Raw genomic sequence first — 112401 nt, 5'->3', positions numbered from 1 at the left:
CGGCGTGGCCCGCAAGCCGTAAGCCGCCGCCCACGGGGCCAGGCTTCAGCCGGGCCAGGGTTCCCGCAGGGCCGGGGCTTGCGCAGAGCCGGGGCTTGCGCAGGGCCGGAGCTTGCGCAGGGCCGGGGCTTGCGCAGGGCCGGGGGTTCCGCAGAGCCGGGGCTTGCGCAGGGCCGGGGGGGGGGAGCGGTTTAGGCGGGGGCCAGAGGCGAGCGGGCCCCTGGCCCCCGGTTATCGGGGGGCAAAGTCTCGTCGGTAAGGCTTGGGGACCGGTCGAGCGGCCCGGCACGGGGGAACCGGACCGCCCGACCGGCCGTCGGGCGGCGCCCCTTCGCCGGGGCGCCCTGCGGGTGTGGCGACGTCACACCCGCAGTCGTGGTCGCTTTCGAGCCAGTGGGGCCGGCAGTCGCTCCGCACGGATCAGGACTTGCCGGCGACCGGCCGCGTGGCCTGCCGAATCGATCTCCTCGGCCTCGGCTTCCAGCCAGACCGCGCCGTCACGCACGACCGAGCTTGCCCACTCGACGTGCACGATGCGTAACCGGAGGCTGCCGGAGCCGTCGCGATAGTCCGACTCGGCGAATTCCTGGGTGGCCCATCGGGGCTGCCGGGCCAGGAGCCGGCCACCGCGGAAGATCAGCGCGGTCGGCACCGGAACGGGTGGACCCGGCAGCCGCCCGGCACGTCGGCTCCGTCCGCAGCGGACATAGTCAAGCGCGCGCGTCGGAATCACCGTCCTCAGCCGACGGACCGGACTCGATCACCCTGGCGTTGGGGCGGGTCAAGGCATACCTGACCCCGCCGAATCGGTGGGTGACGGTGCTCGCACGCGCGGTGGCGGCGCTCACCTCGTCAGTCGGTGACTCGTCCCGGTAGACAAGCGCCGGGTTGCCCCGCCGGTGTGACTCCACACCGTCGGGATCGCCCTGGTCAGCGTGCTCCGGTCCGATATTGGGAATCGACATGCTCGTTACCTCTCGCTCAAGACGCCCCCGCCAAGGAGCCCCGCTTGAGGCCGCGAACGTCGTTTCCGCGACCGACCCGTCACTTAAAGATGTCACCCTAAGTGACACCCGAACCTATCGTACGTGCGTTATCATGCTCACAATCCCGTGAGTACGCAAGGCCAAATGCACGTGCATTTGCACAACGTGTGATCTGGCCGTCGCCACGAGAGACCGCCGTCTCCGGGCGATCCCCGACCGGAGCAAACCAAGGGAGTTTCGAATGAACGCGGTTAACGGCATCCCGGCCGGCCAGTTGGACGGTGTCACCTGGCAGAAGAGCCGGCGGAGCAACCCCAGCGGCAACTGCGTCGAGTGCGCGGTGCTGCCGGGCGGCGATGTCGCAGTTCGCAACTCGCGGGACCCCGAAGGCCCGGCCCTGATCTATACGCCGGCCGAGATCGAGGCTTTCCTCGGCGGAGTTCGCGACGGCGACTTCGACAACCTGCTCGCCTGATTCGGCTCGATAGAAAGAACTCAGGCCCGCCGTGGACGGCGGGCCTGAGTGTTGTTCGGCGGGCTCTAGGCCGGGCGGCCGACCTCGTTCAGGAGCTTGCCGAGGATTTCCGGCGTGTGGTTGGGCGGCTCGGCGTCGATGCAGACCCGTTCCATGGCCATCGCGTACTGGTCGACGTCCTCGCGCTTGTCGAGGTAGATCGCGCTGGTCAGCTGCTCGACGTAGACCACGTCGGGCAACTCGGGCTCGGGGAAGCGCAGGATGGCGAACGGGCCACCCGCCGCGGCGTGACCACCGGCGTGGAACGGGATGATCTGCAGGCGGACGTTCGGCTTCTTGGCGGCGTCGATCAGGAACTCGATCTGCGCCCTCATCACGTCGATGCCGCCGATCGGGCGGCGCAGCACGGCCTCGTCGATGACGGCCCACAGCTGCGGCGCGTCGGGCCGGTCGAGAACCTGCTGGCGCTGGCGGCGGAGCTCGACCCGGCGGTCCATCTCCTCCGGCGTGACGCCGGCGTGGCCGAGCATGATGACGGCCCGCGCGTAGTCCGGCGTCTGCAGCAGACCCGGGACGAACTGGATCTCATAGGTGCGGATCAGCGAGGCCGCGGCCTCCAGGCCGAGGTAGGACTGGAACCAGCCGGGGAGGATGTCGCTGAACTGCTGCCACCAGCCCGGGTTGTTGGCCTGCCGGGCCAGGGTGAGCAGCGCCTCGCGCTCCTCGGAGTCGTTGACACCGTAGAGGGTCAACAGATCGGCGACGTCGCGCTCCTTGAAGCTGACCCGACCGAGCTCCATGCGGCTGATCTTCGAGCCCGACGCCCGGATCTCCCAGCCCGCATCTTCCCTGCTGATGGCCTTGGCCTCACGCAAGCGACGGAGTTGGGCGCCGAGCAGGATGCGCAGCACGGTCGGGCCACTGCCCGGTGCCTCCTCCTGCGAACCCGCGCTCACCTGACTCCTCGCATCACTGTTTCGGGCTGCCGGTCGCAGTCCCTAAGCATCCTAAAGGGGAGATCGTCCACAACGAAACAGCACCAGCTTATCTCCGGAGGGTGACGCTCGAGGCGTCCGCGAGAGGCAAATGCACGTGCATCCGGCCTTGCGAACGCCTCTGTCGGCGAGGATGATAGCGGACACACAAGCACCACCTGCTGACACACATGCGTACTAACTGCTGACACAGCGTGCTGTTCTCGGCCTACACGTGCGGCTGGGTGGCGATCATCGCCGACCTGACTACCGAGTCTCCGAGACCTGGGAGGGCCATCTCGATGTCCACGGCACCGACGTCCCCACCTCCGCCCACCACGCCGACAGTCGCCCCGCCGCAGCGGGATCCGGCCGATGTAGCGCCCGCCGACAGCTACCATCCGGCCGACCGGGTCTGGGTCTATCGAGACGGATGGCGGGCCGGTGTCATCGAGGCCGCTTCGCCCCGGGCCGTGACCGTGACCTATCGCCCCGGCGCCCATCGCGGCACCGGAGTCGACACGTTCACCGCCCCCTACGTGAGCGTGCGCTCCTCGGACGACCCGCTCGATCGGCGCGGCGACCGCAACCTCGTCGGCCGGCGCATGACCCCCGCGGGCCTCCCCGTGCGAGGTTCGGCGGCATGACCGATGCGGTGACCGTGGCGGCCATCGTCGGCCTGCTCAGTCTCCTCAGCGGCGTAGCCCTGGGATGGTATTTGCGGCGAACCAACGACTGGTGCCCGGCCTGTGGCGACCAGCTTGCGTGTGAGGGGTGCGGTGCGGGTGCGGCCTGGCCCAAGCACCCGGTGACCTCCACCAGCCCGCACTGAACCATCCAACCCTTCGAGCCGGCGCATGAGCGCCGGCTCTTTTTGTCGTTCGGGTCCCCGATCGGGTGAATCTCAATAGCCGCAACAACCGCATTGGTCACTCAGCGTGACCTTTTCGCGGTTCGCAGGGCCGCACGGCGGAGGCTATTCCCCCAAAGGGTCGATATTGAAGTTGTCACGGAACACGTTCGCCGGGTCGTACTGCCTCTTCAGAGCCCGCAGCCTGCCCAAAATCGCCGGTGGCCACGCCTCCGCGAGGCGTTCCGGGCTCTGGTCGGTTTCGAACGAGAGATACAGACCGCGGATGTACGGGGTCATTTCCGCCCACGCGGCGTCCAATCTCGACTTCGATGCCCCGAATGCGACCACTGAGAAGTTCGCCGCTCGGTGCGAATACGCCGTGGCATCCGCCGGCACGTCGGCCACCGCACCGCCCACCGACCTGATCTGGAAGAAATAGGCAGTGCCCGAGTTGACCAGGGCCGCGGCCGCCCGGCAGAACTCCGGGGTGAGGTGGTCGACCAGACCGGAACGAGCCACCGGGTCACCCTGGCCGTCGTGCTGGGCATCCGGCACATTCATCACGCCGGCGTAGGGCAGCACCTGAACCTGCTGGTCCAGCAGCGGCGCGAGCTGCGCGATCGGGGTGAGCCGGTCGATGATCGTGTCCGGAGTGGACGAGTCGACCACCCCGTACACCTGGGCGAGAGACTGCCCGCGCCGCGGCGCACCGACGATGATGTTGGTCGTCAGGTCCCGCGGGGCCGCCTCCATCGCCGCACCCCACCGCTCCAGCAGGCCCGCGGTGTCCGAGGCATCGAAGACGAACTGCCCGAAACCGACCTCTCCCACCTCGTCGACCTGGAACTCGAATGACGTGACGATGCCGAAGTTCGCACCCGCTCCACGTATCGCCCAGAACAGCTCCGGATGCTCGGTCTCGCTGACCCGCACCCGCGTGCCGTCGGCCAGCACCAGGTCGGCGGCGCGCAAGTGATCGATGGTGAGGCCGTGCTCGCGGGCCAGCCAGCCGATGCCGCCCGCCGTCGCCAGCCCGCCGACGCCGACGCCGCCGTAATCGCCGCTCGACAACGCCCACCCGTGCGGGGCGAGCGCGGTCGCCACGTCTTTCCAGCGCGCGCCGGCCTCGACCCGGACGAGTCGCTGTTCCTCGGAGAGAACCGAGATGTCGCGCATCTCGGACAGGTCGATCACGATGCCACCGTCGTTCGTGGAGCGTCCGCTGATGCCGTGGCCGGCGCTGCGTACGGCCAGTGGCACCTTCTGCTCCCGGGCAAAGGCGAGCGCCGTCACCACCTGGTCGACGTCACGCGCCTTGATCACCAGGCCGGGCGAACCGCCGCGCATGTAGGTGGACCGGACTTTCGCGTACCCGAAATCGCCCGGCTCGACAGCCGTCAGCGAATCGGGAAGAGCCTCGTAATCGATGCCCTCGCGGCGTGCCGCAAGCGCGGCAGCGCTGCGCACCGGCCCGGCCGGCACACCGGCCGCCGACCGGGCCCGGGCCACCCCCGCGCGCACCGCCGGGATCACCTCGGTGGCGAACTGTTCCAGCTCATAAGGGTCGTCCGTGCCGAGGATCAGGGTGCCGACGCCGTCCTCGAGGATCAGCGACAGCAGCTCGTCCACCGTCTTGCCGGTAGGGATGTTCAGCAGCCGGCGGATCTCCCGCGGGTCGCGCCCGGCCGCCGCGGCCGCCGCGTCGATGATCTCGTTACCGCGCGCCAGGTCCCCAGGCTTGAGGTAGCTGAGGGAGGGCAGCCACCCGTCCGCCTTCGCCCCGACGAGCCGCAGCATCCGCGGCTTGTAGGCGCCCAGCCAGATCGGCACCTCATGGGCCGGGGCCGGGCCGCGTTTGGCGCCCTGGAGCTGGAAATACTTACCGTCGACCCGCAGCTGGGAGCGCTTGTCGACCCGCCAGATCTCGCGGATCACGTCGATCGCCTCGGCGAGTTGCTCGACCGACTCGGCGGGCGTACGCCGCGGGAAGCCCATCGCCACCATCGCGTCCCAGAACGCGCCGGCGCCCAGGCCCAGCGCCAGCCGCCCGTCCGACAGCAGGTCGAGCGAGGCCGCCGCCCGGGCCAGCACCGGCGCCGGCCGCATCGGCACGTTCAAGACGTTGCCGGCGATCGTGATCGTCGACGTCTGCGCGGCGACCCAGGTCAGAAGGGTCCAGGTGTCCAGAAAACCGGCCTGGTACGGGTGATCCTGGAAGGTGACCAGGTCGAAGCCGAGCTGCTCGCTGAGCTGGGCACGGGTGACCGCGGCCGCCGGCGGGTCGTTGACCGGCGTGATGAATGTTCCGAACTCGATGGCGTGCCCATAATCCACAAGGTCGAGCCTAGGTGCGCGTCGTGGCCGATTTCCTGCGTCCCGCACCACATGACGATCGCTCAGTGGTCCGCGTCACGCTGGGTCTCCTTGAGGGCCTCGACCTCGGCTCGCAACTTACGGATCTCGTGCAACAGCAGGACCATGTCGGCCCGGGTCGCAGCGCCGGTCGGGCGGTCGGCATCCGACAGCCGGTCGACGATCCAGCTGGCGAGCGATCCGGTGGTGAAGCCGATCAGACCGAGACCACCGATCATGAGCGCCACCGCCACCAGCCGGCCCTCCACCGTCTCCGGATAGAGATCGCCGTACCCGACCGTGGTGATCGTGCAGATCGCCCACCACAGCGCCTGCGGGTAGGAGGTGATCGTGCTGTCCGGATGCCCCCGCTCGGCGTCCAGCACGGCCAACGCCGCGATCAGCACGATCAGCACGGTCGCCGAGATCACGTAGACCGCCAGCCGCCCCCGCGTCCAGGCAACCGCATGCCGATTGAGCACGCGCAACGCATTGAGCAGACGTAACGCACGCAACGGACGTAACACCGGAAGGATCAGAACAGCCAGGTCGAACCAATGCGTACGGATAAATCGGGTTTTGTGCTTGGCCAGCCGCAAGCGGATCAGATATTCGACGAGGAAGATCGACCAGATCACCACATCGGCCAGCTCGCAGGCCCGCCGCCAGGCCGGATCCAGGCCCGGGTCAAGAACCGGCAGGGCATAGACGCCGATGAAAAGCAGGGAAAGACCGGTCAAGGGGTACGCCGTCGCGTGCTCCCAGCCCCGGAGGCGTTCCTCTTCCACGATCGCAGCTTGCCTTGTGAATGTGTTCCCTGTTGGGCAGATGGCGAACGTGGGCGTTTCGCGGGTTAGGCGAGGGGCACCTTCTGCCCGTCGGGAAGTCACAGGAGGTGGTCCCCCGTGCTCGAACCGAACGAAAAGGCCATGTTCGACAGCCTGGTCAACGGCCTGCGGACGAACGACCCCGGGTTCACGCGCCGCATCGACAGGCTGGCGCGGCCCAAGCGCAACCTCTACCTGGTGCTCGCCATTCTGCTCTGGACAGCCGCCCCGATATGCATTGTCTTCGGCGGATGGACCGGCCTGTTTCTGGCCCTGGTGGGCGTGGCCTACGGCCTGCACCTCATGTCGAAGCGGGGCGGCATCACCGGCGCAGCCGTCTGGCCCGCCCCACGGCGCCGCCCCGGAGTCTCGAACTAGCCGTCAACGCCAGGTGTCGCCGGTCAGCCGCTCGTACACCTCGATGTAGCGGTTGCGGGTGGCCTCGACGACCTCTTCGGGAACCTCCGGCCCCGGCGCGGTGCGATCCCAGTCGAGCTTGCTCGACCAGTCCCGCAGGAACTGCTTGTCGAGGTACCGCTGGGTGCTGCCCGGCTTCCACTCGTCCGCCGACCAGAACCGCGACGAGTCCGGCGTGAGCAGCTCATCCCCGAGCTTCAGGGTGCCGTCCTTCGCGTACCCAAGCTCGATCTTGGTATCCGCGATGATGATCCCCTTCCCGGCCGCGATCTCCTGGCCCTTCCGGTAGATCTCGAGCGTGACGCTCCGCAGCTCCTCCGCCGCCTCCGCACCGACCTTGGCCTGCACCTCGGCAAAGGTGATGAACTCGTCGTGCCCCTCACCGACAGCCGCCTTGGTGGTCGGCGTGTAGATCGGCTCCGGAAGCTGCGAACCCTCGATCAGCCCGTCCGGCAGCGGGATGCCGGTGATCGCCTTCTCCCGCTCGTACTCCTTGAGGCCCGACCCGGCCAGATAACCCCGAGCGATGCACTCCACCATCACCATGTCGAGGCGCTCACACCGAATCGCCCGGCCGGCCCACTCGACGGGGACGTCGGTGCTGGAGATGACGTGGTTCGGGATGACGTCGCTGAGCTGCTCGAACCACCAGAGCGAGAGCTGGGTGAGGATCTTCCCCTTGTCCGGGATCGGGGTGGGCAGGATGACGTCGTAGATCGAGATCCGATCCGAGGTGACCAGAAGCAGGTCCTCCCCGTCGGCGTAGACGTCCCGAACCTTCCCCGAGTGCAACAGCTCCACGTGATCCCCTTCGCGGTACTTCGTCGGAATGTGCAGCTTTTACGCTAGCCGACTGCCTGATTCGCTCCGCTAAGTGATAGCTCAGAGAGATCCGCGGACTGCGTCCCGCGCAGCTGGAGGTAGGCGCCGATACGCGCTCCACACCCGTTCTAGAGGCGTAGAGCCCCTACGATCGGCCTCGGTCCATCGACGGAAGCGCTGGCGATCGCGATCATCGAGCGCTTCATAGCTAGCGAGAACTTCATCTGCCCTGGCCGGTTCGCCGCCGGAGCCCGAGTGGCAACGCTTGCACTCGGTGACCAGGCTATTCGTCGTCTGACCGTCAGGAAGGACAGTTGACCTTTGAACCACCGAAAGTAAGGCCGTCTGATTGGGATCGTCAAGGTAGGAGTCACCTGCGGCCACACCGCATTGGGTGCACATGTGTGAGTCTCGAGCAAGAACGCTCGTCTTTTCCTTAGCCGAAAACCGCCTCTCCGGTGCGGCCGCCCGGCGCGCCGACTGCTCCCAGACGGGCACGCCCGCGCCAACGAAGCGCTGATCTTCCCGTAAGAGAGTGGCGTCATCGGCGCTAGTCCTGATTACCCAGCCAAACTTCCGTAGATCACGCATACGACGATCGGCCTGCGCGACCCCGGGAAAGGACTGGCGGAGATGCTCCTTGGTGAAGGTGTTGCCTACGCCAACTTCCTGCATCAGCCAGAGGGCACATCGTTGCATCGTTCCGCCCTTAAACGCTTGGTCATCCCACCTTGGTAGATCCACAACCACACATCCCGTACTAAAATCGGACGACACACCTCGACGAACCACTGCCATCAACGCCAACAGTGCTGACATCATGCATCAGTCAATCCGGCAGGTAAGCGCGGGAGGCTTCAGTAATGTCGAACTTCGGAACCCCACCCGAAGGCGAGAAAATTCGGACGCTTGTCGAGGAGCGTGTGCGCCAGGCAACCCTGGAGAACGGGGCGAAGGTTACGATCGACTGGCGTGACGAACAGAGACACCTCCCGGTCATCTCTATGCCGACCGACATGGTCTACTTCAATCCCGACACTCACCGTATCCGTGCCCAGCGCAGCCTTGACCGGGAACGGACTTTTGAGCTAGAGAAGGCACCCTGGAGCGAGGTATCTCAGCAGTACCTCCACCATCTTCTAACACGCAAGCCGTCCAATCCGGACCAGGTTGACCCAGACTACACCGCACTCTGCGAAGAGCTTGACGAATTTGGGCAAAAGGAACCCGGCATCATTAGTCCGGACGGAATTCTGGTGGATGGAAATACTCGGTGCGCCGCCTTAAGGGAACTCGGCGTCAAAAACATTCGAGTTGCTGTGCTGCCGATGGATACGTCCCGCCGAGACATCAACTCAGTCGAACTGTCACTCCAGCTTCGTCGAGACAAACGGCGTGATTACTCTTATATAAACCGGCTGATCGCAGTCGAGGAGGAGCTCGCAAGCGGTCTGCGTGAGGAGGACGTCGCACGGGCATTCAACATCAAGCCTCAGACCCTCCGGCAAGACCGATGGGTTTATCAGCTCATCAAAGAGGCGATCGACCGCAGCAGAACCGCAAAAGGAACTGCCCTGCGCGAAATCGACTTCGAAGATCACCAAGAAAAGCTCCGCGAGCTCCAGCGCGATTATTCGAAGCTCGTAAGGACTAATCCCGATGCTGCCGAACAGCTCAAAGAGACGCGCCTCTCGATGGTAGTACTGAACTATCCGAAGACCTCGGTGCGACTCGCAGAATCTGACTTTTACGGTAAATATCTCGATTCCCGGCTTCCGGACGGACTGCGTCCCTCAAAGCAGGAAGCCGCAAGCATAGCGATCCCTGGCCTCGCCGGTGTCGTCGTGCCCGGAGCCTCGGTTGCTGCCACCACCACACGCGCATTGACCGATTCGCTGCTACGTGCGAGTGCCGCAGCGAAGGCTGGCGGTAAACTCAAGCCTGCTGAAGTGGCCGAAACAGATAGTCTAATCAAGACGGCCCGTAGTACTTTCGACATTGCCGTCAAGATGGCCGGCCAGAACGCTCAACTTCAGAAGCGCCAGGTCGCGGTGACTGAGCGAGTCACCGACGCTGCCGACTACCTCAACCAATGTGGCGCTGAGTTCGCCGAGGCCCGCGCAAAGCATGCCCTCGACGAAGAGGCATTTGACGACGCCCTGATCACACTACGTGACAGCCTGGCCCGGCTGGCTAGACAGGCTGGACGTGCTTTTGATACGCCTGGTGACGGCGTGAAGTGGCTTCTCGACTCGACTCGGAACCCGTTGAGCCGATGACCGTGCTTGAACCAAGCCTCCATGTCGAGTTCGGAGATTCTGCTGGCAAGGCGCGTCTACGTGCCCGCCCGGGATGTGAGGATGATCTGCGGCGGCTCGCACTTCGTTTCCAAAGCAGCACTCAGCGATTGCCCGGCACGATTGACCTTGAGCTCGATGAATTGCTGACGAATCTTGCTTGCCTAGGAACATGGCCGGAACCTGGCACAGTCGTGTGGGAACCAAAACTTGCCCAGCTGGCGACGGATTCCGCAAGAGACGCGCATTCCGTTGCCGAACGACTTGACCACCAGTCTGTGCAACCAGCGGAGGTCTCCCCTGGCCAGATCGACGAACTGCTTGGCCCCAACTGGGTCGGCGACCTCACGGACTTCCAGCGGCGGGACATCGCCCACCTGCTTTCGCTTCGCCACGGTGCGAACTTCTCGGTGCCGGGGGCAGGCAAGACCAGGGTCAGCCTGGCTGTTTTCGAGGCCCTTCGGCGTTCGGGCCACATCGAGCGGCTTCTCATAGTAGGCCCGAAATCCTGCTACGACGCGTGGATGTACGAAAACGTGGTATGCCTCAAGGCACCGCTGCGTATGGCGGTCTACGACCGTAGCCCGGATCCCGCCGCCGAGGCGTTCATCATCAACTACGAACGCCTCACTAGCTCTGTCAACGAGCTCGGCACCTGGCTCGGTTCTCGCAAGTCGGTTCTGATCCTCGACGAGGCTCACCGTATGAAGCTCGGAGCAGACGGCATCTATGGATCTGCCTGCTTAGCACTCGGCCCGATCGCCGATCATCGACTAATTCTCACCGGCACGCCGGCGCCAAACGGCGCGAGGGACCTTGAGAATCTCTTTAGCTTTGTCTGGCCTGGGCATGGACGGGCGAAGGTCATTCAAACAGTTGGCGGTGGTGACCTTGTCAAAGCCAGCCAGGTACTCCGACCGCTCTTTGCTAGGACCACAAAGACTGAACTTGGCTTGCCGCCAGTGACGGTGCGACTGCGTGTTGTTCAGATGCCCCCTCTTCATCGGGAGATCTACGACGCCCTCTTAGGGCGGTTTTCGGCTCGGGTGGCCAACGCGGAGGCAGACTTCCAGACCCTCGGCAAGATCGTCGTATACATGTTGATGGCAGCTACAAGTCCGGCCTTGTTAGCGGTGGGAACTACCCGGCATGACCCACTCGCCTATCAAGTTCCGCCCCTCGCGGTTCCTGAAGATGCGCCACTCTTCCAAATCATGCGGGATCTCCCCGCCTACGAGACGTCCCCGAAGTATCAGGAAGTCCTAGCAATCGTCGCCGAGAATGCTGCCGCTGGACGCAAGACACTTGTGTGGTCAACGTTCATCCGAAGCCTTAATACGCTGATGCAAATGCTGCAGGAGTTCCAGCCTGCACTGGTCCACGGTGGAACGCTTGACCGTGAGGGGGAGATCGAGCGCTTCCGGAGCGACCCGACATGCATGGTTTTGCTTTCCAACCCGGCAACGCTGGGCGAAGGAATCAGCCTGCACAAGGAGTGCCACGATGCGATCTACGTCGATCGAAGCTTCGCCGCCGGACAGTTCCTCCAGAGTATCGACCGCATTCACCGTCTCGGCCTCGCACCTGGCGTTGAGACACGAGTGACCATCTTGGCCGCCGAAGAAACCATTGACGATGTGGTCGAACATCGCCTTGGCGAGAAGCTGCGCTTCATGGGAATCATCTTGGACGATCCCGCAGTTCGGGTGCTTGCAGATCTCGCTGGAGAGCCCACGGTGGGTAGTGAAATTGAGGCCAGCGACCTGCGGGCAATTATGGGCCATCTCCATGCCAATCCCTCCTGAGCCGACGCTGCGAGCAGCGGTTCGCTGGCTGGAACGGCTGCCCCAGTCTGGCGTCGCACGTTGCCGCGCTCTCTTCACCAACCATCGCGACTTCAGCGACCTGACACCGACCCAGTACGAGGTCGCTTATGCTTGGTTAGCGACGACCGGACTACTCGATAGCCTAGTTGGCCCGGACGCGCCTGCGCAGCGTGTCTTCACCTCGGCGATCAGCACAGGCGGAACGACGTGGCTACAAGATTTCGATGTACTGGTCCGCACTGTTGACGAGCTTCCCGAAGATGCTCTGCTCGCGGCCGAAGCATTGGGTATCAGCCGACCTAAGGCGTTCGAACATGTCTCGGCGCTGTGGGGGAAGGTTGACACTGAGGAGCGCGCCCGGATCGGGTTGGCCGGCGAGCTTGCCTTGTTCCGGCTGATCAAAGCGAACGTTCCCGGCGACGTAACACACGTCGCTGCAAACTGCGATGGACTCGGCTACGATATTGCCGTTTCTTCTCCTACCGCAAACGCCCTAATTGAAGTCAAATCGACGCGGCGACAATCACGCGCCACGATTTACCTGTCTCGCAACGAGTTCGAAACCATGCGTCGGGAGCCGACGTGGACATTAGTCCTCTTACGACTTGACATAGACATGGAAATAGTAGCTATTAACACTGTCACCAGGACGTGGATTGAGAAGGTGGCACCGATAGATAGTTCTATTTACGCTCGTTGGGAGACAGCGCGAATCGAAGTTTCACCTGACCAAATTCGACGCGGCATAATTGCCTTGCCAGACAATATTAGCCTACTCTGATTAGCCCCTGAACCACGCAGCAACGCTGTATCAGCGCAACCGCACTACGAGAGCGGCAGGCACGAATGCGAAAAGAACGTGACGACCTTAGTCGCATCCCCAACAATAAGCGCAGAAGAGAACACGGAGCAAGAATCTTGCTCGGTCCAGGACAAATTTGCCTGAACGACCGGGACGAGGCCCATGTCATAGAGACAGGCCAGGATGACGTTGACCTGAAGACGGTTCACTCCTGGATAGAAAATCGACAAGATTTCGCGTCAACCATTGGAGATGCTCTCGAAGATACCGTCTACTATGTTCTTGATTGTGCGCGCACCGGCCGATACGACCTGGGTGATCCTGACGTCGACAGCGACGAGAAGCGCGTGATCGGAACCAAGCTTCAGTACCACGTTCTTCAATACCTTGGCCTGCCAAAGAAGAAGCACCCTGACACCGAAATTGCGAGTGTTGATGTTGAGCTAAAAGGGACAATAGGTTCGAATTGGACTATCCCTCGCGAGGGTCAGTGCGGAATTACTCTCGCCATCCGGCTTGATATTGAAAAAAACACGCACGAGTCTTGGCTCATTCGCACTCATCGGGCTTGGCTCAACGACGGGATTAACAATGACGGCAAACGCACAATTAGCGCAGCTGCTCGCATTCGCTTTGGAATCAAACTCTATCCAGAAAAAAAGATGCGCGAAAACCCACTCAAGAGGCTGACTCCAGGCCAAGCCGCTAAGGTATTTGACAGCCGGGGCCAGGAGCCGAGACTAATAGACTTGTTCACATCACTTCCGGAGACGGTGATACCTCGACCGACAATACTTACCGTCTGCGCGGGCCGCAACGACCCGATCAACCGCGTTCGGAAGATCCGCAATACCATGCGAAACAACGGCTACGAGCTCTTATGCGGGACATGGATCGAGCACCGCAGAGTCGCCGAAGAGTTGGACCTGGACCTAAGCTCAGCCGCGTGGGCAGCTGTTCCTCTCGATAAACTAGATGAGAGCAGCAAGGCCACGATCCGCCGCGCTTATTCAGCGCGAAATTTCTCCTTTGAAGGAGGATCCGACGGCCTTCACTCTGAGCTCTCCGATCAAACAGCTCGCGAGAACTGAAACTAGTTCAGCGGTTCGCGCCCAAATTCTCATTGCCTAGCTAATATGGGACCGGTGCTTCTCGAACTGATCGTGTCGGCTGTGGTCGGCCTGCCCGATGAAGGCTTTGAAACCGCCCAGCTTGTAGGCAACGCCGGTCGCACGCTCTTGGATGTCGATGTCGAAATCCCGACTCAATAGGCTGATCCGTCGTTCGAGCTCTGGTGTATCCAGCACCCCACTCGCTCGGCTGAGCTGGTCGGCACTGACGAAATCAGTGGCTGCTCGCAAGGCTTTATAGATGGGATCCTGCTCAGATGGCTGGGGCGCAGTACGCGGGGCCTCACCCTTGAAGGCACGCATGATTGCTTCGCCCACGGCAGCCGCCACGGGCGGCGGAAACGCATTGCCGATCTGCCGGTACCGGGTGGTCTTGCGTCCCTGGAACTCCCACGGGAAGTCGTCAGACCAGCCCTGGATGCGGGCAACCATCTCGGTCGTCAGTTTCGGGCCCACCTCGAACTTGGCACCCGGGCCAGGAGGCGCATCAGCTACGCCCAAAGCGTCAACGCCCAGCTCTTTCCACGCACGTTTGGCGCGGGTTGGGCCGAGATCGGCGCCTCCATGCTTTTTGGAGCCGCCCACGATCGTTGGTGCGATCCGGTTGGCGCCCGCAGCCCATTTTTTGGCGTCCTCCCAGCCGCCTGCAGCCATCATCTCGCCGAGCGCCTCACCGACAGTGGGCGTCTTTTCGACTGGCTCCGGCCATTGGAAGTACGCGGCGTCGGCAGAGCGCATGGCAACCAGAACAAACCGAGGCCGCAGCTGGGGAACGCCGAAATCGGAAGCTTGGAGGAGTCTCCACGAAGCCACGTAACCCATGGATGCGAGGCGATCGAGCACATGCTGCCGATAGCCGGAGAAGCGCGGCATGCTCAACCCACGGACGTTCTCCAGGAGCAGAGCTCGTGGCTGCATAACATTGGCAAGTTCGACAGCCCAGGCAAAGAGATCGCGTTCGTCGGTCGCTCCGAGCTGCTTACCCGCAATGGTGAAGGGAGGGCAGGGGACACCTCCCGCCAGCAGAGCGACCTTCTGGTACTTCTTTGGATCCCAAACGTCACGACTGGCCACGTCGCCGTGTGCGACTTTCCAGGAAGGCCTGTTGTGCTCAAGGGTGCTCACGGCATGGGCATCGAGCTCAACGGCAAGTGTGTGCTCAAAACCTGCCTTCTCTAGCCCAAGAGCCTGGCCGCCGGCTCCGGCGCAGATCTCAACTACATCGTGACTGGCCACAAGGCATCCTTCCTGGGTGAGGCACGCGCGAACTGTTGCGGAGTATCTTGCCTCAAGCACTGAGGCAGCTGCGCGTCCGAGGTAGTGAGGGGATGGTCGTGTCGTCAGGTGACCCTGAAGAGCGACGACGGCAAGCTCATACGAAGGCTCTATATCCGGCCCCGCTGAACCCGGGCCGGTCTCGCAACATGCAAGCCAACCGTCGGAGCAACACCAAGCCCGAACTGGCGCTTCGCACGGCGCTTCACCGTCTTGGCTATCGCTATCGCAAGGATCTGCTCCTCAAGTTACCCGATGCACGAGTACGCCCGGACATCGTCTTCACGAGGCGAAAGGTCGCCGTGTTTGTCGATGGATGCTTTTGGCACGTCTGCCCAGAACATGGTCGGCAGCCAACCACGAACGAGTGGTACTGGGCGCCTAAACTCCGGCGGAACATGGAACGTGACGGCCTAGCTAATAAGGCCCTAGGCGAGGCGGGTTGGAAGGTTATTCGCATCTGGGAACATGAGCCGCTTGACGGAGCTCTCGCGGCCGTGCGCTCAGCATTGGACTGATCGAACATACGTACGATACTACCTTGCAGTGGTCGCTTGTCTAGCCCAAAACGGACAGGTGTTCGCCCTTGGACCTTGGTCGATACCGGCCTTGCCGTCTAGGGTCATCGCTCATGTCCAATGATGCCGCCCTCGACCAGGTGGTCGCGATCTTGCGTGAGCTAGATCCCACCGGTGGTCAGACAGCGCAGGTTCTCCGGGAAACGCTCGATCAGATTTATGACGGGCAGCGTACCGGCCGCTACAGCATCGACAGGCTAGCGAAGACAGAGCGTACGCACATCGGCTCACTTGTCGAGATCAATCTTCAGCGCCGCTTCAAGTTCGCGGATGGCATCGATCTGGACTTCTCCATCGCGGGTCACGATGTAGACGCGAAGTACTCGATGCGCTTCGGTGGCTGGATGATCCCGGTGGAGGCTCAAAGCAAGCTTTGCCTGCTACTCCACGCCGATGATCTGGCAACCGTGTGGTCACTAGGCGTGATCCGTGCAGACATTTCAATCCTAAATGCTCCAAACAGGGACCTGAAGCGCACCATCAACGTCGCAGGGCTTGCCAGAGCCTCTTGGCTCTTCCGCGAAGCTCGACTGCCGGAGAACACGCTGCTCCGACTCTCGCTCACCGATCAGGCAGCCATCATGTCTAAGCCGCCTGGGCGGCATCGAGTGGCGGAGCTGATGCGCCGCGCTGAAGGCCGCGTGGTCAACCGAGCGTCGGTTGAAGCCACAGCTCAGCAAAAGGACAGCATGAAGCGGGCTCGAGCTAATGGTGGCGCGGCCGACATCCTCGCACCCGAGGGGTTCCTTCTGCTCAGTGGTATACGTGTGGCCGCCCAGGCGGCCGCCATCGACCTGGGCTTGCCGGTGCCGAAGTCAGGCAATTTTGTGCCGATCAGGGTCCATCCAGCAGAGCGTGATTATGAGGGAGCAACTGCCCGAATCGACGGCATGGTCATTCGGCTGTGGCAGCCTGGCGACCGTAGCTTTAACACGCAATCACTGTCAGTGTGGCTTAATAGGCGTTTGCCAAGAATCCAGGGCAATCTTGAGGACGATTAGTCTCGGCGGCGTCAGAGGTTAGGGCGCGAAGCTCGACAACTCGCCGTCGTTGAGGATGTAGAGGCGGCCGCCGGTGGGGATCTGCCGTCCCGCCAAGGGTGTCGCCTGGGTCAGGATGGCGCCGGTGGTCGGGGACAAGACTGGGCCGCCCGTGTAGAGCAGCCCGCCCGCGCGCACCGGCTGACCGGCGGGGGTCGGCAGGCGGCGCGACCATAGGGGGCGGCCGGTTGAGGCGGTCAAGGCATCGACGGTCTGGTCTTCGGTTCGGTAGACGCGGCGACCGTCGGTGGCGACCGACTCGGAAGCTTTGCCCTTGGCGGTCCACATGACGGCGCCGGAAGTGGCGTTCACGGCGGACATCGCGGTGCCGTTGGTGACCAGGAAGCGGGCGGCGTCGGGGGTGGCGGCCTGAGCCTGCCAAACGCCGGGTTTCGTCCACAAGAGAGCGCCGGTGGTCACCGACAGGGCGGAGGTGGTGTTTCCGTTGGTGGCCAGGGTTCGGCCATCGGCGGAGACGGCGGAACCGATGAAATCGACGCGCTTCCAGACCTGTTTGCCGTCGGACACCCGGTAGCCGGTGGTGGCCGTCTCGTCCGAGGGGGATTCGCCGGAGATCACGACCATGCCCTTGTCGACGACCACCGAATGGATCGGCATGTCGGACTCCAGTTGCCAGCGAACCTTTCCGGTGGACAGGTCCAGGGCCAGCAGGCGGCCGTCGGGATCGCTGTTGGAATTGCAGTCGCCGTCGGCCGCGACAAGCGTGTTGCCCGAGACGGCCATGACGGCGGCGTCGGAGTCCATCGGGTCGTCCCAATTGAAGCGCCACGCGGGGGTGCCGGTGAACGCCTGGTAAGCGGAAATGCCGAGTTCGTCGGTGGCGATTACCCGGCCGCCGGCGACTATCGGGGGCATGAAGCCGCCGCAGGAGGCGTCGCTGTCCCGCAATTTCACCGACCAGCGCTGGGTGAGTCCGTCGATGGTGGCGGCGTTGACGGCCGATTCCGCGGGATTGTAGTAGCTGTCTTCGGCGTCGAAGCCCGGGTGCTCCCAGCCGACGGAGCCGGCCGCGTCAGCCGAGGTCACCGGGGCGACGGCCAAGGCGAAGGACAGGACCACTGCTTGGGTACGGCGTAAAGCAGTCAAGATGCGTGCCCCCACGACGATCGTTTTGTCCGTTAAGCACCACAAAACTTATGCCTGTCGGACCGAAACCGTGGGAGGAAACGCGGAGGAGTTGGGTCTGGGTCAGCCGTTCATCAGTTTCAACATCTGCCGCACCTCACCCTGGCGTGACTCGCGCACCCGATTCGCGAACGCCTTCGCCTCCTTGTTCGAGCCGTTGGTCGTCTCCAGGTGGGCCATTTCGATGGCGTTGTGCTGATGCGCCAGGAACAGGTTCAGGAACGCGGTGTCGAAAGACGAGGGCGAGACCGTGGTCAGCGCCTTGATCTCCGCGGGTCCCGTTGCCGGCAGACCGCCGTGGTCGGCGTGCAAGCCGGCGGCCGGGTCGGCCGTGGTCGGCTTGCCCCACTGGGTCAGCCAGCCCTGGATCATCGTGAGCTCGTCCGCCTCGGTCGCCCGGACCGCTTCCGCAAGTGTCTTGAGCTGCGGGGAGGTGGCGCGGGTGGCGGCCGTCGAGGTCATCTCCAGCCCCTGCTTCTGGTGGTAGGACAACATCTGCAGGAACATCACGTCGGTCTCGTTGAACGAGGAGCCGGCCTGGATCTCGGCGACCGCCTGGGTGCCGGTGGGCGCGGGGGTCGCGGCCGTTCCGCAGGCACCTAGCGCCAGCGGCACGAGCAGGGAGAGTACGACCCGGCGCGTCACAGCGGCAGCCACAGCGCGAGCGTGTAGATCGACGGCTCCCAGCTGTTGATCGAGGTGTGCGACTGCCGGCATTGGTAGCGCTTGCCGCGATAAGTCACGACATCGCCGATCCGGTAGGACGCGTTCGCCGCCCACGCTTTCCCGGGAGCGCCCGCCCCAGGAACGGAAGCAGGAGGAACGGAAGCAGAGGTAGCGGGAGTGGAAGGAGCCGAGGTGGAAGAAGCAGAAGCAGAAGGCGCGGAGGTAGCAGGCGCAGAAGTAGCAGGAGCGGGCGTCGACGAAGATCCGCCGCCGATGTTCAGGTCGACGCAGCTGTAGAAGGCGTTGACCGTGTCCCCGATGTTCCAGACGGCCAGCACGGTGTGCTTGCCGGGAAACTTGCGCAGATCGATCGTGTGCGACACGACGGCGTCGGGCTGGGCGTTGCCGCCGGACACCGAGGCCACCTTGGCGCCGCCGAGGTAATAGGTCCAGTCCGCGGTCCGGTGCCGGGCCGTCATCACCCAGGTGAAGGTGACCGACGTGCCGACCGACTTGGCCGGCCAGTTCCGGGCCTCGTCGGCGAGCACCGACCAGGTCGAGACGCCACCGTCGCAGGACTGCCGGCCTTTCGGAGCCTCGACGCTCTGTGGCTCGTACTGGATCTGCCCACAGCCGGCGACGGCGCCGGACGCGCACAGCGCCTGCCGGGAGGGCGGGGTCGAGACGTAGCCGTGCGCGAACGCCGGCGAGACGACGGCCAGGCTCGAGCCGACTGTCACGCCGAGGGCGACCAGGGGGTAGGCGATTTTCCTGCGCATGCGGAGCACGGTAGGCAGTGGAGCCATAACGGCTCCTTAAAGAACCCGGAACGAATCATGAAGGCGCGAACAGGATGCCGACCCGGGCTCCGCCGAGCGGTGAGCGGGCGACCACGAGTTGACCGCCGGATTCGTCGGCGGCTCGGCGCACGATGTCCAGGCCGAGGCCGGTCGAGCCGGCGCCGCTGACTCCGCGTTGCACGGATCGTGCCGGGTCGGGGATGCCCGGTCCGGCGTCGTCGACGAGCAGGCCCTCGGGCGAGATGTGCACGCGGAACGCGGTGCGTTCCGGGGTGTGCGAGAAGACGTTTCCCAGCATCGCGTCGACGACGAGGATCAGGTCGCTGTGCGACATCGGCAGCATGACCGGCACGTCGCCGCCGAGCACTTCCCACGGGCGTTCCTGGTCCTCGGCCAGCACCGACCAGAAGGCGAGCCGGTCGGCGAGCACCTCCACCAGGTCGGCCTGTTGCGGGCCACGGGCCTGGGAGCCGCGCCTTGTGCCGGTGATGATCGCGTCGAGCTCCGAGTCGAGCAGATCACAGGCTTGTCGCATCCGTTCGGCGACCTGGCCCGGCGGCAGCGCTTCGGCGTCGAGGCGGAGCGCCGTCAACGGCGTACGCAAGCGGTGCGAGAGGTCGGCAGCGAGCTCGCGCTCTCGTTCCAGCAGCCCGTGCAGGTCGTCGGCCATGGTGTTGAAAGCGTTCGCCGCGTCGCGCAGTTCGCGCGGTCCGATCGGCTCGACCCGGGTCGCGAGATCGCCGCCGCCGAGGCGGCGGGTCGAGCCGGCCAATTGGCGGGTCGCCTTGACCATCTTGCTGCCGAGCCGGTCGGCCAGCACCACCGAGCCCGCCACCAGCAGAATCGCCAGACCGCCGAGGATCAACCAGGCGGTCCACACCCCGCGTTGCATCTCGGAGTCGGGCACGTAGACCTCGACGACCACGGTGCGGCCGTCGGTGAGCACGGTCGGCTGGAGATAGGCGACGCCGTCCGGCGCGGGTGCCAGCACGGACCTTCGGTCCTGTGCGGCGAGGGAGATCTGGCCGGCATCGGTGTGCGCGACGCCGATCGGGGCGACATCAGGCAGGTGTACGGCCAACCGACCCGCGCTGCCGGCGGTGGTGCTCGCGACCGCGTTGGTGAGCAGCGTCGGATCGGCGTCCACGCCCAGCACGGTGACCAGAGAGGTGGCCTGCTGGCGGGCGTCGCTGACGGCCCGGTCGTGGGCGATCTGCCGGGTGGCGACCGCGAGCGGCACCAGGAAGGCCAGCGCGACCATCGAGGTGATCGCGAGGGCCAACCGGTTGAGCGCCCACCTCACCGCGGATCGACCATCATCACGCCGACTCCGCGCACCGTGTGCAGGAAGCGTGGCTGGGCCGCCGTCTCGCCGAGCTTGCGGCGCAGCCAGGAGATGTGCACGTCGATCGTCTGTTCCTCGCCGATGCGGGCCTGGTTCCAGACCTCGTTCATCAGCTCCCGCCGGCTGATCACCTGGCCGACCCGCTCGGCGAGGTAGGCGAGCACGTCGAACTCGCGGCGGGTGAGTTGCAAGGGCTGGCCGCCTAGTTCGGCGCGGCGCTGGCGCGGGTTGATCACGAGCTCACCGACAGTGATCTCGTGGGTGGCCTGTTCGGGCGTCGTACGGGCGCGGCGGAGGACGGCGTTGATGCGGGCGAGGATGTGGCCGCCGGAGAACGGTTTGGTCACGTAATCGTCGGCACCGGCACTGAGCAGGCTGATGATGTCGGCCTCGGAGCGGCGGGCGGTGGCCACGATGACCGGCACGTCGGACACCGAGCGCATCATCCGCAGCGCGTCGGTGCCGTCGATGTCGGGCAGCCCGAGGTCGAGAATGACCAGGTCGGGCCGCTCCTCGGTGACGATCTTGAGCGCATCGGCGGCCCGCCCGACCGGCCGCACCACGTGCCCGGCCTCGGAGAGCGCCCGGGACAGTGCGGCCGTGATGTTGCGGTCGTCCTCGACCAGCAGGATCAGCGCCATGCGGTGCAGCATAGGTGCAGGTGAGATTATTGCCGCGTGCGATCTTCCGGGTGGGCTCCGTTCGCGGGCTGGGCTGCGGCGACAGCGACGAGCATCGTGCTGGCCAGCGTGGCCATCCTGCCGGTGCTGCGCACCACCGAGCCCAAGGACCGCGCCCTGGCTCAGCTTCCGGCGGCCAAGTCCGGCTCGTTCCCGGCACCGTTGCCCTCGGTGACGTCCGCGGTTGCCCCGGAGTCCCCTGATCCGGCATCGCCGACGACTTCGCGGCCGCGCACCACGGCTCCGGCGAAAACCGGTAAGCCGACCACCGCGACCACCCCGCCACCGGCGAAGGCGACCACGCTGCCGCCGACCAAGACCGAGGACGGCTGGACGGTCACCACCGGCGACGGCGGTCTGCGCACCTACGTGCGGCCTTTCCAGGTGGCGGGCGGCCAGGCGGTCATCCGGATGACCTCCAACGGCGTGGTCACCCTGGTCACGGCCACCCCGGCCGAGGGTTTCGCGGTGCAGAAGGTCCAGGACTCACCCGGCAACATGGCCGTCTACTTCAACGAGACCAACCACAGTTTCATCATCCACGCGGTCTGGTGGGACGACCGCCCGTTCGCCGAGGTGAGCGAGGTCGGCGGGTAAAGACTCCCCGATCGGGTCGGATTACCTCAGCTGCCTGCGGGTATGTGTTCGCGGCAGAGGAGGGACGTGCACATGACGACGCAAACCGAGCAACAGTCGACCGCTGATCTGGTCCGCCACATGAGCGAGCAGGTCTCCACGCTCGTACGCGAGGAACTCACCCTTGCCAAGATCGAGATGGTGGAGAAAGGCAAGCGCGCCGGCATCGGCGCCGGCCTGTTCGGTGCCGCCGGCAGCCTCGCGCTGTACGGGCTGGGTGCGCTCTTCTTCACGATCGGCGCCGTGCTGGCCCTGTGGATGCCCGCGTGGGTGGCCGCCCTGATCGTGACCGTGGTGCTGTTCGCCGTTGCCGGCGTGCTCGCCCTGATCGGCAAGAAGCAGGTCGGCCAGGCGCTGCCGCCGGAGCCGGAGGCGGCGATGCAGAGCGGCCGGCGTGACATCGAGACGGTCAAGGACGCGATCCGGGAGGGACGAGACTCATGAGCGGCGACAACAGGACCGCCGACGAGGTCCGGGCGTCGATCGAGGAGACTCGGGCCGACCTCGGCGAGACGGCCGCCGCACTGGCCGCGAAGGCCGACGTCAAGGCGCGGGTGAAGCAGGCCGCGACGGACAAGAAGCAGGCGGTCGTCGAGCGGACGCAGGAACTGACCGCCGCGGCGGCTGAGAAGGCCACCGAGATCAAGGCCGCAGCCGCGGGCAAGGCCGCCGAGGTCAAGGAAGCTGCCGCGGACAAGACCGCCCAGGTCAAGGAAGCCGCCGCGGACAAGACCGCCCAGGTGAAGGAGGCGGCCGCGGTGAAGGCCGCACACCTGCGGGCGGCCACCGACGAGAAGAGCGCGCAAGCCGGTGTCGCCGGTGATCGGGTGGTGCACCAGTTCACCGAGGGAAGCCCGGCCGAGGTGGCGCGGCGGCCGGTGCCGCTCGCCCTGGTGGCGGCGATAGTGCTCGGTGGTGCGGCGGTCATCGCGACCGTGCTGCGCCGCCGTCGGTAAGAGATCCAGAGGATAGCGGCGGCACGTCGTTCACGGCGTGCCGCCGTCTCGGCTCGAGGACAGCGCTGTCGATGAGGTGTTCGTCCGCCACTGGACCACCGCGACCGGGACGGCGACGAGCAGTAGAGCCACGACCGCCGTGCGCAGAGGTGACCGGGCCAGGGCGGGGCTGTGCCGGATCGGGTTCTCGACGAAGACGTGCGTGACGATCGCCAGCGCGACGCTGAGCAGCACCAACCCCAGTCTTGCCCGAGGCGGCAGGGGGCCGTGGGCCTGCTCCGCGATGATCAGCATCGGCCAGTGCCACAGGTAGAGCGGGTAGGAGATCTGCCCGAGCCAGCGCAGCGGGGCGACCCCGAGAACCGCGTCCCCGCGCCCGGCAAGCACCAGCATGGTGGCGACGACCGGTAGCGCCGCGGCGTAACCGGGGACCGGGGTGCTGTCGTCGAAGCTCAGCGCGGCGACCACGATGCCACCGAGGCCGAACCCGGCAAGCGCGGTCGCGACCGCCGGTGGGATGCGGTCGAAGCGGTCGGCGACCAGCGCGAGCAGACAGCCGGCCCCGAGTTCCCAGGCGCGGGTGGCCGGCGAGAAATACGACCAGGCGGTGCCGGTCTGCACGATCGAACAGGCCAGCGAGCCCGCTACGGCGAGAGCCAGCACCAACGGCGCGCTGTGCCGCAGCCCGAGCCAGATGAGCAGCCCGATCAAAGCCGGCCAGACCAGGTAGAACTGCTCCTCGACAGCCAGCGACCAGAAGTGCTGCAGCGGCGACGGGGCGGACTGCGACCGCAGGTAGTCGACACCCTGGGCGGCGAAGTTGAAGTCGGCGGCGAACAGTGCGGCCCATCGACCGTCCGCCGCGATCTCGTCGCCGCGCCCGGACCCGAGCCAGTGGTAGCCCGCCAGCACGACCGTGACCAGCACGAGCGCGGCGGCGGGCAGGAGGCGGCGGGCGCGCCGGCCGTAGAAGCGCAGCAGCGAGATCTCACCGGTCGCGGCCAGCTCCCGCATCATCAACGAGGTGATCAGGAAACCGGAGACGACGAAGAAGACGTCGGCCCCGATGTAGCCGCCGCCGATACCGGGCACGCCGGCGTGGCCGAGCACGACTGCCGCGACCGCGACCGCGCGCAGCCCCTCGATGTCGGGACGGAACCGCAGGGACGGTTCGGCGGATCGACTCGCGGCCGTGGGCATCTCGGTGGTGGTCTGCATCATCGTCGTCGAGATTAGATCTCTAATACGGTCAAAAGCCCCATTCAGGTATGAACGACGCGTCCAGCGGGAGTTCCGCGAAACCGCGACGGATGGCCGACATCTGTGCTAGGACATTGACCCCACCTGCCACCATGGGTTGGTAGCGAAACAGATCAACAGGGGGCTGAGCAGAGACAATGGGCGGATTCGTCGGGGCTGCGCTGAGTTTCCCGACAGTTCTGTTCACCCCCTTATTGATCATCGTGATCGGGTTCTGGGTCGTGGTCGTCGCGGGCGGCGCGGATCCCGACGCCGGCGACAGCGGCGACCTGTTGAGCTTCGCGGGCCTCGGCGGCGTGCCGGTCTCGGTGCCGGTCTCGCTGCTGGTGGCGTTCGCCTGGTTCGGCAGCCTCGCCGGCGCCGAGTTCCTGCCGGGCTGGGTCGCTCTGCTCGGCGCCCTGCTCGTCGGCTGGCTGCTCACCCGCGCGTTGATCATCCTCATCAGACGGTACGGTCCGGTCGGCACCGATCCGTCCCGCACCGATTTCCTCGGCCGCACCTGCGTGATCCGGACCGGCCGGGTGACGCTCACGTTCGGCCAGGCCGAAGTGCGGGCCGACGACGGATCCTCGGCGATCGTCCAGGTTCGCCAGGCGGGCGACGACGACTTGCGCGCGGGCACCGTCGCGGTGCTCTACGACTTCGACTCCGACGGCGAGTTCTTCTGGGTCGTCCCCGCCGACATCGCGGAGCCGAACCGCGGCCACAAACTTCCGGAATGAAAACCAGGAAAAGGACTAATTGATGGACGTAATCTCGACAGGTCTGGGCATTCTCGTCGCCGTCATCGTTCTCATCGTCATCGGTGTGCTGTTCTTCCTCAGCCGGATGTTCCGCAAGGTCGAGCAGGGCAAGGCGCTGATCATCTCGAAGGTGCGCCGGGTCGATGTCACCTTCACCGGTGCCGTCGTGCTGCCGGTGCTGCACAAATCCGAGATCATGGACATCTCGGTGAAGACGATCGAGATCGTCCGGACCGGTCGGGAAGGCCTGATCTGCCGGGACAACATCCGTGCCGACATCCGCATCACGTTCTTCGTGCGGGTCAACAAGACCACCGAGGACGTCATCAAGGTCGCCCAGGCGATCGGCACGGCCCGCGCCAGCAACGAGACCACGCTGCAGGAACTGTTCAGCGCGAAGTTCTCGGAGGCGCTCAAGACGGTCGGCAAGCAACTCGACTTCGTCGACCTCTACACCAAGCGGCACGAATTCCGCGACCAGATCATCGAGGTCATCGGCACCGACCTCAACGGTTACAGCCTCGAGGACGCGGCCATCGACTTCCTCGAGCAGACGCCGCTGATCTCGCTGGACGCCAAGAACATCCTCGACGCCCAGGGCATCCGGAAGATCACCGAGTTGACCGCCATCGAGTCGGTGCGCACCAACGACTTCCGGCGCAACGAGGAGAAGGAGATCACCCGGCAGAACGTGGCGGCCCGCGAGACGATCCTGGAGCTCGAGCGCCGGCAGGCCGACGCGGAGATCAAGCAGCGCCGCGAGATCGAGACGATCCGGGCCCGCGAGGAAGCCGAGATCGCGCTCGCCCAGGCCGAGGAGATGCTGAAGGCCGAGGGCGCGAAGCTGGCGACCCAGCAGCAGCTCGGCGTGCAGGGGGAGAACAAGGCCCGCGAGATCGCGGTGGCCGAGAAGAACCGCGAGCGCGTGATCGCGATCGAGACCGAGCGCATCGAGAAGGACCGGATGCTCGAGGTCATCGGCCGGCAGCGGGAGACCGAACTGTCCACCATCGCCAAGGACAAGGAGGTCGAGGCCGAGCGGCGCTCGATGGCCGAGGTCATCCGGGAACGGATCGCGGTGGAGAAGACGGTCGCCGAGCAGGAGGAGAGCATCAAGCGCCTGCGGGTGGTCGAGGAGGCCGAGCGTACGCGTCAGGCCGTGATCATCGCGGCCGAGGCCGAGGCGCAGGAACACCTGGTCAAGGACATCAAGGCGGCCGAGGCCGCCGAGGCCGCCGCGAAGTTCCGGGCCCGGGAGGAACTGCTGCTGGCCGAGGCCCGGCAGCAGACCGCCGAGCTGGAGGCCCGCGCCAAGATCCGGCTGGCCGAGGGCACCCAGGCCGAGGCGGCCGCGGCCGGCCTCGCCGACGTGCAGGTGCGCGAGCGCAACGCCGAGGTGGTCGAGAAGACCGGCCGGGCGGAGAACGTCGTCGAGCGCGAGAAGGTGCTGATCGCCGCCGAGGCGATCAAGACCAAGCTGCTGGCCGAGGCCGAGGGTCTGCAGGACAAGGCGGGCGCGATGGCGGCGATGGACGACGCCACCCGCGGCCACGAGGAATACCGCCTGCGGCTGGAGATGGAGAAGGAGATCCGGCTCGCCGGCATCAGCGTGCACCAGCAGATCGCCGAGGCGCAGGCCCAGGTGCTCTCGGTCGGTCTCGCCAAGGCCGACATCGACATCGTCGGCGGCGACTCGATCTTCTTCGACAAGCTGCTCGGCTCGATCACGCTCGGCAAGAGCGTGGACGGCTTCGTGGAGAACTCGACGGTGGCGCAGGCACTCGGCTCGCGCTATTTCGACGGCGAGGGCGACTTCATGGGCGACCTGACCCGGGCCCTCGGCAGCGTCTCCACCGGCGATCTCGCGAACGTGAGCATCACCGCGTTCCTCACTCAGCAGATCAAGGCCGGTAACGGCGACACCGGCAAGCTGCGTGAGCTGCTGGCCGCCGCGGAGAAGATGGGCCTCGCCGACGCGAAGGTGCCGGCGGACCGGTGACGCTCGACGCGGGGACGTACGAGGTTCTGCGCGCCCGGCTGGGCGCGCAGGCCAAGGAGTTGGCAAACCGGGCCGAGGCGCTCAACGACAAGCGGGTCGAGACGTTCGGCGGCCGGCAGATGAGCCTGCTCGGCACCGAGCGGGTGCGCACCGAGAACAACTGCGTGCCGCGCGACATCGCGCACGTGGGCGGCTCGATGCTGTTCGGCTACAACGTCTTCATCGGGCTCAAGGCGGAGACGTCGGTGGCCGACGTCCTCGCCGTGCACGACTTCACCGACGGCAAGCTGATCCCGTCGGCTTCGCCGCTGCTCGAGGACCCGGCGTTCCAGAAGGACTTCGCCGAGCTCTACCGCTATTTCCGGGAGACCCGGCTGCTGCAGCTGCGCCGGCTCGAAGGGCAGCTGCTCGCGGTCTTCCAGACCGGGGCCCGGGCCGACGACCTCAAGGTGCTGCGCTGGCGGGTGGCGACCGACGGCACAGTGTCCTATCAGGACAACCGGGGTGAACGAGACCACGTCTTCCCGCCGGCGTGGGACTTCGAGTGGACCCAGACCACCCGGGACGACCACATCCAGGGGCGGCATCCGCACGTCTCGATCGAGGACGCGGTGTTCGTCGAGACGGTCGGCGGCACCCTCACGGTCAAGGTGGAGAACAACACCGAGGACGGCGAGGGGATCTTCTCCGAGCCGGTGGACGAGCCGCTGCAGAGCCTGGCCGACGCGGCTATCGCGTACGCCCGCATCGGACCTTTGATCTTGATCCGGGTCTTGCCCTACAAGGAGACCACTCAGCGTCATCTCGTCTTCAACACGCGGACGAAGGACGTGCGGCGGCTCGACGGGATCGGCCAGGCCTGCCAGCGACTGCCGGAGGACCAGGGGATCATCTTCCCGGGCGGTTATTACCTGGCCACCGGGGCCGCCCGGACGTTCGACGCGGACACTTCCGAGCTCGAGTTCGAGCGGGTGGTGCGGTCGGTGAACGGCGAGGACGTGCTGTACGTCTTCCACGCCCGCGCCACCGGCCGTTACCTTCTGTTGCCCTACAACGTGATCCGCAAGGAGGTGGCCACCCCGATCACGTGCCACGGCTGGTCGCTCTTCGACGACGGCACGCTCATCGCGTTCCGGCACGACTCCGACGAACCCACCCGGGTCCACCCGATGCAGATCTGGGAGACGCCGTTCGTCTCCGACACGTTCGCCGCCGCTCAGCCGATCGGCGCCGGACCGCTCGACCGCATCGGCAACGCCGACCTGGTGCGTGGCATCGCCGACGCGCTCTCCGTGGCCCGCATGGTCGACGAGATGTCGCCGTCGGGGCCGGTCTTCGAGGCGATCATCGCGGCCTGCTCGAGGCTGTTCGACAACTACTTCTGGCTCGGCGAGGCCGACCTGCAGGACCTGGCCACGCCGCTGCGCGAGGTACGGGCCACGGCCGAGCAGGTGCTCGACGAGTTCGAGTCGGTGCAGCAGCTCACCGCGCAGGCCACCGCCGCGGTCGAGGCGGCGCAGGAGGCCGCGACCGCGCTGATCCGCCGGGCCCGCGGCGAGGTGCCGACCGGCACCGACGGCTGGATCGGGCTGCTCGCCGCACTGCGCCGGCAACAGGGACAGGCCGTCACGCTGCGCGAGATGCGCTACGTCGACCTCGCCCGCCTCGACGGGCTGGCGGCCTCGCTCGCCGCCGAGGTGGACGAGACCGCCCGCCGGGCCGTCGAATACCTCCGTCAGCCGGACGCGTTCGCCGGCTACCAGCAGGCGGTCGACTCGCTCGTCGCGTCCGCGTCGGCGATCGCCACCGTGGCCGCCGCGAAACCGGTCACCGACCGGCTCGAGGAACAGGCCGACGGCCTCCAGGTGGTCATCGACGTGGTCGGCGGGCTGGACATCGCCGACGCCACCGTGCGCGTCGCCATCCTGGAACGCATCGGTGCGGTGCTCGGCGGGATCAACCGGGCCCGCGCCACCCTCGACGGGCGCAAGCGCGAACTGGTCGCGGTCGAGGGCCGAGCCGCCTTCGCGGCCGAGTTCGCGCTGCTCGGACAGGCCGTCACGGCCGGGCTCGCGGCCGCCGACACACCCGAGCGTTGCGACGAGCAGTCGGCGAAGCTGATGCTCCAGGTGGAGGCGCTCGAGTCGCGGTTCGGCGAGTTCGACGACTTCCTCGACCAGCTCACGGCCAAACGCACCGAGGTCTACGAGGCGTTCGCCGGGCGCCGCCAGGGACTCGTCGACGACCGGCAGCGGCGCGCCGATCGGCTTGTCGCGTCGGCCCGGCGCACCCTGGTGAGCGTGCAGCGGCGGGTCGCCGGGCTGGCCACGCTCGACGAGGTCAACACCTACTTCGCCACCGATCCGATGGTCGGCAAGCTGCGGTCGGTGGCGGCCGAGCTGCGCGCTCTCGGCGATCGGGTGCGGGCGGAGGAGCTCGACGGACGCGTCAAGGCGGCGCGGCAGGAGGCCGGCCGGGCGCTGCGCGACCGGCTCGATCTCTATGGCTCCGACGGCGCGACGATCCGCCTGGGCCGGCACACGTTCGCGGTGAACACGCAGGCCATCGACCTGACGCTGGTGCCGGACGGCGACGAGCTCGCCTTCACGATCACCGGCACGGACTATCGCGGACCGATCCGCGACGCCTCCTTCATCGCCGACACGCGCCCGTTCTGGCCGCAGTCGCTGCCGTCCGAGAACTCCGCCGTCTACCGCGCCGAACATCTGGCCGCCGCGATCTTCGCGGCCGATCCGGCGGGTGCGGCGACCGCGCTCGCCGACGGTTCATTGCGCGATCGCGTACGGCGTGAAGCCGAGTCCCGCATCGACGAAGGATACGAACGGGGCGTCCACGATGCCGACGCCGCCCTGATCCTGGCCGCCCTGATCCGCCTGCACGCCGGGGCCGGGCTGCTCCGCTTCGAGCCGTCGGTTCGGGTCGCGGCGCAGCTGTTCTGGGCCTTCGACACCACTGCCGAGCAGCGGGCGGCCTGGACCCTGCGGGCGGTCTCGCTGGGCCGCGCCCGCGAGGTCTTCGGCTTCGCCGGCCCGCTGCTCGAGCTCGCGGCCGAGATCTCCGCCGCGGCCGGCTCGCCGGTGGGCGAATACCTGGTCGAGGAGCTGGCCGGCGGGACGGCCGGATTCGTGACCGCCGCCGGGGCGCGCAACTTCCTGGACAAGTTCCACCGGGCCGGGCGGGGCTACCTCGACGATCTTGCCGGGCTCCCGACCGTCGCGGAACGGCGGCAGCTCATCGGTGGGTGGCTGGCCGCGTTCCGGGCCGCCGACCCGGCCGCCGGCAGTGCGGAGGACCTCCTCGAAGCGGTCGCGATCGAGCTCACCGGGACGCAGCTGACCCGCTACGACTCGGCGGCGGCGCTCGAGGCCACGGTCGACGGGCTGCTCGGCGTGCACCCGCGGATCGAGGGCGGGCGGCTGGCCATCCGGCTCGACCGCTTCCTCACCGCCACCAGGTCGTTCCGGGAGAACACCGGGCCGGCCTTCCGGGCGTACCAGAAGCGGCGCAATGCCCTCGCCGACGCCGAGCGCAGTCGGCTGCGCCTGGCCGAATATCAACCGGCGGTCCTGACCGCCTTCGTGCGCAATCGGCTGCTCGACGAGGTCTACCTGCCGCTGATCGGCGACAACCTGGCGCGACAGCTCGGCGCGGCCGGCGACGCCAAGCGCACCGATCAGTCCGGCCTGCTCCTGCTGATCTCGCCGCCCGGCTACGGCAAGACGACCCTCATGGAGTACGTCGCCAACCGCCTCGGCCTGGTCTTCGTCAAGGTCAACGGGCCCGCCCTGGGGCACGACGTGACCTCGATCGACCCGGCCTCGGCACCGAACGCGACCGCGCGGCAGGAGATCGAGAAGATCTCGTTCGCCCTCGAGATGGGCAACAACGTCCTGCTCTACCTCGACGACATCCAGCACACGTCGCCGGAACTGCTGCAGAAGTTCATCTCGCTGTGTGACGCCCAGCGGCAGATGGAGGGCGTCTGGGAAGGCTCGACCAAGCGGTACGACCTGCGCGGGAAGCGGTTCGCGGTGTGCATGGCCGGAAACCCGTACACCGAGAGCGGGCAACGGTTCCGCATCCCCGACATGCTCGCCAACCGGGCCGACGTGTGGAACCTCGGGGACGTGCTCAGCGGCCGCGCCGACGTGTTCGAGATGTCCTATCTGGAGAACGCGCTCACCTCGAACCCGGTGCTGGCGCCACTCGCCAACCGTTCACGCGACGACCTGCCACTGCTGGTGCGTCTCGCCGGCGGGGACGAGACGGTGCGACCCGACCGGCTCTCCTACGCCTACTCGGCCGCCGAGCTGTCGCAGGTGCTGTCGGTGCTGCGAAAGCTGCACCGGGTGCAGCGGGTGGTGTTGCGGAACAACCAGGCCTACATCGCGTCGGCCGCACAGTCCGACGAGTCACGCACCGAGCCGCCGTTCCGTCTGCAGGGCTCCTACCGGAACATGAACAAGCTGGCCGAACGCATCGTCCCGGCGATGAACGACGACGAGGTCGAAGCGGTCCTCGACGACCACTACGCGGGCGAGGCGCAGACCCTGACGACCGGGGCCGAGGCCAACCTGCTGAAGCTGGCCGAGTTGCGGGGCCGGTTGACCCCGGCGCAGACCGTACGGTGGGCCGAGGTCAAGGCGGCTTACCTGCGAGCGAGGGCTCTGGGCGGGGCGGGCGACGATCCGATGACCCGCGCGGTCGGCGCGATCGGCCTGCTCGCCGACCGGGTCGGTGAGGTCTCGGCGGCGATCGCACGCCAGGGTTAGTGGATCGAGCAGCCGCTGTGCTCGGGGCGCTCGGTCAGCTCGATGATCGCGTCGAGGCGGTCGCGGGTCTCGATCAGCTCGGCGATCTGGCCGTCGATGCGGTCACGCTCGGCGGCCAGCCGCGCTCGCGACTCGGGTGTGCTCTCCTTGGCGTCCACGCACGGGAGCAGCTCGGCGATGGTGCGGCTGGCCAGGCCGGCGGCGTAGAGGTTCTGGATCAGCTGCACGCGGTCGACCGCCGCGGCGGCGTAAAGCCGCTGGCCGCTGTTGCTCCGGGTGGCCGCCAGCAGGCCCTGCTCCTCGTAATAGCGCAGCGCCCGCACGCTCACGCCGGCCTCGGTGGCCAGTTCGCCGATCCGCATGGGTGACTCCCGTCGCAATACTTGCCCCTGACGTCAACGTCAGGTTCTAGCGTATCCGGTATGCAGATTTCCGGAGCAATTGCCCTGGTCACCGGCGCCAACCGCGGCATCGGCCGCGAGTTCGCCGCCCAGTTGATCGAGCGCGGCGCCACCAAGGTCTACGCCGCCGCCCGCCGCCCCGAGTCGATCGACGTGCCGGGCGTGGTGCCGCTCCGGCTCGACATCACCGACCCGGACTCGATCGCGGCCGCGGCGTCGACCGCGAACGACGTGACCCTGTTGATCAACAACGCCGGCATCTCCACCGGCGCGAACCTGATCTCCGGCGACCTCGACACGATCCGCCGCGAGATGGACACCAACTTCTGGGGCACGCTCGGCATGATCCGGGCCTTCGCCCCGCAGCTGGCCGGCGGCGCGGTCCTCAACGTCCTCTCGGCGCTCTCCTGGTTCGCCTATGACGGCGCCGGTGCCTACGGCGCGGCGAAGGCCGCGACCTGGAACCTGACAAATGGCGTACGCCTCGAGCTCGCGGCCCAGCAGACCCTGGTCACCGGCCTGCACCTGGGCGCCGCCGACACCGACATGATGGCCGACTACCAGGGCCCGAAGATCGCGCCGGCCGACGTCGTGAAGGCGGCCCTGGACGGCATCGAGGCGGGCAAGCTCGAGGTGGTGGCCGACGAGTGGAGCGCCCACGTGAAGGCGAGCCTCGCCAAGGACCCGAGCGAGTTCTACACCCAGCTGGCCTGACGGCGGCGTCACCGCCCGGATCGATGGCCACGATCCGGGCGGTTCGGCCGCCGACCGAGTTGATCGGGTGCGGTTCGACGGGTCCCGTCACTAAATTCGAAAGTTAGTTTAACTAATACCTTGTGGTCGGAGACATCGATGGCTGAGGATGTCGAGCAGCGGCGCCGCGTCCCCAACCGCTCTCCTCCCCGAGGTTTCCGAGATGACTCGTAAACTGCTCCTGCGCGCCCTCGTGGCGACGATTGTCCTGCTCACAGGCGTTGCAGCGCGACCCACCGAGGCCGCCGCGGCACCTGCCTTCAAGGTGCTCGCGTTCTACAACGGCACCTACGACGCGGCCCACATCGACTTCGACAAAGAGGCGAAGGAGTGGTTCCCGAAGGCCGCGGCGCAGTACGGCTTCAGCTGGGAGGCCACCACCGACTGGAGCCGGCTCAGCGCCGGCGGTCTGGCCGGCGTGCAGGTCGTGATGTTCCTCGACGACGGACCGCCGGCCGAGCGCCGGGCCGCGTTCCAGACCTACATGCAGAACGGCGGCGGCTTCCTCGGCTTCCACGTCAGCGCGTTCACCACCAGCGCGAACGACTGGAGTTGGTACTACAACACGTTCCTCGGCTCGGGCAACTTCGTCTCCAACACCTGGGGTCCGACCGCCGAGACGCTGAAGATCGAAGACCGCGACCACCCGTCGACAGCGGGACTGCCGGCCACGATCCAGTCCTCGGTGAGCGAGTGGTATTCCTGGAGCAACGACCTGCGGCAGAACTCCGACATCGACATCCTGGCCTCGCTCGACCCGTCGACCTTCCCGGTCGGCGACGACCCCAACCAGCAGTGGCGCTCCGGCTTCTATCCGATCATGTGGACGAACAAGAACTACAAGATGTTGTACGCGAACTTCGGCCACAACGGCATGAACTACACGACCAATACGCGTACGTCGTCGACGTTCGCGAGCGCCCAGCAGAACCAGTGGCTGATCAACGGACTGCGGTGGCTGGGCGGCGCCGCCAACCCGCCACCGCCCGCCACGAACTGGCAGACCATCGTGAACAAGTCCAGCGGCAAGTGCGTCGACGCCCGCTCCGCCGGCACCGCCAACGGCACGGTGATCCAGCAGTACGCCTGCAACGGCTCGACCGCCCAGCAGTACCAGCTGGTCCCGACGAGCGGTGACTACGTGCGGATCAACCAGCGGAACAACACCGCGCAGGCCCTCGACGTCACCGATGTCTCCACCGCCGACAACGCGAAGATCCAGACCTGGACCTACAGCGACGGCCTCAACCAGCAGTGGCAGGCCGTCGCCGAGGGCAGCGGTTACTTCCACCTGGTCAACCGCAACAGCGGCAAGTGCCTGGACGTGCCGTCGGCCAGCACCGCCGACAGCGTCCAGCTGGTCCAGCACACCTGTAACGGCACCGGCGCCCAGAGCTTCAAAATTTCCTAGCCGCCCCCGCCGCGGGCCCGCCGGTCATCGCGCCGGCGGGCCCTCGGTGCGGTGGCAAGCCCAGCGCGACCCGCTGCTGGACGAGTTCTCCGCCAGGGGCGGTCACGGGGAGGGCGTGAGGTGGGCGCGTTCTCCTTGCGCGCCGAAGAGGGTGAGTAGTTCCGCGGGCTGGATGTCAGCGCTGCTGATCTGATGCGGTGTGCGGGTGTCGAACTCGGCGGCTTCCCCGGGGCCGAGCCGGTACTCCTGGTCGCCGAGAATGAGCCGGACGTGGCCGTTGAGAACGTAGAACCATTCGTACCCGTCGTGGGTCTGCAACGTCGTGGTGGCCGGGCCCGTGGCTGGTGGGTAGATCACCTTGTAAGCCTGGATGCCACCGGGGCGTCTGGTCAGGGGTACGACGGTGAAGCCGGCTCGCCGCACGGGGCGCAGGTGGATGCGCGGATCTCCGGTGGGCGGTGCGGCGACCAGATCGTCGAGCGGGACGCCGTGGGCGCGGGCGAGCGGAAGCAACTGTTCCAGCGTGGGGCGCAGCTTGCCGTTCTCGAGACGGGACAGGGTGCTCGCGGTCAGGCCGGTCTCGGCGGCCAGGGCGGCCAGGGATTGGCCCCGGGCCCGGCGCAGGGCGTGCAGGCGCGGGCCAACTCCGGCAAGGACGTCCTCCGAGGTTGTCATGGCCTCATGGTGCGGATCCGCAACGTTCTTAGCAACCTGGCAAACCTGCTGCTCATACTGGCGGCGGAGGTAAATCGACGATTACGCCCGCACCTACCGGCGTCCACATCACGCCCTCCAGCCGAGCGGTCGTCTACTGATCGTCGACCACGGCTCGACCACGCCCGGGTCGTGGAACAAAGGCCCGGACACGCATTACCCCACACCCCGTGCGATCGCCGACGAGCTGGCCCTCGACCCGGACCGGTGGATCGTCGCACGCGCCGACATCCCGCGCCGCCGGGCCACCGGACCGGCAGGCCAGACTGCCACCGTCACCGACCACGTTCTGCTCATCCGACGACACGATCGGGAACGCTGATGCCGCCCACCACCCGCCGCAAGCGCAAGGACACCGGTCCCGAATGGACCGCCCCCGGCGAGAAGGCCACTCTGGTCGGCTTCCTCGACTACCTCCGGAATGCCATCATGGGCAAGGTCGCTGATGTGCCGGAACCCCAGGTCCGCACCGCCGGCGTGCCGTCCGGCACCAACCTTCTCGGCCTGATCAAACATGTCACCGCCGTGGAGAGGTTCTACTTCCTCGAAGAACCGATCACCGACATGCGCCGCACCTTCCAGCCCACCCAGGACGAGACCGTCGACAGTCTGCTCGCCGGCTATCGGGCTGCCATCACTCAGGCGAACCAGGTCATCGAAACCTGGACCGACCTCACCCAGCCGGCACCCCGGCCCCCGGGCCGCGGCGCCCTGCCGCCCTCGCAGCGATGGGTCCTGGTCCACATGATCGAAGAAGTCGGACGCCACGCCGGCCACGCCGACATCCTCCGCGAACAGATCGACGGCTCCACCGGCCGGTGAGGCAGGTGGCTTCGCTGTCCACCTCAGTCGTTCCGTCAGCCGGGGTCACCGGCGAGGACTGCTGGGGTCGGGGGTGTTCGCGGCGCCTCATCCGTCTCGGTCCCGCCCGGGAGATTGCGCACCCTCGCTCGACGCACCGCGCCTGGAAGATCCGACGTTGGTCGGCCGACGCAAAAGGGTGGCCCCACCCGGACCTTTCGGACCCGGCAGGACCACCCTCGTACTGCACCTCGTTTCGCATTCTGCCCGGAAGATCGGAATTCGTCGAGATCACCGGAGGGAGAACTTGACGTGCCGGTGGATGGGAGATTTGCTGCGGGCATGAGTGAAGTCAGCGTTGAGCGGCGGATGTGGTCGCTGTTCGAGCCGGTGCACGCGGTCACCTACTTCGCGCCCGAGGGCGGGGCGGTGTTCGAGGCCGCGGGGGTGCGGGGATTCTGGCGGCGCTACTTCGCCGGACGGGCGGCTCCGCTCGGACCGGTCGGGGCGAAACCCGTGATAGCCGCGTTCTTCGGCTTCGCGCCGAGGATGGTGGAGCGCGCGCTGCCGGACATCTGGACGCGGATCACGCCGCAGGGGGCACTCGACGCCCGCCTGGAGGGAGTTCGGGCGGCCCTCGCTCCGCTGCTCACCGGGCTGGCCCTCGACGAGGCCGCCGACCTGCTCGAGGCCGCCGCCCGCGAGGTCGACCTGCCGGGCCGGGTCCTCGGGGCGGCCAACGCCGACCTGCCCTGGCCGGAGCCGGGCGAGCCGATCGACCGGCTCTGGCACGCGGCGACGATCCTGCGCGAGCATCGCGGCGACGGTCACGTGGCGGCGCTGCTCACGGCCGGTGTCGACGGGTGCGAGTCGCTCGTCTGGCGGTGCGGGCGGGACGGTCAGCGGGCGGGCATGCAGCCGGCCCGTGGGTGGACCGACGACGAGTGGGACGGGGCCGCCGAACGCCTCGAGAAGCGCGGCTGGCTCGCCGCCGACGGTTCGATCACGGTGGCCGGCCAGGAGGCGTACGCCGAGGTGGAAGCCCTGACCGACAGCCTGGCCGGCCGACCGTGGCGGAGCGTGGACGCCGCCCGATGCGCGACGCTGCTCGAACCGGTCGCCGAACGGATCTGGCCGCTGCTTCCCGCGAACAATCCGATCCCGCTGGCGAGAAGTCAGGGGCAGACCGCGCGATAGGGGACGCCCGGCACGTACTGCGCCCACTCCGACGCGGTCAGGGCGTCGCCTCCGGACGTACACAAATTGCTTATGACCTGCTTTTCATCGGTCGGCCAGACGGTGACCCGGCCGCGGCTGCCGACCGCCAGCAGGGCGGCCCCGTCGGGCGTGTAGGCGATCGCGTAGGTCTTGCCGTCGGGGTTGGCCGCGTGCAGTGCCGTGCTGGCCTCGGCCGAGCCCCGCCGCCAGGTCCAGACCGAGCCGTCGCCCCCGGACGCCGCGAGCGTCTTGCCGTCCGGGCTGAAGGCCAGGCTGAAGACGTAGTGGGTGGGACCGGTGAGGGGTTCGCCGACGGGGGTCGGCAGGGCCGGGTCGGTGAGGTCCCAGAGGCGGATCATGTCGTCGGCGCCGCCGGCGGCAATGGTGCGTGAGTCCGGCGAGAACGTGACCGAGTAGGCGTAGTTCTCGAATCCGGAAAGTCGCGGCATGGCCTTCGCCTGCGCCGGGTCGGTGACGTCCCACCAGTGCACCTGCCGGTCGACGCTGGCCGCGGCGAGGTAGCGGCCGTCGGGGCTGAACGCGATCGACGACGCCAGGCCGCCGGAATCGAGGGTGGGCAGCGCCTTGGGCGCGCCCGGGTCGGTGATGTCCCAGACGTGCACGAAGCCGTCGTCCGAGCTCGCCGCGACGAGCTTGGCGTTCGGGCTGAACTGCACCGACTCGATGAGCCCGGTGGCACCTTTCAAGACCACGGAGCGGCCGGACGACACCAGCAGGACGTCTCCGGTGCGATTGCCGGTGACGTAGGAGTTGCCGTCGGCGGAGATCGCGACCGAGCCGGCCGAGGCGCCGAACGTGGCCGGGTTCGCCGGGCTCGGCTGACGCTGCGGCGCGGCGCCGGCCAGCGACCAGAGCGAGACCTGGCCGTCGGTGCCGGTGGAGGCGACCGCGAGCCGCTGACCGGCCCGGTCGATCCCGAGCGCGAACAGGGCGCCGTTTCCGGGGTCGGCACTGCGGGGAAGCACCGGGAACGTCCGGACGGTTCCGTCGGCGGCGGCGACGTTCAAGAGCTTTCCATCCGACGCGTACGCGATAGAAGTGACCTGGGCGGCCTGAGCCACCATGGAAAGCCGGGCCCTGGTCCGCACGTCGAAGAGCGCGATCGCGTTGTTGGAGCCACCGACCGCGATCCGGGTGCTGTCCGGCGAGAAGGCGACGGCGTTGACCCAGGACGTGAAGCCGGTGTCGAGCTTCGCCGCCACTTTCCGGCTCGCTACGTCGATGATCGCGGTGGTGCCGTCCTTGGTCCCGGCGGCCACGCTGCGGCCATCCGGTGCCCAGCCGGTCGCGTTGACCGTGGTCCCGCCGATCGCTATCGCGGTCGGTGCGCCGGCGAGGCGGTCGGCGGCCCAGAAGAGGGCCCGGCCGTCCGAGCCGCCGCCGACGAGCGTCGTGCCGTCGGGGCTGAACGTGACGGTCTGCATGACCTCGGCGCCGCCCCGGATCGGCTCGTCCTTCCACTCGCCGCCGGTCCACGACCAGGCGCGCAGCGCGGGCTTGGAACCGGCCGCGACGAGGTGGTTCCCGTCAGGGCTGAAGGCGATCGACTCGACCGCGTCCTGGCTGCCGGGCACCTCGCCGACGGCCTCCGGTTGCGCCGGGTCGTGCACGTCGACCAGGTGCACTCTGCCGTCCTCGCCGCCGATCGCCAGGATGTTGCCGTCCGGACTGAAGGCCAGCGCGAACACCGCCTTGCCGCGGACCGCGGCGGGGATCGTGGCGACCTTGGCCCCGGGCCGACCGGCGGCGTAGCGGCGCAGCTCGACGCTGCCGTCCCGGGCGTTGCTGATCGCGACGAGGTCGGCGGCCGGGTTGATCCGCAGCATGGTCGGGCCGGACGGGCCGGCCACCCGGTGCACCAGGCCGTCGGCGGTCGCGTCGAACAGCGCCGACCGGGCGTCGACGGTCGGCGAGATCCGATAGGCGGCGAGCGCCAGCTGCTCGGCCAGCGCCGGGTCGAACTCGGCGGCCCGGGTCGACTCGATCGCGACCTGGCGCGACAGCGCCTCGTCGCGGGCCTGGTCGGCGGCCTTGCGCTGGGTGGCGGCGACGCTGCTGGCCCGGAACGCATAACCGGCCGAGCCCGCCGAGACCACGACCAGCACCAGCAGCGCCGCGACGAGCCGGCGCAACACCACGATGCGTCGGCGCTCGGCCTGCTGCTCGGCCTCGCGGGCGGCGGTGCTGCGGTCGAGGTAGTCCAGCTCGAGCGTGTTCATCGAGGCCCGGCGGTCCGGATCGCGGGACCACTCGAGCACGTCGCTGAGGATGTTGCCGCGCATCAGCAGCTCGTCGGCGCTCTGCTCCTGCCAGTTCCGGGCGGCGCCGGTGAGCCGCCGGTGCACCCGCAGGCCGGCGTGGTCGGCCGCGATCCACTCGGCGAGGCGGGGCCACGCGGTGAGCAGCGCGTCGTGACTGATCTCCAGGTTGTGCTCGTCGACCGTGACGAGACGCAGGGCCACAAACCGCTCGATGACCGGCTCGATGTCGTCGCCGTCAGGACGGCCCGGCAGTTCGCCGCGGGTGATCCGGCGTTTCGTGGTGACGTGCTCGTCGTCGATCGTGACCAGGCGCAGGAACAGTCGCCGGGCCAGTTCCTGCTGCTCCGGGCTGAGTCCCGCGTACGCCTGCTCGGCGCTCTGCTGGACCGCCCCGCCTAGACCACCGGCCGCCCGGTAGTGGCCGAGAGTGAGCCGCCCCTTCTTGCGCTCCCCCCACGCCGCCCGCAGCGCGTGCGACAGCAGCGGCAACGCGTTCGCCGGGCGCCGCACCGGCAGGATCTCCGCCAGCAACACCTCGACCAGTGCCTCGTCGACACTTGTCTGCCAGGCCGCGGCCGGCCCCTCGATGGCCGAGCGCAACTCGGTCTCGCTGAGCGGCGGCACCACCATCTGCCAGCCCTGCAGAGCCGGCAGCAGACGCGGGTCGGCGGCGGCGCGGGGGAAGAAGTCGGCGCGCATCCCGGCCACGACGAGTGTCCGCGACCCGAGCGCGGTCAGCGCGGCCACGAGATCGTCGTCGGGCCCGGCCTGGGTGTAGAGCTCCTCAAACTGGTCGACGATCAGCACACGCGGCTCGGGTATCCCGTCGAGTGCGTGATCAAGAGCGGTCAACGGGTCCTTGCCCGGGACCATGAACGCCACTGCCAGATCGTCGTCGAGGTCGGCGACCGCCGGTTGCACCCCGGCCCGCAACAGGGAGGACTTGCCCGACCCGGAGGCACCCACCACGAAGAGCAGTTTCGCCGTCAGCTCGGTCTCACGCAGCGCGAGCATGCGGTCGAGCACCTCGCTGAGGAACGCCTCGCGGCCGAAGAACAGCGCGGCGTCCTCGGCCTCGAACGGCCGCAGACCCGGATAGGGCGCGCCGTCCGGTCCGCGCCGACTCTGCCGGCCGTCGGTCGTGGCGCGAACCCGGTTCAGGGCCTCCTGCCAGCGGCTGAGCTCGTCGGGGTCGGAGATCTCACAGGCTTCGAGAAGCTTGCGGAACTGCGCACTCTGCGCCGGTCCGGGCAGATGGCGGCCCTTGACGTAATCACCGACGGTCGCGGTCGGCAGCCCCGCGCGGGACGCCAGCTCACGGATGGTCAGGCCGGCGCGTAGCCGAAGCTCGGTGAGGACGGCGCCGAGCTCGTCGCGGCTTTCGATCCGCTCGGGTGCGGTCTCGATGCTGTCGGTAATGGCCGGCCTCTTTCGGATGTCGCTGCGTCCCTCGGACATCCGAACCTAGAACAGTGACGTGCTGACCACGATCGGTCTATCGGCCTGCTGACCTCGACTAACGGCGAGCGGGCAGCAGGTGGACGGCGCGACCACCTACTGCCCGAACGTGCCGCTACCCCGACCGCCATCGCGGCGAACGGCACGTGCCAGTCGAGCGTATGGCGGCCTGAGTCCCGTCCGGGCATTCCTCGGACAACCTCGGACATGGGTGTCACAAGTTTCGTCCGCCTCGTGTCACCCAGGGGAGTTACCGGCTCGACGACACGCACGGGGGCATTCCCCGACCGGGCGCAGTGCGCCGGAATCGTGTCGGCGCGGGTCCCGAATTCGTTTAAAGATCAGCGCATCGATTAATTGAGCGTCGACCTGCACTTCTGCTTGATCCAGTTATCCACCGGGGGCCGAACGCCTGCCCAGATGGCCCGTTCGTACACATGGTCATCGGCCCTTTGTCCGTTATGTCTTTCACAGGTGAAAACCACAAGTTAGTGCCTCCAAATGCGTCTTTGCCTGCTTATTGTCTGACGCATCGAGAGCGGAATCCCCCTCCGCTCCTCTACGCAGGAGGTCTCCTCATGAAGAGCACGATGGTTCGGACGGTCGCTTCACTGGCCCTCGCCGGCGCCGCGGCGTCCGCGGTCTCGCTCGCCACGGCCGGGTCCGCCCAGGCCACCGGCCGCGGCCCGCAGCCGATCACCAACCGGCTGACCACGGTGACGGCCAACACGCCGAGCTGGGTCAACATCTTCTGGCGGACCGACCGGCCGGTGTGCAACGCGCGCATCTCGGTCGACGGCGGCCGCGAGGTGGCTGTCTCCTACCGCCGCCCGGGCCGGTTCACCGCCTTCACCACCGGGGACACGCTGCGCCCGGGACGCACCGCCATCACCCAGATCCAGGTCACGCCGATGCGCCGGGTCAGTGGCCTCTCGGTCCTGCGCACCACGATGACCTACAACGACTGCGGCCGGCACGCCCGCACCCAGTTCACCCGGGCCAGCCTGGTGCTCCCGGTGATCCGCACCATCCGCCCGGGCCACCCGACTCAGCCGGGTCACCCCGGTCAGCCGGGTCACCCGGTTCGTCACTGATCAGGTTTCCCAGCCTGCCGCCGCTCCGGGCTCTCGGGAGCGGCGGCGGGGCCGTCATCCGGCTCGAGCCGACAAGAGCTGGGGGGCGGCGCACCTCAACTCCATGCCGCCACCGTTGAAGGGCCGGGCTCCCGTCGGAGTCCGGCCCGCGCCCAGGTCAGGTCTAGTAGCCCGTGGAGGCGTCGAAGCCGAGGCCCATGACGATGCCGGCGATCACGATGGCGACGGCCATGGCCACCCCGATGCCCACGGCGGCAAGCCCGACCATCAAGGCCGAGGTGCGGGCGATGCCCCCCATTCCCGTCGCGACCGTCTTGCCGAGGCTGGGGTGCTCCCAGCTGATCGGCGCGTAGGTCTGGCGGCTCAGCGCGATCGGTGGCAGGGGGATGGAGTCACGGTGCTGACCGGGGCCTCCCGAGTCCTGCTCCGTAGCGGTGGGAACTGCTTGGATCGGCCGCTCAGCGGACCGGTTACCTTGCAACAACATGATGTCGCCTCCTTTGGCTCCAACACGCTCTGTCCCTGAATCATGACCGCTACTCAGTGTGAACGAGATGGGCCGTACGGCCTATCCTTTTCGCCGGTATCCGCCGTATATTTGGCGTATGTGCGCGGACACTGAGTTATTCAGTGGTCCCGGTTGCGATAGTGCTGGGCGACCAGGGTGCCGGCACAGATCAGGGCCACCACGCCGAACACGGAGCTGACGATCGGGCTCCCCAGGACCGTGGAGAGAACCGCGTTGGCGGCGCCGGCCACGATCAGCGTGACCCAGAGGACGGGACGCAGGATGTGGCGCGGGGTCTCGGCAGCCACCGTCGGGGTCCGGGAGATGCGGTATTCGTCGTTCATCATTGCCTCCTCGGCTTCGTTTCCGGTGCTCCCCACGCTATTGACGAGGAGCGTGGAAGCCGATCCGGCAGGCACGACACTCCAGGTACAGCCTGCTGTACTTTTTGGCCCGGGAGCTGACGTCCAGGGCGGCGAATGTCCTATCGTCACCGCCGGGAGGTGGCCGATGACCTGGATTCGTAAGCGGTTCCGCGCCTCGGTCGACGCCCTGGAGCGCATCGTCGGCGGGCTCGGCACCTCCGTGCTGGCCCTGGGTGTGTTCTTCTGGATGGTGATCGTCCTGATCCTGTCGCTGGTCGGCATCGGCTTGCCGGCCGCGCACGACTCGTTACGAGCGCTGCGCTCGGTGGCCGAGCGCGAGCGCGCCCGCCTGACCCGATGGGGCCCGCCGGTGTTGAGCGCCGGCCCGGTCCCGGCCGGGCTCAAGGTGGCGCTCCGGGACCCGTTCGTTCATCGCGAGCTCCTCTGGTTACCGCTGCACGGCATCGGCGGCTTCCTCATCAGCCTCTTCGGTCTCTCCGTCCCCATCTACGCGGTGCAGGACATCACTTTTCCGCTCTATTACCGCCTTCTCCAACCCGAGGACAGCGCGCCGAGCATCATCTGGTGGCGCATCGACGGCCTCTTCGACGCGCTGCTGGTGAGCCTGATCGGCGTGGGGTGGCTGGTGCTCGCGATCCTCGGCGGGCCGCTCTTCGCCCGCGTCCAGGCGGCGGCCGGTCGCCGGCTGCTGGCCCCGCCGCCGGGGGTCGACCTGTCCCTGCGCGTCGCCCAGCTCACCGCCACCCGAGCCGCCGCGCTGGACGCCCACGCGGTCGAGCTCCGGCGCATCGAGCGGGCTCTGCACGACGGCACGCAGAATCGGTTGGTCGCGGTGAACGTGCTGCTCGGGGCGGCGCGGCGGGCGCTGCAACGGGATCCGGCGCGGGCCGACGAAATCCTGGACCGGGCGCAGGACGCGGCGGAGCAGGCGCTCAGCGAATTGCGTACGGTGGTGCGCGGGATCTTGCCACCGGTGCTCGACGACCGTGGTCTCTCCGGTGCTCTCGACGGTCTCGCCGCGAACTGCGCGGTTCCGTGCCGGGTCGAGGTCGACGTGCCGGTGCGCTGCGCCGCCTCGGTCGAGGCCACCGCCTACTTCGTGGTGGCCGAGGCCTTGACGAACGTGGTCAAGCACAGCGGCGCGAGCAGCGTCGCGGTCACCGTCCGGCGCGAGCACGACCGGTTGCACGTCGTCATCGAGGACGACGGCCACGGCGGCGCCGACGAGGGTTCGGGTTCGGGGCTGGCCGGCATCCGCCGGCGGGTCGAGGCGTACGACGGTCGGCTCACGCTGACCAGCCCGCCGGGCGGGCCGACAAGAATGCTGGTGGAGCTGCCGTGCGGATCGTGATCGCCGAGGACGACGCCCTGTTGCGCGAAGGGCTCGCACTGCTGTTGCGGGCGGAGGGGCTCGATGTCGTGGCCACCGCGGGCAACCCGGGCGACTTCCTGACCGAGGTCGACGCCCACAAACCTGATGTGGCCATCGTGGACGTCCGGATGCCGCCGACCCACACCGACGAGGGCATCGTCGCCGCGGTGGAGGCCCGGCGGCGCCAGCCCGGCCTGTCCGTGCTGGTCCTCTCGGCCTACGTGGAGCAGGCCTTCGCCACCGATTTGTTCGCGATCGGCGCGGCCGGACTGGGCTACATGCTCAAGGAGCGGGTCGGCCGGGTCGAGGAGTTCCTCGCCGCGTTGCACCGTGTCGCCGACGGCGGCACCGCGATCGACCCCGAGGTGATCGGTCAACTGCTGGCCCGCAGCCGGCCCGACTCCGGCCTCGGCGAGATGTCGCCGCGCGAGATGGAGGTGCTGGCGCTGATGGCCGAGGGCCTGGGCAACACCGCCATCGCCGAGCGGCTCTTCGTCACCGACGGCGCCGTGCACAAGCACATCCGCAGCATCTTCGCCAAGATGCGGCTGTCGCCGGACGAGCAGGTCGACCGTCGCGTGGTGGCGGTGCTGCGCTACCTCGAGAAGAGGTAGAGCCTGCTGTACCCGGGAACCGGCAGCCCACTGGATGGTTCCCGAAGCCCCTGATCAATAGCGTTCTCCGTGCGCGCACCAACACAGACGACACGGAGAGGCAGAGAGATGCTCGTCCATTCAGGACCCATGGTCGGCACGGCGGTTCGCGTCGAAAAACTGACGAAGGTGTACGGCGTTGGCAGCGCCCCGGTCACCGCGCTCGACAGTGTCGACGCCGCGTTCGGGCGGGGCACCTTCACAGCGGTGATGGGCCCGTCGGGCTCCGGCAAGAGCACTCTGCTGCAGACCGCGGCCGGACTCGACCGGCCCAGCTCGGGCCAGGTCTTCATCGGTGACACCGACCTGACGCGGATGTCCGAGACCAAGCTGACCGAGCTGCGGCGCACCCGCGTCGGCTTCGTCTTCCAGGCGTTCAATCTGATCGGCGCGCTGACCGTCGAGGAGAACATCGTCCTGCCGCTGCGGCTCTCCGGCGCCCCGGCCGACCGCGCCTGGCTGGCCCAGGTGGTCGACCGGGTCGGCCTCGGCGATCGGCTGCGGCACCGGCCGGCCGCGCTCTCCGGCGGACAGCAGCAGCGGGTGGCGATCGCCCGGGCGCTGGCCACCCGCCCCGAGGTGATCTTCTGCGACGAGCCGACCGGCGCGCTCGACAGCCGGACCGCGGCTGACGTGCTGACCCTGCTCCGCGCGGTGGTCGACGAGCAGGGGCAGACGGTCGTCATGGTCACCCACGACCCGGTCGCCGCCTCCTATGCGGATCGGGTCATGGTGCTGGCCGACGGCCGCGTCGTCGCCGACATGCCGCAGCCCGGGGCCGCCCGCATCGCCGAGCACCTCGCGTCGCTGGACCGGCGGGCCGCCCGATGATCGTTCTCGCCGCCAAACTGCTGCGCCATCGCGCCGGCCCGGCCGTCGCCACCCTGATCGCCCTGGCCGTCGGCGTGCTGATCCTGGTCGCGATGGGCACGCTCGTCGAGTCCGGCCTGCGTTTCCAGCCCGAGCCCCGGCTCTTCCGATCCGCCGACCTGGTCGTCGCCCACCGCGAGATCAGCCAAACCAGCAAGGACTTCACCGGCGACACCGAGACCACCACGGCCGCGCTCGCCGACGGCACGGTCGACGGCAAGCTCGTCGCCCGGATCCGGCAGGTGCCGGGGGTCGCGACGGTGGCCGGCGACGACCGGGTGATAGTCGATTCGCCGGCCGCGGTCGGGCACGGCTGGGGCGTGTTCGCCTTCACCGGCCGGTCGATCGCCGAGGGCTCCGCCCCACAGACGGCCGACGAGGTCGTGGCCGACGTCCGGCTCCGGGCCGCTCCCGGCGATCAACTCGGGCTGACGATCGGCGGTATCCGTAAGTCGTACCGGGTGAGTGGCACCGCCGACACCGGTGCGGCGCAGGTCTTCTTCACCGACGCCCAGGCAGCGCGGCTCTCGGCGCACCCGGGCCGGTTCGACACGATCGGGCTCAGCACTCGACCGGGAGCGGACGGCGGCGCGGTCACCGAGGCGATCCGGCGGATCGCGTCGGATGCCGGGGTCACCGCCTATTCGGCCGGCCAACGAGGGCACGCCGAGCAGTCCGCCGGCCTGAACGCCCGGAGCCTGCTGATCGAGGCCGGTTCAGCCTTCGGTGGCTACGTGGTTCTGCTCATCGTCTTCGTGGTCGCCGGCACGATCGGCTTGTCCGTCCGGCACCGCCGCCGTGACCTGGCCCTGCTGCGGGCGGTCGCGGCCACTCCGGGTCAGCTGCGGCGGATGTTGATGGCCGAGACCATGCTGTTGAGTCTGGTCGCCGCGATCCTCGGGGTACCTACCGGTCTGCTGGCGGCACGCTGGGTGCACGGCGAGCTGATCGACCGCGGGTTCATCCCGGCCGGCTTCCCGCTTGCCGCCGGTGGCCTCGCCGGCCTCGCCGCGGTCGGCGTCGCGGTGCTCGTGGCGGTGCTCGCCGCGTTGATCGCCGGGCGCCGGGTCACCCGGATCAAGCCGGTCGAAGCGCTCGGTGAGATCGCCGTGGAACCCTCCCGCAGTGGGCCGATCCGGCTGGGGTTCGGCCTGGTCACGCTGATCGGCGCGGGCGCCGCGGGCGGGTTCGCGGCCACCATGAGCGCGGCTACCGCGGCGCTTGCCAGTGCGGTCGGCATGCTCTACCTGTTCGTCCTGGCGGTGTCGCTGCTGGCGCCGTGGATCAACGCGTTCGCCGCCCGGCTGCTCGCTCCTCCGCTGTCGCGGCTGTGGCGGGCCAGCGGATATCTCGCGGCCAAGAACCTGCGGGCCAACGCGCAGGGCATGGCCACCGTGTTGACGGCGCTGGTGCTGTCGGTCGGCTTCGGTGGCTCGGTGTGGTTCCTGCAGGACAATCTGGAGCGACAGACCATGACGCAGAGCCGGGCCGGCACGCTGGCCGACCGGGTCGTCGTGCCGATCGGCGGGGACGCGGCGGCTGAGATCCGCGGGCTCGGCGGGGTACGGGCAGCCACCGGGGTGCGGCACACCTCGGTCGTCGTGACGTCCTTCGAAGGAGTCCAGGCCGTCGGTGCGCAGGCCGTCGATCCGGCCGCGCTGTCCACCACGATGGACCTCGACGTGACCGACGGCAGTCTCGACAAGCTCGGCGACGGCACCGTGGCGGTCTCCGTGATGCAGGCGTCCACGTCCGGGTGGCAGGTCGGTGACCAGGCCGAGCTCTGGCTCAGCGACGGAACGCCGGCCAACCTGACAGTGGTGGCGCTCTACCGGCGCGGGCTGGGCTTCGGCGACGTCACGCTCGCCAAGTCGACGGTGGCGGGCCACCTGGCTCGCGACGCCGACGACGAGGTGCTGGTGCGCACCGGCCCGGGGGCCGATGCCGCGCTGGGCGCCTGGACGACCGCCCACCCCGGTAGCACGGTGATCGACGCCGGCACCCGTGACCAGCAGATCGGCGCCGACCTCGCACTCGGCGCGTGGCTCAACAAGCTGCTGATCGGCGTCATGGTGGGTTACGCCGCACTGGCCGCCGCCACGACCATGGTGATGGCCGCCCTCGCCCGCCGTCGCGAACTGGCCCTGCTCCAACTCGTCGGCGTCACCCGGCGCCAGATCGGCCGGATGGTCAACGCCGAGCAGGCGGGCCTGCTCGGCACGGCCGTCCTGATCGGCGCGGCGATCGCGGCCCTGACGCTCGGCTCGATCGTGCGAGCGCTTACCGGCAGCCCGATTCCCTACGTGCCGCCACTGGGCTGGGTGGCCGTGCTCGGCGGCGTGACGCTGCTGGCCCTCGCAACCACGATCTGGCCGGTCCGGCGTCTGCTCCGCATCCCACCGATCGACAACATCGGCATCAAGGAGTGAGGCCGCGGCCGGGTGGCTGGGGCTGGGTGTCTGGGCTGGGTGGCTGGGGGCCGGGGCGTCCGGTCAGCCGAAGCTTCGTGCGCAAGCGGGGCATCCCGGGCCACCCGGTCGAGGCGATTCACCCCATTGGACCGTTACCGATCAAGCTGAAGTTACCCTGGGCGCCAGCTGGGAATATTCGGTTTCTTGAATTTATGGGAGCGCTCCCGTAACGTCCCTGACACACTCTCGGCGCGCCGCTGCTCCGTAACTCCCCGCGACGTTTCCCCCGGTTGAGGAGCCTCCTTCATGACCAAATTCCCCCACGGTTGGCTGCGCGCCTCAGGGCGGCGCTCCGCGCGAATGATCATCGGAACCGCCATCGCCGCTCTCACCCTCGGGGCGATGGCCGCCCCGGCCTCAGCCGCCGGGCCGACGATCTCCACCGTCGCCGCCGGCTACGCCCACACCTGCGTGATCCGCACCGACGGCGCACTGTTGTGCTCGGGCAGCAACGACAGCGGCCAGCTGGGCGACGGTACCAACGGCGCGAGCGCGGGCAAGACCAGCCCCGTACGCGTCGGCACCGCCACCACCTGGGCCGGCATCGACGCCGGCACCAACTACAACTGCGCCATCCGCACCGACGCCACCCTGTGGTGCTGGGGCAAGAACTTCCGCGGTCAGCTCGGCGACGGCACCACCACCAACCGCAACGTCCCGACCCAGGTCGGCACCGCCACCAACTGGGCGAGCGTGAGCGCCGGCGACAGCCACACCTGCGCCACCCGCACCGACGGCACCCTGTGGTGCTGGGGCTTCAACCGACTCGGTCAGCTCGGCACCGACCCCTCCTCGGTGTACTACGCGACCACCCCGCTGCAGGTCGGGACCGCGACCACCTGGGCCGGCGTCACCACCGGTTACGCGCACACCTGCGCCACCCGCACCAACGGCTCGCTGTGGTGCTGGGGGGACAGCTCCGCCGGCCAGCTCGGCACCGGCAGCCTGAGCTACAGCACCACCCCGGCACAGGTCGGCACCGCGACCACCTGGTCGACCGTGGCGGCGGGGTACGCCTTCACCTGCGCCACCCGCACCGACGGCACCCTGTGGTGCTGGGGTGAGAACGGCTACGGGCAGCTCGGCTCCAACACCACCTACCAGACCGCGCCGCTGCAGGTCGGCACCAACACCACCTGGTCGTCGGTGAGCGCCGGATTCAACACCGCCTGCGCGACCCGCACCAACGCCACCCTGTGGTGCTGGGGCAACAACATGGCCGGCCAGATCGGCGACGGCACCACCACCAACCGGAACGCTCCCACCCAGGTCGGCACCGCCACCACGTGGACCAGCAACGTGGCCGTCACCTACCACACGTGCGGGCTCCGCACCGGCGGCAGCCTGTGGTGCTGGGGCAACAACCTCTCCGGCCAGCTCGGCGACGGCACCACCACGAACCGCTCGACCCCCGCTCAGACCACGATCTGAGCCGGGCCGTTCGCGGCCCGCGGTCCTGCCCCGGCTAAGGCTGACGGGGCAGGACCGCGCAATTCGACGCGGCCGGCCACCCGCGGTCCTGGTCCACGACGTGGTGCGCCGGCCCGCACAGCCGAAGATCGCGTCGCTGACGCACATGGTCGACAGCCATTTCGGGGTGGCCGGCCCGTCGGCACTGAGGTACTCGTCGACCAGTGCACCCCGCGCCGGTCGTGACTGGACGAACCCGTTCACCGACCACGCCAGCGCCCCCACCAGCCCGGCCCCGTCGATCGCCGCCGTGACCGCGGCCAGGTCGGCGGGCGGCACTTCGGAACAGGTAGCGGTCAGCCGCACGTCCGGCGCCTACGACGAGCGCAGTTCCGCCGCCGACGCGACCCGCCCCACCACCTGGCTGTAGCCGTAGCGCCCACGCACCGCGAGGGGCCGCGGCCCCTCGCGGCCCGCCCAGGAGGCCGCCGGTTCGATGTAGGCCCCGGTGACCGCAACGGGTTGCCCGGTGAAGTCGGTCGACTTGTACATGATCCGAGTGGCCCGCCCCGGCAGCGGCCCGCTGATGCCCGGCAGCGACAACGCGAGCGGAAGCGGCTCGCTGCGCCCAAGCGCCCCGTCGCCCCGGCTGACGTGCGCAGGTGCCGGACGGTAACCAGTCGAGACGGGTCCACGATCGACTACGGAGGGTAAGACCGAGGAGTCGGGCCACTCGACGTCCACAGGAACTACCGTAAGTAGCCCTTGGCTACCCCTCCGTCGCCCATGCAGGTCCTTGCAATGCGTGCTCCCAACATAACTTTGGGACAGAACAGCAGCTGGACCTATTGATCATTGATCTATCAGAAGAATGTGGACGGTTAGCCATCTACAACCCGGTCCTCCACGGACCGTAATTAGTAGGGAGTTTGGAACGAGGGGGAACGATGGGCGCGCTGACGATGGCATCCGTCTCCAGCTACGGAGCGGTAGTACTGGTCCTTGCCATGGGGTCGCTGATAGGACTGGCGCGAGCCTTCATCGCGCACCGGACGCGATTGCACTCGGAACGGGAGGCCTCGGCGCGCATTGCGGCTCGGGCAAGCGGGCTGATCGGGCTCGCCGAAAGACATCGCGGCGCCGTACGGATCGTGGAACGCGATCGTGACGGGCACCGCGAGGTGGAGTTCGGGCGGCAGGATTCGTTGATCGTCGGCAACGGCGAGGAGGCGGCGTGAGCGTGGTGGACGGGTCGGCCGCTCTGCTGCCGGAGCCGGCCGACGAGGAGGCCGCGCAGCAGGCTGACGACGCGCGTCTCAAAGAGATCTACGACGAGGAATTCGGCACCTTCAGTGTGCAGAGCTACCGCATCGCCGAGGGGATTCTTCGCGCCGGCTGGCGGGATCACGAGGCGGTCAAAGACGCTCTACAGACCGCGTACCTGCATGGTCGAGTTCATTGGCCGAAGATCCGGAGCTACACCAAGCCGATCGCTTGGATCATCACCACGGCCCGGAACCGGCTGCTGAAGGAGCACGACCGCGGTCGGCGTGAGACCGCCACAGCGCCCGAAGATCTGCCCACGGGAGCACAGCCGAGCCTCGCCGACACCTGGGAGGCCCAAGAAACTTATCGTGGCTGGCTGCAACAGCTACCGCCTCGGCACGCTGAGGTTTTCCAGATGTCACGGCACGGCTTCTCCAATGAAGAGATCGCCCGGACGCTCGGGCTGGCCGATACCAGCGTTCGTCACTACAAGGCGGCGGCCAACCGACAACTACGTCAACTCGCCGAACAAGCCGGCTACAAGGACTCGGATAGCCGACGGCGCCCGGGAGGTGCTCATGGATCTCGATGACATCCTGGCCTTGGCCGAGGCGGCCGAACCTGGCCCACTGGAAAACGCCCGCGCCCGACGAGTCGCGCGCACAGTGCAGGCCGAGTACGACCGTTCATTGACGGACCGGTACGAGATTCTCGTCGACACCGATCTCGTGGATCCGCTCACCGCGAACACCGACGAGGCGACTCGAATCGCGCGCGCCGCGCAGTTGGCGAAACGAGGCGCCATCATCTGGCGGGCGACCGGCTCCGGCAAGTCCATGAGCATCCCGGCGTGGTCGGATGAGATGGCGACGATCTTCGGCTACGCGCCGGGAACTCTGCGTCTCACACCGGACCGGCTTCTCGAACTTATTCATCCGGCCGATGCGCGGGCATTCCAGAGTTCGGTGGAGCGGGCGTGGCGACGAAGCCACCCGAACGAGGTCACCTTCCGCGTGATCCAACCAAGCGGCAACGTTCGTTACGTGCACTGCGACATCGAGATACTGACGACGGACGGCGAGCCCTCCGGAATCAGCGCTACCGGAGTGGATGTCACCGCACTCGAGCTCGCTCGGCAGGAGCGACGTCGACTCGCCACCCGGGAAGCGATGCTTTGCGCCGATCTCGCCGCTGCGGATGCCGTTACCGGGCTGCCGACGCGTGGCTTCCTCACCGACGAAGTCGACCGGGCCCGGCGCACCAGCGGGGGCGCCCTCATCGTCGTGGCGACGGAGCCGGCCACCCGCCTCTCGAAGACCACGACCGACGAAGACCGTGACCAGCTGACGTCGGAGGTCGCCGGACTACTGCGCACGATCGCCGACTCCGGCCTGACCTGCGGGCTCGTCGGGCCGGGCCTGTGGGGCGTGCTCGCCTTCCCACCGCAGGACTGCCCCGCGGCGACCGAACTCGCGCAGCTGCTCGTCGACAAACTCCGGAGCAACCTGTTCAGCGTCAATCAGGAGGCGCTGCGCCTGAATGCGTGGGCGGGCGTAGTCAGCTTCGCCAGCGGTACCGCCGCCTCGGGGTTCGATCTGCTCATAGACGGCGAACACGCGGCACGTGACGCGGCCCGGAAAGGCACCCCGGTAAATGTTCTGGACCGGCCCGCCAAGGACGAGGAACGGGCGAGTCGCTGCCGATCCCGGGTTCAGCACGCGGTGACGACCGACCGGTTCGCGCTCTACGCGCAGCCGCTAGTAGACCTCGGTATCAATGAGGTGACGCGCCACGAGATCCTGCTGCGCGTCCGCGGGGACAACGGTGAGCTCGCCGCACCGTGGGCGTTCCTCGACATGGCGGAGCGGGTCGGCGAGATCCTGTCGGTGGACAAGTGGGTCATCGACCATGCCTTGGAGCTGATCGGCCAAGGGGTCCAGACGTCCCACTATCAGGTCAACATCTCCGGGAAGTCGCTCGCGGACCCCGGCCTGCTCACCTTCGTGACCGACGCGATCCGCCGGCATCGGGTGAAGCCGGAGTGTCTGACCTTCGAGATCACCGAAACCGCACTGATCGAGAATCGCAACGAAGCTCTTGCCTTCGCGACGGGTGTGCGGGAGATCGGCTGTCACCTCGCGCTCGATGACTTCGGCACCGGATACGCGGGTCTCGCCTACTTGAAGTACCTGCCGGTGGATCTGGTGAAGATCGACGGCGTGTTCATCGTCGATATCTGCCGGTCCCCGACAGATCAAGCCGTCGTGTCGAAGCTCGTGGAGCTGTGCCACGAGCTCGGCATTCGGGTCGCTGCCGAGTACGTCCAGGACGACGAGACCGTCGAACTGCTGAGGCAGTACGGCGTCGATTTCGCGCAGGGCTACCGGATCGGGCGGCCCGAGCCGATCGCGGCCAGTCTGCAACCGGCGGAGAACACGATCGAGTTCGAGATCCATTTCCCGGAACGGCGTACCGCCATGGGCTGACACCACTCTCGGCAGCGGCGGGCCGGAGGTGGGCGTCATCGGGCTCGGCGGCATGGGCATGACGCACGCCTACGACCTGGCCGCTGAGCGGGACGAGGCCACCTCGATCGGGGGACGCCGAGCGGGAATTCGGCGGGAGCGGCTGAGCTGACCCTCGGTGAGGCGGATCGGGCCGAGTCGGACGCTGTGCCGACGCCGTCGGGGACGCGTTACTGAAGTCCTGGCGGCATGCGCGGCTAGGACTTGATGCAGCAGCCTTGGCAGACCTTCGGCTTGGGGAGCGTGAAGGCCAGGCAGCAGGTTTTGCGCTGGACGTCGAGCTTGCCGGTTTCGTCGGCGACCAGGTCGATGAGGTCTTCGACGCCCAGCGCGCGCTGCAGGGTCGCGATCGTCTCGGCGGAGGAACCGGGGATGGCGTCGGCGGAGCGCAGGACGCCGTAGGCGATGCCGGAGGCGAGGGAGCCGAGCAGGGTGCGCTTGCCCAGCCGGACGCGGTTGTGGATGGCATTGAGCAGCGGCGTCAGGTGGTTGTCGAGCAGCGTCAGGCGCAGCTCGGCGAGCAGGGCCGCCTCGTCGGCGACCACCCGGATGCGCGGATCGCCCAGCAGCGCGAGCGGGTCGTTGGGCAGCACCGCCACCGGGATGTCGGCGCGCAGGCCCAGAGTCAGCAGCGGCCGCGGGTCGTTGAAGTGGATCAGGACGTTGGCGCTGGTCAGCAGGGGCACGCGACGGGCCGAGGCAAAACCGAGAACGGCGGGAAGAGCCGCCCAGTACGTGTACGCCTTCCAGGCGAGCGCGGCGGCGGCGTGCGGCTGGGCTCGCCAGCGGCGACCGGCCGTCTCCAGGAGGAGATCGAGCTTCGTGGTGGCGAGATCGGCCGAGCTAAACCAGTTGGCCGGCTCGTGCACCAGGAGGTCCGGGGCGAGCCCGGCGATCTCGGTGCTGGTGCCGAACATCGCGGTCAGTGTCGTGGTGACCGGGGTCAGCGGCGCGAGCGAACGGCTGGTTGTGGTGGCGGTCACTGACGGCTACCACACCGCGGTGACACAACCGGGCCAGTCACCGCTTTCACCTCGCCTTACCTCGTCACACGAACCAGTGTTCCGGACCCTCAAGACGACTCACCGTACACCTCTAAGGCTAGCCTAACCAACAACGGCGACAGGGATCTTTCGGACGAATACCCTAGGCAAGGGTTGCCTAACAGTGCGTTGAACCGTTCCAGGAACCGTCAAGGTATCTGTCGGCTAAGCGCTACAAGGACCTTGAGGACATCGAGCGCCAGTGACACTGAATGTCCCGTCGCGAAGGGGACATCGATGATGACCACATCGCCCGTCGAACGGGCCGCTGATCAGTTCGTAACAGCTCTGGCGCACTGGCGGGTCGAGCGCGGTATGAGCAAGAAGCAGTTGGCCGCCCGCATGGGCTTCGACCCGTCGTACGTCAGCCATGTCGAGGGGCGGCGACATAAGCCCACCGAGGACTTCGCCCGGCGGGCGGAAGCCGTCCTCGGCGCCGGCGGAGTCATCTGGCAGCGCTTCCAGGAGTACGACGAGCTGCGTCACGCGCGCACCAACACGCTCCAGCACCGGGACCCGCCCGTGCCCGTCCAGTGGATGCCGCCCGGCACCGGCCTGATCGTCGAGCAGGAGGTCGCCGAGCTGACCTACGGCAACGGGTCCTACCGCTGCACGGTTCGCCGCAACCTCTACAACGCCGGCTCCGAGCCGGTCACCCGCTACCTGGTGAAGGTCTCGGTGGACCGCTACCCGCACGACCCGACCGGCTCGAACCGGCACCACCGCACCCACCCGCTCCGCTTCGACGAGATGGACCTCGAGGCGGCCGCCGGCGAGGGCAGCGCCGCCGAGCCGATGCACTGGCGGGTCAAGCTCGACCGGGACGCGGCCAAGGAGGTCTGGCTGCTCTTCGCCAACGACCGCGGTCAGTTCCCGCTCTACCCGGGCGACCGCACGACGATCGAGTACGCATACACGGTCGGGGTCGAGAAGTGGGGTCAGTGGTTCCAGCGGGCGGTGCGGCTGCCCACCCGGCGGATCACGGTGCGGCTCAACTTCCCGGTGACGTTCGACCCGCAGGTGTGGGGGGTGGAGACGTCGCTGGCCGCCGAGGTCCCGGTACGTACACCACTTGAACGCACGCACGACGGGGAGCGGGCCATCTTCGAATGGTCGACCGACGCGCCGCAGTTGAACGCCCGGTACCGGCTGGAGTGGCGGTTCCGGGGCCCGAACGCGCCGTCGTTCGCCGAGTACGCACCGGCCGAGGAGAACGGCAAGCCGCGCGCCTCGTCGGCGATGCGCGGCATCGGGATCGTGCAGCGCGGCTCCGACCTGCTGCGCCAGCGCGCCCGGCACTTCCAGCTGCCCCGGGAGGCGACCGATGCGCGGGAGGCGGTGAGCGCACTGCTCTCGTCGCTGTGCCGGCTCGAGGACCTGCACGACTTCAGCAAGGGCGTGGGGCTGTCCGCACCGCAGATCGGCCGGTCGGTGGCGGCCGCGGTGGTGCAGCCACCCGATCGGGGTGCCGAGCCGGTGGTGCTGCTCAACCCGCGCATCGTCGGCGAGTCCGGCGACCGCGACGAGCAGTACGAGGGGTGCCTGTCCTTCTTCGACTACCGCGGTCAGGTGCGCCGGGCCCTGCGGATCGAGGTCGAGCACGCCCGCTACGACGGCGCCCGGGTGATCACCTCGTTCGACCGGGCGATGGCACGGCTGGTCGCGCACGAGATCGACCATCTGGAGGGCCGCCTCTACGTCGACCGGATGCACGCCGAGTCCAACCTCGTGCCGGTGGCCAACTATCAGCAGGCCGGGAGTCCGTGGACCTATTAGGGCAGGTCGGTGAAGCTGTCGTACTTGATCCGGATGGACGGCACCTGGAGCTCGGCAAGAGTCTTGAGGGTCGACTTCACCATCGCGCCGGAGCCGGAGACGAAGAAGTCGTGGTTGTTCCACGGGCCGTACTTCGCGACCACCTCCGAGATGTTGCCCTGCTCGCCGGGGAACGTCGGGTCCTCGCTGCACGCCTCCACGACTGACAGCCACGGGTAACGCGCCGCCAGCCGGTTGAGGTCGGCCAGGTCGTACAGGTCCTCGCGGTCCCGCGCGCCGATGAAGACGTGCACCCACCGCGTCCGGTTGTAACGGGTCAGCTCCTCCAGCAGGGACTTGATCGGCGCCAGGCCGGTCCCGCCGGCGATGAACACCACGTCCCGGGTCGACCGCCGGTCCAGGTTCATCGTGCCCATCGGGGCGGCCAGCTTGATCATGTCGCCGATCTGGAGACGGCGTACCAGGGCACTCGACACCCAGCCGGCGCCCACCGACCGTACGTGGAATTCCAGGGTGTTGTCCTTGCGCGGAGCGTTGGCGACCGAATAGGTGCGCCAGAGCCGCGGCTGATACTTAGGGCACTCCAGACTCAGGTACTGACCGGCGCGGAACTCGAGCGGCTGCATCGGCTGGACCGTGAAGACCGCGATGTCCTGGGCTCTTCGCTCGTGCGCCACCACCTCGGCGTACCAGTAGGGCGGGTTGTCGTCGGCGTCGGCACCGGCGAGCATGCGGGCGGCGATCACCGCGTACGCGTCCGCCCAGGCCTGGTCGTATTCGACGCCCCACTGCTCGCCGGCGTGCGCCCGCATCGCTTCGATCAATGCGCCCCCGACCACCTCGTAGTGTTCTGGTTCCACGTGAAACTTCTTGTGATCACGACCGAGTGCCTTCAGGTATTCGTCGAACTTCTCCGGATCGTCGAGCGTCTGCACCGCGGTGACGATCGCGTTGAGCAGGCGGGAGCGTTGCACATCCATGTGCACCGGGAACAACTCGCGCAGGTCGGGGTGGGAAAGGAAGATCCGGGCGTAGAAGTAGCCGGCGACCTTTTCCTGATGTTCCTCGACGAGTGTCCAGCTCTCCTTGAGCAAGCGTGCGAGGTCTCCCATGCACTCAGATTGCTCACGTCAGTCGCTTTTCCGACGCACCCGAAGTGCGACTGGTCTCATCGAGGTGACGAATGATCGGCGCGTCGCTTGCCCGGATCGTCCGTTTGTGCTTGGCCTAGAGTGGCCGTCGTGACCTTAGATCGAGTTGCGCCCACCCGGCGCGTGCTCACCGTCGAGATCGTCATCGTGCTGCTGCTGTCCCTCGGCGCGTCGGCCATCTATGCGGTCGTGTCGCTGATCGCCAAACTCACCGCGGGCAAACCCCTGTCCGCACAGTCGGCGGTCCTCAACGCCTCCCGCTCCCCCCGGCCGTACCTCGATCTCACCTACCAACTGCTCGAGATCAGCTTCGCGCTGGTGCCGGTCGCCCTGGTCCTCTACCTGCTCATGCGCGACCAGATCCCGGTCCGGCAGACCCTCGGCCTCACGGCCGATCGGAAGAGCTTCGACGCGGGCTGGGGCACGTTGCTGGCCGCCGGCATCGGGATTCCCGGGCTCCTGCTTGTGTACGTGGCAAAGGTGCTCGGCCTCAACGCGCAGATCGTGCCCGCGGCCCTGCAGGACGTGTGGTGGGCGATCCCGGTCCTCGTCCTGTCCGCGATGCAGAACGCCGTGCTGGAAGAGGTGATCGTCGTCGGCTACCTGATCACCAGGCTGCGCGAGATGTCCCTGCAGCCGGTGTGGATCGTCGCCGCCTCCGCCCTGCTTCGCGGTTCCTACCACCTCTACCAGGGCTTCGGCGCCTTCGTGGGCAACGCCGTGATGGGCGTCGTGTTCGCCCTGTTCTACCTGCGCTTCAAGCGTGTGATGCCGCTGATCGTGGCGCACAGCATCCTCGACATAGCCGCCTTCGTCGGCTACACCCTGCTGCCCGCCTCGTTGCTGGCCTGGCTCAACTAGTCGCGAAAGCCCGCCCTAGCCGCGATAGTCGCGATAGTCGCGATAGTAGGACTCCGCGCGGGCCGCCACGGTCTGCGCCGACGCCGTGCCGGCCAGGATCGCCGCCAGCAGACTGGCACCCGGAAAAACCCGGTTGGCCAGCCGCAACGCTGTCCACCCACCGGTCTGCGACACAAGCATCCGCCCGAACCGCCAAGCCGCGTCGCTGAGCCCACCCTGGTCATAGGTGGGCCGGCGCGCAGCGGCAAGCGCCGCCCGGGCATCCGCCCGGCTCGGGTGCACCCGAGTGATCACCAGCAGATCAACCGCCCGCTCCGGATCGGCCGGATCCAAGCCGTACGCCGCCGCCACATGCAACACAAGCTGAGCGTGCGTGACAGCCGCCGCCCCAAGCAGCGTGACCGGCGTATAAGACCCGGCCACCGCCCCGAACACACTCCCCCAACCGCCCAGCCGCGCGAATTGCCGAGCCGCGAGCCGAGCAACCGCCCGATCTCCCGCCGCCGGATAGGACTCCCGCGTCCGCGCGGCCCAGTCCCGAGCCTTGGGCCCGAACGCCTGCACAGCCGCAAGCGCAAGCAGCTCCGGCGCATGCCCCGGATCCGCCACAAGCTTCGCCCACGCCTCCGTACGCCCATCCCCCCGGACCCCGACCGCAGCCCCCGCTCTTCCCTCCGCCACGCCGCCCTCCGCCGCGCCGCCCTCCGCCGCGCCGCCTTCCGCCGCGCCGCCGTATACCGCGCCGGCCTCTGCCGTGGCGCCCGCTACTGGGCCGGCCTCTACTGGGCTGCCCGCTTGGGTTGGCGCGGCGATGGCGGCCTTCTCGACCACGTCGCCCGCCTCCCCGCCGGAGGGCTGCGCGACTACCGGTTCCGCCGCCACCGCCTCGGTGCCGGCAGGCTTCACCACGACCGCGTCCGCAGCGGGCTCCGCCGAGACCGAACCAGTCGACCTGGCCGGGGCGTCTGCGGCGGGTGTCGTGTCAGCCGCCGGGTTCCGCACAGCCGGAGGTGTTGCCGTCACGTCGGATTCGGCCGTTGCTTCGGTGGCCGCAGCCGGCTTGATCGCGGCAGCCTTGCGGGGTGGGCGGGGCGCCCTCTTCGCCGGCGCCACCTTCTTGACCGGCACGCCCTTGGCCGGACGCGCTGGCTCGGCCGCAACCTCCGGCTGTTGCGAGGACGAGCGTGCCGTCGCCGCTTGGGACCCTGTCGCCTGGGCATCGGACTCGCTGGCGGCGGGCCGCCCTCTCGCGGGACGCGGCAGCGCAGCCTGGGGATCCGGCGCTCGGCTGACAGGCGCTTGAGCAGGGGGCGCTTGAGCCGCAGGCGCTTGAGCCCTGGCAGGTCGTTGAGTAGAAGACGCTTGTTCTTGAGCGGCTGGCCGCCCCTCCGCGGGGTGCGGGAGTGCGGCCTGGGCCTCAGACTCCTGCGCGGGGCGCGGTGGTGCAGCCTTGGCGGGCTCTTGAGCGGCTGGCCGCGCCTCGGTGGGATGCCGCGGTTCGGCCTGGGGCTGCTGGGCGGCCGGCGGGGCCGGGCGCGTCTTTGCGGGACGCGGGGGCACAGCCTGGGCGGCCGGGCTCGAGGCGTTCGGCCTTGGGTCGGCGGGGCCTGGGACGGCGGGGACTGGGACGGCGGGGCTTGGGTCGGCGGGGCTTGGGGCGGCGGGGCTTGGGGCGGCGGGTCGGGCCGGGCGGGACTTGGCCGGGCGCGGGGCCCGGGTGGCGGGCTGCGGGGTGCTGGGCTGCTGGGCAGCGGGGCGGGTCCGGCGCGGCGGGGACTGCTCCGTGGGCGCTGAGGTGTCGGACTTGGGCTGGACTGGACCGCGGGTAGGCGTACGGGAAGGGGGGTTTTGAGAAGAACGAGGCGGTTTGGAGGCAGATACCGGTGCGCCGCCCGGGTGATCCTCGGCGCTGGGGGGCTGGAAGGTGACCGCCGGGGCCGGCTTCGCGGCGCGGCGAGGGGCCGGCGCGGCGGGCTTCTCCGCGGGTTGGTCCTGCTCGGGCGCGCTGAACGCGGGCGGGGCGGACCGGGCGCGCGGAGTTCTACGGCGCTCAGTGGGCGGCTTCTCCTCCATGCCGTGGCAGCCTAGCCGTTTCGGGCGCGTTTCACCTGCTGGAGTCCGGTGCGAACGCCGCGGCGCGCGCGAGGGGGCAACCTCTTTGTGCGCAGCTGACCGGGTCCGGTATCCTCAACCGTCGGTGGCTCAACGGCCACCGGGGAGACTTCGCCTAGTCTGGTCTATGGCGCCGCACTGCTAATGCGGTTGGGGTTTTATAGCCCCTCCCGGGTTCGAATCCCGGAGTCTCCGCGCGAAAGCCGGGTGTGTATGCTGGCTGAGCACTTGAACGAGCGCCCGTAGCTCAATGGATAGAGCATCTGACTACGGATCAGAAGGTTAGGGGTTCGAGTCCCTTCGGGCGCACCACTTGAGCAGGGAATATAGCCATTCGGCTATGTTCCCTGCTTTCATGTGGGGCACATGTGGGTCACAGTTGCGCCCACATTTTGGCCGTGTTTCCGCAGCTCAGCGGCTGTTTGCGAGCGCGATTTCCCGCATGGAACCGGTTTTCGACAGGCGAACACCATCCGAGCACCATGGTCCTGCGAAATGGGATCTTTGGGGCGCTGGAGTGAGTACGAACAGGCTGCGGTGGCCATCTTCTTGCAGGTCGCGGGCTTTCGGCACTCGCACGAGTGAAGACGTCATGGCTCAGGGGCATCTGATTCTGGGGCAGATGCCTGAAAGTCTCCGGGACGCTGCAATAGGTCGCGGGCCAGTGATCCAGGCTGCACCGTCGTCGGTGCGCCTCCCATCCACTTCAGCGAGAACGGGTCTTGCGGGTCTTCCGATGTGACCTGGCGATGCTGCGTGAGACGGGACGCCGCCGGCTCGTCTGCCGAGTTCTGGGCTAAGCCGAGATGTACGGGTCCGGGCACGCCGGCTCGCTGGACTTGTGGCCGGCGGCTGGTGCGTTTGGTGATCGGAGCTTTCTGGGTTCGGCCAGCGATGTCGAGGATGAGTTGAACGGTGTCTTCGGCGGCTTTGCGTTGGATCGCGGGAAGCACGCTGGTGTAGACGTCTGCGGTGAGCGCGACGGTCGAGTGCCCGAGTTGGTCCTGGATCGTCTTGATGTCGACGCCGGCGCTGTGCGCGAGGCTGGCCGCGCCGTGACGTAGGTCGTGCAGGCGCACTGGCGGCAGGTCGGCACGATCGATGAGAAGGCGCAGGCGCTGGGTGAAATAGCCCGGGTGGAACGGTGCTCCGTCGGGCCGGGTGAACACGTACCCGCTGGGCAGGTAAGGCTTGTCGTCGTTGTCCCGTCGGACGTGGTGGCGTTCCTGCTGTCGCTGGTGCAGCTGCAGTACTCGCACGGTGTGGCTGTCCAGTGCGACGGTGCGGCGGCCGGCCGCCGACTTCGGTGGTCCTTCGTGGATGGCGTAGCCGGCGGTGGTGCGTTGCCGCGCGATGACGAGTAGGCCGTTGTCGAGGTCGACGTCGGTCCACCGCAGGCCGGCGGCCTCACCACGGCGCAGGCCGCGCAGGGCGATGAGCCACCACAGGGCGAAGAGGCCGTCGTGGCGCACCGCGTGCAGGAACGTCGCCAACTGCTCGGGCGTCCATACCGCAACGACGGGGTGGTCGCCGGTGGCTTGCCAAGCAGCCACGCGAGGCTGCGTCCACACCACCGCGTGGGGCCGATCGCGTGTCGGTAGCTCCAGCCGGATGGCGGGGTTGCTGGTGATGACGCCTTCACGGACCGCCGCGTTCAGGGCTGCTCGCAGCGTCGTGCGAACGTGGTGAAGGGTGCATACGGAGTGGGGGACTCCGTGTCGGTTGGTGGCTTTGCCGATCTCGGCGAAGGCGGCGGTGAGCTGTCGCGCGTTCAGTTGCGCGAGAGTCATGGCGCCGACATGGGGGATCAGGAAGCGTTCGATGTCGTGGCCGTAGTGCGCTTTCGTGGTGGCGCGGATTCGGGTCCGGGTGGACAGCCAATACTGCAGCCACCGCGCGACGGTCCAGTTCTGCCCAGTGCATTCCTCGCGCGACATTTCCAGCAAGGTGTCGCGCGCTTCCCGGGCGGTCTGTTCGGAGACAAATCCGCCGCGGCGAACGCGGTTCACCCGGCCCAGCACGTCTCGGGTGGAGCAGGCGAAGTACCAACTACCGTGGTCAGGGTCGAGCAGTCGGGTGCAGTGCTCGCCGGAGCGCTGTCCGGTCGCCTTGTCGATGCACCCACATCTCTTGAAGATTCCGCTGTTGCCTGTCATGTCGTGTCCCCGTTCTTGTTGTCCTACCTCGTACTCGTCGGCGAAGTCACAGCCGGATGCCTCCCGAAGGGTGCCTGGGCTTGTCTTGGCGGGCCGGAGCGTCCTCGTCAGCAGCCTGCTGATGAACGTCATTGGCGACGCCGCTTGGCAGAGCGCCGCGGTGTTCGCGGTCACCGACCTACTGCGATCGACTCTCGTGGCAACGAGCACCCGGAAACCGGGTTTGGCGGTGCCCGCCACCGGGCTGAGTCGGGCGGCGTTGGTTCTATGAGGGGTTGCGAGCGGCAAGGCCGCCGATGTCATCCCCGAGTCCGCACCCGCGGCGATACCCGCTGCTCAAACCGGAAATTCGAGTGCTCACGGCACTTTCCCGCAGGAGCAGCCGACGAGGTCTGATGCGATGCACAGCCCAGCTGATGGCTTGCCTTTACTTTGGTTCACCATCCGTGTTCATGGCTCACCATGGTTCCCTCTTAATGATTATGGCTCTCTGGCGGGTGGGATGGTCGCCTAGTGATCGACCACGACGGCCCGACCCCTCTGTACGTCCAGGTGGCAGATGCTATCGAGGCACGTATCCAAGCGGGCGACCTTCTGCCGAACCGGCCGATCCCCTCGGAAAACCAGCTCGTCCAGGAGTACGGCATCGTTCGAGGCACCGCCCGCAAATCGATCCAGCTTCTGCGCGAACGCCGGCTGGTGGTAACCGTTGTCGGTCGGGGCACGTACGTTGCTACTCCGACGGACGATCAAGCCTAGGGTGCCGAGGCCGCCAGATCGACAACCCTGGCATTCGCCTGACCTGCTAACCGTCGCCACCCGGCTTCGAACCCTGAGCGGCTGCGATCCGAGGTCAGGGGCCGAGGCCGCTGACGACTCGGAGAGTCTGGGTTGTCAGGAGTGCGCCGGCGATGCCCCATCAGTGAGGTAGATCGTCGTGCCTTTGGTCCGGGCCGCAAGCGCGGCCTCGATGCGGGGTGCGACGCGTGGCGGGAGTAGACGTCGGCACTGCTCAGGGTCGTGGAACCCGAAGGTTTCCAGCTCGTCGGAGTCGACGCGGATGTTTTGGTTTCTGGTGAGCCGACCGCCGTCGAAGATGAAGTTCACCAGGGCCCGCGGGCGAGGCCCGGCCGGGGAGGCCCAGTCGACGACGAGCAGGTCACCCACGTGCAGGGCAAGGCCGAGTTCTTCTCGTAGTTCGCGTCCGGCAGCAGCGTGTGGGCTCTCGTGTTGGTCGACGTAGCCGCCGGGGATGGCCCAGTGATCGCGGTAGTTCGGCTTGACCAGCAGCACCCGGCCGGCGTCGTCCGTGATGAACAGGGCGGCGGCGGCGTGGAAGGACGCCAGCTGCGCGTACCACTTGTCCGGCTCTACCCACGCCATCCGGTGACTCTATCCGTGGCTGGCGGTGGAGACATAGGCGTGAGCCCTGTGCAAGAAGCCGTCGACGGCGTGATCGCCGCGATGGGGGGAAAGCCGTTTGGCGAGGTCGGTGATCCGGTCGGTGACCCGGCGGGAGCGCACTCGGCCGGCGAGGTCGAGCGCGTCGTGACCGAGCTGGCTGGCATGTTGCGGCTGGGCAGATGTCCCGGCGGCGTAGACGCTCGCGATCAGCGCGGTGTGCAGAGCCCGCGTACGCACGCTGCCTTCTGCCAGGTGCAAGGCCTGCTCGGCGTGGCCGAGCGGTTCCTTTGTGCGGCCGAGGTCGCGCAGGCAGCGGATCGCGGTGCCGGCCAGGTGCGCTGGAGTGAAGTAGCCGGCCCAGGTGGGTTGCTCGGATCTGCCGATCTTCGCGGTGGCGTGCTCGGCCAGCCGGAGCGCGGCGGTGCAGCTGCGGGCATCGCCGGCGATGGCGTGGGCGCATGCTTCCGCGGTGTGCAGTCGGGCCATCACCAGGATGTGGGCGCGGCCGGTTCCGCCGGCGACGGCGGCGCGGGCCAGCCGCACTGCCTCCGCAGGCTGGCGGAGATAAACGGCTTGGGTGGACATGTTGGCCAGGATGTGCGCGCCGAACCCGGCGTGGTCGGCAGCCTTGGCCAGTCGTAGGGCTTGGATGAAATGTCTCTGGGCAAGTCCTTGATCGCCGATGTCGTAGCTCATGAACGCGACCTGCCCGGTCAGCTCGGCGACCGCGGCGAACAGCTGTCGTCCTACCCTGTCGGTGTAGGTGCCGTGCAGCATCGGTTCGACTTCCCGGTGCAGCCATTCGGCCAGCGACGCGCGAAATTGGCCGCCGCCATGACGTCGGTCGAGGTCGAGGAACTGCTGCTGACAGGCGCGTAGCGCGTCGACATCGGCCAGCGTGACCTGGCGGCGTCCGCGGTGTGAGGCGTCCGGATCGCCCGGGTTGAAGTGCCAGCGCCACCCTGCTTCGGCGGTGGCGGATGCGACGAACGGGGCCGCGCTGAGTGCGTCTCGCCGGGTCACCTGATGCCGCCACAGGGCAGTAACGGTCGTACGGGCTTCTTCGAGGTCAGCGGCGAACGTCAGGCCAAGGTCTGCCGAAGCTACCCCGGCGGTGAAGCCGAGCTCGTCGATGGCGACCGCCCTGCCGATCCGCCGGGCCAGCACCTCGGCGATCACCTGGGGTACCGGCTCGTCGGGTTTACGGCCGCGCAGCCACCAGTACACCGAGGCCGCGTCGTAGTGCAGATCCAGATGGTGGTCTCGGCCACGCAAGTTGACCTGCCGGGTGAACGCCGCGCGCGCCTGCCCGTATCCCGCCTGATGGAGGAGCGCCTGTAGATGGTGATTCGACACTGCCTTCGCCATCGACCCCATCGCCACCCTCACTGCCTGTCACGGATTCTCATCATAGAGCGACATCAGCGTGTGTCGTGGCGTACGCAACTGCGCGCAAGGCCCACAACCGGGCGCAACCGCAGCGGCATTCCGGGACCTTCCGTCATCGGTCGTGTGCCCGTGAGCCTGGATGCGGAGGTGAAGTCCGTATGAGTAACGCCCTGCTCTACGTAGTGGACGAGATTGACCAGCGACTTGCCCAACTGCGGACGCAAGCGCGCGCCGTGGGCGTGACCGTGCTGCCGCCGCTGCTGGCGTTGGGGACCAGCGAGCGAATCGGCTCCAACTGGCTGTCGGACACGCTGCGACCGGTGATGCCCCAGCACAACGAGCCGTTCCGGCAGCAGCTGGGTGCGACGCATCCACTGTCGCCGGTCAACCCGTACAGCGTCGAAGTCGACCGGGTGCCCTGGGCGCTCCTCGGCCAGTTGGGCTGGCACGCCTTGGTCGAGTCTGTGGTGGCCAAGTACGCGCCGGTGCGGCACCTGGTGAAGGAGACCAACCTGTTCTTCACCACCAGGTCCCTACTGCAGCTGTTAGCCGATGCCCCGGTGGTCGTGCTCACCCGAAGCCCCATCGGTGTCGCGAGTTCATTCGTCCGCTCGAACCTCTATCACCGATGGGGGTACGCCGACCGGTATCGGCAGATGATCACCATGACCGGTGCCGGACCGCATGCCGGGTTCAGCGCTCTGGTGCCCGACGACGATCCGGACGAGCTGACGGGGCTGGTCCGGATGATCGTGCTCAACACGGTGCTGCTCGCCGGTGCGGTTGACGCCCGGGAGTACACCCACATCCGGTACGAGGAGGCCGTGCTCGACCGGGCAGCCGCCTGGAAGGCCCTGGCGGATCTAATGCCCCGAACCCTTCCCCGTACGCCAAGCCCCGTGCGGCCGGCCCGGGACGACCTGTTCGCCACCACCAACCAGAAGACCAACCTCGTCGCACAGCTCACCCGGACAGAGGCCACCCAGGTAGAGATGTGCGCCGCCGAGACCCTGGCTGCGGCCTCCGACCTGGTGCCGGCCAGCGTCCTCGACCGGGCGCAGACCTGGATGACCGGCGCCGGGCAGTACCAGATCGAGGCACCTTCCAAGCCGCCCCGCACCGGGCACACCCGCGCCGAGAGCCCGCCAGCACGGGAAATCGCGTACGCCGACCTGCGAGGGCTGGCGTGGCGGAACCTGCTGGTCAGCAACGCTGAATTCTGCGGCCTACTTAACGCCGTGCACGCCGCCGGGGTGACGAACACCCGGCGGGGGACCCATCTGTTGCTGGTGCCGATGCCGCACGAACGTGGAGGGCGGGTTCACTGGTCATCCGAACGCGAGAGCTGGACGGTCAGCCCTGGCTTCGACCATCACCCTGTGTACTGGGTGACGTGGCTCGGCGCGGCCGTATTCGCGGCCGTCAACTCCGCCCGGCTTCCTACACACGGCGAGCTGCGCATACTCGCTGCCGACACCGAGGCGTCCAACCACGACTACGCGATCGGCGATGTCACCCCGGTATCTCACCTGACCGCCCCGCACGGCATCCACCACCCCCTCGGCAACCTGCAGGTGTGGTGCGGCGACGGACCGCCCGCACTCTTTGGACAGCCAGTCGAGCGATGGATCCACGGTGCCGCCTGGAACACCCCCGCCACCGCCGAGGAGGTCGACCGGCTGCGGTCACGGCACCTGCTGGGCGCCTCCCGAGGCGTCGGCATCAGGCTGGTGCGGGACGAGACGACCCCCGTCGCCGGCCGGACCATTGCGCAGGTCGCCACCGTCTTGAGCACTTGGATTGGCAGTCTCACCGACCGCAGCCGGACCTTGGCCGACCTGGACTCGGACGTCGTGTGGGCGCTACAGACCGATGTTGCTCTTCAGGCCCATGTATGACCCGGCGTCAGGCCAGCCGGCTCTGGCGAGCTCCACGAACCGGTCGCTGAACCCCCGCGACGGCAAGTCCGCCAGCTTGACGAACTCCACCGCGCGGATCGGCCGGGTATCCGCCCCCGCCTTGACCGCCCCGAGCGTGCCACCCACCCGACGGCATTCGAAGGACAGGTGAACGACGTGCGCCTTCACCACATCGCACACGTACAAAAGGTCGCCGACCTGGATTTCCAGACCCGTCTCCTCCTGCAGCTCCCGCACCAGAGCTTCCTCGATGGTCTCGCCGGGCTCGACCTTGCCGCCGGGCAGCGACCACGTCCGGTCGCCTTCAGTGTCCTGGTCCAGCAGCAGGATCTGGTCGTCCTCGATCACCATCGCAGTGACGCGCACATTCATCGGCACCCGCAAACCGTAACAATCCCCAACGATCACCACGCGGCGGCGCGGCCATGACCGCCCGGCCGATCACCCAGGTGGTCGTCTGCGCCGGCGGCCTCGGTACCCGGGTCGCACCCTGGGCCCGGCACATCCCCAAGGAATTCCACCCCGTCGCCGGACGGCCGGGCATCCTGCACCTGCTCGACGAACTGACAGCACTCGCCCCCGCCCGTGTCGTGGTCGTCTACCACCCGTTCTACGAGCCGTTCATCGCCTGGGCCAAACTCACTCTCGGCCGTGACGGGCAGGCCGCCTACCAACGTGCCGCCGGCTTGCCGCGCTGCGACTTGCCGTTGTACGACCAGCTAGACCTTCGATTCATCCCGCAACAGGGCCGGTACGCCGACGTCACGTCGGTCCTCAACGGCGCTGACCACCTCCGCGCCGGTGATGACCTGTTCGTCGCGTTCGCAGACAACCTCTATCCGTACGCCAACACCAGCCTTGCCCTCGCCGCCATCCCGACAGGGCACACTGCAGTGCTGGTACGGCCCTACGACCCGGCCGACGCCGGCCACCGCGGCGTTGTCATATCTCGCCACCTCGATGAAGAGCTCATCGTCGCCGAACTTGTGGAGAAGCCCTCGCACGACCGAGCCCGTGAGCTGGAGGATCGATACGGCGAGTCAAACATGTGGCTGCTGGAAGGCCGCGCCCGGCTGAGCAGCAAATTTGTCGATCAGCTACGCGGCGCACGGGTGACGCCCGGTGCCGAGCCCAAGCTGTCGCTGGCGATTGGTCGGTATGCCCACCGCGAACCAATACGCCTGGTCGTCACGCACTCCACAGTGACGGACCTGGGCAAGTCGGCGGCGGATACCGCGCGGTGAACGTCAGGACAGGGCACGGTGACAGAGGTTGCGTGGTCGCCGTCAGGTGATCGGATCGCGGCAGTGCCAGGTGATGGACTTCAGCCCGGAATTTGACGGACGACGGCACTGACCTGGCCAACCCTGACCACCCCAGACGACGCGAAGCCCGACGGCTTATCGCGGAGGAAAACCCGGCTGAGTGATCACGAGCGTGCGTGGGGCGTCAAAGTGGTTGGCCGAGGTCCGACGTCGTCCATCCGGGCGGGGGCTTTTCCAGGCCGATCAGGACGTCCAGGTCGAGAAACTCTTTCAGCAGCGCCCTCAGGTTGCGCCCTTCGATGATTTCGATTCGTCCGTTCGCCACGGCGAAGTCTCGGCTCGCCTTACCGACCCAGGAGGTGGTGACTAGGACACCTTTGGCTGCGCGTTTGTGGTCCATGACGCATCGATTTTCGGCGGCCCGGCGCTGGCGGCCAGGGCTTCCTTTCCTCACCGCCGGCTTTCGAGGGGCGTGTTGTCCGCGGGCGTGGCATCCAGGCCCGCGAGGATGAGCGCTCAGTTCGGTGTGGTCCGGCGGCGGTCGGAGGCGGCGACCTCCTCGGCGCTGCTGACGGTCCATCGTTCGGTGCGGCTGTCGAAGAGGATGATGCTGCCGTCGTGCAGGACGATCCGGTCGCGGTAGCCCTCGGGGTCGGCCGCGGTCGTGGCGTCCTGGTCATATTCGGCCAGGGCGGGGATGACGTCGGCGAGCAGGATCGTCATCGTCATGGCGGGTTCGTCGAACGCGCGGTTGAGTGTCTCGGCGACGTCGGCGGCGCCGGCGCTCAGGTGCGGACCTTTCGTCGTACGGCCAGGGCACCTCGAAGATCGCCCGCTTTCCTGGGTGCATCGTGCGGCACGCCGAGGCTTGGGGCGTGCTGCCCCGCGAGCCCGAACAGCTGAAGGCGCCGGGAACGCCACCTACCGCTTGAGCCCGGCCACCTCGCCTAGAAAATCTATGGCGAAGCGACTAGACATTCTTGCCAGCCCTGGTTAGTGTTTCTCTCGTTGACAGCAAAGATCGTTGAAAACGCAGACGAAGACCGAGCGTCAAGCAGGGCCCGGATTGTTTCGTGGCTCGCTCGGCACCGCGGTGAGACAGCATCACCGCACGCATTTCGGCAAGGCACGTGCAGGACAAGACCTTGACGTAATTCCAGGTCAGGGCACATGCGGGTAGGGCCGGTGCAGGTTCAGGGCTCAACCCGATGCAGGACAGCAATCGACGTTTGCAAGTGAACCAAGTGCTAGTCAAGACCTTGACGTAATTCCAGGTCAGGGCAGACGCAGGTGGGGCCGATGCAGGTTCAGGGCTCAATCTGATGCAAAAGATCAGCCGTACGTGTGCGGGGCCGTGAAGTTTGCGTGGGGCTCCGACACCGGCAGGTAGTACGACAGGAATTGGAAGAAGAGGAAAGGGAGGGACGAGCACCGTTGGATCGCCCGCCGTCAGAACAGTTTTCCGGTTCTGGGGTGGACACCGCAGTTTCCATCGAACGTGAGGTGGTCTCCGGTCACGCTTATGCGATCCTCGCACCGCAAGCCGGAAACGGCGGCAGGTGCGGAAAAGGCAAGCCGACGAACGTGTCGGTAGATGGTGTTGTGAACCCGTAACCCTGGGCCCCGGTGCTTCTTGCGCCGGGGCCCTCGTCATTAAGAGGAGAGTGTGGATGGCCCAACCCGATGACATGCTCGACGACGAGCACTACCCCGCCTACACCATGGGCCGCGCCGCGGAGATCACCGGCGCCTCGCAGGACTTCCTGCGTCGCCTCGAGAAGGCGAAGCTGTTCACCCCGTCCCGATCGGCCGGAGGCCACCGCCGCTACTCGCGCCACCAGGTGCGTCTTGCCGCGCGAGCCCGCGAGATGGTCAGGCAAGGCATCGCGCTGGAAGCCGCCTGCCGCATCATCGACCTCGAGAACCAGCTCCAGGAAGTCCGCGAGAGCAACCGGAGCCAACCGCACGGACAACAAGTGGAAGCCGCCTGAGTCTGATCGCCTCGCGTTGGCTAGAGCAGCGCCGTGCGCTTTCTCCCGGTGGCTTTCTGCTCGAGCTCGCCCTGCCCTACGCACACACAGAAGCGACCGTACGTGCGGTGTCCCGGGTCGCATCTTGACCGGTAGCGTGGCCGCGAGGGTCAGTTGGCCGGTAATCCCGAGGCCGGGCGGGACCAGCAGAGCGGTGTCGTCCCGCCGTTGCCGGTCTGGGCCGGCGAGGGCGTCGATCTGATCAAGGACGTGCCGTCGGCGGCGGACCTGGTCACCGCTCTTGCCGGTGAGGCTGAGATCGCCTTGGCTCGGGCTGGACGGGGCCGACCAGCGACTTGAGTTGGTCGCGCGTCAGCTTCGGCTCGGGTCGACGCAGTGTTTCGACTTCGGCCGAAGGTGCGGCGCACGCCCCGGAACGGTGGAACGTGCGCCGAAACCTGTTTGTTGATCAGTACGCGCGCCAGTCGGTACGTGCAGGTCAGAAGCGGCCGGTCAGAAGGTGCACTGGATGGTGGCGTCGTCAGCGCGGATCGATGAGAAGCCGCCCTTTCCGAGCAGCGAGACCCGGAAGTAGACCGTGTTCGGGCCACCGGTCCAGGGCGGCACGGTGACCATGGTGTAGGAGCTGCTGTTGAGGGTCACGTTCTTCAGCGAGATGTACGTCCAGGTGGACGGGTCGATGACCTCGACGTTCACGCTCGCGCCGCTGAGCCCTTGGAGGTAGACGGCGGCCCCGCAGGTGATCCGACTCGAGTTGTTGCGCAGCACGACGCTGCGGCCGACCGACGAGAACTGCGTTTGGGCCCACAGGAAGGCGTTGTTCGGAGCGGAACGGGCGGTGCCGGCGTTGATGTCGAAGCCGGAGCCACTGGCGCCGGATGCTGTGGCCTGCCACGTCGACGCCGGTTGGTAGTCGAAGCCGTCGATGAGCTGCCAGATGCTGGCATGCGCAGCGGTGGCGGTACCGGCGATCAGACCCATCGACAGAACCGCGCCGAGCACAGCTCGTCGAACGGTCCGCCACGGGCGGATGCGTGAACTGATCTTCATTTATGAGCTCCTTGGTTCAGCAGGTCGAGTGTGAACCTGGCGCGCCGCTGAATTGACTATGTCGAGCGCAGTGGTGACCGTCAATGCGTTGTCAGAATGCATCGGAGGCCGTTTGCGTACCAGCCGATCAACGACACAACAGCGCGACTTCCACCAAAAATGAACCCGACTCACCGCCATCAGGGAGGAATCTGGGGAAAACACCGGCGGCGCGAACGCGGCCACTGTTCAACGGATTGCCATCTATTGTCGTCCATAAATGTGTCCGTTCGGCGGTTGACGCTTGCACCAAAGCAAATACCCTTACCGATCGGCACGCCAGGTCCGGCGCCACGGTGAAAAAGGAACCCGCGGCCGGGTCCTCAACTCGAGGACACAGCACCCGATCAAAAGGTGTGATTCCCCGTTCCCCGGCGGCGCTTCTCCCGCCCATCGAAGGAGGCTTATCTTTATGAGCTGGATGCAGCGCCTTACTCCGCGGTTGGTGGCCTCGTTCGCTGTACCCCTGTTCGTGTTGTGCGTGGTGGGCACCTTGGCGTACCGGAACACCACGACACTGGAGAGGAACAGCGGCCAAGTCGCCCACACCTACCAGGTGCTGCAGGGGCTCGATGAGATCACCGGGGTGTTGAAGGACGCCGAGAGTGGGCAGCGTGGCTACCTGATCACGGGAGAAGCCGCGTATCTCACGCCGTACACCGAAGCGTCCCAGGCGGTGACCGGACGGATCGACGCGGTTGCCAAGCTCACCGCTGACAATCCCGTTCAGCAGAAGCGAATCGCGGAACTGCGCCAGCTCGTACAGGCCAAGTTCGCTGAAATGAGCGAGACGATCGAGTTGCGCCGCACCGGCGGGTTCGCCCAGGCCCGGGACATCGTGCTGACCAACAAGGGTGCGGCGGTGATGACCCAGATCCATGCCGCCCTGGCCACGATGGGAAATACCGAGTCAAGTCTGCTCACCGTGCGGGCCGACCAAACGGCGCAGACCGCCAGCACATCGCGGGCGGTGATCATCGGGGGCGTCCTGCTTGCCGCCGCACTTGTCATGCTCCTGGCCTGGCTGCTGGCCCGCAGCATCCTCCGGCCGCTGACCGGGCTGACCAGGCGGCTGGCGGAAATCGCCGACGGCGGGGGTGACCTGACGAACCGGGTCGACGAATCGCGGCGCGACGAGTTCGGGACCCTCGGGGCAACCTTCAACCGATTCGTGGCGAAGCTGGCCGGCATCATCGCGCAGATAGGTGACCAGGCGAACTCGCTCGCTGCCGCCAGTGAGCAATTGTCGAGTGGCACCCGCCACATCGCCGGCTCCGCCGAGCAGACCTCTCGTGAGGTCGGCGGAGTCGCCGGTTCCACGGAGGCGATGAGCATCTCCCTGACCACTGTCGCCGCCGGGGCGGAGGAGATGGGCGCCTCGATCCGCGAGATCGCCTCGAATACCTCCGACGCCAGCCAGGCCGGCATCGAGGCGGTGCGCGTCGCCGAGGAGGCCAGCCGGACCGTCACGATGCTCGGCCAGTCCTCGGCCGAGATCACCAACGTGGTCAACCTGATCACCGCGATCGCCGAGCAGACCAACCTGCTGGCGCTGAACGCCACCATCGAGGCGGCTCGCGCCGGGGAATCCGGCAAGGGATTCGCCGTGGTGGCCAGCGAGGTGAAAGACCTCGCCCAGGAAACCGCGCGGGCGACCGAGGACATCAGCAAACGTGTCCAGCACATCCAGCAAAGCGCTTCCGCGACGAGCGAGGCGATCCGGCGGGTGAGCGAGATCGTCGCCCGGGTCAACGACTACCAGACCACCATCGCCTCGGCGGTCGAGGAGCAGACCGCGACCACCTCCGAGATGTCCCGCAACGTGACGGAAGCCTCGGCGAGCAGCCGCGAGGTCTCCCAAAGCCTGTCAACCGTGTCGACAGCGGTGTCCGAGACGTCGACCGCGATCGTCTCCTCCGAGCAGGCAGTCGCCGAGCTCGCCCGAATGAGCGCCACGCTTCACGGCCTGGTCGGCCAGTTCAAGTACTGACGCAGTCCAGCAACCACCGGTCGATCATCGGCCGAAGGAGTTGTCGCCGGCGGTCGGGGCCAAGTCGCCCCGGGCCGCCGGCGCTCGGTTACTTGACCTTGACCGCGTCTGTCGCGCCGGCGGTGTTCTTGGTGGTGTTGCCGGCGTACACGGCCTTCCAAGTTCCGGTCTTGGCGGCGGTGAACTTCTTGGTGAAGGCGCCCTTGCTGTTGGTGGTGGCGCTGCCCTTCAACGAGTACGCCTTCGCACCGTTGGCCTTGAAGTAGATCTGCACGGTGGCCTTGGACAGCGCCTTGCCGTCAACCTTGACAGTGCCGGCCGCGGTGAGCTTCTTGCCCTTCTTCACCGGCTCCGGCGACGCGTTGAAGGACAGCGTGGACGGTCGCTTGAGCGAGATACCGACCTTGACGACGTTGGTCTGCTGGATGTCGCTCTCGTCGTCGGCATCGTTCGGAACGGCCGCGCCGTAGACCTCCGCGCGCCACGCGCCAGGGGTGTATTTGCCGCAGAAGTTGAGCGAGCCGGAGTAGGTGGCGCTGGACCCGACCCGGTTGAGTTTGGTGCCGGCATAGGTGTCGTCGCCGGACTTGCCGGGTGCGTACAGGTCGATGCCGACGAGCGAGAGGAGGTAGCCGGACGTCGGCATGGGCGCGCTGAGCACCGCCGTGAAGGTGACCTTGCTACACCCCGCTTTGGAGCTGAGCACGAAACTCGTCTTGCTCGTCGACACGGACTTGACCGTCGGCAGAGCCGCGGAGCGGGCGGCCTGAGCCGGCGCGGCCGTCAGCAGCGCGGCGGCCGGTGCGACGGCGAGCAGAAGGGCGAGGGCGCGGTGGCGCACAGAAGTCATGAGCGTTCCAGTCACGAGAGGATCGACGTTCCGGCGAACATCAGCGGGAAAGATCATGCGACACGATGCAACGCGACCGTACCGTCCGTTCGGACAGCATTCACCTGCCGAACCGATCCATCAAAGCCATCAGGGCGCAGCATTTCCTTTTTGGACCGTACGCTGCTTTCGAGGCGAATTCCGAAGAGCACGGCTTATCCACCGCATCGACCCCGACGGGGCCGTCCCGAACCGACTACTCGCTCTATCCTCAGTGGAAATTACGTCCGACGATGTACGCCCGCCGCTTCGACAGTGACATCGTCGCCACTCGAATGAGGAGAAAAAGCGTGCCTTTCAGTCGGGACACCACCGTCAGCAGCCTGGTTCGGGCGGCCGTGAGTCGCGTCGGCCTCGGCCCGCGGCAGGGGCCGCTACCGGTTAGCAGCTGGGAGACGCAGTACGAGGGTGGGGGCTGGGACTACCTTTACGAAATCGGCGAGATCGCGCACTACATGGCGATCGTCGGCTACTCCCGCTACGGCGGCAAGCGGCCGGACGTCCTCGACATCGGGTGCGGGCAGGGCCGGCTGGTGGAGCTGATGGACCGCTCCCGGTTCGGCCGTTACCGGGGAGTCGACCTGTCGGCGAACGCGATTCGGCAGGCCAACGAGCGCGCGGGCGACGGGGTGAGCTTCGAGGTGGCCGACAGCAACGTGTGGGAGCCGGCCGACCGGTTCGACGTGGTGGTGTTCAACGAGTCGCTGTATTACCTGGAGCGCCCGCTCGAAGTCCTGGCCCGCAGCACCCAGTGGTTGTCCGGAAACGGGCTCGTCATCATCTCGATGTTCCGCGGCGCCAACGTGAAACGCCTGTGGCGCCAGGTCGACAAGATGCCGGCATTGCAACTGCAGGACCGCACCATGGTGCGCAACTATTACAGGATGACGTGGGACGTGGCCGCCTACCGCGTCCAGCAATAGCGCCGAGGCTCGTTCGAGCACCCCACGAACGCGTTCGCTACGATCAAATGATGAGCGCGCGCCGCATTCCCGTCAGCCGCCGCGACCGGCCGGCCAAGCCGCCCCTGAGCCGCGAAGGCGTCGTCGCGACCGCTCTGCAGATCATGCGTGAAGAGGGACTCGAGCGGGTCACCATGCGACGGCTGGCGACCGAACTCGACACCGGGCCGGCGTCGCTCTATGTCTACCTGCGCAATACCGCCGAACTGCACGGCGCCCTGCTTGACGAGCTACTGGCGGATTTGCCGGCGCCCGCCGAGGACCGCGGTGCGGCCTGGAGCGAGCAGCTCACCGAACTGCTGATCGCCTACACCACGCTGCTGTTCGGCTATCCGAGCCTGGCCCGGTCGGTGCTCACGCTGCGTCCGTACGGGCCTCGGTATCTAGCGCTCATCGAGTCCATCCTCGGGCTTCTCGCCGCCGGTGGCGTTCAGACCCGGCAGGCCGCCTGGGGGGTTGATCTGCTCTTGCAACACGCCACGGCAACCGCCGCCGAGCAGGGCAGCCGCACGGAGGCCGGCGAAGCCGAGCACGAGCAGGAAGAACTCGTCGCCGCGATCAGCGCGGCGGCAACCGAGGATTACCCGCACATAGTCCGCGCCCGCGACGAGCTGTTCTCCGGCACCGGCCTGGAGCGGATGCGCTGGGCTTTCGGTCAGATCCTCAAGGCCATCGCCGACTGACCCGCGACCACGGGGTCGGGCTTCTCCACACCGCTTGACGCACCCCGGTCGGCCGATCGGACCTTGTTCGCTACGAACACGTTCGTTATCGTGGTGTAGCGAACGCGTTCGTAGAGAACGAGATCCCCAGTGATTGCAGGTGCACCCATGACCACGACGCCGCCGGCCGAGGCAACGCCGAAAACGATCTCGAACACCCAGCTCTGGCTGACTTTGATCGCCGTACTGCTGGCCGATGCCCTCGACCTGGTCGACTCGACGATCACCAACATCGCCGCCCCGTCGATCGTGCACGACCTCGGCGCCGGCGAATCGCTCATCAAGTGGCTGGGAGCCGCGTACGCTCTCGCCCTTGGCTCGCTTCTCGTCCTTGGCGGCCGGGTGGGCGACAAATTCGGCCAGCGGCAGACCTTCCTCACCGGCATGGCCGGCTTCGTGGCGGCCTCGGCATTCGCGGGCCTGGCCCCCAACGGTGGGACGCTGATCGCGGCCCGCGTTCTCCAGGGCGTCTTCGGCGCGTTCCTGATTCCGCAGGGCATGGCGATCATCACCGCGACGTTTCCCAAAGCGGCGATGCAGAAGGCGTTCTCGGTGTTCGCGCCGATGCTCGGCATCTTCGCGGTAGGTGGCCCCATCCTGGGCGGTTTCCTGATCGACGCGAACCTCTTCGGTCTGCACTGGCGCCCGATCTTCCTGATCAACATCGTGATCGGCGGATTTGCCCTGGTCTTCGCTTGGCGGTTCCTGCCGAACGTGCCGGCGCATCGCGGCACGCGGCTGGACGTGCTCGGTTCGCTGCTGCTCATCGCGGCGTTGTTCGGCGTCCTGTTCGGCCTCATCACCGGGTCCACCGACGGCTGGGACGCCCTTCCGATCGCGAGCATCGTCGTCGGTGTCGTCGTCTTCGGCGGATTCGTGCGGCGTCAGGCGACCACTCCCGAGCCGCTGCTCGCCCGTTCGCTCTTCACGAACCGCGGTTTCACCGCGGGTCTGATCATGGGCCTGCTGGTCTTCGCCGCCTTCGCCGGCCTGATGTACGTGGTGTCTCTGTTCTTCCAGTACGAACTGCACTACACCCCGACCCACACCGCCATCAGCCTGATCCCGCTGACGATAGGAATCATGGGCGGTTCCGGGGCCAGCGCGGCATTGATCGGCCGCCTTGGCCGCCGGCTGGCGTTCGCCGGGCTCCTTCTCGACGTACTCGGCATCGCCGTCCTGCTGTTCTTCGTCAACCGGGCCGGCCTCGACATCACCTGGTGGCAGAACGCCATCGCCCTGTTCATCATGGGACTCGGCGCCGGGATCTGTTTCAGCACGATCTTCAACACCGCGCTCGGTGACGTCGAGGCCCACGAGGCGGGCGCGGCCAGCGGGTCGATAAGCGCGGTGCAACAGGTGGCCAACGGGATCGGCTCGGCCGTGGTGACGAGCGTCTTCCTCACCACCGTGGCTTCCGGTGGCGTCCGAGCGATGACCATCACCCTGCTCGTCTCGCTCGGGCTCGTATCCCTCTGCCTGCTCGCGGTCCCGCTCCTGCCCAAGCAGGCCGCCGAACTCGACCACTGACGCCTACCCAGATAACGCCACGTACAGTACGAAACGTACGTATCGCCGCTGATCTTCTGATCTTGCCTGGGTCTTGCCGATCACAGCGACGCATGCGGTCGAACCGGTGGATCGGCCCGCTCAGCGGGTATGGCTTGGTTACGGCATCCCGACGAGCAAGAGGAGAACTATGAGTTCCGCAATCCCGGCCATCTCGCTCAACGACGGCCGTACCATCCCGCAGTTGGGTTTCGGCGTCTTCCAGGTTCCGCCGGAGGAGACCCGCGCGGCTGTCGAGACGGCGATCGAGATCGGCTACCGGCACATCGACACCGCCCAGATGTACGGCAACGAGGCGGGCGTGGGTGAGGCCGTGCACCACTCCGGCCTGGACCGCAGCGAGTTCTTCATCACCAGCAAGCTCAACAACGGCTTCCACGAGCCGGACGACGCCCGCAACGCGTTCGACGACACCCTCAAGGCGTTGGGCACCGACTACGTCGACCTGTTCCTGATCCACTGGCCGATGCCGGGGAGCTACGGCGGCGACTTCGTGCAGACGTGGAACACCCTCGAGGAGTTCTACCGCGACGGCCGGGCCCGCTCGATCGGCGTCTCCAACTTCACCGAGCACCACCTCGGCCGGCTGCGCGCCGAGACCCAGGTCCGCCCCGCGGTGAACCAGATCGAAGTGCACCCGTACCTGACGAACGACGCCCTGCGCGCGTACAACACCGACAACGAGATCGCCACCGAGGCGTACTCCCCGATCGCCCAGGGCGAGGTCCTCGCCGACCCGGTGATCACCGAGATCGCCCGCCAGGTGGGCAAGACCCCGGCACAGGTCGTCCTGCGCTGGCACATCCAGCGCGGCGACATCATCTTCCCGAAGTCGAAGACGGCGGAGCGGGTCCGCGAGAACTTCGAGATCTTCGACTTCGAGCTCGACGGCGGCGCGATGGGCAGCATCACCGCCCTCGACCGCGGCGACAAGGGGCGTACGGGCGCGAACCCCGACACCATGAACTACGGCGCCAAGAGCTGACGAACGCCGGCCCGGGCCACCAAAATGGCTCGGGCCACTGGGCGTCGGCTCAGGTGACCAGCAGGATTTTGCCGGCGAGTCCGCCCTGTTCGGCTCGCCGCAGGGCGGCGGCGGCCTGCTTGAGCGGGTAGACGGAGTCGATCGGGGCGTGGATGTCGCCGGCGACCAGGTGCGCGAAGAGAGTTTGCAGGTCGTCGCTGAGCCGGCGGCGGTACGTGGCAAGGTCGCGGTGCCCGGCCCAGATGTCGAAGAACTTGGCGTGCCGGCCGTTGGGCAGGATGTTCCACAGCTGCAGCCGCAGGTAGTGACGCATGAACGGGACCATCGGGTGCTTGGCGCCGGCGACACTCATGTCGCTGAGGCTGACCAGGTAACCCCCGCGGGCGAGCATCCGCCAGGAGGTCCGGATGCCGGGGCCGCCGACGTGGTCGACGACGCCGGCGACGCCGTCGGGGGCCAGCTCCCGCACGCGGCGACCGACGTCCTCGGCGCGGTAGTCGATCGGGATGACGCCGAGGGCGCGCAGGCGGTCCTGCTGGCTGGGGCCGGCGGTGCCGATGACCCGCAGACCGGCGCGCAGGGCGAGTTGGACGAGCACGGAGCCGACACCGCCGGCAGCCCCGAGCACGACGATGGTGGCACCGCGCCGGGCGCCGATCAGGCGGAGGACCCGAATCGCGGTCAGGCCGTTGATGATGACGGTCTCGGCGTCCTGATCGGTCACCGCGTCCGGGACCGGAACGAGGTCGGCGGCGTCGAGCACGACCTGTTCGGCCCATCCACCGATCTTGGTGAGGGCGGCGACGCGTTGGCCGAGGGCCAGGCCGGCCGGAGCGTCGGCGCCGAACTCCTCGATGACCCCCACCAGGTCGTAGCCGGGGACGAAGGGGAACGCGGGCTGTTGGTAGTACTTGCCTCGGCGCATCGCCTGCTCGGCGAAGGACACCCCGGTCACGGTCACGCGCACCCGCGCCTGGGCTGATCCGATCGGCGCGAGTGTCGCCTGCCGCGGCTCGATCACCTCGGGCTCGCCGACCGAGGGCAGGACCATCTGCAACGTCTTCATCTGCTCGTTTCCCTCATGAGCTGGCGGGTTCATGCGGATGAGTAAACGCCGTTTATTTACGGGCGTCAAGTTAACTTGTACGATCGGGGCATGACGACACCGCCGACCACCCCCGCGAGACGTGTACGCAACCCGCGTGGCGCTGGAGCCCTGCTCGGCGATCAGATCGTGACGGCCGCCCTCACCGTGGTCGACGAGGGCGGCGTCGGCGGGCTCACCCTGCGGGGCCTGGCCCGGATCGTCGGCGTCAGCGCCCCGGCGATCTATGCGCACTTCGCCGACATCGACGCGATCCTGCTCGCCGTGGCCAGGCAGGCGTTCGCCGACCTCACCGAGCACCTCAGCGCGGCCGGCCACGGCAGCGCCCCACCCGAGACCCGGCTACGAGCCGTCTGCCGAGCCTACCTCGACTACGCCCAGCAGCATCCCGGCCGTTACCACGTCATGTTCAACGGCCAGTGGGACGCGACCGCCGCCATCGACCGTGGAGCCGTCGAACCACGCGTCGTCAACGAACTGGGACAGGACGCGCTGAGCGTGTTCGTCGAGGCGATCCGCGCCTGCCGCCGCGATCCGCCGCGCGATCCGTACCCCGACGCCGTCATCACCTGGGTTTTCCTGCACGGCTACATCCACCAGCGGCTGGTCTCCCGCGCCTTCCCGTGGCCACCCGACATCACCCAGGACGTCCTCGAAACCGTGGTCGGCCGGTGCCTCCGATAACTGCCCGCCCGGCCGCCGCGTCGTCGTGCGCACCGCGCATAGGGCATCCTGTGCACTGTGAGGCCCAGGTGCTCCCTTTATGTGGACGTCGGTTATCTGCTCAGCGCCACAGCCGTCCGGGTGACAGGAACGTCGCTACGGAACGGAATTCAGGTCGACTATGAGCCACTGATCGACGCGCTTGTCCAGCAGGCCGAGGCGCTGTCCGAGCTGCCGGTGCTGCGAGTGCATTGGTACGACTCGGCGAGAGACGGCGTACCCGACACGCTGCAGCAATTCATCGGTGAGCTGCCGAACGTGAAGTTGCGGCTCGGCCGGTTCGGCGTGGACGGCCAGCAGAAAGGCGTCGACCTGCGGATCGGGCTTGATCTGGTGACGCATGCCCGCAACGGAGCCGCCGACGTCTTCATCCTCGTCTCCGGGGACGACGATCTGACCGAGGCGGTCGAGGAGGCGCAGGTGCACGGCGTGCAAGTCATTCTCCTCGCCGTTCCCAACGCGGAGGACCGGCCGCACGGCATCAGCCGGCACCTGATCCGGGCGGCCGACGGGCTCAAGATTCTCTTTCCGGACACCATCGACCAGACGGTGACGAAGGTCGAGATGTCTCCGCCCCCGACGCAACCGACGGCGCAGTCGATCGCGGTGGGCGGGCCGGGCGGACGACTGCGGGCCAAGGCGAAGTACGAGGAACCGGCCGAGCTCGCCGAGCAGATCGACTCGGTGGTCACCAACGTCCTGACGACTTTCCGCAGGTCCGCCACCCCGGAGGCGCTGGCGGAGCTGACGACGGGAAAACCGTCGATTCCGCGCGACATCGACAAGGCCTTGCTGACCGACCTGTCGGATCGGCGCGGTGGCACCGACCTGAGCGAGGCTGTGCGGCACCAGCTTCGGGGGGAGTTCTGGGAGCAGTACGACAAGGTCTAGTCGAGTCGGCCACACCGGCGAATGCCGTTCCGGACGCCCAGAAAATCTAGTCTCGAAGAACTAGACATTCTTGGCTCCGCTGGGTAGTGTTACTCCCGTTGACAGGGAAGATCTGTGAAAACGCAGACGTGACAGGCCGAGCGTCAAGCAGGGCCCGGAAGTTCTCGTGGCTCGCTCGGCACCTGCGGCGGAACGACCTCGCCGCAAGCAACACGGCAAGTGCAAGTGCAGTCAAGACCTTGACGTAATTCCAGGTCAGGGCACCGCAGGTGGGGCCGATGCAGGTTCGGGGCTCCGTCTGATGCAAGAAGATCCGTCGCACGTGGGCGGGGCCATGAAGTCGCGTGGGGCTCCGACACCGGCGGTGGTTTCCACCGTAGTAATGGAATACAGAGGAAAGGGAGGGTTTAGCGCCGTTGGATCGCCCGCCATCAGAATGTAAGACGATTTCTGGGGCGGACACCGAGGTCCCATCGAATTGTGAGGTGGTCTCCGGTCACGCATATGCGATCCTCGCACTCGCCGTCGCTGCTAGCGACGCAGTGTGGAAAAGAGAACCCGACGAACCTGTCGGTAGATGGTGTATTGAACCCGTAAACCCCGGGCCCCGGCGCTTTCCGCGCCGGGGCCCTCGTTCTTGAGCAGGCCGGTCGAGTGCGGCCCCGGGTTATCGGTACTCAAGAGCCGAGCGTGGGCCGGTGTCGACCAGTTCGCCGGGCGGAGCGGCGCTACGGGCGTCAGGCAGCCGGATGAGCCCGGCGTTGCGGCCGCGGTGCGCCATCAGAACGTAGGACACGAGCCCCAGGGGAACCATGACGATGCTGATGAAAGCCGCGTAGAACGGCATCAGCAGCAGTGCGTAGTCCCGGTGGGACCAGTGCAGGTAGGCGCTGAGGACGACGTACAGAGCGATGACCCCGCCGATGACGCCGACATGTCCTTGGCCCAAGGCAAGCAGCCGCAGCGGCAGCATGGCGAGGGTGACCACGAGGCCGTAGCACCAGAAGAACGGGTGCCGGAAGCCGACGTGAGCATTGATGACGAACAGCCGGAACTCACCGCCGGCCCAGGCCAGATGCTGCCGCCACCAGTCCTTGAGTGTTTCCGGGACCCGGGTGGGAACCTCGAACGGGACGTGCCCGACCCGCAGGCCCATGGCTCCGGCCAGCACTCCGGTCTCGACGTCGTTGCCCTGGAAGAACATCGAGTGGTTGTTCATGACGCCGTGGAGCGCGGGGGTGCGAGCGGCATGGCACGCGCCCGAGACCAGCCAGGGGGCAATGACCCGCAGCTTCATAGCGAGGCGGTACTCGTGTGCTTGGAACCGGGTCAGTAGTGACTTGTGGCGGTTGGACGGGACAAGGCGGATAGAGGCGAGGTCGAGTCCACGGCGTCGCAGGGCCCCGACCAGGATCTCCAGGGGTTGACTTGTGGTCGTGTCGGCGTCGAGGCATACGACGTATGCCTCGTCGATGGTGGGGAGCACCGCCCGGATCACGGTGTCCCGGACCGTGCCACCGGTTGCCCGTTTGTTTCCCGGCGTGGACGAGTTGTCAGCGAGCGCGCGGAAAATGCGGAAGTCGTGTCGCCGCGCTATCCAGGACAGGGCTTCCTCGAACTCGGGCGACTCTCCGGTCGTGGTGCAAAGGACCACGCGCCGGCCATAGCGGGCCAGGTAGTCGACGTTCTCGAGGTACTTGATGTTTCCGTAGATCGGGACGAGGACAGCGAAGTCGTGGAACTCGTCGGTGCCGACGGCGGAAGCGGCGGAATGCCGGGCCCGCAACCCGCCGATCCCGTCGATCAGGAGCCAAGCCAACGGAATGAGCAACAGCGACAAGAACCAGCCGGCTGTCATCGCCATCATGCGACGAACTCGACCAGGGCCGAGTCGGGGACCGGCTTCGGCTCGACAAGCGTCCACAGCATATCGAGCAGTTCGGTGGAGGATGCCGAGGCCGCCGCTCGACACAGTCCGTCGACGGCGGCCCGGAAGACGGCATTGTCGAGCGCCGGGCGGTCGATCCGGGAGATGCGTGGGTGTGCTGTCGCCCCAACCGCTTCGATGGTGCTGTCGACGAGCTGCTCGTGCATTTTCTCGCCGCCGCGCAGGCCGGTGAACACGATCCGGTTGTCAGCCTTGGTGAATTCCAGGTAGCGCTGCACGAGGTCGAGGATCCGTACCGGTCGCCCCATGTCGAGCACATAGGTCTCGCCGCGGTGGGCGAGGACCGCGGCCTCGATCACCAGCGTCGCCGCCTCGGGGATCGTCATGAAGAAGCGGGTGACGGCCGGGTCGGTGACGGTGATGTCGTTCGCGTTCGCCACCTGCCACCGCAAAGAGGTGAGCAGGCTTCCGCGGCTGCCGAGCACATTTCCGAAGCGCACCGAGGCCACCCTGGTGAGCTCGGTGGCGTAGCTGGCGGCAATGTTCTCGGCCACTCGCTTGGTCGCGCCGAGAACGCTGGTCGGGTGCGCTGCCTTGTCGGTGGAGATGTTGACCACCAACTCCGCGCCGGCCTCGACCGCCGCGGCCACGACGTTCTGAGTGCCCTCGACATTTGCCTTGACTCCCTCGGCGGGAAACCTTTCGAGCAGCGGAAGGTGCTTGTGTGCGGCGGCGTGGAAGACGATGTCGGGCCTGATCTCGGCGAGGATCCGCCGCATGGTGCCGGCGTCGCGGATGTCGGCAAGCAGGACGAACGGGTCGGTGAGCAGCCCGTGCCCCTGCAATTCCAGTTGCAGCGCATGAAGTGCGCCTTCGTCGTGGTCGAGGAGGTACACGGCGGTGGGGTCGAGGCTGCGTACCTGCCGGACGATCTCGCTGCCGATGGAGCCGCCCGCGCCGGTGACGAGGACGATTTTTCGGTTCACGAGGGTCCGCGCCTCGGCGCTGTACACAATATCTTGGCTGCGGCCCAACAAGAACGGCGCAATATCCGCGGTAATGGCGGTGCACACAGAAGGCTCCTGAGCAGAATAGTTTTCCAAGGTGCGGGGAAACAATATCCGCGCACCCACCGATAGCAAGCCCTCCGGCGCGCTTAGGGACTTTCGGTCGACCCCGTTCTGATGATGATCCGGGCGATTCTCGCCATCCGGCGTGGTGTCCGATCAGCGGGCACGTACGCACGGACGAAACGCAGGAAGTAGCTGTACGCTCGCAGTCATGCGGCGGGCAAAAAGGATTTCAGCTTCCCTTGTGATCATCTTTCTGGCCGCTACCGGCGCTCATTACTTCTGGCCCAACGAATCGCCATCGATGCAATTCAAAGACGAATTCGATTCAATGGATGCAGCTCTCTGGACGGCCGGCAAGCGCCACCCTCTCGGACGAAGTGTGATGGACCCGGCAAACGTCGAGGTCCGGGGCGGTGAGCTGCGCCTGAGGATGCCGGGCGGGACGCTCGGCGGCGCCGAGATGAAGACCGTCACCCCGGTGGGCGCGGGAGTGTTCGAAGCCCGGATGAAGTTGGCCGATGCCCCTACCTCGGTGACCGGACTGTTCCTTTACGCGCCCCCCGACCTGGCGCACGAGATCGATATCGAGCTCTTCAACCAGCCGGCCGGCCGGATCCGCTTCTCGACCTATGCGGACGGCGCGTTGACGCACACCAGTGAGCAGGCGCTGCCGTTCGACCCGACAGCGGATTTCCACCTGTACGGAATTGCCCAGACCCGGACCGGCGTGGAGTTCTACGTCGATGATGAGCTCGTTCAGGCGTGGGACGACGGAGTGCCTCGCGAGCGGATGAACTTGTACCTCAACACGTGGTATCCGCAATGGCTGGCCGGAACACCCGCATCGACTATGCGGTACACAGCCGTCGACTTTGCCACCTACCGGGCGAACCCGGCCGGATGAACCCGGGGCGAACGGGCTGAACGAGCACGGATCGGGACCTTACGGTGCCGATGTGACTACCAAGAGTGACTACACGAACGGCGGCCACCGGCGCCGCGGTGGGTCGGCCCTCGCCGTGGCGTTGATCGGGCTGCTCGCCTTCACCGGCATCGCGACCGGGCTCGCCAACCCGCGGGCCGGTTTCGCCGCGGAGAACCGGAGCGAGGCCGGTAACCGGAGCGTCGTGCCGGGCATGAACGGCATCATCGCCGTGCGCCCGGACGGCAAGGTGTTCGCCACCGTCAGCGACGGGTCGGTGCGGCAGTGGAACACCGCCACCGGGCTCCGGGTCAGCCGGCCGTTCGGGGGCCAGGTCGCACCGATCCATTCCATCAACTACAGCCCGGACGGCGAGGTGCTGGCGGTGGCCGGCGACCGCGAGGTGTCGCTGTGGGACGCCGCCACCGGGCAGCGGTCCGGGCGGCCCCTGGCCGGCCCGGTCGGGGCGGTACGGTCGGTGACTTTCAGCCCGACCGGGCAGCTCGTGGCCGCGGCCGGGATCGACGGCACGATCCGGCTGTGGGACTCCGCGACCGGGGCCCTGGTGCGCGCCCTGACCGGCCACGTCGGCGCGGTGGGCTCGGTCGTGTTCAGCCCGGACGGACGGCACCTGGCGACGGCCGGGACCGACAACACCGTGCGGCTGTGGGACACCCGCACCGGCCAGGCGGTCGGCGACGCGCTGATCGCCGACCCCGGTCCGGTGTACGCGATGAGCTTCAGCCCCGACGCGCAACTGTTGGCCACCTCCGACGGCGGCAGCGTGGTCCGGCTGTGGGACGTGGCCACCGGCGAACTCGCGGGTGCACCGCTGACCGGCAGCGCCGCCCCGGTGTACGCCCTCACGTTCAGCCTCGACGGAACGCTCCTGGCCACCTCGTCCGGCGGCGACAACACGGTCCGGTTGTGGGACGTACTGACCCGTCAGCCGGCCGTCGCGCCCCTGGTCGGCCACACCGGCCCGGTACGCGCCATGCGCTTCAGCCCGAACGGAAAGCTGCTGGCCACCGGCAGTGACGACGGGACCGTACGGCTGTGGAACCCGGAGACCGGAAGTGCCGTCGGCGAACCGCTGGCCGGACACGAGGGGCCGGTCTGGGCCCTGCGCATCACTCCGGACAGCAAACGCCTGATCACCGCCGGCAAGGACGACGAGGCCCGGCTGTGGCGTCTGCCGAGGAAGCTTGCCTGACGAGCGCGGCCGCCCCGGTGTCCCCGGGGCGGCCGCGTGACTATTTCCGGACGGGGCCGACCGGGGCGTGGCCCTTGGTGACCGCGCCCGTGGCCGCCGACTTGGCCGTGGCCGAGGTGTAGCCGGCCCGGGTCGCGGTGACCGAGACCGACAGCTTCTTGCCGAGGTCGCTCGGCCGCACCAGGTAGGTCGCCTTGGTCGCGCCGCTGATCGGGTTGCCACTCGCCGTCCACTGGAACGTGAAGGTCGCGTTCCGCGGATCCCAGGTGCCGGTCGACGACTTCAGCTTGGACCCGACCACCGCGGTGCCGCTGATGACCGGCGCGACGGTCGCCTTGAGGGCCGGCTGAGCGATCACCGTGAACGCGTTGGCGAGCCGGACCGCCGAGTTGTAACCGTCGGGCTGGACGTCGACCGAGGCCGGGCCGGTCACCGCATAGGTCAGGTCGACGGTGGCGGTGAGGGTCCGCCGATCGGCGGACACCCCGGTGATCGTGCCGCTGAGGTAGTTGCCGTCAGCCGTGTGCACCGCGACGTAGTTGCCCGTGTTGAAGCCCGAGCCGGTGATGTGAAGGGTGCGGACTCCGCCGGTCTCCACAGTGCTCGGCGACACCGACGTGACAGTCACCGGGTCGGCCTCGACGTAGAAGCTGTAATACGTCTCCGACGAGCGCGCGCCGGCCGCGGTCCTGCTGGTCACGTGCAGGTTGAAGTAGCCCGAGGTGGTCGGCGTCCACGTCACCTCGGCCGTGCCGGCGGGGCCGACCGCGACCTCGGCGTTGTAGACGTCGGTGCTGTCGATCGAGTAGACGAACTTGGTCGCCTCGGCCTGCTGGGCCTTGAAGGTGAACTTACCCGGGGCGATGTGACCGGAGCCGCGGGCCGGGAAGTCGGTCGAGGTGACCACCGGGCCGTTGGTCACCGACCAGGACGTGCCACCAGAGTCGGTGCGCACACCCGCGGCGTTCCGAGCGATCACACTGACGTACGTGTACTGCGCCTTGGTCACCGTGAACTTGAACGTCGCGGTGCCGTCCGCGGCGGCGGGCACGATCTGCTTCGTCGTGGCGTCGTTGTTCAGGACCGCTTCGTACTCGGTCGGGTTCGCCATCTCGGTGCGTGCGGTGAAGGTGGCGGTCGTGCCGACCACGTCACCGCCGGAGCGGGTGACCGTCGGAGCGGCTCCCCAGACGCTCATCGACAGCCAGCGCGACTCGGAGAGGGTGCCGTCGGCGCTGCGGGCCTGCACCCGTACGCCGATCGTGTGCTGGTTGGTGTTGTCGGCCGTCCAGGTCAGCTCGGCCGAGCCGTCGGCGGCGGCCGGGATCGTGGTCTTGGCCGACTCCGACGAGTCGCCACCGACGTTCCAGTAGACGTACGAGGTCACGTTGCCGGTGCGCGGCTCGAGGTGGAAGCGGAGCGACGACCCGATGATCACGCCGCGGTCGATGTCACCGGTGACGGCCGGTCCATTGTCGACGTAGAACGGGTAGGCCTGCTCCGGATGCGGCGCACCGTCGCGGGTCACGTTGCGTACGTAAAGGGTCTGGTGCCCTGGTTTGGTCGGCGCGATAAGCGCACTGGCCCGGCCGTCGGCGTCGGCGTCGGCGGTGCCGGCGGGACCGTCCTGGTCGATGTGCCAGGCGAACGACGTGGTGTCCGCGATGTTCGCCGAGAAGTCGAACTGGCCCGGCACCCCGACGTTGTATTTCAGGTCGCCGTAGCCCTCGGAGTTCTGGTAAGCGGCGGAGAAGACGCTGGGCCGCGTCTCGCGCACGTTGAAGGCGTAGTACTGCTGCTCGGAGTAGTTGCCCGCCCGGTCGATCGCGCGCACCGACAGTGAGGTGGAGCCGGCGGTCCGCGGCTTCCAGCTGATCGTCGCCGGCCCGCCGACCGCACCGGCCTGGACGTTCTGCCACCCGGTGGTGGAGCCGGAGTCCACACTGTCCCAGAACATGTAGGTGTAGCTGACGGTGTCGTCGGCGGCCGGCGTGAAGGTGAACGAGCCGGCGGTGCCGATCTCCCCGTGGGCGCTGTCACCGGCCGGGTAGTCGGCCGAGGAGACGGCCGGTGCCTCGCCGCCCGTGCGGTCGACCGTGTAGTAGCAGGTGTCGCTCCACGGCGAGGTGTCGGAGCCGGCGACGACCCGGACCTTCCAGGCGTACGTGACTCCGTCGAGCTGTCGTGCCGGGTCCTCGAGCTGGACCAGGAGCTTGCCGTTCGACGCACCCGCCCGTTCGCTCCAGTCCTGCGGCGCGTCGGGGTGGGCGGTGTCCCAGACCTGGAAGTCGGCGGTCGGCTCGGCGCCCCAGACCGCTGTGTCGTAGTTGCCGCGCAGCAGGACGGCCTGCGCGTCGTTGAGCCGGGTGGGACTCAGATAAGGACCGGGTGCGGCGGTGGCGCAGGCCTGGTCGGCGGTGGTGAGCCCGGTCGGCCCGCCGGCCGCGGCGAAGGCCGGCGCGCTGCCGAGACCACCCGCCCCGATCCCGAGCGTGCCGGCGAGAATGAGCGAACACATACGTCCTGGACGCATGTCGTGCCCCCGTGAACATCGATGGGCCTCAAGTGGGCCCGACCGGCGAGAAGCATCGCATAGACGAACATTGACCGAAAGGACGATACGGAGCCGATCCGTCCCAAGGAGGATCAGCGAACACTTCGATTTGTCTCGGGGACCGATGAAGCTTTCTCGTACGGGACGGATCCTGGCCACCGCCGCCACGATCCCGGCTCTTCTGCTCAGCACCGGTAGCGCCGCTCTGGCCGCCACCGGCACCCTCACCCTGACCGCGCTGAACCGCGCCGGCACCAAGGTCACCATCTCGGCGACCGCGGTCGACGTCGACACCAGCTTCGGATACACGATCAAGACCGGCGCCGCCAAGAAGCTGCCCAAGGGAACGTACGCCGTCCTCGCCCGGATCGTGACCGGCGAGACGACCACGCTCGCGGGCTACACCGTGAACGTCTCCGGCGCGGCCAAGGTGACCGTCGACGCCCGCCAGGGCAAGCGGGTCGGCGTGGCCCTGAGCCCGGCGCCGGACGGGCTCATCACCCAGATGTCGGTCCGGGTCTGCTCGCTGACCGGCGCCAGCTACGACGTCGAGGCCGGTGGCGACCAGATCTACGTCGTACCGACCGGCTCCAAGAAGGTCGGCTTCGCGGCTCTCGGCTCGTGGACCGACCTGTCCGGCACGACCGACAGCTATGCCGTGCTCAACCAGACCACCGGCGTGCCGGCCGACCCGACCCGCACCTACGGGCCCGCCGCGCTGGGGACCGTCCTGGTGGAGTCGCGACGCGGGCCGGGCGGCACCAACTCCAGCGACATCGCCGTACAACCGGTCGCCCCCGGCTGCGGCCACCGCCTCTTCGCCGAACTGGTGAGCACCGACGTGCCGACCGTGACCCGGCTCCGACTCTCGCCGACCAGCTGGGACATCCGCTCCGACGAGTTCGCGACCGCGAAGAAGACCGGCGAGTCGTGGGACATCGGCGGCTACATGACCACCCGCAAGGTCGTGGCGGGCCAGACCACCGGAGCGCGCTTCTACGCCTCGGCCTGGGGACCCGGCACGCTGCTCCCGACGATGGCCGCCGGCCGGCTTTCGTACAACCTGAACAACGGCTTCGAGGACCCGTACTACCCCGGCACCGGGTCGAACGTCGAGGGTGGCGACCGGGCCACGGCCGTCCTGCGCTTCGGCAGCAAGGTGGTCGCGACGAAGAAGGACACCGGCTGGATGCCGGACACGACCTTCCTGTCGTACAAGGTGAAGAAGGCCGGCTGGTACACCTTGACCAACTCGGCGAGCCGGTACTACCCGGAGATCACCTACTGGCCCGGCATCCTGTCGACCTCGTCGGTGGCCACCTACCGGTTCCAGGCCAAGCCGAAGGCCACCGCGCTCGCACCGGTCTACGCGGTCCAGATGATCCCGGCCGGGCTGAGCCTCTACAACAAGGCCGGGCCGGCGAGCACCACGAACGTCGCGCTCAAGCTCACCCGCAAGTCCGGGAGCGAGCTCAAAGCGGGCAAGAACCCGACGGTCAAGACCGTGACCGCGCAGATGTCGACGAACGGCACGACCTGGCGGTCGGTGCCGGTTCGCAGGACCGGCGGAAGCTGGACGGCCGTGGTCAGCAACCCGTCGAGCGGGGCCGTGTCGCTACGCGCCCGCGAGACCAACACGGACGGCTCCTACACCGAGGTGACGATCTTCCGGGCGTACGCCATCGGCTGAGTAGATCCGGCACGGCCGGTTACTCCGGGGGCGGTCGCAAGACCGCCCCCGATCAGTCGATGTCGGGGCCGGTGAGCACCGCGTCGGGGTCGTCGACCAGGTCGCGCACGTCCCAGATCCAGGCGCCGCCGGTCCAGGTCGGCTCGAAGCCGAGCAGGCCGGTCATGGCCCGCAGCATCTCCGAGTCACGCACCTGCGGAGTCAGCATGACCACGGCGGCCTTCCAGTAGCGGAGGTCGGCGAGGGTCATCTCGCGGCGGGTGTCGGTGATCTCCGGAATCGGGTTGCCCTGCTTGATCGAGACCATCAGACCGTTGGTCGGCCGCCACGGCGGCGAGAAGATCGCCGTCCGGTCGGTCGGGTTCAGCGGGTTCTGGTTCGGCAGCAACGCGTACGCGCCGGCGATGCGCATGTCCTGCCCGGTCGACGCGCTCCACCGGATCGCGTCGGGGTTGCCCGAGTCGGGCAGCGGCAGGGTCACCACGGTGTGGTTGTCGTCGACGTACTGCCGCCAGGCACCGGACGAGACGAACTCGGGCGTCGGGACCATCTTCTTGGTGGCCAGCGGGGTCGGAGCGAGCGGCACCAGAGCCATCGCCACCGCCGTGATCATGGCCACCCGGACCGGGCCGCGGGCCGACGGCTGGGCGCGCACGAGCTCGATGGCGCGCTGCACGCCCAGAGCAAGCAGAATGCCGACAGCCGGCGCAATCGCCATCGCCCACCGGGTCGGAACCGCGGAGTTGAGCACCGGAACGCTGTGCAATACCGCCCAGATGCCCGGTACGCCAGTGTTGATCCCGTTGAGGAAAATTCGCGGTCCGAGCGACATCGCGGCGAAGAGAAGTGCAACCCCGCCAAGCGCCAGTACGGCCGCTGTACGGCGCATCCAGACGATCAAGCCGATGAACAGAATGACCAGTCCCCAGCCGAAGAATGCGTTCTCCTCCTGCGGATTCTGGGCGAGCCGCTCGGCCAGGATGTTGTTTCCGGCAACCGACCGACTGGAATAGGCCGTGAACGACCCGAGATCGGTGCCGAAGCCGCGCACGAACTCCGGCAGGCCGTGATAGCTCTGCGGCCCGAAGAACTGAACGGACAGCGGATAGGCCAGCACGGCGAGCGTGACCGAGCCGGCCACGAGCAGGCCGCGAACGAATCCGCGCACCTCACCGGGGGCGCGCTTGCGCCGGACCACCGCCATGATCGCGCAGAAGAAGCCGAGACCGACGGCCGTCATGAACAAGACCTCAAGGTTGATGAAGGCTTGCCAGATCAGCAGCAGGGCGAGGATCAGACCGTTGCGCAGGGCCCGTCCGGCCTCCCGCAGGCGCAATGTCCGCCAGATGATGAGCGGCACCAGGAATTGCGAAACAATGTTCGGGTGACCACCGGCGTGCGAGACCATGCTCGGCGCGAATGTGCAGAAGAGCGCGCCCACCCAGGCGGCCAGCCGGGAAGTGACGAACTGGCGGGAGAGAACGAAATACCATGAAATGCCGGTGAGGGCCAATGCAAGTGTGAGAAAAACGTTGTAGGACACATGCGGCCCGAAGAGCAGGGTCACCGGAGCGAGCGGCAAGGAAACGGCCAACACCGAGGTGTTGGCCATCATGTTCACCCCATCGGGGTAATTCATGCGATCGGAGAAGAACGGATAGACACCGTCAGTGAACACACGAGCGCCATGCGCCAACATCCACTCGAAAAATGCCTGATCCTGCGGATCGTCGAGTGACTCATGATCAAGATGCAGCCAGAACGGCGACGTCAGATAGAGCGCCACGGCGATGAACGTCACTATCGCAAGGACGTCCCGCCAGTTGAGCCAGCGCAGGCGACGGCGCGGTTCGAGCGCCTCGCGCTCCTGCTCAGGGGCGAGTGCGACACCGGGTACTACGGAGGGCGGGGCGACCGTCTCGACATCTGTGTCCAGTGCCAGCAGCTCCGCGTCCAAGTCCTCGGGGTCGGTCTCTTGACGGGACGGCAGAACGTTCCCGCCCGCCGACTGGCCTGTCGAGTCAATACCCGTAATCGTCATAGCACCGGCCACCCTAACCGAGCTTGGTAACGGTGTTGTGTCGAGCGCCCGAGGCGTGATCCAGCCGATATGAACGCTGTATTCGGGGCATCCGCAGCTAGCGGGACTTCGCGGCCAACGCGGCCGACTACCCCGCCACGCTATGTCTCAATCAGGCAAATAATGAGTGGCTGAGGGCCTCTCAACTTTCTCTTCCGCTCGCCGGATGGTTAACTCGATCGGTCCCGCTGTCAGCCCTCGATCAGCAAGACAAGGGAACTCAACTTATGGCAGACATCACTGGAGACCAGCGGATCCAGTCCGAAGTGCTCGAGGGCCTCGCTACGGCCGTCAACCACCGTCGGTGGTTCGTCGAGCTCGCGCTCCCGTACCTGGGTGACAACCCGATCGAGATCGGCAGCGGCCTCGGCGACTACGCGATCGAATGGGCTGAGCACCTTCCGCGGTTCACGGCGACCGAAGCCGACCCCGATCGGCTCGTGCAGCTCAAGGAGCGCATGGCCGACTACCCGAACATCGATGTCCGGCAGATGTTGCTGCCGTCGACCGATGCCGCGGGTGAATACAGCGCGGCGGTGTCGTACAACGTGCTGGAGCACATCGAGGACCATGTCGGCGCGCTGCGCAGCATGGCCGAGCTGGTCCGCCCCGGCGGCCGGGTCATCCTGATCGTGCCCGCCTTCATGTTCGCGATGAGCCAGGTCGATATCGCGACCGGCCACATCCGGCGCTACACCAAGAAGACGATGCGCGCGGCCATGAACGAGGCCGGCCTCGACATCGAGAAGCTGCACTACGCCAACGCCCTGGGCCTCATCGGCTACTACGGCGCGACCAGCATCTTCAAGCTGGCGCCCAAAGAGGGCCCGATGGTCAAGGTGTACGACTCGCTGGTGCTGCCGGTGACCAAGGCCGCCGAGTCGCTCGTGAAGCCGCCGTTCGGCCAGTCGGTGTTCGTGGTGGCGCGCACCAAGAGCTGAACCTCGCGGGACAGCCGAAAGCCGCCGGGCTCTACCCGGCGGCTTTGTCGTGCCCGGGATGCGCGCGGCCTCAGCCCTGAACCTGGAAGGTGGGGCGGACGGTGGCGCGGGCCAGGGTGTGGAAGGCGAGGTTGAAGCCGACGTACGCCGGGGAGGCCTCGGGGCTCACCTCGAGGGTGTCGACGTCGATCGCGTGCACGGCGAAGACGTAGCGGTGCGGGCGGTCCCCGGGCGGTGGCGCCGAACCGCCGTAGTTGTTCTCGCCGTAGTCGTTGCGCACACAGAACGCGCCGTCGGGCAGCTGGTCGATGCCGCGCTCCAGCTCGGTCACCGATGCCGGCAGGTTGACGAGCACCCAGTGCCAGAAGCCGCTGCCGGTCGGCGCGTCGGGGTCGAAGCAGGTGACCACGAAGCCGCGCGTCTCGGCCGGGAAACCCGACCAGGCGAGCTGCGGGGACAGGTTCTTCCCACCCACGCTGGTGTGCGCGAACAGAGCGTCGAGTGGCTGCCCGTCCGTAACGTCCGTGCTGGTCACCGTGAAGGACGGGACCGGCGGCAGGATGTCGTACGGGTCGGGGGCGACGGCGCGGTCGAGACTCATGGCGATGTCCTCCGTCGAGATGGTGAAAACCTCCTCCTGATTCCCACCTTGATCGAGCCTAACCGCCCCGGATGACGCCGAGCTTGCGAGTCCGTTGCGCCACACCGTCACCCGATCGGTGCGACGCACAGGTGGTGCGCGGCGGAAAGGTGTGCCGGGGCGATGCTTCTGTCCGACACCCGACCGGGTGCGTGCGGCTGAGATCCCCGCGCCCGGTGGCGAGAGATAGCAAGTCGGCACCTGCCAGAAGGCGGGTGCCGACTGCTGTATCCGAATACATCGTGACGGACCGTCCGGAATGAGAGCATTTGAGGGTGAAAGCCCCTGTGCCGTTCGATGAGCCGGCTCGGCTCGCCGCACTGCACGACGCCGGGGTCCTGGACACGGCTCCGGAAGAGGACTTCGACGACATCGCGCTGCTCGCCGCCGAGATCTGCGGCACATCGATGGGGCTGGTCAGCCTGGTGGACAGCGACCGGCAGTGGTTCAAGGCCAAGGTCGGGCTGGATCTCAACCACGTGCCCCGGGAGTTCTCCTTCTGCTCGCACACGATCATCGGGCACGAGCTGCTCGAGGTGCCGGACGCGAGCGCGGACAAACGGTTCAGCGACAACCCGTACGTGCTCAACGGGCTTCGGTTCTACGCGGGCGTCCCGGTGGTGTTGGACGGCACGTACGCGGTCGGCACCGTCTGTGTCGTCGACCGGGAGCCGCGGAAGCTCAACAAGGCGCAGCGGCGCGGGTTACGGAGCCTGGCCCGGCACGCTTCGGTGCAGCTGGAACTGCGCCGTTACGCCCGGCACGCGGGCGACATCGCCGATCGGATGCGCCAGCTCGACCGCATGAAGGACTCGTTCCTGGCGACCGTGAGCCACGAACTGCGGACGCCGTTGTCGACCATTCGCGGTTACCTCGAGATGCTCCTCGAGGGCGACTTCGACGGTGAGACGTCGCGCCGCTTCCTGGGGGTCATGCAGCGCAACTCGGACCGGCTGCTGCGGCTCATCGACGAGCTGTTGCTGGTGGCCCGCCTCACCGACGAGGCGATGGAGCTCGACGTCAACGAACTCGACCTGGCCGACCTCACCCATCAGGTGACCACCGGGTGCCGGCCGCTGGCCGAGCACAAGAAGGTCCGGCTGCGGGACCACACCGGCAGCCCGGTGCCGGCCCGCGGTGACGCCAAGCGCCTCACCCAGGCCCTCAACCACCTCGTGGTGAACGCCATCAAGTTCACCGCCGAGGGTGGCGAGATCATCGTGACCGCGAAGTCCGACGGCGAACCGGAAATGACCATCACGGACAACGGGGTCGGGATCGCCCAGGAGGACCTGCCGCACGTGTTCGACCGGTTCTACCGCTGCGCGTCCGCCGATCTGATGGCGGTGCAGGGACCCGGCCTGGGTCTCGCGATCGTCAAGTCGATCATCGAGGCGCACCACGGCAGCGTGCACCTGTCGAGCGAGCCGGGCGTCGGCACGACCGTGCGCCTCACCTTGTCCAACCGGTGAACATCTCCCGGCAGCCGGCCAGGCCCTCGATCTCGACCGGGATGCTCCGGGCCGCCTGCCACGACGGCCGATCCGGGCGAAGGCGGCGGCCGGTGACCGGTACGCCCCGGATGACGTGCCTCGTGATGCCGTCGTCGAGGTAGCCGAGCTTGCGCGACACCGCGTACGACGAGTGGTTGTCCTCGAACGCCTCCGACGTCACATATTCCGCGTCGAGCCCGGCAAAGGCCAGCTCGAGCACGGCCGCACGCATCTCGGTGCCGTTGCCCCGGCCGTGGAAGTCGCGGCCCAACCACGAGCCGGTCCCCGCCTCGCGCCGCACGGCGAACCGGTTCGCGTCGAGGCTCTGCGTGCCGATCACCCGGCCGTCGGTGATCGCCACCAGACCGAGCGACCAGTTTTCCGGCTGCCACGACGCCCAGGTGCCCCATTGCCACTGAGGGTTATTCAGGGCCTACCTTGACTCGCAGTGAGCCGCAGATCAGCGACCGGATCCCCACCGCCCTGAATAATCCTCACTGAAGTACGCTACTCGCGACCCTCTCCGGCGATTGGTCGGTCCATTCGGCAGAGAACGGTTGCACCGCCGCATCGTGCACGCCGGCGGCCGCGACCTCACCCAGCTCGGCGAGCCGGGCGAGGTCGGGCATCCGCATTTCGAGACGGGGAGTGCGGAGCACGAGACCGAACAGCGGCCAATTGTCGACAACCATGGACGTGATTGTCGCTGCCGCGGGCAATCAAGCGAACCGATTTACAGGCGCTCGACCGACAATCCCGAATAGAGCCTTCGATACACCACTCCGACGCGGCGGTTACCGGCATCGATCATCATCCCGTTGCCCATGTAGATACCCACGTGGCCGGGACCCACGACGAGGTCGCCGGGGCGGGCCTGACTGCGGGAGATCCGTCGGGCCCGGGCCGCCTGGGCGCCGGAGGAGTGCGGGAGGCGGATGCCGGCCCGCGCGTACGCCGCCCTGGTGAGGCCGGAGCAGTCGAAGCCCCGCCCACCCTCACCGCCGCTGACGTAGCGCTTGCCGACCTGCTGCCGGGCGTACTCGATGACGGCTGTCATGTTGCCCAGCCGCATCACCCGCTGATGCCGGCGGGGTACGGCCGTGTGCCGGGTGATGACGGTCCGGACCCGGGTCGGCAGCCGGCGCACCAGGCGCTGCCGCACGCTGCGGGTGGCGGCTGGTTCTCGCCGGTTGACCTGGGATCGGGTCGCCCGGTGTTCGGCGGCTCGACGCTCGGCCCGCGGCTCGGCCGCCCGGGACTCGGCCCGCGACTGGGCCGCCCGGGACTCGGCCCGCGACTCGGCGTCCCGGGACTCGACCGCCCGGGAGTGGGCTGCCAAGGACTGGGCCGCCCGGGACTCGACCGCCCGGAGGCGACCGGCCAGACCGGCCGAGCGGCGTGACGCCGAGGTGACCGGCGGCCGGGCGACCGGCGGACGCATGGCGGCCCGCCGGATCGTGGCGCGGGAGGCGCGATCGGCCAGGACGGCCCTGGTGGCGAAAGCGGATTCGGAGTCGAGAGGGGCCGTTTCCGGGCTGATCCGGTCTTCACTGACCGGGGCCGGGGGTGCCGCTTGCACGGCGACGGCGTTCTCGACAGGCTCTAGGGCCGGGGTGACCGCAGCCAGCGCAATCGCGCCTGCAGTAAGCACCCGACTCGCGGACGGACGGTGCAGCGTTGCCTCCGAAATCGGCCCGGGGCACTCGCGCGAATCCCAATGGTCCGGCTATAACGTCTAGCCGCACCCGCACCGCCCGACGATGGACGAAATTGGGAACCCGGACAACTCGTCATTTCCGTCGACCATGCCAACACAGATCGGGAATCTTTTGGGGCTGAATTCACACAATCACCCTCACCCCATCGAGGAAACGAATCGTTTTTGAGCTGTTTATCTGTGATCTTCTATTTCTAAATTGTCCAACGTCTCGGGCGTGTCTCGACTTCAGGACGAGCCGAGCCGACCACCCCGACCATGCCCGGGGCCCTGAATCAATAACTCGGAAAGGTGGTTCCGGGCCGAGCCGGCGAGCGCGGAGGCTCGGCCCCGGACGTCGGCGACGGCCGACCTCGGCCGACGCCGACGCGCCGCGAAACAGCCCCATATCGCGGTAGAAGCTACGTAATACGCCCGAAGGTGTTACGTTCGGTCACGGCAGCAACAGGATCTTGCCCAGGTGGTCGCTGGACTCCATCAGGTCGTGCGCCGCGGCCGCCGCTGACAGCGACATCGTGGTGTGGATGATCGGCTTGATCGCGCCGGCCTCGACGAGCGGCCACACCTCGCGTCGCACACCGGCGACGACGCGGGCCTTGTCGGCGGTCGGGCGGGCGCGCAACGACGTGGACGAGATCGAGCCCCGCTTGGACATCAGCTGCACCAGGTCGAGCTCGGCGGTGCGGCCGCCCTGGAAGCCGATGACCGTGATGCGGCCGTTGACGGCGAGCAGGTCGAGGTTGCGGGAGAGGTATTTCGCGCCGACGATGTCGAGCACCACGTCGGCCCCGGCGCCATCGGTGAAGTCCTTTGTGGCCGCCACGAAGTCGTCTGTCGTGTAGTCGATGACCAGGTCGGCGCCGAGCGCCCGCAGCTTGTCGTGCTTGCTCGCGCGAGCGGTGGCGATGACGGTGGCGCCCAGCGCCTTGCCGAGCTGGATCGCGAACGACCCGATGCCGCTGCCACCACCGTGCACGAGCAGCGTCTCACCCTTGCGAAGGCGATCCCGGTCGACGACGTTCGACCAGACCGTGCAGGCGACCTCGGGCAGCGCCGCCGACTCCTGCAGCGACAGGCCGGTCGGCACCGGAAGCAGCTGACCGGCCGGGATCGCCACCCGCTCGGCATAGCCCCCGCCGGCCAGCAGGGCCGACACGCGCTCGCCCACATGGTGACCGGTGACACCGGCACCCACCGCGCTGATCACGCCGGCGCACTCGAGACCGGGATATTCCGAAGCACCCGGGGGCGGCGGATAGGAACCCTGGCGCTGCGAGACGTCGGCCCGGTTGACCCCGGCCGCGGTCACGTCGACGACCACCTCGCCGTCACCGGGCACCGGGTCGGCGACCTCGCGCAGGACCAGCCGTTTGTCTTCGATCACGATCGCTTGCATGGCTCTAGCTTGCCCGAGGCGTACGACCGGAAACGAAGAAGGCTCGCGAGCAGCGCCCACCGCTGCTCGCGAGCCCTCTGCCCGGGTGGATCAGCCCTTGTAGGCGCCGATGATCTTCGTGAACTGGTAGGCCGACTGCGACACGCCACTGCACGTGTCGTCATTCGGGTATCCGCCCGAGCACTGCCGGTCCCGGTTCAGCGACCAGAACGTCAGGCGGGCGATGGTGTGCTGCTGCGCGTACGCGGTGATGGTCTGCATGTCGGCGAGGGTGACCACCGCCTTCTCGTCGGTGATGCCGTTCATCGACGAGATGCCGACGTGCCTGTAGGCCTCCGCGTCCGACCAGCCGTACGCCGACTTGAGCCGGTTCTTCAGCCCGTCCGCCGCCTGGATGGTCAGGGCGCCCTGGTTGTTGCCGGTGCTGCCCCAGTCGAAGGTCATGATGCCCCAGCCGTCGATCACCAGACCGGCCGCGGCGGCTCGGTTGATCAGCGAGGAGTCCGGCCCGGTGGTGCCGCTGCCCAGGGTGATGTAGGTGATGATGCCGGGGTTGTTGGCCTTGATGGTCTTCAGCGCGTCGACCGTCTTCTGCTGGTCGGCCGCGGTGTTGTACGGAGTGCCCTCGATGTCGATGTCGATGGCCTTCAGCCCGTACGCGTTGATGACCTTCTGGTAGGCCCCGGCCAGCGCCGAAGCGCTCGAGCAGGTGTGCTCGAGCCACGGTCCGGCGGCGCCGCCGAAGGAAATCACGACGTCACCCCCGTTGGCGCGGATCGTGTTGATCGCGGCCTGGTCGGCCCCGCCGGTCAGCGCCCGGCCGCCGTCCCACTTCGGGTCGCAGTTGCCGCTGTTCAGCATGAACGCCATCGTGAACCACTTGACCCCGGTGGTCTGGGTGACGGTGGTCAGGTTCGGCGGGTTGCCCCACCCGGTGTAGTAGTAGGGCGCGACCGCCTTGATCCCGGGTCCACCGGTCGACGGCGGAGTGCTGGTGGGAGGCGTGGTGGTCGGCGGCGTGGTCGTGCCCCCGCCGAGGGTCCACTTCTGGTTGGACGTGTTCGTACAGGACCAGATCTGCAGTTTCGCGCCGTTGGCGGTGTTCTTGTCCTTGACGTCCAGGCACTTGCCCGACGCGGAGTTGAGCAGAGCGCCGTTGGTGAGGGTCCACTTCTGGGTCGCCACCGTGTCGTAGCAGTCCCAGAGGTGCACGGTCCCACCGTCCGCGGTCGAGTTGTTCGCCACGTCCAGGCACTTGCCGCGGGCCTGGACCTGGCCGTTGTCGGCGATCGTCCACACCTGGTTGGTGTTGCCCGCCGTGCAGTCCCAGAGCTGCGGCAGGTTGCCGTTCGCGGTGGAGCCGTCGGTCACGTCGAGACACTTGCTGTTCAGGCCGCTGACGAGAGTGCCGGCGCTGGCGGCCGACGCGTTGGTGATGCCGATGACGCCCATCGTGGCGACCACCGCCACCCCGCCGAGAACTGCGAGAAGCTTCTTCATGCCGGAACCTGCCACTTCTGGTTGGCGGCGCCGGTGCAGCTCCAGATCTGCAGCTTGGCCCCGTTTGCGGAGTTGTTGTCCTTGACGTCGAGGCACTTGCCCGACACGGTGTTGATCAGGGTCCCGCCGGAGGCGGTCCACTTCTGCGACGCGACCGTCGAGAAGCAGTCCCACAGATGTACGGCGGCGCCGTCCGAAGTGGAGTTTCCGGCCACGTCGAGGCACTTGCCGAGGCCCTTGACCGAGCCGTCCGCGCCGACCGTCCACTGCTGGTTGGTGCTTCCCGAGACGCAGTCCCAGAGTTGGGGCTGGTTGCCGTTGGTGGTCGAACCGCTGGTGACGTCGAGGCACTTGCCACCGAGCCCGGTGATCGCGCCCGTCCTGTCGGTGCCGGTTCCGCCGCCCGATCCCGGCGTTCCGCTCCAGGTGAAGGTGGCGCTCGTCTTCGTCGGCAGCGAGTACGTGAAGGACTGCCCGCCCCAGTTGACCTTGACCGACTGGGTGCTGCCGCTCGTGTTGTAGGCGATCAGCGCCTTCGACCCGTCGCTGTTCTTGAACGCGACGTTGGGGACTGTCGAGTTGGCCGACGAGTCGATCCGCACCGCGCCCGGCTTCACGAACTTGGTGAGGTGACCCATGGTGTAGTACTCGACGGTGTAGTCCACCTGGCCGCGCCGGCCGTCGTTGCGGTGCACGGTCACCAGACCGGTGCACGTGCCGCAGCCGCCGTTGTGCGGGCCCATCGACTCGTCGACGGCGAGCGACCACTTCGTCCAACTACGACCCCAGTTGCGGAAGTAGTCGATCAGGTCGCCCATGTCGTCGGCGTGCTGGTTGCCGACCCAGGTGCCACCCGAGTGCTCGGTCATGTACGCGTTCACCGACGGGTACTGGTTGTGCACGGTGCTCGCGGTCGACGGATTGCCGCCGTAGTCGTGCCAGGCGATACCGCCGAAGTTCGGGTGGTTCCGGATGGCGCTGTCGGCCACCAGCGGCGCCACCCATTGGTCGTACGTGTCGAAGTTCCAGTCGCCGATCAGCAGCTTGGTGTTCAGGCCCGCCGACTGGAGCGCCGGCAGCAGATCGTTCTTGGCGAACGACTGGAGACCGGAAACCGCCCACTGCATCGAGGGGTAGCCGGCGCAGCAGCCGGGCTCGTTCTGCTCGGTGACGTACTTGATCGGCACACCCTGCGCCTGATAGCCCTGGATGTACTTCACGAAGTACTGCGCGTACGCCTTGTAGTACTGCGCCTGCAGATAACCCTGGCTGTAGGCGTTGTTGTCCTTCATCCACGTCGGCGCCGTCCAGGGCGAACCCATCACGAACATCGAGGGATTCAAGCCGTACGCCTGCTTCGTCAACGCCATGACGTCGGCGTCCCGCGAGAGCGCGAAGTCGTTCACGTCGCAGCAGGTCGGGTCGTACGAGAAGTTGTTCTGCGCCAGGTCGGACGACCCGATGACGTTGCGCAGCGCGCTGACGCCGATGCCGTTCGAGTTGCTGAACAGCTTGGTCAGCACGTCGTTCTGAGTCGCGGCGGAAAGCGCGCCCGACCCCTTGAGGTCGAAGGCGGCGGTGTCGGTCATCGACGCACCGGCGCCCTCGAACGGCTGGTAGGTGGTGTTCTCGTTGACGCTGATCGTCTGGTTGCCGGCGCCGCTGCTGCTCGCGAACGAGATGGGGGTCTGTTGCTGCAGCCCGCGGGTGACGGTGCGGCCACCGCTGTCGCTGGTGGTGGTCAGATAGACGTTGACGCTCTCGCCGGCCGCAAACGCCTGCGGCGCCGTGATCACGACCGCCGCCGCGAGCACAGTCGCGGACGCCGCCACGATCAGCGTCTTTCTTCGGGGCATGGGGATGGACATCTTCGGGGGACTCCCTTGCCGTAGGTGGGGGCCGTGGGCGGGGATCAGTAAGGTAGGTGAACAATAAACACCCCGATCGATACCCTGTCAACCGGCAAGCACGCTGCCGCAAGGCTCGTTTTAGCAGCTCAGAAGCCTGTTAAGAGTCTTAATATAAGTTTCGGTTAAGAGGGGTCACCAAGCCACGTGCTCGAGTCTGGCAAACTGGGAGCGCAACACTTGGAGGACTCGCCTAGTGGCCGATGGCGCCGGTCTTGAAAACCGGTATGGGGAAACTCATCGTGGGTTCGAATCCCACGTCCTCCGCACTCGTCGTGAACCGCAGAAACCCCCGCCGACCTGCGCGAAGCAGGACGACGGGGGTTCGTGTTCTCGAAGCCGGCGACTCGTCTATTCGCGGAAGTAGTCGGCCCACCCGCGTGCGTACTGGTCGACGGAGAAGTGGCGGAAGTTGCCGGCGGCTTCGCACTCGGTCAGGTAGGCCAGGGCGGCGTCGGCGAGTTCGGAGCCGTCGGCGGCGAGATGTGCCTTGGTTGCGTCGAGGCCCGCGCCGCAGAGCAGCTGGACGTCCAGGGCGCAGTGCGCGTCGAAGCTCGATTCTTTGGCTTGCCAGATGGTCAGGACGTCGTTGAGGTCGCCGGCGTTGAACAGCTGGACGCATGCCAGCTTCATCAGCTCGGTGTCCTGGTCATCCTGAATGAGCTCCGCTTCGGTTCGGAGGATGCGCCGGATCTCGCCGAGTACGTCGGTCGAGGGTCGAAGGCCATAGCGGCGAAGCAATTCATCCTCGTCCACGAGCACTCCGTTGGGTGGCCGCCTGTGCCAGTTGCGGCAGTATTCGGTCACGCCATCCGGGTCCCATGCGGTTGAAGGCGTCGCGTTCGGATTTCTGATCGAAGTCGAACCCGCTGTGCTCGAAGAACAGCCGAGTACCTTGGCCCTCCGCAACCAGACGCCAGGTCAGCGTCCAGGTCTTGTTGAACGTGTAGACCAGCTTCGCTTCGGGGACGACTTCGAGGACTTCGCAGGGCACGGCTCCCCATCCCGGCATCTGGAGATGGAAGCGGTGGCCCACGGTGGCGGCGATGTCGCCGGGCACCCACCAGCGCGCGTGCAGTTCGGGGTCGGTGAGCGTGCGCCAGACTTCGCTCGGTGGTGCGGCGACGAACTGGTCGACGGTGATGGTTCCGGTCACTGGTCCTCCTCGGCGACATCGGCGAGTGAGCGCAGTCGCTGACGCCAGAATCGTTCGAACGGGTGGAGCCAGTCGCCGACGTGGGTGAGCGGCTCCGCGGTCAGCCGGTAATGCCGGTGCCGGCCTCTGGGTTCGTCGTGCACCAGCGCCGCCTGGCGGAGCACCCGCAGGTGCTCGGCTACCGCCGACCGGCTCAGGTCGAACTGGTCGGCGAGGTCGCCCGCCGTCCGAGGCCCGGCGGTGAGCAGTTGCAGCAGTCTGCGGCGAACCGGGTTCGCCAGGGCGAGGAACACGTCGTCTTCGGACACCACCACACGATACGTCGGAGATTGCCGACATGTCGATGATTTCCGACGCGTTGCCGGGCTTCCGGGCCGACTACGCGGAAGGCCCCGCCGAGTGGCGGGGCCTTCGCTTTGTGGTCACCGGCAGGCGGGGCCGCCCAGCGGCCGGTTCGAGCGGGGCCGGGGCCGTGGTGGGCGGTCTTCGCGGACGGCGGTCACTTCGCGGCGATGCGAAGAACCGGTGGACAGCGGGCCGGCGGCCAGGAGGGTGATGCCGAGAAGGCGTAGCTGAGACTTCAAGAATCTGCTCCCCCGTTGATGATCAACGGCCAGCCACGTTAGTCGGATCCGGGGCGGTGCATGTGTCCCGCCAGAAATGTACCGCTACTTCGTGAAATTGAAGTAGAGGTACGGACTGTAGTTGGTGGCGTTGACGGTGTCGCCCGACTGGCCGGTCAGGTAGCCGGCGCGGACTCGATAGTTCACGCCGGTCTTGCGGCTGTTGGTGAACGTGACAGTGGACTTCCCGGCGCTGGACAACGCGTAATAGCCCGACTTCACCGCCCGCCACCGGCCTCCCGAGTAGGACTCGACCACCAGGTACTGCTTGCGCTTGGGGTATGCGGTCATCGTCGTCGTGAACACCGGGTTCGCCTTCTTGCGGAAGACGAAGTAGGAGCCCTTCTTCTTGTAGTTCTTCGACACCGCCGTCGACACGCTCGCCCGGGTGTAGACCATCGCGGAGGCGGACGCCGGGGTGGTGAAGTCGTCGCCCGCGAACGTGGCGGTGACCAGGGTGTTGCGCGACAGCTTGAGGGCGGCCGTCACGTTGCCCTTGGCGTCGACTGCCTTGCTGGTCAACAGCCGCTTGGGGTCGGTGCCGGCGGGGTCGGCGTAGATCGCGACGGTGCGGTTGACGTCGGTGGCGCCCAGGTGCGCGGAGAAGGTGACCGTCGTGCCCTGGTTGTAGTACGCGCCGTTGTGGTCCAGCGTCAGCGTCGCCGGCTGCGGCACTGCTGTCGTGACGGTTGTCTCGGTGACGAAGCCGGCGACGCGCAGCCGGTAGGTCACGCTTCCGGCGGCCGGTGCCGTGTCGGTGAACTCGAAGCTCTCGGCGGGCACCGTGGTGGGCCCGACCCGCGCCCCGTCGGCGAGCCGGGTGATCTCCATCGGCAGGCCCGCCGGCGAACGGTCGGCGTAGACGTTGCCGGTGATGGTGAACTGCTGGCCCGGCCGCACCCGGCTGGGCGCCGACAGGAAGCCGTTGACCTCCGGCTGCGCCGGCGGATCGAAGACCTGCATGGCGTACGGGTGATTGGCGTTCGTACCGCTCGTGATCGCGTACGCGGTGTGGGTGCCGGCCACGAGCGCGAAGCTCCGGATGCGGTTCCCCGGGAAGTAGTAGCCACTGTCGACGGTGGCCACCCGCTCGACCGAACCGTCGGGCGCGAAGTAGGCGAGACCGTCGGGGCTCGCGTTGACGTCGCTGATCACGACTGTGCCGTCGGCGGCGACCGTCACCCCGTTCGGGAAGAGCCCGACGGCGTAGCTACCGACCTCGGCCAGGTCGGTGGCCCGCAGCCGGACCGCCCCGGTCTGCTGGGAGCCAAGCAGAACCACCTCGCTGCCGTCCCGGGTGAGCGCGGCGTCGAGGTTGGCGGTGGCGTCGGGCAGCTCGCGAACGGCCGTCACCGCGGGTTTCCCGGTGGAGGCGTCGAGGATCGCGATGCGACCGTATTGAATCCCGACACCGGTGATGACGACGTGCTCGCCGACGGCTTCGAGGTCACGGATCGCGGTCCAGTTGCCGTCGAGCTCGGGGAACAGCTCGACCGAGGAGGTCGCCGGGTCGAGCGAGCCGAGCCGGCCCCACCCGTACGCGAACCAGATCTTGTCGCCGACCGTGACCAGCCGCCCGGCCCGCACGTCGGTCCCGAGCGGATAGGACGCCACCCGCGTCATCGTCGCGGTGTCGTAGGCGACGATCGCGGACGAGGCCGGCTCGCTCAGATAGAGACGATCGCCGGTGAGCAGCATCCCGCCCTGGGACGGCACGTCGAGCAGGCGCACCGGGTTGGCCTCGTAGTCGGTGACGAGGAGCTTTCCGTCATGCTCGTCGCCGATGATCACGTGGTGGTGCGTCGCGTCGACGACAATCTGGTTGGCCATCTCGAGCGGCAGAGTCCACGCGATGGGCGCCGGGTCGGCGGAGGCCGAGGCGGCGGGGAGCGCAGCCGCTCCGCCGAGGGCGACGGTCGCGGCCAGGAGAACACGAGGGGTCCACTTCAACACCCCGGAAGCTTAGGGCCGGATGCGCCCGATTTGATCATCCGAACGGTCACGACGAGGCGTGACCGTTCCGACGTCGGTGTTCTGGTCGGGCGGATTCACGATCATCTGGGCGCCGGGGCCGCGCGCCGCCAGCCGATCGGCCGGGTTGATCAGGTTGCACCGCTGCAGGGAGAGACACCCGCAGCCGATGCACCCGGTGAGCTGGTCGCGCAGTCGCTCCATCAGCACGATCCGCTCCTCCAGCTTGCCGCGCCAGCGCGCCGACAGCCGGGCCCAGTCCGCCTTGGTCGGGTTGCGACCCTCCGGGAGCTCGGCAAGCGCGTCGCGGATCTCCTCAAGGGACACCCCGACCTGTTGCGCGATCTTGATGAAGGCCACCCGCCGCAGCTCCGAGCGCTGATATCGCCGCTGGTTGCCGGTGGTGCGGGTGGAACTGATCAGTCCCTCGCGCTCGTAGTAGCGCAAGGCCGAGGGCGCGACGCCGCTGCGCGCCGCGAAGTCGCCGATGGCGAGCGTCTCCATCCGAGGCCCTTGAGTTGAAGTGAACTTCAGGTTGCAGCCTATCCGCATGACACTCACCGCACTGCCGGCCGACCCGCTCCGGCCGCTGATCCGGCGACTGACCGGAGACGAGAAGCACGCACCCAGCTCATACTCGACGCTTGATGTTCTCTGGGTGCTCTACGACAAGATCCTCCGGATCACCCCGGCCACCGCCGAGGCGCCCGACCGCGACCGGTTCCTGCTCTCCAAAGGCCACGGGCCGGCCGCCTACTACGCCGTACTGGCCGCGAAGGGATTCCTCCCGGCCGACTGGCTCGACGACCTCGGCGGGTGGGACAGCCCGCTCGGCCACCACCCGGACCGGATGCTCGTCCCGGGCGTCGAGGTCGGCACCGGATCCCTGGGACACGGCCTCGGCCTGGCCGTCGGCACCGCCCTCGGCCTGCGCGCCCAGGGATTCCTCGACACGCGAACCTTCGTCCTGCTGGGCGACGCGGAACTCGACGAAGGATCAAATCACGAGGCCATCGCGTACGCCGCGGCCATCCAACTGCCGATGACGGCCATCGTGATCGACAACCGGTCGGCGACGCACGGCTGGCCCGGCGGCATCGCGGCCCGTTTCCCCGGCTGGATCACCGCCCTCGTCGACGGACGCGACCACGACCAGATCGAGTACGCCCTGTCCCGCCGCTACGACCGGCCCAACCTGGTCGTGGCCACCGTCGAGTCGAAGGGTTGAGCCGCGATGCGCGAGGCGTTCATCGACACCACCACCGAACTGCTGGCCGAGGATCCGCGAACCGCTGTGGTGCTTGCCGACATCTCGGCTTCGGCATTCGCGCCGGCCGCCCGCCGCCATCCCGACCGCGTGCTCAACGTCGGGATCCGCGAACAGCTGATGACCGGTGTGGCCGGCGGGCTCGCGCTGACCGGGCTGCGACCGTACGTCCACTCGTACGCCCCGTTCCTGATCGACCGGGCGTACGAGCAGATCAAGCTCGACCTCGGACACCAGGACGTCGGTGCGGTGCTGGTCAGCATCGGCGCGTCCTACGACGCCGCCGCCGAGGGTTACACCCATCAGTCGCCCGGGGACGTCGAGTTGCTGGACACCCTCGACGGCTGGACCGTGCACGTACCCGGCCACCGGGACGAGGTCGCTGCGCTGCTGCGGGCCGCCGCCCGGCACGACGACCGGGTCTACGTGCGGCTCAGCGAACAGGAGAACACTCAGGCCTACCCGGACGCCGGGCGGCTGCAGGTGATCCGGCGGGGCGGCCCGCTGATCGTCGCGGTGGGCCCGATGCTCGACCCGGTGCTGGCGGCGACCCGCGACCTGGACGTCACGGTCGCCTACACGAACACGCCGCGCCCGCTCGACGCCGAGGGACTCCGCCTGCTGAGTGAAGGCGAACTCGTCATGGTCGAGCCCTACCTGGCCGGCACGTCGGCCCGCCAGGTGGCGGAGGCGCTCAGCGACGTACCTCATCGGGCGCTGCATCTCGGGGTCGGCCGGACCGAGATCCGTCGCTATGGAACGTGGTCGGACCACGCCCGCGCACACGGCCTGGACCCGGCAAGCCTGCGCACGCGCATCACCGAGTTCATGTGGTGAGTCTGCCGCCGCGCGTGGCCCCGCATCCCGGCGAAGTTGGCGCACCGGCGCATTGACAACGGCCGATGGCAGTCGGATGGTCGGATTATGTCCTCACGCGCCCGCGCGACCCTGTTCGTCCTCACCATCACGGCCGCCACCGCCCTCGTCGCCACCACGATCGATCCGGTCCGGGCCGCCCCGTTCACCGCGGCACCCGCCCCCGTTGCCCAGCTCAGCGGGGCTGCACCGCTGACCACGCAACCGCCGCCGAATCCGAGCGCCTCGGCATCCACCAGCAGCAGCCCGAGGCCGACCGACAGCTTCCCGTCATCGTCGGGTCCCGCCCCGGCCCGGCCGGGGCCGATCACCGGCCTGCGCGTCGCAGCCGCCACACCGGGCTCCGTCACTCTCGCGTGGGATCCCATCCCGCGGGGCTGCTGCGACCTCAGCCACACGATCATCGAGTACTCGGAATACGAAGACACCTACCTCGGCACGGCGAGAGTGGAGCGCGGGGTCGACACGGTGACCGTCACCGACCACATCCGACCCACCGGCGAGTACTTCTTCTCGGTCACCGCCGTGGACGTCAACGGCCTCCGCTCGTACCCGACGGCCCTCTCCGTGATCGTGCCCAACGCGGCGACCGGCGACATCACTCCGCCGGCGCCGCCGAAGGCCCCGGCGATCGACCGGATCACCACCAACCGGGTGCGGCTGACCTGGGCACCGGCCACCGACAACGTCGCGGTTACCGGCTACGACATCTACCACATCAGCAACTACACGGTCCCCTCGACGCTCGTCGCCAGGACCGCCGGTACGTCGGTCATGCTGCCGTTCGACACCGGCACGGTCCCGAGCGGCGGGTGGGTCGTCCGCGCGCGGGACGCCGCGGGCAATCTGTCTTTCCGGAGTGAGATCGTCTGGCCGCCCGCAGCGCCGGTCCAGCCGTGTGGTTTCGGGTTCAGATATCTGAGTGAGCGGCGAGGGATGTTCACCGCCCAGGTGACCATCACCAACCCCGGCTGGTTGAGCCTCGACTTCTGGTGGCTCGCGTTCCGATTCGGCGGCGATCAGCGGATCACGTCGGTCCGAGGGGCGCAGTTCTCCCAGGACGGGTCGCTGGTCGTGCTGAACGGTCCAGCACAGGCCCGGGCCCTTCCGTCCGGCGGCAGCGTCACCGCCGTCATCGAGGGACGAATCAGGACCGACCGGACGCCGCCCACCGCGGCCACCCTGAACGGGGTCGCCTGCGTCGCCGGCTGATCGGCGGGCGGGATCGAGTCAGGCGGCGATCGCGCGGGCCGGGCGGAAGACGTTCTGCAGGAGGGCGTCGAAGTGCCACACCACGTCCGGCTCGGCGAGCTTCAACCGGAATCGCTCGCGCACCCCGTCCACCGCCGTCGCGGCCATCTCGACGGCCGAATGGGAGGCGTCAAGATTCCAGGAGACGTTGCTCAAATGCCGCAAATTGGCATTCAGATGCAGTCGCAACCGATGGAGCACCTTCGTTTCCTGAATCACCACGAGGCGCCGGCGGGTCAGCAACATCAGGAATTCGCCGCCCATCGGCGCCTCCGGCCGAGAACATCGGCTGACCAGCACAGTCGCGTCGTCCGGATCGACGCAGCGACGAAAGATCGGGATGTGTCGGCTGACGGCCGGAATGGCCACACCGGCTTCGGCGGCGGCGGGAAGGAACGTACTGGAAAACACGTCCATATGGCGTTCAACGGGTGTTTGCGCCGTTCGGCATCGGCCGTCACCCGATGGATAGCTGGAATAGTGGTCGCATGCAGTGGCGGATCAAGCCGGTTCTGCCGGTAACCAAACTGATGGGCGCGGTCGCGATAATGGTGCTGGCGGCCGCGTTCGCCGGCGCCGACCCGATCCGGTGGGGGATCGCCGGGGTCGCGGCGGCCGGCGTCTTCCTGTGGGCGCTGCGGGATCTGCTCGCGCCGATCCGCCTGGCGGCGGACCCGTCGGGGGTGACGGTGGTCACCGGATTCGCCGGCCGTCGGCACCTGCCCTGGACAGCGATCGAGCGGGTACGGGTGGATCGGCGCACCCACCGTGGTCTGCGCACCGAGATGCTCGAGCTGGACGCCGGCGACGCGATCTACCTCTTCAGCACCAACGACCTGGGCGCCCAGCCCGAAGAAGTCGCCGCCACCCTGTCCGACCTGCGGGCCACTGCGGTGTCGCTGGACGAGAACCAGGTCGGTCCGGCCTGAGCGGCCCGGCCTGAGCGGCTAGGCCAGGAGTGCGACGGTGCGCACCACCGAGGCGGCCAGCAGGATCAGGAAGAACGCGGAGCACCCGACCGTCTGCACGACGGTGCGCCGGGCCGGCGGGGCGTAGGCCAGCACGGCGGCCACGATGGCGCCGGCGACCAGTCCGCCGAGGTGGCCGGCGACCGAGATGTTCGAGATGGTGAACGTGAAGAGCAGGTTGACCACCAGCAGCGGGATCAGCGCGGTCACGTCGAGCTTGAGCCGGCGGTTGACCACGAACATCGCCGCGACCAGGCCGAAGACCGCGGTCGAGGCGCCGGCGGCGGGCTGGTTCTGCGGGGTGAAGACGTAGGCCGCGACATTGCCGCCGAAACCCGCCAGAAGGTAGAGCGCGGTGAACCGGATCGGGCCCAGCTGAGCCTCGAGATAGCGGCCCAGCTGCCAGAGCAACATCATGTTGAGCAGCAGGTGGAGCACGCCGTAGTGCAGGAACATGGCGGTGCCGAGCCGCCACCACTCGCCGGCCGCGACACCGTGTACCTCGCCGCCGAGGGTGTAGGGCGCGTAACCGAGCACCTCGCCCCACTTGGTGACCGCCGTCGACGAGCCGAGCAGACCGAACCAGCCACCGGAACCGGCGACGGCCTTGGCCCCACCGACGATCGCCGACAACACCATGACGGCGACGTTGATGCCGATCAGGGTGCGGGTCGCATAACCGGCCAGGCCGGCCTGGCTGCCGCCGAACGCCGACCGGGCCTCCCGCTGGGTCTTGCGACCCTCGGACACGCACTCGGGGCACTGGTGACCGACCGAGGCCTCGACCATGCAGTCGGGGCAGATCGGCCGGTCACAACGAGTGCACCGGAGGTAGGTCTCCCGGGACGGATGTCGATAGCAGACCGGTGCCGTCGAGGGAGCCTCACTCATGCGTACAAAGGTACGTCAGTCCTGCACGCGCTCGATTTCCACGCGCTCGATGACGACGTCCTCGACCGGCCGGTCGCCCGGGCCGGTCTTGGTGGCCGCGATCGAGTCGACGACCTTGGCCGACGCCTCGTCGGCGACCTGACCGAAGATCGTGTGCCGGCGGTTCAGGTGCGGGGTCGGCGCGACCGTGATGAAGAACTGCGAGCCGTTGGTGCCGGGGCCCGCGTTCGCCATGGCCAGCAGGTAGGGGCGGTCGAACTGCAGCCCCGGGTGGAACTCGTCGGCGAACTTGAAGCCGGGGCCACCGCGACCGGTGCCGGTCGGGTCGCCCAGCTGGATCATGAAGCCGGCGATGACCCGGTGCGAGATCGTGCCGTCGTAGTACGGGCCGGAGCCCGCCTGGCCGGTGCGCGGGTCGACGTATTCCTTGTTGCCCTCCGCGAGCTCCACGAAGTTGCGCACGGTCGCCGGGGCGTGGTCCGGGAACAGCTGGAGCCGGATCGAGCCATGGTTGGTGTGCAGGGTGGCGTAAAGCGTCTCGGCCACGGGTACTCCTGTCGTTGTCGCGGTCGTCCCTCGGGTACCTCTAAGGGGCTATGGGACAGTTCTTTGGCAATTCGGATCCTCCCCCATGTGTCAGATCCGGCAGCGCCGGGGTACCGATAGAGGGCACGATGACGTGGGAGAGAACCACAGGGAGGTGGGCACTGGTGTTCGCAACGATGCGCCGCAAGCGTCGCAACCGGCGGATGAAGACTGAGCTCGGGCAGAGCGTTGACCACTTCAAGCGCGCGGCTTCGCTCGCGGCTCAGGAGACCAGCGCGACCGTGGGCCCGACCCTCGCCGCCGCGGTCGACCGGGTTCAGCCGGCCGCCGCCAAGGCCAAGGGTGCGGCGACGAGCGGCTGGGACAGCGCTCTCGCCACGATCACCCCGCTTGTCGCGGCCGCAACCGACAACGTGCGGCAGACCGGCAAGGTGACCAAGAGCGAGGCCAAGAAGTCCGCGAAGCAGAACAAGAAGAACGCGAAGAAGCTGCAGAAGCGGGCGAACGCGATGTTGGGCCGCAAGCAGGGCCGTCGTGGCTCGCGTCTGCTGGGCTTCGCGCTGCTCGGCACCGCT

At 67.7% G+C, this 112401-nt stretch carries 104 protein-coding genes, 3 tRNA genes and 1 pseudogene (2 of these 108 cut by a window edge); 57 read left to right on the top strand and 51 right to left on the bottom strand.

Going from position 1 to position 112401, the window contains the following annotated elements:
• Positions 1-22 carry the 3' end of an SAM-dependent methyltransferase gene (locus Afe05nite_RS19320; RefSeq protein WP_275407489.1) on the top strand. 782 nt of this gene lie to the left of the window's left edge, so only the last 22 of its 804 coding nucleotides appear in the window; the start codon falls outside the window, past its left edge; the stop codon is at positions 20-22.
• A gap of 339 nt (positions 23-361) precedes the next feature.
• Here the strand turns inward: Afe05nite_RS19320 and Afe05nite_RS19315 are convergent, their stop codons facing one another.
• Together Afe05nite_RS19315 and Afe05nite_RS19310 are read right to left on the bottom strand one after the other, a co-directional pair.
• Positions 362-652 carry a hypothetical protein gene (locus tag Afe05nite_RS19315; protein ID WP_203818520.1) on the bottom strand — a complete coding sequence of 97 codons (291 nt, stop codon included), beginning with the start codon at positions 650-652 and terminating at the stop codon, positions 362-364.
• A 58-nt stretch (positions 653-710) separates the two neighbouring features.
• On the bottom strand, positions 711-965 hold the full coding sequence (locus Afe05nite_RS19310; protein ID WP_203818519.1) for a hypothetical protein: 255 nt from the start codon (positions 963-965) through the stop codon (positions 711-713).
• A 262-nt stretch (positions 966-1227) separates the two neighbouring features.
• Between Afe05nite_RS19310 and Afe05nite_RS19305 the strand changes: the two genes are divergently transcribed.
• Complete coding sequence (locus Afe05nite_RS19305) at positions 1228-1461, top strand: DUF397 domain-containing protein (RefSeq protein ID WP_203818518.1); 234 nt, start codon at positions 1228-1230, stop codon at positions 1459-1461.
• Between the two features lie 65 nt (positions 1462-1526).
• On the opposite strand, the gene Afe05nite_RS19300 is transcribed toward Afe05nite_RS19305, so the two are convergent.
• Positions 1527-2417: a Sco1979 family transcriptional regulator gene (locus Afe05nite_RS19300; protein WP_203818517.1), complete on the bottom strand. Its 891-nt coding sequence runs from the start codon at positions 2415-2417 to the stop codon at positions 1527-1529.
• A gap of 320 nt (positions 2418-2737) precedes the next feature.
• Here Afe05nite_RS19300 and Afe05nite_RS19295 point away from each other — a divergent pair, with 320 nt between their 5' ends.
• Positions 2738-3082, top strand: a complete 345-nt coding sequence (locus tag Afe05nite_RS19295) for a hypothetical protein (protein ID WP_203818516.1) — start codon at positions 2738-2740, stop codon at positions 3080-3082.
• 329 nt (positions 3083-3411) lie between these two features.
• On the opposite strand, the gene Afe05nite_RS19290 is transcribed toward Afe05nite_RS19295, so the two are convergent.
• Both Afe05nite_RS19290 and Afe05nite_RS19285 read right to left on the bottom strand, forming a co-directional pair.
• Entirely contained in the window at positions 3412-5622 is a 2211-nt protein-coding gene (locus Afe05nite_RS19290; RefSeq protein ID WP_239117975.1) for an LLM class flavin-dependent oxidoreductase, read from the bottom strand.
• 62 nt (positions 5623-5684) lie between these two features.
• Complete coding sequence (locus Afe05nite_RS19285; RefSeq protein WP_203818557.1) at positions 5685-6431, bottom strand: potassium channel family protein; 747 nt, start codon at positions 6429-6431, stop codon at positions 5685-5687.
• Between the two features lie 114 nt (positions 6432-6545).
• Between Afe05nite_RS19285 and Afe05nite_RS19280 the strand changes: the two genes are divergently transcribed.
• Positions 6546-6845: a DUF3040 domain-containing protein gene (locus tag Afe05nite_RS19280; protein WP_203818515.1), complete on the top strand. Its 300-nt coding sequence runs from the start codon at positions 6546-6548 to the stop codon at positions 6843-6845.
• Positions 6846-6848: 3 nt separating this feature from the next.
• On the opposite strand, the gene Afe05nite_RS19275 is transcribed toward Afe05nite_RS19280, so the two are convergent.
• Together Afe05nite_RS19275 and Afe05nite_RS45225 are read right to left on the bottom strand one after the other, a co-directional pair.
• Positions 6849-7685, bottom strand: coding sequence for a phosphoribosylaminoimidazolesuccinocarboxamide synthase (locus Afe05nite_RS19275; RefSeq protein WP_203818514.1), 837 nt, complete (start codon positions 7683-7685; stop codon positions 6849-6851).
• A gap of 81 nt (positions 7686-7766) precedes the next feature.
• Entirely contained in the window at positions 7767-8405 is a 639-nt protein-coding gene (locus Afe05nite_RS45225; protein ID WP_498371344.1) for a KpnI family restriction enzyme N-terminal domain-containing protein, read from the bottom strand.
• Positions 8406-8569: 164 nt separating this feature from the next.
• Here Afe05nite_RS45225 and Afe05nite_RS19270 point away from each other — a divergent pair, with 164 nt between their 5' ends.
• The 4 genes from Afe05nite_RS19270 (at position 8570) to Afe05nite_RS19255 (ending at position 13722) form a co-directional block, all read left to right on the top strand.
• On the top strand, positions 8570-9985 hold the full coding sequence (locus tag Afe05nite_RS19270) for a ParB/RepB/Spo0J family partition protein (protein ID WP_203818513.1): 1416 nt from the start codon (positions 8570-8572) through the stop codon (positions 9983-9985).
• Complete coding sequence (locus Afe05nite_RS19265) at positions 9982-11808, top strand: DEAD/DEAH box helicase (RefSeq protein ID WP_203818512.1); 1827 nt, start codon at positions 9982-9984, stop codon at positions 11806-11808. Before Afe05nite_RS19270 ends, Afe05nite_RS19265 begins: the two co-directional genes overlap by 4 nt.
• Positions 11792-12610 (top strand): protein NO VEIN domain-containing protein, encoded by an 819-nt coding sequence (locus Afe05nite_RS19260; protein WP_203818511.1) that lies wholly within the window; start codon positions 11792-11794, stop codon positions 12608-12610. Before Afe05nite_RS19265 ends, Afe05nite_RS19260 begins: the two co-directional genes overlap by 17 nt.
• A gap of 65 nt (positions 12611-12675) precedes the next feature.
• Positions 12676-13722 (top strand): NaeI family type II restriction endonuclease, encoded by a 1047-nt coding sequence (locus tag Afe05nite_RS19255; RefSeq protein WP_203818510.1) that lies wholly within the window; start codon positions 12676-12678, stop codon positions 13720-13722.
• Positions 13723-13758: 36 nt separating this feature from the next.
• Here the strand turns inward: Afe05nite_RS19255 and Afe05nite_RS19250 are convergent, their stop codons facing one another.
• Positions 13759-14997: a DNA cytosine methyltransferase gene (locus tag Afe05nite_RS19250; protein ID WP_203818509.1), complete on the bottom strand. Its 1239-nt coding sequence runs from the start codon at positions 14995-14997 to the stop codon at positions 13759-13761.
• A gap of 92 nt (positions 14998-15089) precedes the next feature.
• Between Afe05nite_RS19250 and Afe05nite_RS19245 the strand changes: the two genes are divergently transcribed.
• Entirely contained in the window at positions 15090-15554 is a 465-nt protein-coding gene (locus Afe05nite_RS19245; protein ID WP_275407488.1) for a very short patch repair endonuclease, read from the top strand.
• Positions 15555-15667: 113 nt separating this feature from the next.
• Positions 15668-16615 (top strand): NaeI family type II restriction endonuclease, encoded by a 948-nt coding sequence (locus Afe05nite_RS19240; RefSeq protein ID WP_203818507.1) that lies wholly within the window; start codon positions 15668-15670, stop codon positions 16613-16615.
• An 18-nt stretch (positions 16616-16633) separates the two neighbouring features.
• Here Afe05nite_RS19240 and Afe05nite_RS19235 read toward each other — a convergent pair whose 3' ends face one another.
• From Afe05nite_RS19235 to Afe05nite_RS19215, 5 genes are all read right to left on the bottom strand, one after another.
• A complete protein-coding gene (locus Afe05nite_RS19235; protein ID WP_203818506.1) occupies positions 16634-17761 on the bottom strand; it encodes an outer membrane protein assembly factor BamB family protein in 1128 nt (375 codons plus the stop codon).
• 102 nt (positions 17762-17863) lie between these two features.
• Positions 17864-18457 carry a DUF305 domain-containing protein gene (locus tag Afe05nite_RS19230; protein WP_239117973.1) on the bottom strand — a complete coding sequence of 198 codons (594 nt, stop codon included), beginning with the start codon at positions 18455-18457 and terminating at the stop codon, positions 17864-17866.
• A complete protein-coding gene (locus Afe05nite_RS19225; RefSeq protein ID WP_203818504.1) occupies positions 18442-19245 on the bottom strand; it encodes a lytic polysaccharide monooxygenase in 804 nt (267 codons plus the stop codon). The genes Afe05nite_RS19230 and Afe05nite_RS19225 overlap by 16 nt, the downstream gene beginning before the upstream one ends.
• A gap of 55 nt (positions 19246-19300) precedes the next feature.
• Entirely contained in the window at positions 19301-20569 is a 1269-nt protein-coding gene (locus Afe05nite_RS19220) for a sensor histidine kinase (protein WP_203818503.1), read from the bottom strand.
• Positions 20566-21252, bottom strand: coding sequence for a response regulator transcription factor (locus tag Afe05nite_RS19215; protein WP_203818502.1), 687 nt, complete (start codon positions 21250-21252; stop codon positions 20566-20568). Before Afe05nite_RS19215 ends, Afe05nite_RS19220 begins: the two co-directional genes overlap by 4 nt.
• Positions 21253-21288: 36 nt before the next feature.
• Between Afe05nite_RS19215 and Afe05nite_RS19210 the strand changes: the two genes are divergently transcribed.
• The 3 genes from Afe05nite_RS19210 to Afe05nite_RS43875 all read left to right on the top strand — a co-directional run bounded on the left by Afe05nite_RS19210 (position 21289) and on the right by Afe05nite_RS43875 (position 22883).
• Positions 21289-21888 (top strand): DNA mismatch repair protein MutL, encoded by a 600-nt coding sequence (locus Afe05nite_RS19210; protein ID WP_203818501.1) that lies wholly within the window; start codon positions 21289-21291, stop codon positions 21886-21888.
• A gap of 72 nt (positions 21889-21960) precedes the next feature.
• Positions 21961-22371, top strand: coding sequence for a phage holin family protein (locus Afe05nite_RS19205; protein ID WP_203818500.1), 411 nt, complete (start codon positions 21961-21963; stop codon positions 22369-22371).
• Entirely contained in the window at positions 22368-22883 is a 516-nt protein-coding gene (locus tag Afe05nite_RS43875) for a DUF3618 domain-containing protein (RefSeq protein ID WP_239117972.1), read from the top strand. The genes Afe05nite_RS19205 and Afe05nite_RS43875 overlap by 4 nt, the downstream gene beginning before the upstream one ends.
• Positions 22884-22913: 30 nt before the next feature.
• On the opposite strand, the gene Afe05nite_RS19195 is transcribed toward Afe05nite_RS43875, so the two are convergent.
• Entirely contained in the window at positions 22914-24104 is a 1191-nt protein-coding gene (locus tag Afe05nite_RS19195; protein ID WP_203818499.1) for an acyltransferase family protein, read from the bottom strand.
• A gap of 176 nt (positions 24105-24280) precedes the next feature.
• Between Afe05nite_RS19195 and Afe05nite_RS19190 the strand changes: the two genes are divergently transcribed.
• The 3 genes from Afe05nite_RS19190 to Afe05nite_RS19180 are packed head-to-tail and all read left to right on the top strand — an operon-like array spanning position 24281 to position 31678.
• Entirely contained in the window at positions 24281-24865 is a 585-nt protein-coding gene (locus Afe05nite_RS19190) for a hypothetical protein (RefSeq protein ID WP_203818498.1), read from the top strand.
• Between the two features lie 22 nt (positions 24866-24887).
• On the top strand, positions 24888-26885 hold the full coding sequence (locus Afe05nite_RS19185) for a flotillin family protein (protein ID WP_203818497.1): 1998 nt from the start codon (positions 24888-24890) through the stop codon (positions 26883-26885).
• Complete coding sequence (locus Afe05nite_RS19180; RefSeq protein WP_203818496.1) at positions 26882-31678, top strand: DNA repair ATPase; 4797 nt, start codon at positions 26882-26884, stop codon at positions 31676-31678. Before Afe05nite_RS19185 ends, Afe05nite_RS19180 begins: the two co-directional genes overlap by 4 nt.
• Here the strand turns inward: Afe05nite_RS19180 and Afe05nite_RS19175 are convergent.
• On the bottom strand, positions 31675-32040 hold the full coding sequence (locus Afe05nite_RS19175) for a MerR family transcriptional regulator (RefSeq protein WP_203818495.1): 366 nt from the start codon (positions 32038-32040) through the stop codon (positions 31675-31677). The two genes, Afe05nite_RS19180 and Afe05nite_RS19175, sit on opposite strands and share 4 nt — an antisense overlap.
• Positions 32041-32100: 60 nt before the next feature.
• Between Afe05nite_RS19175 and Afe05nite_RS19170 the strand changes: the two genes are divergently transcribed.
• Together Afe05nite_RS19170 and Afe05nite_RS19165 are read left to right on the top strand one after the other, a co-directional pair.
• Entirely contained in the window at positions 32101-32793 is a 693-nt protein-coding gene (locus tag Afe05nite_RS19170) for an SDR family oxidoreductase (protein ID WP_203818494.1), read from the top strand.
• Between the two features lie 202 nt (positions 32794-32995).
• Positions 32996-34243, top strand: coding sequence for a ThuA domain-containing protein (locus Afe05nite_RS19165; RefSeq protein ID WP_203818493.1), 1248 nt, complete (start codon positions 32996-32998; stop codon positions 34241-34243).
• Between the two features lie 102 nt (positions 34244-34345).
• Here the strand turns inward: Afe05nite_RS19165 and Afe05nite_RS19160 are convergent, their stop codons facing one another.
• On the bottom strand, positions 34346-34918 hold the full coding sequence (locus tag Afe05nite_RS19160; RefSeq protein WP_203818492.1) for a helix-turn-helix domain-containing protein: 573 nt from the start codon (positions 34916-34918) through the stop codon (positions 34346-34348).
• 360 nt (positions 34919-35278) lie between these two features.
• Here Afe05nite_RS19160 and Afe05nite_RS19155 point away from each other — a divergent pair, with 360 nt between their 5' ends.
• Positions 35279-35779, top strand: a complete 501-nt coding sequence (locus tag Afe05nite_RS19155; protein WP_203818491.1) for a DinB family protein — start codon at positions 35279-35281, stop codon at positions 35777-35779.
• 321 nt (positions 35780-36100) lie between these two features.
• A complete protein-coding gene (locus Afe05nite_RS19150; protein WP_239117971.1) occupies positions 36101-36955 on the top strand; it encodes an SCO6745 family protein in 855 nt (284 codons plus the stop codon).
• On the opposite strand, the gene Afe05nite_RS19145 is transcribed toward Afe05nite_RS19150, so the two are convergent.
• Positions 36934-40716 carry an nSTAND1 domain-containing NTPase gene (locus tag Afe05nite_RS19145; RefSeq protein ID WP_203818490.1) on the bottom strand — a complete coding sequence of 1261 codons (3783 nt, stop codon included), beginning with the start codon at positions 40714-40716 and terminating at the stop codon, positions 36934-36936. The genes Afe05nite_RS19150 and Afe05nite_RS19145 overlap by 22 nt on opposite strands.
• Positions 40717-41294: 578 nt before the next feature.
• Between Afe05nite_RS19145 and Afe05nite_RS19140 the strand changes: the two genes are divergently transcribed.
• Positions 41295-41810, top strand: a complete 516-nt coding sequence (locus Afe05nite_RS19140) for a hypothetical protein (RefSeq protein ID WP_203818489.1) — start codon at positions 41295-41297, stop codon at positions 41808-41810.
• A 163-nt stretch (positions 41811-41973) separates the two neighbouring features.
• Here the strand turns inward: Afe05nite_RS19140 and Afe05nite_RS19135 are convergent, their stop codons facing one another.
• Both Afe05nite_RS19135 and Afe05nite_RS19130 read right to left on the bottom strand, forming a co-directional pair.
• Positions 41974-42297: a hypothetical protein gene (locus Afe05nite_RS19135; protein WP_203818488.1), complete on the bottom strand. Its 324-nt coding sequence runs from the start codon at positions 42295-42297 to the stop codon at positions 41974-41976.
• A gap of 140 nt (positions 42298-42437) precedes the next feature.
• Complete coding sequence (locus tag Afe05nite_RS19130) at positions 42438-42662, bottom strand: hypothetical protein (protein WP_203818487.1); 225 nt, start codon at positions 42660-42662, stop codon at positions 42438-42440.
• A gap of 166 nt (positions 42663-42828) precedes the next feature.
• On the opposite strand from Afe05nite_RS19130, the gene Afe05nite_RS19125 reads away from it, so the two are divergent.
• From Afe05nite_RS19125 to Afe05nite_RS19105, 5 genes are all read left to right on the top strand, one after another.
• Positions 42829-44055, top strand: a complete 1227-nt coding sequence (locus tag Afe05nite_RS19125) for a sensor histidine kinase (RefSeq protein WP_203818486.1) — start codon at positions 42829-42831, stop codon at positions 44053-44055.
• Positions 44043-44690 carry a response regulator transcription factor gene (locus Afe05nite_RS19120; protein ID WP_203818485.1) on the top strand — a complete coding sequence of 216 codons (648 nt, stop codon included), beginning with the start codon at positions 44043-44045 and terminating at the stop codon, positions 44688-44690. The genes Afe05nite_RS19125 and Afe05nite_RS19120 overlap by 13 nt, the downstream gene beginning before the upstream one ends.
• Before the next feature lie 129 nt (positions 44691-44819).
• The gene (locus Afe05nite_RS19115) at positions 44820-45560 is read left to right on the top strand and encodes an ABC transporter ATP-binding protein (RefSeq protein ID WP_203818484.1); all 741 of its coding nucleotides are present in this window, start codon (positions 44820-44822) and stop codon (positions 45558-45560) included.
• On the top strand, positions 45557-48028 hold the full coding sequence (locus tag Afe05nite_RS19110) for an FtsX-like permease family protein (protein ID WP_203818483.1): 2472 nt from the start codon (positions 45557-45559) through the stop codon (positions 48026-48028). Before Afe05nite_RS19115 ends, Afe05nite_RS19110 begins: the two co-directional genes overlap by 4 nt.
• A 288-nt stretch (positions 48029-48316) precedes the next feature.
• Positions 48317-49501, top strand: a complete 1185-nt coding sequence (locus Afe05nite_RS19105) for an RCC1 domain-containing protein (RefSeq protein WP_203818482.1) — start codon at positions 48317-48319, stop codon at positions 49499-49501.
• 144 nt (positions 49502-49645) lie between these two features.
• On the opposite strand, the pseudogene Afe05nite_RS43870 reads toward Afe05nite_RS19105, so the two are convergent.
• Positions 49646-49819: pseudogene (locus tag Afe05nite_RS43870) on the bottom strand (triacylglycerol lipase); the annotation flags it as partial.
• Positions 49820-50427: 608 nt separating this feature from the next.
• On the opposite strand from Afe05nite_RS43870, the gene Afe05nite_RS19095 reads away from it, so the two are divergent.
• Genes Afe05nite_RS19095 through Afe05nite_RS44585 form a run of 4 tightly spaced genes read left to right on the top strand, consistent with a single transcriptional unit; the run spans position 50428 to position 53383 of the window.
• Positions 50428-50718, top strand: a complete 291-nt coding sequence (locus Afe05nite_RS19095) for a hypothetical protein (RefSeq protein WP_203818481.1) — start codon at positions 50428-50430, stop codon at positions 50716-50718.
• A complete protein-coding gene (locus tag Afe05nite_RS19090) occupies positions 50715-51338 on the top strand; it encodes an RNA polymerase sigma factor (RefSeq protein WP_203818480.1) in 624 nt (207 codons plus the stop codon). Before Afe05nite_RS19095 ends, Afe05nite_RS19090 begins: the two co-directional genes overlap by 4 nt.
• Entirely contained in the window at positions 51325-53232 is a 1908-nt protein-coding gene (locus tag Afe05nite_RS19085; RefSeq protein ID WP_203818479.1) for an EAL domain-containing protein, read from the top strand. Before Afe05nite_RS19090 ends, Afe05nite_RS19085 begins: the two co-directional genes overlap by 14 nt.
• A gap of 28 nt (positions 53233-53260) precedes the next feature.
• Positions 53261-53383, top strand: coding sequence for a hypothetical protein (locus Afe05nite_RS44585; RefSeq protein WP_275407487.1), 123 nt, complete (start codon positions 53261-53263; stop codon positions 53381-53383).
• 85 nt (positions 53384-53468) lie between these two features.
• Here Afe05nite_RS44585 and Afe05nite_RS19080 read toward each other — a convergent pair whose 3' ends face one another.
• Positions 53469-54188, bottom strand: a complete 720-nt coding sequence (locus Afe05nite_RS19080) for a hypothetical protein (RefSeq protein WP_203818555.1) — start codon at positions 54186-54188, stop codon at positions 53469-53471.
• Positions 54189-54554: 366 nt separating this feature from the next.
• On the opposite strand from Afe05nite_RS19080, the gene Afe05nite_RS19075 reads away from it, so the two are divergent.
• Positions 54555-56090, top strand: a complete 1536-nt coding sequence (locus Afe05nite_RS19075; RefSeq protein ID WP_203818554.1) for a peptide deformylase — start codon at positions 54555-54557, stop codon at positions 56088-56090.
• On the opposite strand, the gene Afe05nite_RS19070 is transcribed toward Afe05nite_RS19075, so the two are convergent.
• Positions 56087-57202 carry a globin domain-containing protein gene (locus tag Afe05nite_RS19070; protein ID WP_203818478.1) on the bottom strand — a complete coding sequence of 372 codons (1116 nt, stop codon included), beginning with the start codon at positions 57200-57202 and terminating at the stop codon, positions 56087-56089. The two genes, Afe05nite_RS19075 and Afe05nite_RS19070, sit on opposite strands and share 4 nt — an antisense overlap.
• A 129-nt stretch (positions 57203-57331) precedes the next feature.
• On the opposite strand from Afe05nite_RS19070, the gene Afe05nite_RS19065 reads away from it, so the two are divergent.
• Positions 57332-58102: a CPBP family intramembrane glutamic endopeptidase gene (locus Afe05nite_RS19065; protein WP_203818477.1), complete on the top strand. Its 771-nt coding sequence runs from the start codon at positions 57332-57334 to the stop codon at positions 58100-58102.
• 15 nt (positions 58103-58117) lie between these two features.
• Here the strand turns inward: Afe05nite_RS19065 and Afe05nite_RS19060 are convergent, their stop codons facing one another.
• Entirely contained in the window at positions 58118-59011 is an 894-nt protein-coding gene (locus Afe05nite_RS19060; RefSeq protein WP_203818476.1) for a hypothetical protein, read from the bottom strand.
• Positions 59012-60318: 1307 nt separating this feature from the next.
• Between Afe05nite_RS19060 and Afe05nite_RS19055 the strand changes: the two genes are divergently transcribed.
• Both Afe05nite_RS19055 and Afe05nite_RS19050 read left to right on the top strand, forming a co-directional pair.
• Positions 60319-60409 (top strand) — tRNA-Ser (locus tag Afe05nite_RS19055).
• A 41-nt stretch (positions 60410-60450) separates the two neighbouring features.
• Positions 60451-60526, top strand: a tRNA-Arg gene (locus Afe05nite_RS19050).
• Between the two features lie 278 nt (positions 60527-60804).
• Here Afe05nite_RS19050 and Afe05nite_RS19045 read toward each other — a convergent pair.
• Positions 60805-62544, bottom strand: a complete 1740-nt coding sequence (locus Afe05nite_RS19045; protein WP_239117970.1) for a tyrosine-type recombinase/integrase — start codon at positions 62542-62544, stop codon at positions 60805-60807.
• 339 nt (positions 62545-62883) lie between these two features.
• Between Afe05nite_RS19045 and Afe05nite_RS19040 the strand changes: the two genes are divergently transcribed.
• Entirely contained in the window at positions 62884-63129 is a 246-nt protein-coding gene (locus tag Afe05nite_RS19040; RefSeq protein WP_203818475.1) for a GntR family transcriptional regulator, read from the top strand.
• Positions 63130-63264: 135 nt separating this feature from the next.
• Here the strand turns inward: Afe05nite_RS19040 and Afe05nite_RS19035 are convergent, their stop codons facing one another.
• Positions 63265-63753, bottom strand: coding sequence for an NUDIX domain-containing protein (locus tag Afe05nite_RS19035; RefSeq protein WP_203818474.1), 489 nt, complete (start codon positions 63751-63753; stop codon positions 63265-63267).
• 9 nt (positions 63754-63762) lie between these two features.
• Complete coding sequence (locus Afe05nite_RS19030) at positions 63763-65142, bottom strand: NsdA family TPR-like regulatory protein (RefSeq protein ID WP_203818473.1); 1380 nt, start codon at positions 65140-65142, stop codon at positions 63763-63765.
• A gap of 179 nt (positions 65143-65321) precedes the next feature.
• On the opposite strand from Afe05nite_RS19030, the gene Afe05nite_RS19025 reads away from it, so the two are divergent.
• Complete coding sequence (locus Afe05nite_RS19025) at positions 65322-67061, top strand: SUMF1/EgtB/PvdO family nonheme iron enzyme (RefSeq protein WP_203818472.1); 1740 nt, start codon at positions 65322-65324, stop codon at positions 67059-67061.
• On the opposite strand, the gene Afe05nite_RS19020 is transcribed toward Afe05nite_RS19025, so the two are convergent.
• On the bottom strand, positions 67026-67454 hold the full coding sequence (locus Afe05nite_RS19020; RefSeq protein WP_203818552.1) for an NUDIX domain-containing protein: 429 nt from the start codon (positions 67452-67454) through the stop codon (positions 67026-67028). The two genes, Afe05nite_RS19025 and Afe05nite_RS19020, sit on opposite strands and share 36 nt — an antisense overlap.
• Before the next feature lie 53 nt (positions 67455-67507).
• Here Afe05nite_RS19020 and Afe05nite_RS19015 point away from each other — a divergent pair, with 53 nt between their 5' ends.
• Entirely contained in the window at positions 67508-68326 is an 819-nt protein-coding gene (locus Afe05nite_RS19015) for a sugar phosphate nucleotidyltransferase (RefSeq protein WP_203818471.1), read from the top strand.
• Positions 68327-68531: 205 nt separating this feature from the next.
• On the opposite strand, the gene Afe05nite_RS19010 is transcribed toward Afe05nite_RS19015, so the two are convergent.
• Complete coding sequence (locus Afe05nite_RS19010; protein ID WP_203818470.1) at positions 68532-68747, bottom strand: restriction endonuclease; 216 nt, start codon at positions 68745-68747, stop codon at positions 68532-68534.
• A gap of 116 nt (positions 68748-68863) precedes the next feature.
• On the bottom strand, positions 68864-69076 hold the full coding sequence (locus tag Afe05nite_RS19005) for a hypothetical protein (protein WP_203818469.1): 213 nt from the start codon (positions 69074-69076) through the stop codon (positions 68864-68866).
• A 941-nt stretch (positions 69077-70017) separates the two neighbouring features.
• Here Afe05nite_RS19005 and Afe05nite_RS19000 point away from each other — a divergent pair.
• Both Afe05nite_RS19000 and Afe05nite_RS18995 read left to right on the top strand, forming a co-directional pair.
• On the top strand, positions 70018-70338 hold the full coding sequence (locus Afe05nite_RS19000) for a MerR family transcriptional regulator (protein ID WP_203818468.1): 321 nt from the start codon (positions 70018-70020) through the stop codon (positions 70336-70338).
• A gap of 153 nt (positions 70339-70491) precedes the next feature.
• Positions 70492-70677, top strand: a complete 186-nt coding sequence (locus Afe05nite_RS18995) for a hypothetical protein (RefSeq protein ID WP_203818467.1) — start codon at positions 70492-70494, stop codon at positions 70675-70677.
• Positions 70678-70830: 153 nt separating this feature from the next.
• On the opposite strand, the gene Afe05nite_RS18990 is transcribed toward Afe05nite_RS18995, so the two are convergent.
• A complete protein-coding gene (locus Afe05nite_RS18990; RefSeq protein WP_203818466.1) occupies positions 70831-71388 on the bottom strand; it encodes a hypothetical protein in 558 nt (185 codons plus the stop codon).
• Between the two features lie 484 nt (positions 71389-71872).
• On the opposite strand from Afe05nite_RS18990, the gene Afe05nite_RS18985 reads away from it, so the two are divergent.
• On the top strand, positions 71873-73417 hold the full coding sequence (locus Afe05nite_RS18985) for a methyl-accepting chemotaxis protein (protein ID WP_203818465.1): 1545 nt from the start codon (positions 71873-71875) through the stop codon (positions 73415-73417).
• Positions 73418-73505: 88 nt separating this feature from the next.
• Here Afe05nite_RS18985 and Afe05nite_RS18980 read toward each other — a convergent pair whose 3' ends face one another.
• Entirely contained in the window at positions 73506-74267 is a 762-nt protein-coding gene (locus Afe05nite_RS18980; RefSeq protein ID WP_203818464.1) for a hypothetical protein, read from the bottom strand.
• A 65-nt stretch (positions 74268-74332) separates the two neighbouring features.
• Here Afe05nite_RS18980 and Afe05nite_RS18975 point away from each other — a divergent pair, with 65 nt between their 5' ends.
• The 4 genes from Afe05nite_RS18975 (at position 74333) to Afe05nite_RS18960 (ending at position 78544) form a co-directional block, all read left to right on the top strand.
• Complete coding sequence (locus Afe05nite_RS18975) at positions 74333-75229, top strand: class I SAM-dependent methyltransferase (RefSeq protein WP_203818463.1); 897 nt, start codon at positions 74333-74335, stop codon at positions 75227-75229.
• A gap of 50 nt (positions 75230-75279) precedes the next feature.
• Positions 75280-75951: a TetR/AcrR family transcriptional regulator C-terminal domain-containing protein gene (locus Afe05nite_RS18970; protein WP_203818462.1), complete on the top strand. Its 672-nt coding sequence runs from the start codon at positions 75280-75282 to the stop codon at positions 75949-75951.
• A 147-nt stretch (positions 75952-76098) separates the two neighbouring features.
• A complete protein-coding gene (locus Afe05nite_RS18965) occupies positions 76099-77520 on the top strand; it encodes an MFS transporter (RefSeq protein WP_203818461.1) in 1422 nt (473 codons plus the stop codon).
• 169 nt (positions 77521-77689) lie between these two features.
• The gene (locus Afe05nite_RS18960; protein ID WP_203818460.1) at positions 77690-78544 is read left to right on the top strand and encodes an aldo/keto reductase; all 855 of its coding nucleotides are present in this window, start codon (positions 77690-77692) and stop codon (positions 78542-78544) included.
• 49 nt (positions 78545-78593) lie between these two features.
• Here the strand turns inward: Afe05nite_RS18960 and Afe05nite_RS18955 are convergent, their stop codons facing one another.
• Positions 78594-79610, bottom strand: a complete 1017-nt coding sequence (locus Afe05nite_RS18955) for a zinc-binding dehydrogenase (RefSeq protein WP_239117969.1) — start codon at positions 79608-79610, stop codon at positions 78594-78596.
• 90 nt (positions 79611-79700) lie between these two features.
• Between Afe05nite_RS18955 and Afe05nite_RS18950 the strand changes: the two genes are divergently transcribed.
• Both Afe05nite_RS18950 and Afe05nite_RS18945 read left to right on the top strand, forming a co-directional pair.
• Positions 79701-80333 carry a TetR/AcrR family transcriptional regulator gene (locus Afe05nite_RS18950; RefSeq protein WP_203818458.1) on the top strand — a complete coding sequence of 211 codons (633 nt, stop codon included), beginning with the start codon at positions 79701-79703 and terminating at the stop codon, positions 80331-80333.
• A gap of 81 nt (positions 80334-80414) precedes the next feature.
• Positions 80415-81263 (top strand): NYN domain-containing protein, encoded by an 849-nt coding sequence (locus tag Afe05nite_RS18945; RefSeq protein ID WP_203818457.1) that lies wholly within the window; start codon positions 80415-80417, stop codon positions 81261-81263.
• A gap of 667 nt (positions 81264-81930) precedes the next feature.
• On the opposite strand, the gene Afe05nite_RS18940 is transcribed toward Afe05nite_RS18945, so the two are convergent.
• Together Afe05nite_RS18940 and Afe05nite_RS18935 are read right to left on the bottom strand one after the other, a co-directional pair.
• Positions 81931-83121, bottom strand: a complete 1191-nt coding sequence (locus tag Afe05nite_RS18940) for a glycosyltransferase family 2 protein (protein ID WP_239117968.1) — start codon at positions 83119-83121, stop codon at positions 81931-81933.
• Positions 83122-83126: 5 nt separating this feature from the next.
• Positions 83127-84269, bottom strand: coding sequence for a polysaccharide biosynthesis protein (locus Afe05nite_RS18935; protein WP_239117967.1), 1143 nt, complete (start codon positions 84267-84269; stop codon positions 83127-83129).
• Positions 84270-84465: 196 nt separating this feature from the next.
• Here Afe05nite_RS18935 and Afe05nite_RS18930 point away from each other — a divergent pair, with 196 nt between their 5' ends.
• Positions 84466-85128 carry a glycoside hydrolase family 16 protein gene (locus Afe05nite_RS18930; RefSeq protein ID WP_203818455.1) on the top strand — a complete coding sequence of 221 codons (663 nt, stop codon included), beginning with the start codon at positions 84466-84468 and terminating at the stop codon, positions 85126-85128.
• Positions 85129-85180: 52 nt separating this feature from the next.
• On the top strand, positions 85181-86359 hold the full coding sequence (locus tag Afe05nite_RS18925; RefSeq protein WP_239117966.1) for a WD40 repeat domain-containing protein: 1179 nt from the start codon (positions 85181-85183) through the stop codon (positions 86357-86359).
• A 40-nt stretch (positions 86360-86399) separates the two neighbouring features.
• Here Afe05nite_RS18925 and Afe05nite_RS18920 read toward each other — a convergent pair whose 3' ends face one another.
• A complete protein-coding gene (locus Afe05nite_RS18920) occupies positions 86400-88892 on the bottom strand; it encodes a hypothetical protein (RefSeq protein WP_203818454.1) in 2493 nt (830 codons plus the stop codon).
• 145 nt (positions 88893-89037) lie between these two features.
• Here Afe05nite_RS18920 and Afe05nite_RS18915 point away from each other — a divergent pair, with 145 nt between their 5' ends.
• The gene (locus Afe05nite_RS18915; RefSeq protein WP_203818453.1) at positions 89038-90603 is read left to right on the top strand and encodes a hypothetical protein; all 1566 of its coding nucleotides are present in this window, start codon (positions 89038-89040) and stop codon (positions 90601-90603) included.
• Between the two features lie 52 nt (positions 90604-90655).
• Here the strand turns inward: Afe05nite_RS18915 and Afe05nite_RS18910 are convergent, their stop codons facing one another.
• Positions 90656-92644 (bottom strand): DUF6311 domain-containing protein, encoded by a 1989-nt coding sequence (locus tag Afe05nite_RS18910; protein WP_203818549.1) that lies wholly within the window; start codon positions 92642-92644, stop codon positions 90656-90658.
• 266 nt (positions 92645-92910) lie between these two features.
• On the opposite strand from Afe05nite_RS18910, the gene Afe05nite_RS18905 reads away from it, so the two are divergent.
• Positions 92911-93624 carry a class I SAM-dependent methyltransferase gene (locus tag Afe05nite_RS18905; protein WP_203818452.1) on the top strand — a complete coding sequence of 238 codons (714 nt, stop codon included), beginning with the start codon at positions 92911-92913 and terminating at the stop codon, positions 93622-93624.
• A gap of 70 nt (positions 93625-93694) precedes the next feature.
• Here Afe05nite_RS18905 and Afe05nite_RS18900 read toward each other — a convergent pair whose 3' ends face one another.
• Positions 93695-94225: a YbhB/YbcL family Raf kinase inhibitor-like protein gene (locus Afe05nite_RS18900; protein WP_203818451.1), complete on the bottom strand. Its 531-nt coding sequence runs from the start codon at positions 94223-94225 to the stop codon at positions 93695-93697.
• A 314-nt stretch (positions 94226-94539) separates the two neighbouring features.
• On the opposite strand from Afe05nite_RS18900, the gene Afe05nite_RS18895 reads away from it, so the two are divergent.
• Positions 94540-95736, top strand: a complete 1197-nt coding sequence (locus Afe05nite_RS18895) for a GAF domain-containing sensor histidine kinase (protein ID WP_203818450.1) — start codon at positions 94540-94542, stop codon at positions 95734-95736.
• On the opposite strand, the gene Afe05nite_RS18890 is transcribed toward Afe05nite_RS18895, so the two are convergent.
• The 6 genes from Afe05nite_RS18890 to Afe05nite_RS18865 all read right to left on the bottom strand — a co-directional run bounded on the left by Afe05nite_RS18890 (position 95717) and on the right by Afe05nite_RS18865 (position 102226).
• Complete coding sequence (locus tag Afe05nite_RS18890; RefSeq protein WP_438868435.1) at positions 95717-96187, bottom strand: GNAT family N-acetyltransferase; 471 nt, start codon at positions 96185-96187, stop codon at positions 95717-95719. The genes Afe05nite_RS18895 and Afe05nite_RS18890 overlap by 20 nt on opposite strands.
• A gap of 64 nt (positions 96188-96251) precedes the next feature.
• Positions 96252-96449 (bottom strand): hypothetical protein, encoded by a 198-nt coding sequence (locus Afe05nite_RS18885; RefSeq protein WP_203818448.1) that lies wholly within the window; start codon positions 96447-96449, stop codon positions 96252-96254.
• A gap of 41 nt (positions 96450-96490) precedes the next feature.
• Entirely contained in the window at positions 96491-97336 is an 846-nt protein-coding gene (locus Afe05nite_RS43865) for a C40 family peptidase (RefSeq protein WP_239117962.1), read from the bottom strand.
• A gap of 571 nt (positions 97337-97907) precedes the next feature.
• Positions 97908-98870, bottom strand: coding sequence for an NAD(P)H-quinone oxidoreductase (locus Afe05nite_RS18875; protein WP_203818447.1), 963 nt, complete (start codon positions 98868-98870; stop codon positions 97908-97910).
• Positions 98871-98960: 90 nt separating this feature from the next.
• Complete coding sequence (locus Afe05nite_RS18870; protein WP_203818446.1) at positions 98961-100370, bottom strand: ricin-type beta-trefoil lectin domain protein; 1410 nt, start codon at positions 100368-100370, stop codon at positions 98961-98963.
• Positions 100367-102226 (bottom strand): ricin-type beta-trefoil lectin domain protein, encoded by a 1860-nt coding sequence (locus Afe05nite_RS18865; RefSeq protein WP_203818445.1) that lies wholly within the window; start codon positions 102224-102226, stop codon positions 100367-100369. The genes Afe05nite_RS18870 and Afe05nite_RS18865 overlap by 4 nt, the downstream gene beginning before the upstream one ends.
• 233 nt (positions 102227-102459) lie before the next feature.
• Here Afe05nite_RS18865 and Afe05nite_RS18860 point away from each other — a divergent pair.
• Positions 102460-102544 (top strand) — tRNA-Ser (locus Afe05nite_RS18860).
• A gap of 84 nt (positions 102545-102628) precedes the next feature.
• On the opposite strand, the gene Afe05nite_RS18855 is transcribed toward Afe05nite_RS18860, so the two are convergent.
• The 5 genes from Afe05nite_RS18855 to soxR all read right to left on the bottom strand — a co-directional run bounded on the left by Afe05nite_RS18855 (position 102629) and on the right by soxR (position 106531).
• A complete protein-coding gene (locus tag Afe05nite_RS18855; RefSeq protein ID WP_203818444.1) occupies positions 102629-103033 on the bottom strand; it encodes a hypothetical protein in 405 nt (134 codons plus the stop codon).
• Positions 103020-103433, bottom strand: a complete 414-nt coding sequence (locus tag Afe05nite_RS18850; RefSeq protein ID WP_203818443.1) for an SRPBCC family protein — start codon at positions 103431-103433, stop codon at positions 103020-103022. The genes Afe05nite_RS18855 and Afe05nite_RS18850 overlap by 14 nt, the downstream gene beginning before the upstream one ends.
• Complete coding sequence (locus Afe05nite_RS18845) at positions 103430-103741, bottom strand: ArsR/SmtB family transcription factor (RefSeq protein WP_203818442.1); 312 nt, start codon at positions 103739-103741, stop codon at positions 103430-103432. Before Afe05nite_RS18845 ends, Afe05nite_RS18850 begins: the two co-directional genes overlap by 4 nt.
• A 360-nt stretch (positions 103742-104101) precedes the next feature.
• Positions 104102-106009: an NHL repeat-containing protein gene (locus Afe05nite_RS18840; protein WP_203818441.1), complete on the bottom strand. Its 1908-nt coding sequence runs from the start codon at positions 106007-106009 to the stop codon at positions 104102-104104.
• A 9-nt stretch (positions 106010-106018) separates the two neighbouring features.
• Positions 106019-106531 carry a redox-sensitive transcriptional activator SoxR gene (gene soxR / locus Afe05nite_RS18835; protein WP_239117961.1) on the bottom strand — a complete coding sequence of 171 codons (513 nt, stop codon included), beginning with the start codon at positions 106529-106531 and terminating at the stop codon, positions 106019-106021.
• A 46-nt stretch (positions 106532-106577) separates the two neighbouring features.
• Here soxR and Afe05nite_RS18830 point away from each other — a divergent pair, with 46 nt between their 5' ends.
• From Afe05nite_RS18830 to Afe05nite_RS18820, 3 genes are all read left to right on the top strand, one after another.
• Entirely contained in the window at positions 106578-107255 is a 678-nt protein-coding gene (locus tag Afe05nite_RS18830) for a thiamine pyrophosphate-binding protein (RefSeq protein WP_203818440.1), read from the top strand.
• Between the two features lie 6 nt (positions 107256-107261).
• Entirely contained in the window at positions 107262-108131 is an 870-nt protein-coding gene (locus Afe05nite_RS18825) for a transketolase family protein (RefSeq protein ID WP_203818439.1), read from the top strand.
• Positions 108132-108218: 87 nt separating this feature from the next.
• Positions 108219-109382, top strand: coding sequence for a cellulose binding domain-containing protein (locus tag Afe05nite_RS18820; protein WP_203818438.1), 1164 nt, complete (start codon positions 108219-108221; stop codon positions 109380-109382).
• 18 nt (positions 109383-109400) lie between these two features.
• Here the strand turns inward: Afe05nite_RS18820 and Afe05nite_RS18815 are convergent, their stop codons facing one another.
• A complete protein-coding gene (locus Afe05nite_RS18815) occupies positions 109401-109838 on the bottom strand; it encodes a hypothetical protein (protein ID WP_203818437.1) in 438 nt (145 codons plus the stop codon).
• Between the two features lie 71 nt (positions 109839-109909).
• On the opposite strand from Afe05nite_RS18815, the gene Afe05nite_RS18810 reads away from it, so the two are divergent.
• On the top strand, positions 109910-110350 hold the full coding sequence (locus Afe05nite_RS18810) for a PH domain-containing protein (protein WP_203818436.1): 441 nt from the start codon (positions 109910-109912) through the stop codon (positions 110348-110350).
• Between the two features lie 18 nt (positions 110351-110368).
• Here the strand turns inward: Afe05nite_RS18810 and Afe05nite_RS18805 are convergent, their stop codons facing one another.
• The gene (locus Afe05nite_RS18805) at positions 110369-111280 is read right to left on the bottom strand and encodes a rhomboid family intramembrane serine protease (RefSeq protein ID WP_203818435.1); all 912 of its coding nucleotides are present in this window, start codon (positions 111278-111280) and stop codon (positions 110369-110371) included.
• Positions 111281-111295: 15 nt separating this feature from the next.
• Positions 111296-111826, bottom strand: a complete 531-nt coding sequence (locus tag Afe05nite_RS18800; RefSeq protein ID WP_203818434.1) for a peptidylprolyl isomerase — start codon at positions 111824-111826, stop codon at positions 111296-111298.
• A gap of 164 nt (positions 111827-111990) precedes the next feature.
• Between Afe05nite_RS18800 and Afe05nite_RS18795 the strand changes: the two genes are divergently transcribed.
• On the top strand, positions 111991-112401 hold the 5' portion of the coding sequence (locus tag Afe05nite_RS18795; RefSeq protein WP_239117959.1) for a hypothetical protein. 186 nt of this gene lie beyond the right edge of the window; only the first 411 of its 597 coding nucleotides appear in the window; its start codon is at positions 111991-111993; the stop codon falls past the right edge of the window.

This window comes from Paractinoplanes ferrugineus, from assembly GCF_016862195.1.
GTDB lineage: Bacteria > Actinomycetota > Actinomycetes > Mycobacteriales > Micromonosporaceae > Actinoplanes > Actinoplanes ferrugineus.
The sequence above is the reverse complement of the archived record's forward strand: the minus strand, read 5'-3'. Positions and strand labels throughout refer to the sequence as shown.

Excerpts from the sequence above, each read along its gene's own strand:
- Afe05nite_RS18810 (WP_203818436.1), top strand. The coding sequence starts at position 109,910 with ATGCAGTGGCGGATCAAGCCGGTTCTGCCGGTAACCAAACTGATGGGC.
- Afe05nite_RS19215 (WP_203818502.1), bottom strand. The coding sequence starts at position 21,252 with ATGGCGCTGATCCTGCTGGTCGAGGACGACCGCAACATCACGGCCGCA.
- Afe05nite_RS19260 (WP_203818511.1), top strand. The coding sequence starts at position 11,792 with ATGCCAATCCCTCCTGAGCCGACGCTGCGAGCAGCGGTTCGCTGGCTG.
- Afe05nite_RS18955 (WP_239117969.1), bottom strand. The coding sequence starts at position 79,610 with ATGAAGACGTTGCAGATGGTCCTGCCCTCGGTCGGCGAGCCCGAGGTG.
- Afe05nite_RS19240 (WP_203818507.1), top strand. The coding sequence starts at position 15,668 with ATGTCCAATGATGCCGCCCTCGACCAGGTGGTCGCGATCTTGCGTGAG.
- Afe05nite_RS19195 (WP_203818499.1), bottom strand. The coding sequence starts at position 24,104 with ATGATGCAGACCACCACCGAGATGCCCACGGCCGCGAGTCGATCCGCC.
- Afe05nite_RS19075 (WP_203818554.1), top strand. The coding sequence starts at position 54,555 with ATGACCACATCGCCCGTCGAACGGGCCGCTGATCAGTTCGTAACAGCT.
- Afe05nite_RS18910 (WP_203818549.1), bottom strand. The coding sequence starts at position 92,644 with ATGACGATTACGGGTATTGACTCGACAGGCCAGTCGGCGGGCGGGAAC.
- Afe05nite_RS18940 (WP_239117968.1), bottom strand. The coding sequence starts at position 83,121 with ATGACAGCCGGCTGGTTCTTGTCGCTGTTGCTCATTCCGTTGGCTTGG.
- Afe05nite_RS18965 (WP_203818461.1), top strand. The coding sequence starts at position 76,099 with ATGACCACGACGCCGCCGGCCGAGGCAACGCCGAAAACGATCTCGAAC.
- Afe05nite_RS19145 (WP_203818490.1), bottom strand. The coding sequence starts at position 40,716 with ATGTCCGAGGGACGCAGCGACATCCGAAAGAGGCCGGCCATTACCGAC.
- Afe05nite_RS19000 (WP_203818468.1), top strand. The coding sequence starts at position 70,018 with ATGGCCCAACCCGATGACATGCTCGACGACGAGCACTACCCCGCCTAC.
- Afe05nite_RS18875 (WP_203818447.1), bottom strand. The coding sequence starts at position 98,870 with ATGCAAGCGATCGTGATCGAAGACAAACGGCTGGTCCTGCGCGAGGTC.
- Afe05nite_RS19160 (WP_203818492.1), bottom strand. The coding sequence starts at position 34,918 with ATGACAACCTCGGAGGACGTCCTTGCCGGAGTTGGCCCGCGCCTGCAC.
- Afe05nite_RS19305 (WP_203818518.1), top strand. The coding sequence starts at position 1,228 with ATGAACGCGGTTAACGGCATCCCGGCCGGCCAGTTGGACGGTGTCACC.
- Afe05nite_RS19165 (WP_203818493.1), top strand. The coding sequence starts at position 32,996 with ATGACTCGTAAACTGCTCCTGCGCGCCCTCGTGGCGACGATTGTCCTG.
- Afe05nite_RS18980 (WP_203818464.1), bottom strand. The coding sequence starts at position 74,267 with ATGACTTCTGTGCGCCACCGCGCCCTCGCCCTTCTGCTCGCCGTCGCA.
- Afe05nite_RS18820 (WP_203818438.1), top strand. The coding sequence starts at position 108,219 with ATGTCCTCACGCGCCCGCGCGACCCTGTTCGTCCTCACCATCACGGCC.
- Afe05nite_RS19265 (WP_203818512.1), top strand. The coding sequence starts at position 9,982 with ATGACCGTGCTTGAACCAAGCCTCCATGTCGAGTTCGGAGATTCTGCT.
- Afe05nite_RS18990 (WP_203818466.1), bottom strand. The coding sequence starts at position 71,388 with ATGAAGATCAGTTCACGCATCCGCCCGTGGCGGACCGTTCGACGAGCT.
- Afe05nite_RS19135 (WP_203818488.1), bottom strand. The coding sequence starts at position 42,297 with ATGTTGTTGCAAGGTAACCGGTCCGCTGAGCGGCCGATCCAAGCAGTT.
- Afe05nite_RS45225 (WP_498371344.1), bottom strand. The coding sequence starts at position 8,405 with ATGCAACGATGTGCCCTCTGGCTGATGCAGGAAGTTGGCGTAGGCAAC.
- Afe05nite_RS19295 (WP_203818516.1), top strand. The coding sequence starts at position 2,738 with ATGTCCACGGCACCGACGTCCCCACCTCCGCCCACCACGCCGACAGTC.
- Afe05nite_RS19085 (WP_203818479.1), top strand. The coding sequence starts at position 51,325 with ATGGATCTCGATGACATCCTGGCCTTGGCCGAGGCGGCCGAACCTGGC.
- Afe05nite_RS19125 (WP_203818486.1), top strand. The coding sequence starts at position 42,829 with ATGACCTGGATTCGTAAGCGGTTCCGCGCCTCGGTCGACGCCCTGGAG.
- Afe05nite_RS19270 (WP_203818513.1), top strand. The coding sequence starts at position 8,570 with ATGTCGAACTTCGGAACCCCACCCGAAGGCGAGAAAATTCGGACGCTT.
- Afe05nite_RS19170 (WP_203818494.1), top strand. The coding sequence starts at position 32,101 with ATGCAGATTTCCGGAGCAATTGCCCTGGTCACCGGCGCCAACCGCGGC.
- Afe05nite_RS18830 (WP_203818440.1), top strand. The coding sequence starts at position 106,578 with ATGACACTCACCGCACTGCCGGCCGACCCGCTCCGGCCGCTGATCCGG.
- Afe05nite_RS19020 (WP_203818552.1), bottom strand. The coding sequence starts at position 67,454 with ATGAATGTGCGCGTCACTGCGATGGTGATCGAGGACGACCAGATCCTG.
- Afe05nite_RS19080 (WP_203818555.1), bottom strand. The coding sequence starts at position 54,188 with ATGTTCGGCACCAGCACCGAGATCGCCGGGCTCGCCCCGGACCTCCTG.
- Afe05nite_RS19025 (WP_203818472.1), top strand. The coding sequence starts at position 65,322 with ATGAGTAACGCCCTGCTCTACGTAGTGGACGAGATTGACCAGCGACTT.
- Afe05nite_RS19110 (WP_203818483.1), top strand. The coding sequence starts at position 45,557 with ATGATCGTTCTCGCCGCCAAACTGCTGCGCCATCGCGCCGGCCCGGCC.
- Afe05nite_RS19105 (WP_203818482.1), top strand. The coding sequence starts at position 48,317 with ATGACCAAATTCCCCCACGGTTGGCTGCGCGCCTCAGGGCGGCGCTCC.
- Afe05nite_RS19175 (WP_203818495.1), bottom strand. The coding sequence starts at position 32,040 with ATGCGGATCGGCGAACTGGCCACCGAGGCCGGCGTGAGCGTGCGGGCG.
- Afe05nite_RS18815 (WP_203818437.1), bottom strand. The coding sequence starts at position 109,838 with ATGGACGTGTTTTCCAGTACGTTCCTTCCCGCCGCCGCCGAAGCCGGT.
- Afe05nite_RS19225 (WP_203818504.1), bottom strand. The coding sequence starts at position 19,245 with ATGCGCAGGAAAATCGCCTACCCCCTGGTCGCCCTCGGCGTGACAGTC.
- Afe05nite_RS18900 (WP_203818451.1), bottom strand. The coding sequence starts at position 94,225 with ATGAGTCTCGACCGCGCCGTCGCCCCCGACCCGTACGACATCCTGCCG.
- Afe05nite_RS18920 (WP_203818454.1), bottom strand. The coding sequence starts at position 88,892 with ATGCGTCCAGGACGTATGTGTTCGCTCATTCTCGCCGGCACGCTCGGG.
- Afe05nite_RS43875 (WP_239117972.1), top strand. The coding sequence starts at position 22,368 with ATGAGCGGCGACAACAGGACCGCCGACGAGGTCCGGGCGTCGATCGAG.
- Afe05nite_RS18870 (WP_203818446.1), bottom strand. The coding sequence starts at position 100,370 with ATGAAGAAGCTTCTCGCAGTTCTCGGCGGGGTGGCGGTGGTCGCCACG.
- Afe05nite_RS18805 (WP_203818435.1), bottom strand. The coding sequence starts at position 111,280 with ATGAGTGAGGCTCCCTCGACGGCACCGGTCTGCTATCGACATCCGTCC.
- Afe05nite_RS19140 (WP_203818489.1), top strand. The coding sequence starts at position 41,295 with ATGAAGAGCACGATGGTTCGGACGGTCGCTTCACTGGCCCTCGCCGGC.
- Afe05nite_RS19245 (WP_275407488.1), top strand. The coding sequence starts at position 15,090 with ATGGTCGTGTCGTCAGGTGACCCTGAAGAGCGACGACGGCAAGCTCAT.
- Afe05nite_RS19035 (WP_203818474.1), bottom strand. The coding sequence starts at position 63,753 with ATGGCGTGGGTAGAGCCGGACAAGTGGTACGCGCAGCTGGCGTCCTTC.
- Afe05nite_RS19010 (WP_203818470.1), bottom strand. The coding sequence starts at position 68,747 with ATGGACCACAAACGCGCAGCCAAAGGTGTCCTAGTCACCACCTCCTGG.
- Afe05nite_RS19155 (WP_203818491.1), top strand. The coding sequence starts at position 35,279 with ATGCCGCCCACCACCCGCCGCAAGCGCAAGGACACCGGTCCCGAATGG.
- Afe05nite_RS18975 (WP_203818463.1), top strand. The coding sequence starts at position 74,333 with ATGCAACGCGACCGTACCGTCCGTTCGGACAGCATTCACCTGCCGAAC.
- Afe05nite_RS18905 (WP_203818452.1), top strand. The coding sequence starts at position 92,911 with ATGGCAGACATCACTGGAGACCAGCGGATCCAGTCCGAAGTGCTCGAG.
- Afe05nite_RS18885 (WP_203818448.1), bottom strand. The coding sequence starts at position 96,449 with ATGGTTGTCGACAATTGGCCGCTGTTCGGTCTCGTGCTCCGCACTCCC.
- Afe05nite_RS19005 (WP_203818469.1), bottom strand. The coding sequence starts at position 69,076 with ATGACGATGACGATCCTGCTCGCCGACGTCATCCCCGCCCTGGCCGAA.
- Afe05nite_RS19185 (WP_203818497.1), top strand. The coding sequence starts at position 24,888 with ATGGACGTAATCTCGACAGGTCTGGGCATTCTCGTCGCCGTCATCGTT.
- Afe05nite_RS19070 (WP_203818478.1), bottom strand. The coding sequence starts at position 57,202 with ATGGGAGACCTCGCACGCTTGCTCAAGGAGAGCTGGACACTCGTCGAG.
- Afe05nite_RS18915 (WP_203818453.1), top strand. The coding sequence starts at position 89,038 with ATGAAGCTTTCTCGTACGGGACGGATCCTGGCCACCGCCGCCACGATC.
- Afe05nite_RS18950 (WP_203818458.1), top strand. The coding sequence starts at position 79,701 with ATGACGACACCGCCGACCACCCCCGCGAGACGTGTACGCAACCCGCGT.
- Afe05nite_RS19205 (WP_203818500.1), top strand. The coding sequence starts at position 21,961 with ATGACGACGCAAACCGAGCAACAGTCGACCGCTGATCTGGTCCGCCAC.
- Afe05nite_RS19310 (WP_203818519.1), bottom strand. The coding sequence starts at position 965 with ATGTCGATTCCCAATATCGGACCGGAGCACGCTGACCAGGGCGATCCC.
- Afe05nite_RS19150 (WP_239117971.1), top strand. The coding sequence starts at position 36,101 with ATGAGTGAAGTCAGCGTTGAGCGGCGGATGTGGTCGCTGTTCGAGCCG.
- Afe05nite_RS18960 (WP_203818460.1), top strand. The coding sequence starts at position 77,690 with ATGAGTTCCGCAATCCCGGCCATCTCGCTCAACGACGGCCGTACCATC.
- Afe05nite_RS19255 (WP_203818510.1), top strand. The coding sequence starts at position 12,676 with ATGCGAAAAGAACGTGACGACCTTAGTCGCATCCCCAACAATAAGCGC.
- Afe05nite_RS18970 (WP_203818462.1), top strand. The coding sequence starts at position 75,280 with ATGAGCGCGCGCCGCATTCCCGTCAGCCGCCGCGACCGGCCGGCCAAG.
- Afe05nite_RS19115 (WP_203818484.1), top strand. The coding sequence starts at position 44,820 with ATGGTCGGCACGGCGGTTCGCGTCGAAAAACTGACGAAGGTGTACGGC.
- Afe05nite_RS19095 (WP_203818481.1), top strand. The coding sequence starts at position 50,428 with ATGGGCGCGCTGACGATGGCATCCGTCTCCAGCTACGGAGCGGTAGTA.
- Afe05nite_RS18865 (WP_203818445.1), bottom strand. The coding sequence starts at position 102,226 with ATGCCCCGAAGAAAGACGCTGATCGTGGCGGCGTCCGCGACTGTGCTC.
- Afe05nite_RS19030 (WP_203818473.1), bottom strand. The coding sequence starts at position 65,142 with ATGGCGAAGGCAGTGTCGAATCACCATCTACAGGCGCTCCTCCATCAG.
- Afe05nite_RS19015 (WP_203818471.1), top strand. The coding sequence starts at position 67,508 with ATGACCGCCCGGCCGATCACCCAGGTGGTCGTCTGCGCCGGCGGCCTC.
- soxR (WP_239117961.1), bottom strand. The coding sequence starts at position 106,531 with ATGGAGACGCTCGCCATCGGCGACTTCGCGGCGCGCAGCGGCGTCGCG.
- Afe05nite_RS19190 (WP_203818498.1), top strand. The coding sequence starts at position 24,281 with ATGGGCGGATTCGTCGGGGCTGCGCTGAGTTTCCCGACAGTTCTGTTC.
- Afe05nite_RS19130 (WP_203818487.1), bottom strand. The coding sequence starts at position 42,662 with ATGAACGACGAATACCGCATCTCCCGGACCCCGACGGTGGCTGCCGAG.
- Afe05nite_RS18825 (WP_203818439.1), top strand. The coding sequence starts at position 107,262 with ATGCGCGAGGCGTTCATCGACACCACCACCGAACTGCTGGCCGAGGAT.